We start from the raw sequence: 115,343 nt of genomic DNA, 5'->3' as shown, positions 1-115,343 counted from the left end.
ACCGGATGGTTGCCATAATCCGCTTGACGCGGGGTCCAAGTGAAGACACCTGTGTTGGTGTTCAGGGTAGCCCCAAAAGGCAAATTGCTCGCACTGAAGGTCAACCGTTCGCCTGCGGGTTCTGATGCAGAAATCGGATAGGAAAAAGCTTGTGTTGCAGTAAGCTCTCTGTCTGTATTCCCGGCAATTACCGGATTGCCCTTAACCGCGATCTTGACGGTCCTCGATGTGGACAAGCTGTTGGCTTTAGCGGTAAAAGTGACGTTGTATACGCCGCCCTGCTCCTTGGTTGGCGTCCATGTGAATGTACGAGTTATTGGGCTAAAAGAAGCTCCGGCAGGTTGATCCCCCGCCGAATAAACCGTTCCTGTCACGGTATTCGAGGTTTCAATCGTGAAAGTCAACGTTTTCTCCGCCTCGACCTTCTTATCCTCGAAACGTGCCAAGATAGGTACGCCTTCCAGATAGACCAGACCATCCATTGCCGTCCTGAGTGTTGCTGCGGCGGAATCGACCTCCACTTGGGTTGCAGTTCCATTGTTCATCACAGCTTCTGCTGCTGATTTTGCCTGAAGCAGTTGTTGACCGCTGTTCTCCGTATAATTCTCCATTTGGATGGCGCCGGCTTCACCCAAGAAACCGACGAGCAGCGTGTGGTCAATTAGCTTGCCATAGAACTCCAGCTCGGCAATATTAGCAAAGCCGGTGGATGTAAAATAACGTAAATACCGGAAGGCCGTTTCATTGGTAATCGGCGCTGTATACCACTTCTCCGTAGTGACCCCACTTATCGTGTACAAATTCATATAATTTGTTCCATCGTTGGAGCCTTGAAGAATTGCTCCATTAGCACGAGCAGCACTACCGCTTTTCGGATAGAACTTAAAGCTGCCCAAGGATTTCGCATTGCCTGCCCCAAGGTCTACTCGGATCCACCCAGATTTCACCGTTGTATCTGTCCCTGTTCCCACATTCCCATCAAATGCACGCCAGCCATTGAGTTCCGCCGAACCCGCGCTTGCATTCGGATAAACGACGCTGGATGCAACCACCATCTCCGGGGTAATGGAAAATTTCTCTATAGGAAGCATGCTAATCGAGACCAAAAGTTTTTCCGCCTCGTAGAATTTACCCATCAGCGCCAGTTTGTTAGCTCCGGGCTGATTCATAGCCACCTTAATTCGTTCCACTTCCTGCTGGTAGTGATAATAGCTTAGCTTGGTGTAGCTGTTCGATGAAACCATCTTGGAATCTAGGTTCTGAATATCATATTCCCCATAGAATTCAATTTCCGCTACATTGCCGCTCCAAGCCGTGCTATTGTACAGTTTCAAGTAGCGGTAATTGCCCTGGCTCAGAATATTGTCCGAATTGATCACAGACCATACGCCTTCTTGAGCTCCTTTTACTGGGTTCGAAAGATTCGTCCAATTGGTGTTATCATTGGAACCTTGGACAATCATCCCATTTAATCTGCTGCTATTTGTTTGTCGTGGTATCAATTCAATCCTATTCAATCTAACCGAAGCGCCTTCTCCGAAATCAACCGTGTAATATGATCCAGTACTGGTATTCAAGTCGCCGGCTGTGGTCGTATTTCCATCAAACAGCAAGTACCCCACCTGATCTTTGCTTAAACCAGTTCCGGGATACTGGACGTCTGAAGCTGTTACCGTCGCCATTTTGGTCACATTGATGTATTGGGATCGGTCAATAATGTTAAGCTTGGAGTTGTCTGTTGTTAGAACTGCCGTTTCACCGTTCGTTCCATCCATACTCTGGTAGTCAACAGAAATCTTAACAGGACCAATTGGGATGTCCCCGTCCAATGTGGCCGTTGCAATCCAATTAATATTGTCCAACGTGCTAACAGATGCATGAATTCCTTGAATTGTAATGTTTACGTTCTGAATTGCTTCCTTAGCCTTAATTGTTACCTTGGCTGAATCACCAATTGCGATCTTTCCGTTTACACTCTGATCCGAGCTGATTGAAACCGCCCCGAGCTTATTACCAGTCTCATAGCGCTTCCCGTAGATTCTAAATTCCGTTAATTCCAGGAAATTCCTAACGACTCCATAAAGAACATCTGGCAGCGGTTGAATCATTTGTAATTTAATAAATCGGTATTTACTATTCTGATACGCAGGATCCACATCTAGCGTGTGATATTCTTGCGTATACGACGTAACTCCTGGCGTCAGCCGGGTCCAAGTTTCTCCATCATTTGATCCGTATACGGTAGAGTTCGCAAGGCGATCCGAAAAAATATTGCTTTGGAACCCAAACTTCGTAGCTGAAACCTTATAATCGGGTCCGAAATCAACGATATGGTATAGATTAGGAGCAGATCCGAGCGCAAGCGTATATGCAGCGCCAGTTAGATTACTTAGATCGTCCATATTCGAAATAGAGGAACCCCAGCTAGACCAAAATACTTTATCTGAGTAATGCATGCTGCCATCTGGTCTCAATGGCGTCACTAATTCGAGATTTTCAACTATGCTTCTTAGTGATTGCAATAGCTGATTGAAAACTGCATCAGTAGCAACGTTAATCTGACTCATAGTCTTCTCATACTCGGCTTGAAAATGTGCAAGTGAAGCAGACACATAAACGTTATTTGGATTATATGGAGCTATTACTGCTTGCACTGCGGAAGCACGATCATTTGCTACATTTATCTTAACGTTCTTGGTTGTAACCGTCGTACCGTCAGAAGCCGCAACAACAAATGAGATGCTTCCTTTTTCCATCGGCTGCCAAGTAAAAAGTCCGGTGCTACTATTCAATCCAAGCCCATCTGGATTATTCTGAAGCTCATAAGTAATAACATCCGTACTACTTACATCCGTAGCAGAGAAATCGAAGCTAAGCGGTGAGCTTGCATAGGTAAATACAGTTAAATCCGAATTCCCTGCGCGAAACATCGGAGGTGTCAACTCTGTACCAGCTTTAACATTGATGTGGTCCAGATCTACCATAGTAGCGGATCCTTTGACCTCCAGATAAAGCATGTCTTGCAAGCTTTGTGTGGCTTTCATTGTATAAGATACATATTTCCACTGCCCTTTCGTATCCGGCAATGTCAATGTATCGTTTATTCCAGAAGATAATTCCAATGTGGCCACACCATTCGTTCGGATCTTAAAGCCAATGGTCTTCGTAGCGTTAGATCCATTCATAAATGCAATTTTACTACCCGCCTCCGTTGCGGAGAACCGGATAAAAGAAGAATCTCCTTCTTGCATAGCTGTTGCTTGACCGCGCAATTCTGTGAAACGTTCTTCCACTTCCAGCAGCGTACCACTGTTCTGCATCTTAGGAAGGGATGCCGCTCCTTCCGATTCGACCGCCTTTGGAATGTAGAGCCAGAAGTCCCCTCCCCCGTCTACGCCATCCCAGATGTTGTTCACAGATCCTCCATAGTAGCAAATGGGGGGCAACCTCTTGGTGAACATTTCATAAAAGTAAGGCGCCGTTGTTTGCAAATCCACCTGTTTGATATAGGTATAATAATAGTACAAGTCCATGAAATTGGACGAAATAAACCTTCCTTTGTATCCAGTAGAAATTTGATTATAAGTGTCTCTGATCGTTCCATCCGGGGAAATCGCGTACGCCACAGGTGTCCAAGGCGTATCATAACCGAGTGTGAACTGACTGAAGAAATTAGCCGCCGCCAATATCCTGTCGTTCAAAAACTCATAAGGCCCCACAGCGTTCGGACTGGTGGAAACGGTTCCATCAACGGGGTCAACTTTGGTACCTTGAGCTAGCAGCATCCGTGAAATGATCGCTGCATTCGTTAAATCCCCCGATCCATGCGCTTGGTCCCTCCCCATCTCTATGTGCTGTACTACAGGCTGGTCCAATTTTTCACCTGTCAAATCGTTGGTATCAACCAACCGGAACAGCTGCTTCACTGACCCATTGAAGCCCTGATCATTCGCTGTTTTATTTACAGTGAACCACTCTACTGCTTCGTCATATCTGCCTTTATTATCTGTAAAGATATACCCCGCCATGGCTCCTAAGAGCGGATAATTGTGCTGGTTCATAAAGTAGTTATTACTGTGCTGGAAGGTTTCGATTACCGGAGTAATGAGATTGTTCGTAAAATCAGTCGTATCCTTAGCCGTCCATTGCAGATCTGTCGTCTGAGAACTTGTATACCTTAAGATTTCTGCCGCCGTTACCATGCGGTTGAGCGGAATGCCTGTGTGGATATGCGAATCTGTGAAATACACGTATTTCGAAGGATCCATCTGGGACCAAATGCGAATGATACGCATAGCATTGGCCCGGTAAGTCTCGTCTCCTGTTATATAATACATTACCGTCTGGGTATACGCTTTCAAGCCATCAGCTATAAACTTCGAGTTAAAGCCTTGACTGTTAAAGGCAGTTGTGCCCGGTTTCGTTGGGTCCGTAGAGCTTGCATTGCTAGACGTTACCGTTTTGGAAGCGTTAGCGGATGCCGTCATGGCAACATAGTAAGAATACCAGGGTTCCTTCTTCGCCTGTACCTGCTCACGCATATTTTCCAATATGGATTTAGTCAATCCGACACCTGGATGGGTAAAACCGTTACCGCTTGTGGATTCAACAATCTCCACTTGATTGCCAGTGCCTACCTCGGGATCCGCAGCCAAAGTAGCACCCATCGGCATTAGAGATGCAAGTATGGTCACAACCGCAACGAGCGCAAACAGGCGTCTCCAGTCTTGCCAGCTTTTTAATGCCGTGTTTCGTTTCATTAAATTTCCTCCTTAAAAAGTAATTGATGTTATCGGTTGATTCTAGGTTGAGCGTGCGTGAGAAGCTGCCCTAATGTCATAGAACTCAACACAGTTGGGCGGATAAAGTAAGCGCTTTCGATAGTAATTTTAACAATGGTGTAATTTTGCGTATATATCACTTTTCAATGATTTCTTGTACTTTCTCAAAGAACAATTACCTGGAAGCTATAACCGCCATACGTGGAACAAAAGTAAATAGCCCTACGATTTCTCGCAAGGCCAAAATCTTCAGTTATTTAGCTTCGTGCCCTTCTTCGGCGAAAACAATTCGATAACTTAAAGGGCTGCCACGCGGGCAGCCCTTGGAACTTGAAACTAGATAATTAATTCCCCTTATACCCGTATTCCGGTATCGCTTTCCATCTTCTCCGCAGTTCATGTGCCGCCATCTTGGGCTTGCGATCCCGCGTAAAGACCCCTTTCTTATTCCCCTGAACCCTTATGATACCTTGGCTCGTTTGAAAGTCAGCAAAGTTCCACACATGCTCGCCAACGAAATGCTCAAATTCATCAAACACTTCATGGTTGGCTCGTAGATATTCCACCTGATATTCTTCTGTGAACATGACCGGATCGACATCGTGAAAACCAGCAATCGTATCGGCACCATACTCGGTCATCATGATTGGTTTACCTGGACAGCGCGTTGTCCAGCCATTCATTTCTCTGCGCAGCATGCTCTTAGCTGTTTCAAAATCCCCGCCAAACGCGTACCAGCCATAATAGCGGTTAAGACACAGTACATCGACCAACTCAGCTACTTTATCCTTATCAGGGGTAGCCATCATAATATTGACGATGGTTACAGGTCTTCTCTGCGGGTCAATCTCTCTTGCTAGTTCCACAAGCGGCTGGAAATACGCCAATGCTCCTTCTTCTTCGGATGCTGGTTCATTGGCTATACACCACATAATGACGCTAGGGTGATTTTTATCGCGTGCAATAAGCTCGCGAATGATATCTGCGTGATGGTCCTGCGTTTGAAGCACTTCCCACGTTTTACGCTGCGGTCCTCTTGAAGGAGCGACATTAAAGTTCAGATGCAAACCCACAGCAGGCGTCTCGTCAATAACGACGATTCCTTCGCGGTCTGCCAATCGCATGATTTCTTCGGAATATGGATAATGCGCGGTCCGGAACGAGTTGGCCCCGATCCATTTCATCAGTTGGAAATCCATCACATTGGCTGCTTCATTCATGCCTCGGCCATTAATCGGCGTATCCTCGTGCTTGCCGAAGCCTTTGAAATAGAATGGCTTGTTGTTAATGAGGAACTTGCCATCTTTCACTTCAATCGTCCTAACGCCGAACGGTTGTTCATAAACATCGATAACTTGTCCGTCTTGGATCAATTCAAGCTTGAGCGTATACAGGTAAGCAGCAAGGGGCTCCCACAGCTTTGCGCTTTCAATGCGAATTGAACCTGATACCCCTTCCAACTCACCGACAGTTACTCCTAATTGATCAACAACGCTAGCTTGTAGTATAGCTTGACCTTCTATTGCCGCCTCGTATTGGACGATCCCCGTTGTTCCGTTCAGCCCCGTAACGATGGCAACATCCTTAATGTACGATCTCGGTGTCGTATAGATTTTGACTGGACGATGAATCCCTGCATAGTTGAAAAAGTCAAAGTAAGGACTATTTTTGACGACCTTGCCCCCGCCTGGCAGTTCCGTCTCGGTATAGCTGCCCATCGGAAGCGTCGTTTCATCGACGATGTTATTGACAGCGACTGTCAGGCGATTTTTACCTACTTGCAGGAATGAATTGATCTCGGCTTCAAATGGCGTGAAGCCGCCTTTGTGTTCCATAACAAGGCTGCCATTCACATACACTTTGGCCAAATGTGTTGCCGAACCGAAGCGCAAAACATTGCGCTCTGTAAGCAACAGGCTCGGTACAGTGAAGTCTCTCTCGTACCAAACCCAACCAACATGATTCCGGATGTCCGCCGTGACCCCAGCGTCATTAAACGAAGATGGCACAGACATGCCGATTGTTTCCTGTAGAGGGGCATTTTGCCACTCTTGTTCAAAGCCTTTTCCCGAATCAAGCTTAAAACTCCAAATACCACTTAGATCAATAACGCTGCGTGTTTCCGTCAATATTGGATATAACATGATTATCAAACTCCTTTATAAGTAGGTTTTTGTCATTTAGGAAAGAGGGGTGTACTGGAACCAGTCAAATGAAGCAGGAGCCTTGCAAGCTCTTCCATTCCCTGTGGCATAGAGCCCGAAGTACACCCCTGTGAAGCCACCTGCCACCTCTGTGGAAAGCAGTGAGCATTCGCCCGAGCCGATAGACTTTCGCTCCCCGTTAGGCGATGCATAGTAAAAGGAGTATTGTGACGGTGTAGCTTCCACACCAAAAATGATGTCGGTGCCTTCATACTTCTCTTCCAACTCAACTTTCCATAATGAACCGATACGGCGGCGAAGTATAACGGTACGGCCATTTGCTTCACTGTGTAGCAGCGCAATCTCATAATGGAATCGCTCGTTCATATACAGCGTAAGTCCTGCTTCTTCGCCTTCCTGACGCGATGTAAAGGACAGGAACGTTGTAACTACACAGCGATGATGCTGTTGTCTCCGGCCAACGAACGCTGGAGAGCCCACATCATTCAACGTTACAGCCGAACCCCGAAGGGTAAGCCAGCCTGGCCGATCTTCCAGTGACCAATCTTCTTCACGTGGATTCCGCAGGAAATTCCAATTGAGTTGGAGCTGTTTCGCATCAAAATCATCCTTTTCTATCCAAAGGGGGTCAGATTCGAGCAGCAGTGTGCCGCCATCCATCTTCTCAGCTACCTTTCCTGCATCGCCGATCACGGGCCACCCGTCCACGGACCACGTCACTGGAGCAAGGAAGGTCTCACGCCCTAAATGATGGTGTCGTCCACTGAAGGGAACGGACACTGGGCGAATCCCTAGGAAAACGGCCCACCAACCGCCATCCTCCAATTGCACAAGATCTGCATGCCCGGTGGCTTGGATAGTGCTCCCTGTACTGCGATGCGTTAGAATTGGATTACTCGGGTTGCTCTCGAATGGCCCATATGGATTGTCACTTCGAGCAATCGTAACCATATGGCCATACTCGGTTCCGCCCTCCGCAATCATCAAGTAATACTTGCCTTGTACGCGGTATAAATGAGGTCCTTCCGCTGATTTCCCTCCGGTTCCTCCCCAAATCAGACGTCGCTCGGACAAGAGCTTGCCGGTTTCGATGTCGATTTCCGCTTGGTAAATGCCCTTCGGTTCGTCCCCTCTGAAACCACCCGTTCCGGTAATATATACGCGTCCATCTTCATCAAAGAATAAAGACGGATCAATACTCGGCCAATCCAGCCTGACCGGCTCGGACCATGGCCCCTCAGCCTTTTCAGCCCAAACATAGAAATTATGAAAGCCACCGTTCAGATTTGTGGTAATCATATAGAAGCGGCCTTTGTGAAAGCGGAGTGTGGGAGCATAGATGCCCATGGAGCTTCGGCACCCTTCCAAATTGAGCTGGCTCAGACGAGTCAAGCAATGCCCGATTTGTTCCCAATGGACGAGATCACGGCTATGGTAGATCGGCACCCCTGGGAAATAATGAAAGGTACTGTTTACTAAATAAAAGTCGGAACCCGCCTTGCAGATGCTTGGATCTGGATGAAAGCCCGGTATGATGGGGTTTGTATATTGTTGGGCTGTGGATGACACTGTATCCAGCCTCCTTAATCTAGAGAAATTTACTTCACAGGTATTTCCATGGACACGGTTCTAAACCCATCAATACTGACCGTCAGCACAGCCGTTCCAGGCTCATATCCCGCACGGACGATCGCAAGCAACCTGCCTTTATAGGAAGTGAACTCGCCTGTTGTATAATTCTCGGTCGTCTGCGGCCTGCCAGTACCAAATGCAGCAAGCGATGCTGCTCCTTCGACTTGAGCCTTTGCCTTCAACTCAGCACCAGGAACAAGATTGCCCTCTGCATCGATGATCTCAACGACCGCATGTAGCAGCGACTGTCCGTCTGCCACCACTTCCATCCTCTCAGGATTAATGCGGATAGCAGCAGGCTCTCCTGTAGATTTCAAGATGTCTGACGAAATTTTCTCGCCAGACGCATAACTTACAGCTTCCAAAGTCCCTGGTTCAAAGACGAGTTCAAACTTTGCAGTGAATCGGTGCTCTTTCCCGGCAGGCTTTCTCCCGAGGCTCTTTCCGTTCAGGATAAGCTCCACTTCCTCCGCGGCTGAATAGACATCAACTTCCACCGATTGTCCCTCATACCCCGTCCAGCTCCATGCGTTTTCGCATTCCGGCCATCCCCATCGGCCTAAAACCTCTGTCTTGCCATGGTTTTTAGGGTTACGCGAAGCAATAAAGGTCTCGTCAGAGCCCCACACGATCCTACGGTAAGCAAGTTGTGGGCGTTCGAATCCACAAAGATCAAAGTCCGCATCACTTGCGAGACGCCACGGATATTTGGCAATATGAATACTCCTGTATGTGGCAGCAGCCTCGTCTTGCTCAACATATTCTGCCTTTCCAAGACCGGCCTCACCAATGTAGTCGTAACTTGTCCAGTTGAAATCTCCAATCACATGGGAAAAGCGCTCAACATCATGCCAGTACTTATCCATTTCGAGCGGTTTGCTTTCCGTCCCACAGATGACCCGGTTCGGATAGTTCTCAGGCGCATTTTCATAATGGTAATTCAGATAGTTGTATCCAACAACATCCAGCGGTGCGGCAAAGGCTTCCGTATAGTCACCCCAAATCCCTCTACCAAATTCCGTATCTAAATTTTGCAAGCCTCCTCCTGATGACTTAGCCTGTTTGAACAAACCCTCATAAAATATCGCTGAATCTTCGTCATCAAGCCCTCCCCAGAAGGAGCATAAGGAATGCGTAATCAAGCGTGTTGAATCAAGTTCACGCACGTAAGCCGCGAGTTTGACGGCCCACATATTTCCGTCCGACAATCCACCGCGCTCTGAAACCTCATTTCCTGTAGACCACATAATGACGCTGGGATGATTGCGGTCACGGAGAATGAAAGCTTCCATATCTGCCTTCCAGTCCTCTTCGAAGTACTGACTATAATCATGTGTGTTTTTCTCCATCACCCAAACGTCGAATGCTTCGTTGATAACAAGCAGCCCTAGACGGTCGCAGGCATCCAACATATCCCTCGACATCGGATTGTGCGCAAATCGGATGGCATTATACCCATTGTCTTTGTGGACTTTCATCTTGCGGTATTCGCTGTCCTTAAACGACGCAGCGCCGAGGATCCCGTTATCATGATGCACGCAGCCGCCTTTGAGCTTCACAGTGCGCCCGTTCAACATAAAGCCGTTTTTGGTGTCAACGGATATCGTCCTAATACCAAATTGGGTGCTTTCGCTATCCAGAACCGTCTCTTTGTCGGTTAATTGAGCCGTAATTTTGTAAAGATTCGGTGAATCAATATCCCAAATGTCGGCGTTTTCGACGGCGATCTTTACTTGGCCTACAGACTTTTCTCCAGCGGGTACATGTACTTTAACCCTTCCGGTACCGGCCACCGTGCCGGATAACTCTTTCTCGAACTTGACGTCTACCCACAGATTTGCAATATCAGCCGTATGGTTTTCCACCGTCGTTTCTACGTTGATAAAGGCAGTTCCGTTTACAATATGCGAGGTGTGAGCGTAAATTCCCCATGGGGCTATATGCACCTTTGGAGCGCAAAGCAAATCAACGTGGCGATAAAGACCAGAGCCAGTATACCAGCGTGCATTCGGCTGCGCTGCATTATTGACGGTTACTGCAAGGCGATTCGGTTTGCCTGGCTTCATGTAGGGAGTAAGATCAGCATGAAACGGCGTGTAGCCGTAATGGTGTCTAGCCACCGTATGTCCATTCAATACAACCGTTGTGTTCATATATGAACCGTCAAACTCTACCAGTACACGTTTATCGGCATACACTTCTGGCATATCTAAAATCTTGGTATATGTCCCAACTCCTCCGCCATAATAGCCCGTATTGGATCCTCCTGGCGCTTCTGGGCTTGTATCCGTCTCGATGGTAAAGTCATGCGGCAGGTTAACGATTTTCCCTGGCTGGCTAAATCCTGGTATCCCTGACGGTTTCCCGTTTACAAACTCCCATGATCGGTCAATATTTTCTTTAAACATGGTTGCTCCCCTCTCCATAACAAAACGATAAGTCTATATTTTCATCATACTGGCAATACGTTTTGCTCACTAACACTCTCACGACTTATTCAATAACGTTTTAACGACTTCTTTATGCTGAATCTGTACGATATCAAAAAAATAAACCGGGTCCATTTACATGGATCCCGGCTCATTCTTTATTTTTTATTTGCAGCTGCCCATGCGTCCAACTGCTTCTGTTTCTCCGCAATAACTTTATCTATACCTGCAGCCTTCAGCTTCGTTCTAAATTCTTGCAGCTTATCGGCAGGATCTATTGTTCCCGACTCCAGCCCTTTTTTGTATTGTTCCGTTACATTGTTAAGTGCTGTAATCTCGTTTTTTACTGCCTCCGCATTAAAAGAGAAGCCAAGTGCTTTCGATTTAACAGCATTTTTATTCACATCCAAGGTTACTTTCCACTTATCTTTAGGCTCGGTCCCAAACGTATAGGTAAGGGTTGGATTCCCAATCAGCCAAGCTTGGTTGGTATAACCGACTGTCTTACCATCAATGCCGGTAGGGAAATCAGCACTAGTTTCCGACGTCTTCACATAGTGTTTACCTTCAATGCCCCACATTAACAAGTTCGCGATATCCTTATCTGCATACATGAGATTCATGAACATCATCGTACGTTCAGCATTCGTAGAATTATTGGAAATCGACCACATCGCTTGAAGCACATCGCTAGTTGTTGAAAATACATTCGGCAATACTGGGGCAAATACTAATTCTGTAGATGATAAGCGATTTTCCCCTTCTACTCCACCAGGTTTATTTGCTAGGAAGTAAGCAAATATCTTATTTGCCTTCATGAGTTCTGAGCCACTAATCTTGCTCGTAGCTGCGTCTTTAGAGATATATCCGCTTTTAAACCAAGTGTTCACTTTCTTCAGATAATCTTCATACTCTTTGGATTCGTAAAGGTTTACGAGCTTTAAGCCATTGTCGAATCCAGTCAATACCCCGAAGCGGTCACCCAATCGATCATACCAAACATATTGATCTGATGGGACGGATTGCCCAGCTCCCAGTGGAGTGATACCAGGTTCATTATCTTTAATCGTCTTGAATACTTGATCGAGATCATCGATTTTCTTAATGGAAGCAACATCAATTTTATACTTGTCTACCAAATCTTTTCTCATAACAATACCAGCTTGTCCTGTTGTGAAATCCTTAAGAACGGGTATGCCATAGGTCTTGCCGTTTACCAGTGCGCTCTTAAGATAATCAACATCGAACTGTTTTTTTAGATCCTGACCGTACTTGTCCAAAAGGCCATCCATAGCCACAACTTTGCCTGCAGCCACATCACTCGCATAGCTTTGTCCAAATTGTAAGTACATATCCAGCTTCTCACCACTAGACGTCATCAAATTCATTTGCTGCTGCCAAGCGCCGATACTGATAGGAAGGATTTTTACTGTCGCATTAATTTTCGCTTTCGTGATTTTACTGATTTCATCTTGCACTGCTTGAATATCCTTCGGCATTGCTCCCAATATCGGCATAGCCAGGGTGATTTCAAACGGATCTTTCGTAGCGCTGCTTAGGCTTGCGCTGGAGGCTGGAGTTGCACTAGAAGATGTGCTTCCTTCATTCTCGGATGACGAACAGGCGGTCATCGTTCCCGTTAACATGACTGCCACAAGCGACAAAGCTGTCAGCTTCAAATTACTTTTCATTTGTAATCCCCCCAATAGGTGTTGTACTTTACACCTTCATCTTATCGCTATACGTGAGGAGCGACTAACACTTTGACGACTTCTTTAATAGCGTTTTCACGACTTAATGAAAGTTGCCGAATTGACTCCTATACTCTGTTGGTCCTAACCCAGCATATTTTTTGAATAGTTTTGTAAAATAAGAGAAATTCGTATACCCCAACGATGAAGCAATGGAGCTTATAGGAACGTTCGTTTGAGACAATAAATCTTTAGCAAGCTTGATTTTTTCCAGCAATATATAGTCGGATATGGAATAGCCCGTTTCTTTTTTGAAAATTCGCGACAAATAATCTGGATTCAAAAACACCTGATCGGCGAGCGTTTCTCGAGACAAGTCTTGATCCATGTTAAGCGCAATATAAGCTAAGACGGTTTGGACGATTTTATCAGTCTCTTTCACCACTTCTGCTTGGTTCATCGCCTTGCTCACGATATGATGGACCCAAGCTAGCATATCCGTTATTGATCGCACGGCCGTCTCCGAAATGCGCCTCGATTGTTCATCTCCGAATAATTGATTGGCTTCAATACCTTTCAAATTCAGAAATGAGAACACCACCTGCATAAAATTCTGATTGAATTGATGCAAAATTTCGGCATCCATTCCTTGGTTTCGTACTAGATTGTCCAAGATCGCTTCTACTTCGTGTACGACGGCTTCCCTGGTGCCTGACTTCAAAAGAGATGCAACTACACTCATTGCAGGCAGCTTAATCGGCTGATTCACGCCCCCGCTATCTTGATGATGGAATACTTGGTTGACAAATGCAACATTGTTGCGATCCCGAATCCGTAACTCAGCAACCATATCTGCCATCTCACGGCTTTCGACAGAACGTCCGAAATAACAGCTCATGTCACAGTAGAAATAACCGTTGCATGAAGCAATATATTGACGGCACGCCTCTGTGAGATGACCATAATCCCATTCTGTTCCCCGGTTGGTAACCAAGATAATCATAAGCATTCCCCGCTCCAATTGAAAGCAAATACCATTGGAACGGTTACTAATGAGGATTTCTTCAGCCGTGTTTTTAAGCGCATACTCGAGAATTTTCTCATCTCTTCGGTTCAACCCTTTGTTCCATCTTTGGACAGAAATAAGAATAGGGAGGAAGATAGATTCGTCCGTAATAGGGATATGATGACGCTCTACCTGCTCAATGATCGCGGCTGGCAGACTCGGAGTCGAATGGTTGATGAGATCTAGCCAGAACCGTTCGATGATAAAGGAATGATGCTTCAACCATAATTGATGAGACTTGCTATTACGGTTAATTTCACTGTTCCGGTCAATGTGGAGCTGCGCTTTACGGATAGCGTTCTCCAAATCGGTCGCAAGCACAGGCTTCAATAAATAATCGAGACTCCCTAGCTGTAACGCCTCCTTGGCATATTTAAAATCCGCATGGCTTGTCAAGAAGATCGTCGCCGTGTTCGGATGATTCTCCTTGACCCAAGTCAGGAGTTCCAAGCCGTTGCCTTGCGGCATTTCAATATCGCACAGCAGAATATCAATGGTTTCCTTTTCAAATATGTCTTTGGCCTGCCTGATATTGAAAGCAGTAAACAATGCCGTTATTCCCAGTTTGTTCATATCAAGATCAGACTTCACGCCCTCAATGGCATGGACTTCATCATCAACTAGGAGCAACTGATAATTCATCTCTTTTCCTCCATTCCTGGATTTATTGGAACAATAATTTCCACTACCGCTCCGCCACTTTCCTTAACGTTTGCATACTGTATAGAGACAGTTTCACCATACAGTAGTTTCAATCTTCGCTCCACATTCCAGATTCCGGTATGCTCACCACGTTCATTCTCGATGCTTCTACCCGCTTGCAGTTCTTCCAGCACCTGATCATTAAAACCAAATCCCGTATCTTTGATACTTATTTTGATTTTGGAGTCGTCTTCCTCATCCATGAATTCAATTTGAACAGAAATGTTGATGGGCTCGTCCATTGTGACCGCATGTTTGATCGAATTCTCGACGAACGATTGTATAACGAGCGGAGGAATAGGTACATCCGATAGGTAAACCGGAACATCGATGTTCCACGTCAGTTGGCTTGGGAACCGCAAGCTCTGTATCCGCAAATAATTCTTAGTATGTTCAATCTCCTCCTTCAGTTGTACAAAGGACGTATTGCTGCGAAACATAAAGCGGAAATAATGAATCAATGACATCGACATTTCCAAAATCAGTTCATAGTTCTTGACCTTGGCGAGATTATATACGATATTGAGCGTGTTCAGGAAAAAATGGGGATTAACTTGCAGCTGCAGCCGCTGCAATTCCTCCTTTTGCTTATTCAGTTGTTCTTCGTAAACGTTGGTGCGGAGCCTTTCGACCTCCGTCATCATGGCGTTAAACGCGCCACCGATTAGTTGGAATTCCCCGGAAGTGTTGCTAAGCTCAACCCTACTGCTCCAATCTCCTTCGCGGACCTTCTTCATGGTGCGCAGAACCCGATATAATGGAACTAAGATAGACATTCTCATCGAATAGAGGCCTAGTGGAATTAATAAGAAACCCGCAATCGTGATCAACCATACGATCCACTGGAGATATGGAAGCTTTGCAAGAATATATTGATCAGGAATTAAAGCAACCAGACTAAAGTTCCCTTTATTAGAAGGGGCGCCTACGACCAGAAATTTTTTAGTTGTACCTGAAATATAATAATTCAGAAGGTTCTTCTGCAAATCGACGTTATATTCGCTTACTAGATCTGTTTTTGTTAACGGTTTACCCTGCACATCGACTAGTAAAACCTCTCCTCCCTCCCCGATCTGAAGAGTTTCAAGCGGCTCTAATAATAAATCTGTTTGAATCCAACCTCCAAGATAAGCATCACCAGAATGAACAATATCAATCAGATAATCATTCATTCCAATTCGGACATGTTGCCATCTTTTTGCAGAGATTCCCTGCGGAAATTGCCCGGAATGAATCAAATCGATGATATATGTTGCTATTTTTTCTTTTTCCTCTAGGGTTGATTGATCAATTTTGGGAACTTCCATATACTCTTGCCTATGTTCGGTATACACAAAAAATGAGCTTAAAGAATTGTACAATGAACTATCCCTATTCAGCTTGTTGTATAGATAAATCTTTGCACTGTAGTAATCCGTATCCGTTGCCGCCTGACTAAGAGATAACAAATCATTGCCGTTGGCTACTGTACTCATATATGAATCTATATCATTAAGGCTTACATCCGTTTGGTTCATATAGAGCTTCAGCATATTCTTGTAAGAATCAGCAACCTGACCGCGAACGACATTGATAGCATAATAATTGTTATATAAAAGCATCCCAACCAGCGGCAACGTCATGAAAAGAACACTAGCGATTAACTTGTATCGCAATGAGGTTCGCCGCCAGTGCCATTTATGTGAATTCATGCCATCTGGTCTCCTATTAATTGAATTTTAATTCTAGTTGTATCATACTCTGTCAGAAAGTGCTAACGCCACAACCATAATAAGACAGTTGTGGCGTTAAACATATAGAAGACTATTGGTTATCCTTTCACAGCGCCGATCATAATTCCTTTTATAAAGTATTTTTGGAAGAACGGGTACGCCACAAGAATAGGCAGAACACCAATCACGGCAATGGCCATTTTTACCGAATCCGTAGGCATTTGTTGCATAGCATCATTCGCTTCACTCCCCATATTAGAAGTGAGATATTGAATATCCTGCATAATTCGATTCAGTAAATTCTGAATACTGAAGAGTTTCGGGTCCGTAATATAGACCATCCCAAGCTGCCAATCATTCCAGTACATGATACATTCAAACAATCCGATCGTCGCTAGAATAGGCGCCGACAAAGGAATCACAATTGACCATAGGGTTCTATACTCCCCGGCTCCGTCAATTTGTGCAGATTCAATCAAAGCACTTGGTATTGTGGTTTGAAAGAATGTCCGCATCATCATGACATAAAATCCATTCATCAGGAGCCCAGGCACAATTAATGCCCAGATCGTATTCTTGATGTGAAAGAGCTGTGTGAACACCAAGTAGGAAGGAACTAGTCCTCCATGAAACAACATGGTGAAAAAGACGATGAACATAATTAAATTACGGTGTGGAGTTACAATTCTAGACAATGGATAAGCCAGAAGCGCTGTCATGGCTACTCCAGTTGCTGTACCGACGACGGTAACGAAGACCGTTACGCCATATGCACGGGCGATGTCCCCTCCCCTTTGATACAGATATTCATACGCTGTCGTACTGAATTTATGTGGGAAGAACGAGTAGCCGTTGGCGATAATCTCACTCTGATCCGTAAACGATGCCGAGATGAGCAGCACGAACGGGACAATACTTACGATGGCGAACAACAACATCATAATATGGCTGAACCACGTTAACCCTCTGCTTTCATTTTTCAAGTTGATATCCCCCTTAGAACAATGCGTTGTCTTTGCTGATTCGTCGTACAGTGTAGTTCGCTAGTAAGACAAGCAGGAACCCAACGACAGATTGATAAACACCTGCTGCAGTAGACATACCAAGATCCCCGCTGCCCATCAAACCTTTAAATACATAAGTATCAATCGTAGCCGTTGTGTTAAATAGTGCTCCAGCGTTCATTGGAACTTGATAGAATAGGCCAAAGTCTGAATAGAAAATGCGTCCAACGCTGAGCAGTGTCAGCATGGTAATGACCGGAGTTAGAAGCGGAAGGGTAATGTGGCGAATCTGTTGCAATCTACTAGCGCCATCAAGTCTCGCCGCTTCATAATATTCTTCGTCAATGCCAAGCAATGCCGCGAAGAACACAATACTGGAGTAACCCACACTTTTCCAGAAATGAACCACTGTCAATATCCAAGGCCAATACTTATCTTCGCTATACCAGGAGATGCCATCTTTTATGCCAAACCAAGGGAGTACCGTATGATTGATGAAGCCTGTGTCTGCACTCAGAAAGGCATATACTAAGTAACTTACGATAACCATAGAAATCAGATGTGGCAGCGTGATAATACTTTGGTAAAATTTTACTAGCATCTTATTTTTAATTTCGTTTAGCAAGACTGCACAGATAAATGCCAAAAGCGTTCCTAGAAATATGAATAATAGATTATAAAGTATCGTATTTCGAGTAATGATATAAGCATCGCTAGTTTTGAATAGGTATTCGAAATTCTTAAGCCCAACCCAATCACTATTAAGAAAGCCTTTCGCGAAATTGACTTTTTTGAAAGCAATCGCGATACCGAGCATCGGGAGATAATTATTAAAAAACAGATAAATCAGTCCCGGTGCCATCATGATTAAGAGCGGCGAATATTTACGATACTTATTTTCTTTTTTCCTTACTTTTAGCCCCGCTTGTGTTGCAGTCGCCGTTAGGGTTTTGTCCATTTCAATTCACTTCCTTTTGTAAGATTCTACTGTTCTTACTTCCATCATAATGGATATGCCTGTGACCAACTAACAGTATAACGACTTTTTCAATAACGTTTTGACGACTTTTCATTGAGATAAAAGGGCTGATCGGGCATGCACCCGATCAGCCCTTTCTAGTACCTTCTAAACAAACCCCAACTCAGATCGCATTCTTTTTCGCAAGACTCCCCAGATGAAGGCCGCTAGGTTTTATCGTTCGCTCTTGTGTTGTACGCTCTACTGCAATTAGCCCGAAACGTCTGGAGAACCCGAGCTGCCATTCGAAATTATCCATTAACGACCAGTGCATATAGCCCTTAACTGGAATACCTTCCGCAATGCAGTCGTGCACGCCTTGTAAAGCTCGATCGATGTAGGCAACACGGCGAGTATCATCATCCGTCGCTATCCCATTCTCCGTGATGATAATTGGAATTTCTAGACTTTTCCAAACGTAGCGAACAACAGCCTCAAGTCCCTCTGGGTAATATTCGTTCCCCATCTGCGTCTTCTCAGCACCTTCTGGAACGGGAAGAATGCCATCGGCTCCATAAACCGCACGGGTATAATTTTGCAACCCGAAGAAATCATCGTTTTGCAAATAGGGAAGAAATTGAAGGAATTCTTCCTGCAAGGCTTGGGCCGCTTGCGCCTCTCCGCCAGCAACGCTCTGGTAGTCATAAAGCGACAGCGTTATCCCAACTTTAGTTTGGGGACAAGCTTGTCGGATCGCAGTTCTCGCTTCCATATGTGCTTTAAAAATGATTTGCAGTCCATTCTCCGAGCGAGGAGCCAGAAACGCTTGAACCCCTAAAGCAGGAGAACCGAACGCTTTGCTCAATTTGTCATAGTGCTTTTGCATTTGAGCCATTCGATCTGTATTCATACCGACCTGTGCACCTGGAGCAGCTGCTTGTGCTTGATGACGCTTCATAATTTTCTTGATTCCAAGAGAGATATTCGCTTCATTGATTGTACAGACATAAGGAATCAGGTCACCGAGTTCACGTATGACATGAGCGCAATAGCGAGCAAATCGGGCAGGCGTACCAGCAGACTCCCAACCGCCTTCTCGAATGAGCCATTGCGGGGAACTGAAATGATGCATAGTCACGATAGGTGTGATGTTCCATTGTCTGCACGTGAGCAGTACATTGCGGTAATGCTCAATCTCAACCGCATCGAAATGACCTTCTTCCGGTTCGATGCGCGCCCATTCGATGGAGAAACGATAACCATTGAGCCCCATTTTGGCCATTTGCGCAATATCTTCCTTATAGAGACGATAATGATCGACGGCGCTGCCCGAAGGCTCCTTGAACATTGAGCCCTCCACGTTCTCCATCAACCAGAAATCGGACTTCGTATTATTGCCTTCCACCTGATGAGCTGCTGTTGACGCCCCCCATAAAAATCCTTCTGGAAACTGTTTTGTCATCCCTAGTCCTCCTTAAACGCGATTATTAAGCTTTACCATCACATTTTATTGTTGTTTTTTATTCTAATAAATCTGCGATATTTAGTGTGATACCATCATAAGAGGCATATCCGTAACTTTTGGGCTTACCATCTACGTCTGTATCAAATAACAGCTTAACCGGCGTTGGACCAAAAACGGCTGAAAATGTCGCCCGTAGCTTCATGTCACCCTGCTTAGATCCGGTCAATTGAAGGTTAGCTTCATAACGGTTTTCCTCACTAAAACTAAAATAGGTCTTCTCGTATCCGTTATAGAAATTAACGCCGTCATCACTAAAGTTTACATACTGTGATTCATTTGTTCCTGAGTTACCGGAGGAATTCCTGGTAAAGATGATGTGACCGGTGTTTTTCCCCGCGATTTTCCCTTCTACATTCGGTTTCGCTGCATCTAATACGCTTAAGTCTTTTATCCCATATGGGATATTATCTGTAGTTGTTACAATGGGCACAGGTGCCTGAGGCTCATAATCAAGCAGCTTCACTGTCTGTAGCCGCATCTGTGAACCACCGCTGCCTCTAAGCATTTCCGGCCACATGGCACGCTTGCCATCCGGATGCCAGGACATCGGTGAGCAATACACCCAATTTTCATCCGTAGTAAGCTGTATGCCTTTATAGCCCGGTTCGTTCATGGAACGATCAATGTCGATCAACGCAGGACCAATGTTGCCTTCCCTGAAGCTGCGTACTCCTGCTATCGCATACATATACAGTGACCACATCATACCTGCCATGGTATTAAGACCATTTGGCCGAGGCATGAGTCCGAAAATAGCCGGATCCGTCTTTTGCGAAAACCTGGAGCTCATGACCATTCCTAAGCGTTCATCCGGGGAGAAGATGGTGGTTTCATCATAGCCAGGTGTATGTGTGATTTGCGTAAGCTTTTCAGTCGTCAAATCCTGCACAATCGAATCGGTTGTACTATTCAATTTTCCAGCCACAGTAGATATGGCATTACCACCCTGAACAAACTGCTTCACTTCCCCTCCACGCAGAGGATTCGGAATAATAAAGCCCGGATTATTCGGGTCATTTTCAAAACCTGAAATTGTACTTATTAGCTGCACATTTTCCAGCACATAGGTGTCCGTTTTACGTGTCAGAACACCAATAGCTGCAGCACCGCTACTGGCGCCGAGTATCGTCCAGCTCATATGCTTATTGTCAGGTGCTATGATGATTTCGGACCAATGATGGGATATGCTTGGATTGTCAACGAGGCTCGATGGATATTCAATTGGAATTAGTCTTGCATCGGTACAGGTATCAATATTAGGTGAGCACTCCAGCACATAATCTCCCAACAAAACACGGTTATTATCCTGAAACGGCATATACCGAATACCGTTTGCCTTTGGCAATTTCGGTATTACGCCAGAGAAGATCACCCGTAAATCCGTTCCATCATCGTTTAGCACCGCCAAATTATAAAAATCGGTCGTATGGAGATCCTTCTCCGTCTTATACGAAATCAGTACTTTCCCTGCGTACGTGTAGGTCCCACAATCTAGTTTGACATCATCTGGCAATGTGACACTGCTTACATCTACTCTTCCAATTCCATCTTTCAGCATGGTCTAACCTCCCAAGTATACAAATGTAATCCTCCACAAGAGCCAATTCTTATAGATATTGCTTTACAACATGAAGATCATCAGCAAGGCTTTTGAATTTATCTTCGGATGCACCGATATTCTCTACCATGGCATACCGCACATGCCCCTTTTCTTGTATCCATTTAAAAGTCTCAACCAAGTCATAGCTTCCTTTTCCTAAGTCAGCATAATCCTCCGGAGTTGCATAATCCCGGTAGATCATGAAGCTGTCGAATGGCTTGTTGCCATCCTGCCTCAGTGCATCAAATAGGTTTATCGGAAATTTAGGCGTATGGCTAATGTCCTTGAGATGAACGATGTCGCACCGATTGCCCAGTTTGGCGAGAACATCAATCGGTTGAAGACCTGCCCGCACGACCCAGCCCAGATCCAACTCAAATCGAACATAGTCAGGATCGGTATTGTCGATCAGATAGTCATATAAGGTCTGATCACCATCTCGCTTGAATTCATGTGCATGGTTATGGTGATAGAACGTGAACCCATTCTCTCGCATACGCCGTCCAACACGATTCATCTGATCCGCAGTCCTGAGCGCATCCTCCCGATTCAACATCCAAACGGATGGAATCACGATTTTATGGCAGTTCAGTTGTTCATAATAGGAACAAACAGAATCCCAATCATGAGACTCAAGCGGCAAATCCGATCTTGATACTTCTTGTGTCGAAATGACGGACAAGTCGAATTGCGCCAGTTTTTCTTTAACTAATTCTACAGGCAGCTCATCTATATAACGTGTGTATGATTTGATGTTATAACCGACCAGTTCAATATTCTTGTAACCAGCCTCCGCTACTCGTTCTAGCGTCCCAAAATAATCTTTACTAAGCTCCTGTTGCACGGAAGAAACATTCACTCCTGTTTCTATGGCCATTGCATTCACTCCTAGGATTTATTTGCTCAATCGGATTTTTGACGTGGATCCGTGTGTATCTTGCGCATGGAAGTGCAGCTTTACGGTTGGAGTTACGTGTACAACCTCGATTCGAGGGTCAGCTTCAATGACAGTACGCGCTGCCATATCAATCTCCAGCTCGATGATTCCGCCATTCTCATGGGTTGGATCGCTTATGGCGACTTCCACCACTTCGTCAGTAGTCATCACCATGACAGAAGCTTTCCCAGTGCAGGTAACGAACATGGCCGAAGCTTTCTTTTCCGTCCAGAAGTTTACACCGAGTATGCCGAGTCCTGTGTGATAGACAGCATGCGCAGCGGATGTTTGCTGAATAATTTCCACTTGCGGTTGGTTCGCGTAGCCTTCCGTCTCCGTTGCGCTTTTTCCTGGGAGGATAACATAGGCGTAACTTTCGTTTTGCGGCGAAACGCCATGGTCGAACCAAACCGTCAAGTAGTTGCGAGATATTACCGTGTTGGGACCCGTGCCGACATCGCTCCAACGTCCCGTTCTCGTCTCACGCTTTCCTTGCAAATCCACAGCTTGCGGGAAATAATACCCGATATCCGTTCCGGGGGCATCCCCCTCCATATGCATCCATTTGGTATTAGGCATCACCGATGCCCAACCTGGCTGATCGGGCATCTGATCACCGTTCACCTTGAACCTATTCGTACCTCCCATGTTCAACTTACGATTTTCTACAATCGTTTCCACTTGAAACGGCCCCGCAAATTGAATGTCAGAGCCTAGTGCAACTAGTTCATTCTCGAACAAAAACCACGACTTGCGGGCGCGCATTGGCTCCTGCGTTACTTCCGACTTATAATCTTCCAGCACCATGCCAGCTGAGCCATAAAGGCCTCGAAGCTCCGTCCCACCTGCCCAGCTCTCACTGCTGCGGTACAAGTTTCCAAAAGCGTTCTCTCTCGGCTGATTCGTCACCGTTATACCAGCCAGACGATACGGATCAACCGTAGGCCAATAGCCATCCGAATAATGTCCCAAATCACTGTTATAGAGAGAGGTTATCCCGTGTCCAGCATACCAGCCTTTCAAATTCTCACCGTTAATGGATTCGTGAGTTGCAATACGCTTAGATGACAACCCGATACCAAAAGCGAATTCAGGCCTTTGAAGGACCGCTCTGGCCATATTGGCGAACATTTTGTACTTGGAAGCTGGCGCCTGAGCGATGATCCTGTCATCCTGTAGCAATTCAGCCGAGAGCCTTCGCAAATACAACGAAGTATGTGCCATGAAAGGCTTCGCCTTGTCTTCCTGAATCCAATATTTCACCATTTGCTTGATGTTGTTGGCATGCGGTTGCGGCGCAAAGTTGGACAACTCGAGCATCGCCCCTATCGCACTATGTCCCGATTCATGATTTTGCACATCATGTCTTGAAACTTCTCGGCCGCTGACCATGTCCATTAAAGAACCGCGGAAAATCAACGGCTCGAACGATTGATACACCCAGTCATAAATCCTGTCCCTATTCTTGACTTCGAATGATGTGCCTTCCAAGACATGCAGTAGAGGAACCAAGCTGGATATCAAGGATTTCCCATATCCTCCGGTATACGGATATCCGTGTTGTGTGAACGACCCATCTGCAAAAAAGCCTCCTTCGCCTCCAGTCACATACTCAAAGAGGGTACTTAACGCATCGCAAACACTTGCCAGCTTCTCAGAATCCTCTAGAAGCAGTGATCGCAAGGCAATGACCTTGCAAATCCACACTCTATTTGCGCCAGTGGATGTCATGGTTGGATATTGAGAAACAGAGTTTAGAAACGTCTTGGGATCCGGTGTAAACGTGTCAATAGGGGCCAAATAAGCTTCAATCTGGCTTCTGGATAGGTACGGTGACATGAGCAATAGGGTCTCCGTTAAGGCCATAGGCGCTCCGATCTCCCAGTCCCACCAATTGCCATTCGTTTCAGCTTGAGCGTTGAAATGGTTGGTAAGCATCCAATCAAGCGCTTCCACAATGTCTGCTTTTAACGGCTCGCTGCCTTCTAATTCAGAGCCCACAGTGTTCAATGCGATCGCCATGTGGCGCAGCCTGACATAATTTCTGGTTAACATAGAAGTCCCCACAACGGTAGTCAGGTTTGTCCATAAACTATTACGTTTCACTCCCTTTTCCATCTGTTCCCAAAAGCTCCGAGCCTCTGCCGTCAAATCTTGAAACTCTCCTTCTTCCCCTATACCTATATCTTTGAACTGACGTTCGTTAAAAGAGATTCTCCATGTGTCTCGCATTTGTTGCATTTGTTGCATTTCTTGTATTTCTTGAATTTCTCTCAATTTCGATCATCCTTCCTTCTATTCGTCTTACCAATAAAGGTTCCAGTCCTTTGTGACTCTAGTCAAGGCTTCCAAATAGAAATAATCTCCCCATAAATTCGCTTCATCCACGCCATGGTTATATTTTTTAAAATAAACGCCATGCAACAAAAGTGCATTCGAGGCTTCATCCTGATGTATCGAATAATGTTCATACAAAGATTTAACGATATTCAAGGCAGCATTAGTGTAATACTGCTTTTCCTCTTCATCAGCCAGATGTTTAATAAGCTCCAACAAGCCACATACAGCAATAGCAGAAGATGAACTATCTCTTGGTTCTCCGCTGCCGTCTGTAAAATCAAGATCCCAATACACCACTAAATCCTCAGGACTTCTATTCAAGAAGTAATTGGCAAGAGTTTTGCTCATTTCTAGGAAACGCGTATCCTTTGTATACAAATAACTAAGCATAAATCCGTATATTCCCCAGGCTTGCCCTCGCGCCCAGCAGGAATCATCAGAATGTCCTTGCAGCGTTGTCCCTTTAAGAGGTTCTCCAGTAAAGACGTCATAGAAAAACGTATGATAGGTCGTACCATCGGGTCTAACGATATGACTTAAGGCATTTTGTGCATGTTTATAGGCTGCCGCCTTGTAGACCGGATCTCCTGTAACCTCGCTAGCCCAATACAACAGAGGGAGATTCATCAAGCAATCAATGATCATGCGTCCTCTTTCATTCGGATCATCCATATTTCCCCAAGCCTGAAGGATTCCTGCCGCTTCCACGTAACGGTTCATCAGTAACTTCGCAGCGCTTAAGGCTGCTGATTTAGCCGCTTCATTTCCCGTTAATTTATAAGCTGCTACACAGGACAAGCTGTATAAAAAACCTAGATCATGCGTATTGCAATCGATCTCATTTTCGGCTCTTTCTTTAAAGCTGTTTACCTGCGTTTCAACCGCTTGCAAATATCTCGTATCTCCTGTTTGCTCGTAAACGAGAGATAAAATTCCTGTCCAGAAACCAGTTGTCCATCCGACATTGGCCCCTGGTATTTTTTCCGGATTGGCAGCACGCGAATCTCCATGAATATTGAAAGCATACGAATTCCCAATAGTTGAGCTGGCAGGAAATTTGTCTGTAAACGATTCCAAGTTTCCTTCTACTTTCTGAATGGCAGCCGTAATAGCGTTGTGAAATATCGTTGGATGAATATCAGCTTTGCTTTTAAAAAACTCCTTTTGCATTCCTTCATTAAGGACACTACTGTTCAAACTCATTTAGGATACCCTCCAATTTGGACTTTGAGATTTCTCATTTTCCGAGAATGCTTCTTATCTCCATCTTAAGGTAATCCATCAGGGTCAACTAACATTTTGACGACTATTTCAATGGAACTTTAACGACTTCTTTCGGTGAAATAACAGTAATTGTACTGCACGTATAAAAAGCCGGACCCTGAATGGGTCCGACTTCAATAATCATTTGATAGAGTTTTCACTTCTCTAAGCAGGCGCCGACTCAAACTGACTATAATATAAATCCGAATAGAATCCTTGCCGCTCCAGTAATTGTTCATGTGTGCCATGCTCAATTATTTTCCCTTTATCCATCACAAGAATCAAATCCGCATCCCGTATCGTAGACAATCGGTGTGCGATAACAAAGCTGGTGCGCCCTTCCATCAGCCCCTGCATCGCCTTCTGAATGTGGACTTCCGTACGGGTATCTACACTGCTAGTCGCTTCGTCAAGAAGCAGAATAACCGGATCAGCTAAGATCGCTCTTGCAATGGTTAATAGCTGTTTCTGCCCTTGGGATAAGCTGTCGCCGCCTTCGTGGATCATCGCATCGTAGCCTTCCGGCATGTTGCGAATAAACGCGTCAGCATTCGCGAAGCGTGCTGCTTCTTCGATCTCTTCCTCCGTTGCACCCGGTTTGCCGAAAGCAATATTTTCTTTGATCGATCCGGTAAACAACCATGTATCTTGGAGCACCATACCGAATAGTCCTCTTAAACCACCGCGAGACATCTTCGTGATATCGTTGCCATCAATGGTGATCCGCCCATCTCCCACTTCGTAAAATCTCATTAACAGATTGACGAGTGTCGACTTACCTGCGCCAGTTGGGCCAACAATGGCAACCGTCTCCCCTTGTTTCACATGAATGTTCATCTCTTCAATTAGCGGAATATCGTCTTGATAGCTGAATTGAACGTGATCGAAGCTGACTTCTCCCTTAGGTTTCGAGATCACAACAGGTTCACTTAATTCAGGCGTTTCCTCGGTCTCATCCAAAATCTCAAAAATTCGCTCCGCTGATGAAAGACCCGATTGAACAATATTCGCAATGTTTGCTACTTGCATCAATGGTTGCGAGAAGCTGCGTGAATATTGAATGAATGCCTGCACATTCCCAATCGTCATCATTCCACGGATCACTAAGCTTCCGCCAAGAATACAAATAATAATGTAGCTCAAATTATTGATGATGGACATGAGCGGCATCATGATGCCGGAAATAAACTGTGCCATTTTGCCCGATTGATACAATTGTGCATTCTTTTCTTTAAATACCTCAATATTCTTGTGTTCATTCCCATAAGTTTTCACAATCGCATGTCCAGAATAGGTCTCTTCCACATGTCCATTTAACTCCCCAAGCGTCCGCTGCATCGCCATGAAATACGGCTTGGATCTGGAGGTTATCGCTTTAATCCCGAAATAACTGAGCGGAAGCGTTAACAGTATAGCTAACGTCAACCATGGACTGACGGTCAGCATCATAATGACAACGCCGATCAACATCACCGCTGATGACAAGAATTGGGATACAACTTGTTGTAGTGTATTACTGACATTATCAACGTCATTGACAGCACGACTCAGCAGCTCGCCTTGCGTTCGTGAATCGTAAAACCGAAGCGGCAGCTTGGCGAATTTCTCATTTAAATCCATCCGCATATCGTAGATCGTACGCTGGGCCACCTGCCCTGCCAGGTATTGCTGCAAGTAGCCAAACAGGGAGCTAAACAGATACAGCGCAGTAAGACTTAGCAGCATTCGAGCAATAAATGTCAAATCAATATCAACAGCTGCAGTACCTGTTATTCGATGTACAGTGCCATTAAACAGCTCGGTTACGATCGACCCTATGAACATAGGTGCCACGATTTGAAAGCTCGTTCCCAAAACGGCTGTTACCATGATCATCCACAACGAGAAGCTATAGCGTCTCAGGTACTTAAACAAACGACGGATCGTCCCTTGTACATGTTTCGGTTTCATGCCGGTTCCTCTCCACTCTCTTGCGACTGTAAGATTTCTCGGTATACATCGCTTGTTCTTATCAATTCTTGGTGAGTTCCCATGGCTGCAATCCTACCCTCATGAAGGACGATGATGCGATCCGCGTCCATAACCGTTCGAATACGCTGAGCCACGATAAGGACGATGGCGCCATCTAAATGTGACCGAAGCCCTCTTCGCAGCTTCGCATCTGTCTTGTAATCCAGCGCTGAGAAGCTATCGTCGAATACATAAATTCGAGATTTGCGGGCTAGCGCACGTGCAATGGATAAGCGTTGCTTTTGCCCACCAGATAGATTGGTCCCACCTTGGGAAATACCGAAATTGAAGGCATCCGACTTCTCCAGAATAAAAGAGGTTGCTTGCGCAACGTCAGCCGCTTGATATATCTCTTCATTACTTACCGTCGGACTTCCGTAGCGAATATTTTCGCCTATCGATCCTGAGAAGAGGAATGATCTCTGCGGGACGTAACCGATCATAGACCTCAACTGATGGAGTGGCATGTGTACCGTATCGACCCCATTAATCAAGATTTGTCCCGACTGTTGGACATATAAACGAGGCAATAGCTGTAATAGCGTGGACTTGCCCGCCCCGGTTCCCCCGATGATGGCCGTAACCTCACCCTCCTGAGCTTGGAAAGAGATTTGGCTTAACGCATTCCCCTCCGCACTAGGGTATCGATATGAAACATTTCGGAATTCCAAAGTTAATGGCTGATCTGAATTTAATAATGATGAACCACTTGCCTGAGCGTTGGCGGGCTCCGATTCTTTCGATAGCAGTTCGTTGATTCTTCCTGCCGATACGATCGCTCGAGGGAGTGAACCGAATAAGAAAGACAGTAAAACAATCGACATCAAGATCATATTGGCATACTGAATGAAAGCCATAAGTTGACCAACCTGCAAATCTCCAAAATGAATGCGGCCTGAACCAAACCAAAGGATCAGAACGGTTGAGACATTAAAAGCTAGCATAATGACAGGCATATTAAGTGACATGATGCGTTGAGAAGTTATGGTGCGATCTCTTAACGCCTCGTTCGTTTGTTGAAATCGTTCTTTATCCCATTTAATCCGGTGAAAAGCCCGAATGACCCTCACGCCCGTCAATCCTTCGCGAATGACTAGATTCATGTGGTCAATTTGCTGCTGAATCAATCGTGACACTGGGAACACTTTCCACATAATTAACGAAATACCAACGCACAGGAGTGGAATGACGACAAGTAATACAGCGGATAGTCGTACATCCTGCGATAGGGCCATAACTGTGCCGCCGACGCACATGATCGGTGCAAGGAGCATAATCCGAAGAACCATCTGCAAGACATTCTGCACCTGTGTCACATCATTCGTCGTTCGTGTAATTAAGGAGGAAGCACCAATTTCATGGTAAGAAGACAAGCCAAGACTTTGTACTTTTGTATATATCTTCTCACGCAACGTGCTTCCAAATCCTGCCGAAATCGTCGCTGCGTAATAACTTGAAATGACCGAGCATGCTGCAGCAACGAGTGCTATGATAACCATATAGCTCCCTAGTTCATAGATTTTATGCAGATCTTGGTTGACAATCCCCGTGTCTACGATGCTTGCCATCAAGGTCGGCAATATGAGTTCAGAACCCGTTTGGATAACGGTTAGCAGGACGACGAGAACAATCAATAATCGAAAAGCTCGAAGATGACGGAACAGCTTAAGCATGTAATTCCCCCTTAAATGAGAAAGAAGGGTTAAGCGAGCACTAGCGCGCTATCCCCTCCCATTTTTCTTTTCTTAGTAAGCCGTCCATCCACCGTCAGCCGCAATCACGGTCCCGTTAACAAAACGGGAATCCTCTGATGCAAGGAAAAGCGCAACGGTTGCAATCTCAATCGGATCGACCGCCTCACTCCGTTGAGTGCCAGCGCCTTCCCTGAATGTCTGCATCCCTGCCATATCAATATTGCCCATGGAACTGCCAATATTGGTACGCACGCCGCCTGGAGCAATGGCATTGCAACGAATACCGGATTTGGCATAGGTATAACCGACATTTTTGGTCAAACCTACGACGCCATGCTTGGCAGCTGTATAAGCTACGCCTCCTTTGCCACCGGTTATGCCGGCCGCAGAAGCAATATTGACAATCACGCCACCACCTTGCTTGAGCATAAAAGGAAGAGCTTTGCGGATAGCGCGCATCGGGCCTGACAAATTGATATTGAGCACACGCTCCCAGAGGTCATCTTCAATCGTTTCAATCAGTCGGAAACCGTCCATGATACCGGCATTGTTAACCAAGATGTCTACGCTTCCGAATTCATTCGCAGCTTTCTCCACCATCGCTTGAATCTCATATTCATTCATTACATTGGCTACAACACCAATCGCGATTCCACCAGCTTGATTGATGCCATCGACAACTGCAGCAATTGCTTGCTCGTTCAGATCCGCCACGACAACCTTAGCACCTTCTTGAGCATACAGTTCTGCGATCGCCCTACCTACACCGGATGCTGCTCCCGTTACAATGGCTACTTTGTTAAGCAGTTTCATTTCTAGTTCCCCCCTCTAATACGTTCCGCTTAGCGATTTCCCCGAGATGAAACGCACTCGGCTTCGGCTTCCGCTCCATGGTCGTCCGGTCTACTTCGATAAGTCCGAATGTCTTAGAGAAACCGAGCTGCCATTCAAAGTTATCCATGAGTGACCAATGCATATATCCTTTAACTGGAATGCCGTCAGCGATGCAAGCATGCACACCCTTCAAAGCACGATCAATAAACGCGATACGACGTGTATCGTCGTCTGTCCCTATGCCATTCTCAGTGATGTAGATTGGCATGTCCAGATGCTTCGTCACATAACGGATGACAGACTCTAGCCCTTCTGGGTAAAATTCGTACCCCATTTGAGTCTTCTCCGCATCTTCCGCCAAAGGCAGAAGGCCATCAGGCCCATATACGGCTCGCGTATAATTCTGCAAGCCGAAGAAATCATCGTCCTTCATATACGGAATAAATTGAAGAAATTCCTCATGCAGGGCATGCTCCGCATGCTCTTCCCCGCCAGGAACACTAAGAACATCATACAGAGAAAGAGTCAACCCAACTTGCGTATGCGGACTAATCTCACGAATGGCAGTTCTTGCCTCCATGTGCGCTTTGAAAATCATATCCATCCCTTGTTCTGTACGAAGAGCTAGGAACGTATGCACATCCGAATGTGGAATGCCGAAAGCTTGGCTCAACTGCACATTGTACTTTTCCATTTGAGTCATCTTTTCCATATTAATGCCAACTTGTGCAGCAGTTGCCCCCAACTTGTAGCGCTTAATAATTTTTGCGATCGCAATGGAGGAATTCGCTTCATTAATCGTACAAACATAAGGAATCCATTCACCCAATTCGCGCATAACATGGGCGCAATAGCGAGCAAACCGAGCCGGAGTCTCCATTGATTCCCAGCCCCCAGCGCTAATGAGCCATTGCGGTGAAGTGAAGTGATGCATCGTCACGACCGGTGTTACATTATTTTCTCTACAGACCTTAAGAACATCCCGGTAGTGATCAAGCGCTTGCTCATCGAAACGCCCTTCTTCCGGTTCAATGCGGGCCCATTCGATGGAAAATCGATACGTATTCATGCCCAATTCAGCTAATAGAGCAATATCTTCCTTGTAGAGGCGATAATGATCTACGGCGCTGCCTGAACGTTCCTTGAACGTGGATCCCTCCATATTTTCCATCAGCCAAAAATCGGAATGTGTATTGTTACCTTCTACTTGATGCGCTGCCGTCGATGCCCCCCATAAAAAACCTTCGGGAAAGTGAAGTGTCATAGCTGTCATTCCTCCTTCAATCACGTTATCGTAGCTAGTTCAACTTTATTTTATTGCAATTTAAACAAGTCAACTAACAATATTCCGACTACTTTACTAACGTTTTCACGACTTTTTGGTTTTGAATTTGGAAAAACAGAAAAGAAACCACGCAGTTTCGCGGGTTTCTTTTTCCTATTACATGCTTATTGTGTTAATTCGTTAAAGTATCTCCTTTACATGCGTGTTGCGATGACAGCTGTGCCTTCTTTACCCGGCAGCTTCACTTTCGTGCTTCCACTCGCCTTCGGAATAATGGTCTCTCACGTCATTTCCCCATATGTCCACCAGATCGATGGCATACTCAACTTCTGGACCATGGTTGCCGCTCGTATTTCTGACACACTCAAATTCTCCCTTGATTGGATCATATTCTACATCCTCACTTTTCTTGCAAAACAGAATTCACTGCTTTTTTCCAACCTGCACAATAAGCTTCCCTAACTTCTATTTCTATTGACGGTAGGTAGATATGACAGGCAGTATCCTTATGTGTTATCTCAGATAAGGAGGTCCAAAATCCGATGCCAACACCACCTATATAAACAGAACCCATTGGAGATAATTCAGCAACTTTTGATTTGACAACATTCTTGCCAAGAAGATTAGATTGGAATTGCATCAAACCAACATTCTCAGATGCACCACCATCGGCACGTAATTCTTGAAGTGTAACACCCGTTTCTTTCTCTAAAAGATTAACCGCATCATAGACCTGATAAGCTATACTCTCAAGGGCAGCTCGAATAATATGGGCTTTGGTCGTTCCTCGGTTCATCCCTGTGATAGACGCTTTAGCGTAAGAATCCCAGTAAGGAGCTCCAAGTCCAACAAATGCAGGCACTAAGTAAACGCCTTCGCTATCAGGAACTTCTTGCAACAATTCCTCCATTTCGCCAAAAGTACGGAATAATCCAAGATTATCCCGTACCCAAGACAAGCAATCGCCTGATGTGCGAATAATGGCTTCCACGGCATATGTTACTTTCCCATCTATTCCCCAAGCGATGGCACTAACTAATCCGTTCCCAGCTTGAATTGGCTTATCACCGACGTTCATTAATATCGATGTTCCTGTGCCATATGTCGCCTTAGCCATCCCGACACTGAAGCATTGATTGCCAAAGAGAGCTGCCTGCGAGTCTCCAATGACACCGGTAATCGGCACACGATTTTCGCCAAATAAAGTTGGATCCTCTGTATAACCGAATATAGCATCAGATGATTTGACCTCAGGCAATAGACTTGACGGCACCTCAAAGAGGCTGCAAAGCTCTTCATCCCATTTTAACGTATGAATATTAAATAAGGATGTACGACTTGCGTTGGTGTAATCCGTTGCATGTACATGACCGCTAGTCAACTTCCAAATCAACCAGCTATCCATTGTTCCCGCTAAAAGATGACCCGCAGCGAGTTTAGCCTGCACGCCTTCCACATGTTGAAGAATCCATTGCCATTTGGCTGCCGAAAAATATGGATCCAGCATTAAGCCAGTTTTCGAGCGCACCAACTCCTCCGAACCTGCCGACTTATAAGCAGCACATAGATCTGCCGTCCGTTGACATTGCCATACAATGGCTTGGTATACAGGAAGTCCAGTCATCCGATCCCAAATCACTGCTGTTTCTCGTTGATTCGTAATCGTTATTGCTGCAAGAGTCTCGGCACCAATCCCAGCAGATATCATGGCTTCATGAGCTGCGCGTTTTACATTGTTATAGATCTCCATGGGATCTTGTTCAACCCAACCTAGTTCAGGATAGGATGTTATATGTGAAATCGTACTGCGAGTTACGATAGTTCCCTCTCGGTTAACAACGAGAGCTTTCGTTCCCGATGTACTTTGGTCAATGGCCAACAGATATGATTTATTCATGATTCTTACTCCTGCTTACCAAGTAGTTCAAGTGCAATTTGCTTAAGATTGCTGCTGCTAATCCCATAATGCTTGAACACTTCTGCGCTTTTACCTGCAATCGCTGGTTCATCCGGGATTCCGACAATTCGCATGGGAACCGGATGGTTCTGAACAACGACTTCGGCTACAGCTGCACCTAGTCCACCAAGAATACTGTGTTCTTCGACTGTGATGATAAGTCCTGTTTCTTGTGCAGCTTGTATAATAGCTGCCTCATCCAGTGGTTTAATCGTGTGCATATTGATGACCCTACAGGAGACCCCAGACTGCTTTAGTTCTTCATGCGCATCAAGCGCTACACGAACCGTTTCTCCTGCTGCAATAATCGTGATATCTGTTCCTTCTCTCATCCTCACAGACTTACCAATGATAAATTCATAATCGTGAGAGTCATACACATCTTCCACAGCATTCCGGCCAATGCGAATATAGACTCCGCCGTTATGCTTTACCAGCGCTTCTGTCATCCGTTTGGTTTCGTGACGATCAGCTGGCAACATAACAGATAATCCTGGAATTGCCCGCGCAACTGCAATATCCTGCACAGAATGGTGAGACATTCCCAATGCGCCATAGCTGACTCCACCGCTGATACCAACCAGTTTGACATTGGTCCCCGAATAGGCCACGTCTACTTTAATCTGCTCAATGCTTCGCATACTCAAGAAACATGCTGGTGAAGTAACAAATGGTTTTTTACCACTGTGAGCCAATCCTGCAGATATCCCAACGATATTTTGCTCTGCGATGCCAACCTCAACGAATTGATCTGGATACGCTTTAGCGAAGGGTGCCATTGCTGCTGATCCCCTTGAATCACTCGCAAGCACCATAATGTCACGGTCATCTTTGGCAAGCTCGAGAAGTGTTTCACAAATCACTTGACGGTTCGGAATCGTATTCATACTAATGCACCTGCCCCTTCTGTTCATCCATCTCTAATGATGCAGTTAACTCTGCTAGCGCTCTTCCTAGCTCTAACTCGCTCGGTACATGATGATGCCAGTGGGGGACATTCTCTGCAAAGGAAACACCCTTGCCTTTCACCGTGTTCGCCATGACTAATGTAGGCTTACCAACAGTTGCTGGAACGGCCTCAAATGATTCAACCAAAGCTTGCATGTTATTGCCATCAATGGAAACGACGTTCCATCCAAATGCCGTCCATTTATCTTCAAGTGGATCCAGCCCCATTACTTCTTCCGTTGACCCACTAATTTGCAATCGATTCCGGTCAATAATGGCAATTAAATTATCCAACTTATAATGAGCGCCTGCCATTGCTGCTTCCCATACCGAGCCTTCAGCTTGCTCACCATCTCCCATGAGGCAATAAGTCCGATAGGATGCACCGTCACGTTTAGCAGCAAGAGCCATTCCGACTGCAACTGCCAATCCATGACCAAGTGCCCCTGTATTCATCTCGATTCCAGGTACCTTGTTATTCGGATGTCCGATAAGCTTCGTGCCAAATTGACTGAACGTGGTGAGCTCTTCTCTTGGGAAAAAGCCTCGATCCGCAAGTATAGACCAAAGGGATTCTACGGAATGTCCTTTGCTCAAAATAAACCGATCCCGATCTTTAGCCTTTGGATTAGCAGGATCTATATGCATAATTCGATAATAAAGCGCTGTTAAAATGTCCGTATTACTAAGTGAGCCACCGGTATGCCCTGTTTTTGCACTAGCAATCATTTGAAGTAAATCCATCCGAATTTGTGTTGCTTTGGCTTGCAGCGCTCTGATTTCCATAGTTACTTCCTCCTCTTTACAAACCTTTGCCTCGCAGCCACGCTTGAATTTCGCTTTCCGTTGGGTCTACAGGATCCGGTGTTAGACCCGGAATATAATTACATGCTTCATAAAGGGATGGAATCACGTTCGCATGAATGCCAACGGAATGATGCACATAAGGTCCTTTGACCAATTTTTCTTCCCAAAGCGGCCAATCATTCACTTCCACCCATACATAAGAACCACGTGTGTACGGACCTTGTATACCTTGAGCACGCCCGAGGAACAGTTGATAATCACCATGATCCCCATCGAATCTAGCCAGCGTCATACCGCCGCCCTTAATTTCTCCTTCATGGGTCCCAGGTGCATGATCATCAAACAAGAAATGTTTGCGCAGTTTAGGTTTCTCTTCTACGGAAAGTGATACCGGGAAGTTACCGCAGTGGAAAAGCAATTCACCATTGGCATTCTCCGGGTGGCGGACCGTCAAATCAGCGAAGAAAGTAGGTGCTTGATTCATAGCGGCAGCTTGCACCATCACCGATGTGATCGCACCATGAATATCTGTCTCGCAAGTCACAGGAATTTGTTCATCCGTCAGAATCGCATTCGCTAAGCAAGGCATAATTCCCATAGCTTCTTGTAAAGAGGACCAGCATTGAATGGCAATTGCTGTGCTTCCTGTTTGCAGCGCATATTTTTTCATCGCTACCTTGAGCGCAGCAATTCGCTTCACATCTGCTTCTGTCACTTCGGACCAATCTAGCTTGGCTTTTATGTAGTCCATGGCTTCGGCCAATTCAGAGGAATTGCCGTTTTCAACTCGTTTAGTAGCGCGCTGAATATCGACAAGTGTAATCGGATATAGCTCGATACCGAATCGTTCTAGCAACTCTCCTTCGTTACACATCATGGTCCAGAAGGAAGACGGCCGTGGACCAATTTGCAAAATGCGAAGTGCACGGAACTGACGAACGACATTAGCCGCTGAAATAAAATTCGAAAATCCTCTTTCAAATACAGGGTCGTTCACGCGTGTATTCGTTACATAGGAAAACGGCACATTAAACCGCCGTAGTACTTTACCAGTAGCAAATAAACCGCATTGTGTATCTCGAAGTCTCATGCCATCTTCAAGTGGCGCCTCATCGCGAGGTCCCCACAGAAGTACTGGTTTGCCCAATGCCTTGCCAACTCTCGCTACAGTGTCTTCTGTTCCAAAATTACAATGTGGGAAGAAAACTGCATCCACTTGTTCCTGGCGGAATCGATCGATAATGAGATCTGCATTAATGTTGTCGTCGTATAGAAGACCTTCTGAATTAATCCCCTCAAGATCAACGATGTCGATGTCGAGCCCAAAGCTTTGGATCTTCTCCTTAATCAATACTTTGTACTTAAAAGCATCCTCAGCACTAAAAACGAAACGTCTTGTAGGCGCGTAGCCAAGCTTTAATTTTTTCATATGTATACCCCCAAATTGTTTAGTAATCAGTTTAGTTGTTTTTTAAGAAAAAACTAAACTGATTTTTTATGAAATTTAGCAATTATAACTTTTAAATGACGTAAACCTAATCTAACACGGTAATTTTTACACGTCAATCACAATTTTAGTTATAATTTAGTTTATTTTTATATAAAAATTTAGTTCATCACTCATCCTGTTATTGCATTTATATGCGTCGTGTTATAAACTAAACTAACTAAACAACTTTAGTGACTGGGGATCAATCATAATGAAAATGGAAGATATCGCAAAACTAGCAGGCGTGTCCAAATCCGCTGTTTCGTTTGCCCTTAGTGGTAAGCCTGGCATTAGTAATGAAACTCGTGAACGTGTTCTTGAAATCGCGCGAGAACATGGCTATACGCCCAAGCCTAGATTTTCTGCAATTGAAGGATCTGTCAAATCCTTATCCTTTTTGGTCTTTACGAATTCAGGGATCGTCCTGGAGGAGTATTATCAGCAGCCTTTCTTTCGAGAACTCATTCATTTCATCGAAGAACGGTGCCGTGCCAAGGGTTACTCTTTACTTTTCTCAACGATCAATATGGCCTACTTTGATCAAGAAATTCGGACTTTTGCTGAGGATAATCAAAGCGATGGTGTCATCCTACTGGGTACTAATCTAACTCCAACTGACATCTCGGAAATTGCCAAACAATTAGGCCCTCGCCTTGTCGTGCTTGACAACTGTTTTGATACATTGCCGGTTCATTTTGTTGGGATTAACAATCGGATGGGAGCGTATCAAGCGGGGTCTCATTTTTGCAAATTGGGGCATCGTGAAATCGGTTATATTGCTTCGAATGTTAATCTTCACAACTTCGAGGATCGAAAAGAAGGCTTTCAAGAAGCACTGAAAGAATATGGGATACAGATCCAACCAGAACACCACTTCTCTGTGGCACCAACTATGCTTTCATCGCAGGAAGACCTTAAAACCCAAATTACATCATATTTGGCTACAGGTCGTACCCTGCCAACAGCTCTTTTTTGCGAATGTGATTATATCGCGATTAGTGCTATGAAGACGCTAACTGAGTTAGGGATTCGAATTCCTCAGGAAGTTTCTGTTATTGGATTTGATAATATTACGGAATCACAAATCATCTCACCTGAGTTGACAACTATCCATGTTGAGAAACAGCGAATGGCTCAATTAGCTGTAGATATCGTTATTGAATCTATTGAAGTAGGACAAGAAATAACGTCCAAAATCAGGGTCGATACCCGCTTTGTTGAGCGGCGTTCTTCTGTTTCTAACAATCAGTAAAAAGACATCCTTCGGAATCAATCCGAGGATGTCTCTTTTTTTAAAGCCGAGCCAACGCCGATCCGCAAAACGCATCTACGGGAGAGGTGCCTATGAAGGGCTGTTTGCCCAGCAAACAATTTAGAATCTCCCTTTGAACGACAGCCGAGGCATTATAGCCATTAATCATGGTCGGCATCGTAGGCATTTCATATAAGGTATACGGGTTACCTAACGAAATGAACAGCGTTGGTACGTAGGTAGGATACCAAGTAAAGATACCTCCCGCCTCCTCGGGTGACATACGCAGGGAATTCTGCATAAAGCTCGGCGATTTCTGCGTCACATATATGACCAGATCAATGTCATTCTCTTCTTGTTTGAGGTGGTAATTTCTAACCACTTCAAACCCTTCCGTTACCAGCATCTGCTCAAAGCCGCTGCCTCCTGCACCATTCTCTGTGAATAATGAGCCTTCACTCCCAGATGCAATGAGTAGAACTCTCTTATGCTTTTCAGGTGAAATGGGCAGTACGTTTTGCGTGTCCTTCACTAGCGTCACCGAGGTGCGAGCTAATTCTTGGGCTAAATTCAGATGCTCATCTGACCCTACACAAGCTAAATCTTGCAGCGCTGGTCTTTCAAGATGCAGCCCCAACGAAGCTTTCAGTGCTAGTACTCTCGTAACCGCTTCATTCAAACGTTCCTCTGTAATAATGCCATCGTTGACTCCTTGAAGCATGGCTTCAAAGTCGTATTTGAGATCCGCTGTGAATAGAAACATATCCACACCAGAAGCGATACACTGGGGAACGATTTCATGTCGCGGCCCCCAGCTCGTCATACCGACCATCGCTGACGCGTCGGAAATGATTAACCCGTTAAAGCCCAGTTCTTCTCTTAGCAGTTTCACATTGAGTTCATAGGAAAGCGACCCTGGCGTATGCTGCTTTCTAACGTCATGAATGCCAAGCTCCTCATAGTAAGCGGGAAGCGCAATATGCGCACTCATCACACTTTTTACACCCGCATCAAAAGCGGAACGATACACTCGCCCATAAGTTTCACGCCACTGTTGCATCGGCATGGCGTTTACGGTCAGAACCTTATGCTGATCGCGGTCATCCATGCCATCACCTGGCCAATGTTTCACGCAGGCTGCCATTCGACCGGTTTCCTGTACGCCCTCTACAACTGGGATTGCGTACGTTTCTACAACTTCAGGCGTGTCTCCAAAGGCACGCGTATTAACAATCGGATTTTGATAATTATAGTTAATATCCAGTACAGGTCCGAATACCCAGTTAAAGCCGATTGCCGAGCCTTCTACTTCAATGCCTTTACCAAATGCCTGCGCCAGCTCAGGCTTCCCCGTAGCCGCTACCTGCATGTTCATGCCAAGATTCGTGCCGTCAATGGCTCCGCCAAATCCGCCGGATTCCAAATCTCCGGTCACCAACAACGGCAACTTACTGCGGCTTTGCATATCCGCTATTTCCGCCTGTTGATTAACCTTCGTAGCATCAGGACTAAAAGCGAAGAGATGCACCCCACCGGGTTTAATACTCAATAGATCCTCTGGCTCCGGTGAAAATGGCTTCTGAACTACAACAAACAGCTGCCCGACTTTCTCTTCCAAGCTGAGTCCATCACGCGTTTCCTTCACCCAAGAGACGTCAGACTCTGATAAATAAAATGGTTTTTGACGAAGTTGATCATCTTTCATTTCGTGTACGACCTCCCGTTACAGTAAATACTTTCGAATAAAATACGTAGGTGTACAGCTCCATGCATGGCAATAGCTATTTATTAAATTACTGCCATAGGGCGATAGCTTTTTATCATTGGGGTTATAGATTTCCCAGAAGCAATCCGCTCCGTCTTTGACCATTTCTCCCCAATACGCTCTCATTTGCTCCAAAGCTTTCTCGGGTCTGCCACTTTCAAATAAAGCTTCAATTAAATGATGATACATATAGGGTGTTGTCATCCCAATTTCTGGCGGGGACTCGAATAGCCGATCCATTAATTGACCATTTTCCTCCTCGTTCAACACACCTGCCAGAGCCATCCACACCTGAGATGCCCATGAAACCTGCCTATTTACTCCACTTACAAAAAAGCCTGTTTTCTCATCCCATAAATGCTGAAGCGCGCTGCTTGTCACACGATCAATTTGTTCTGAAATGAATGTTGCTTCTTGATCTTTTTCCAGCTCTTTCGCCAGTCCATGGCCCCTTTTGAGACAATACAACAAAACGGCTTGCGCGGATGCTTGTTTATTAAGCTCTGGATGCCAATCCGTGAAGCACCACCAGGTATCATCATCACGCACCAATCCGTATTCATCTAGTCGCTCTAATCCGATCTGTATTTGTTCTAGAGCAACTGGCCATAGTTCTACTAGCGCATCTCTATCCTTGGACGCCTCATAATAATCGAATAGAGTCGCTACGAAAAAGAGGGAATAATCATAAAGCCGCGTATCATCGACTAACGGATTAGGCTTTTCAAAGACACAGGCCCCGACTGCTCCGTCATCAAGTGTCATACCGCCAAACAAATATAAGCATCGCTTCACCAGATCATGGTGATGAAAGGTCTGATAGTTCGCCAAGGCTTGTAGTCTTAAATCCCCGATCCACAGCCTGCGATCCCGCTTCGGTCCATCCTCGAACACCGTTTGCATACAGTCCTGAAGCGTCTTAATGCTAATGGCATCAATGGCTTGTAAGTCTGCTGGAATATTAGCGGGCAGCGGCGTTAATTCCCTCACATCAGCGGAGGTAACCGCCGTACAATGAATATCGGTAAAAGAAACCGTAAACTTACGGGATGTATCGATAATCATCATTTTTACATACCGGAAACAATATCTACGAGGCAGCTTTAGGACTGTAGGAAGCACATCAACATATATCGTCTCTTCCTGTAGCCAGGATTTGCTTAACCAACCATCATAGCTGTCAAAAGGTTCCGCTACCTCACATGGCATCTCACCGAAGATTAGCTTCAGCCCAAGCGGGGCATCTTGTGGACTACCCACAGACTTGATCGAAAGAGAGATATAACCAACTTGATGATCGCCAAAATCTAGAATGAAACTTTCATCCTTACCGAAGGATTTGGATTGTAACGCAGAGATACTCCCCGTTTCTTGCGTTCTCCACCCTTGAAACGCTTCTTCATCCGCTACAACCTCAATGACTGATTTAGGCAAAATAATAGATTCGTGCAAGTCGGGAGTGAGCTTTTCCGCCAATTCCACAAACTTTTGATGAATTCCCATAACTCTTCAACACTCCTATCTGATTTTGCGGATACCTTATATGAGAACTAATTCCGCGAGCATCGCATCTATTTGTTTCCGTGTTATGCCTGTCATCGTGTTCTCCCCCAACTGCTTAATCGTCGATTTTCGAACGAAATTAAGAAAGGGACCTTCGAATAAGGCTGACATATGTGTTTTGAAAATTGCTGTTGCCGCTTCATGATCCAGCACATCATTGATTCTCGAATGTTCATTAAACGTTACGCGGAATAGATCGCTATTCGAATACGCGAATGTGTAATCACCTGATCCTAGAAGGACACGCACGCCTTGCTCGGCTTCACTTATGGATTGAATGCCAGGGATTGAGGTGTCAAGGGAAAGCCCCCCTTCTTGCACACTGCCAATTGCTGCTCCTGTCAAAATAACTTCTGCGGTTGTATTAGCTGGAATACGAACCCTCATTTGAATTTGCCCCTGATCCACTTGCCATCCAGATTCGATGCGTCCATATAGGGAGTTATGTGCTGTTTTGGCATAAGCTAGACGATTCCCCCCAAACAACGGCTCGATATGAATACGTTTGAAGGCTGGTAGAGTAATGTCCATATCCAAGCCAGCTATTTTGCGATACATCCAGTCTCCGATGGCTCCATAAGCGTAGTGGTTAAACGAGTTCATATCATCGCTCCAGAAGGAGCCGTCTGATTTAATGCTGTCCCAATGCTCCCAGATGGTTGTCGCACCCTTCGAGACGGAATACAGCCACCCCGGATAGCTTTCTTGCAGCAGTAGCTTAACCGCTGTTTCGTGATAGCCGTTATTCGAAAGCGCGAAGCACAAGTAAGGTGTGCCTACGAAGCCCGTTGATAAATGATAATCATTATCCAGAATCAGTTCATTGAGATCCTTCGCGACTCTTGCACGCACCTCATCTTCGACAAGATCGAAGACGAGCGCAAGGATATGCGCAGTTTGAGTAGGGGCAGCAACGCGTCCATTTTTCGTTATAAATTCATCTCGGAACGCTTGAATTACCCGGTGGTAAAGCTCATCGAAGGCTTGCGCCTCTTCCTCATGTCCTAACGCTCTTGCGGCATCGCGAACAATACGTGTCGAATACGCGTAATAAGCCGTTGCAACTAGCGCAACCGGTGTCGCTCCGATGTAGCTATTTTCCTTCGCATCCAGCGCAAGCCAATCGCCAAAATGGAAGCCTGTGTTCCATAAATATTCCTGATCACCTTGAGATCGGATGTAAGAAATCCATCCTTTCATGCTTTCATATTGTTCAGCAAGCAGACGCTTATCTCCATAATATTGATAAACCGTCCAAGGGCAGATCACCGCAGCATCTCCCCAAGCAGCTGAATTCTCGCCGCCTACAACATCTGGGACAACAAAGGGAATGCCCCCATTAGGTCTTTGTTCAGCTTTCATATCATGCAGCCATTTCGTGAAAAAGGGACCGCCTTGGTAATTAAATAGCGCCGTAGAGATGAAAACCTGAGCATCCCCCGTCCATCCTAAGCGTTCGTCACGCTGCGGACAATCCGTCGGCACGTCAAGGAAATTACCTCGTTGGCCCCAACGAATGTTGCTTTGCAGCTGGTTCACTCGAGCATCCGAGCATTCGAACTCACCTGTTGGCTCCATATCGGTATGCATGACTTCACCGACAAAAGCATCCAGAGGCAGGCCATTTTCTTGGCCTGGAAAGCCCTCAACCTTCACATAGCGAAAGCCCATGAAGCTGAAATAAGGCGCATAGGTTTCAGGGCCATCCCCTTTGGCGATATAGGTCACGACCTGCTTCGCTGGACGAAGGTTACCGAAATAGATATTGCCTTCTTTATCTAAGACTTCAGCATGCTTTAGCTCAATTTGCGTACCCGCAGGAGCAGTTACAGTAAAGCGCACGCGGCCTACCATATTTTGTCCCATATCCAGTACATGATCGCCGGCAGGCGTTACGAAATATGCGATAGGACGAATTATTTCCGTTACACGTGTCGGTGCGTTTTCTTGAGCCACTAGCACATCAAGGCTAACATCAGAACATATCTGTGTAGACGTCCACTCGTCATCTCGGAAATTCACTGAGCTCCAGCCCGCTTGCTCCAAACGCGCGTCATACGTTTCACCATGGTAAATTGTCGAATATTGAATCGCTCCTGTTGAAGCCTTCCAGGTGGTATCTGTGACTACAACAGCTTCTGTGCCGTCTTTATATTGAATATGCAGCTGTGCGAGGGCAGCCCGGCGTTCGCCGTATTTAAAGTTTTTATTCTCAAAGCCCATCCCGCTTTTGTACCAGCCATCACCAAGCAGAATACCAATCCCATTACCATCATGTTGGAGCAGATCCGTTACGTCATAGGTTTGAACCTGCATCCGAGTTGGATAACTCGTCCAGCCTGGCGCCAGCAGCTCATCAGAAACACGAGTGCCATTCACATACAGCTCATAGACGCCTGCAGCCGTCGCATATATACGTGCAGACAGGACGTCTCCTCCCACCTCAAACTGCTTGCGAAGCAGAAATGCAGGCTCGGACTGCGGATCCATCTCACTTTCGTGAGGTGTGATCCACTCGGCTTGCCATTCCCCTTGATCTAACAAACCCATCTCCCACCAAGCGATTTCACTCCATGCGGATTCTCGACCAATGTTGTCCCAGACTTTGACTTTATAGAGGTAACGAGCTCTTGATTGCAGCTTCGGCCCTCCATAAACAATTTGAATCGACTGATCGGATTCTATATAACCTGTATCCCATACTGGGTTCGTAAAATCACCATCTTCACTCGCTACGATGATTTGATACCCTCGCTGCAGCATGCCGCGGCGATCGGATTCAATTTGCCAGCTTAACTGAGGATTCCTCGCTCCAATACCAAGCGGATTCGTTCTATATTCACATTTCAATGCCGTAATCTTTAAATTCCCCATTGTAATCCTCCTCATTAACAGTCCCACGATTAGCCTTTGACTGAGCCTGCTGTCATACCTGCTACAATTTTTTTGTTAAAGAAAATAAATAAGACGAGAGGCGGTAGCGTGATCAGTAAAATATTCATAAATAGCAAATTCCATTGCGTGACAAATTGACTTTGGAAATTATACAAAGTTAGTTGTACAGTCGCATTCTTGGCTCCCGGAAAGAAATACAGAGGGTTCGTAAAGTCGTTAAAAATCCCGACAGATGACGTGACAATAATCGTTGCCGTTACGGGCTGCAGAAGAGGCAGTATGATTCTATAGAACAGTCCAAATCCGCTGCTTCCATCCACCACAGCAGCTTCATCTACTTCACGCGGAATGCCTGACATAAACCCTTTGTACAACAAGACTCCGAAAGGAAATCCGAGTGCCACCTCTACTAGAACGAGACCTGGCAGCGTTTTGAACAAACCCATACCATTTAAGACCCAGATCGTCGGTACGATGGCTGGCGGTATAATTAATCCTGACAGAACAAGGAAGTTAAGCCATGGCGTCGCGCGATCACTTCTACGCTGCATCACAAAGCCTGCCATCGCACACACAAGAATCAACACGGTAATGGATATGACGGTCAGCAAAGTACTGTTGTAAAATGCCCGCAATAGCATGTAATCCCGGGCGGTGATCACTGCCTTCAGATTATCCCAAAGATGAATTGTGGAAGGCCACGCTAAGTTTAATAAGGAAGATTCTTTCTTGTCTTTCAGTGCATTGACTACGACAAAGTAGAAAGGAATCCAAAAGATAAGAATGGTCAGAAGAATGGCAATGACTTCGATACCTAAGCCTTTAATTTTTCTGCTCATAGTTCCGCCTCTTTTCTGTTCAGGTAGGAATACAGCGGAAGGGCAAGCGCCGTTACCACAATAAATAAGATCACGTTTCCTGCTGTAGCCAGACCATAATAACCGCCTTGATACTGCTTATAAATAATGGACGCGATAAGGTCAGTCGTAAATCCTGGCCCCCCTTTGGTCATCGCCCAAACGAGGTCGAAGGAGCGCAAGCCACCAATAAAGGAGAGAATAATGACTGAATTCGTTGCCGGTCGGCTTAAAGGTAGAATAATATTCCAGAACTTATGGAATGCGCCTCCGCCATCCATTTCCAGGGCTTCATAATACTCTTGTGGAATAGAGAGAATTCCTGCGATATAGATAACCGTAGCGAAGCCCACGCCTTTCCAGACATCCACAAGCGCAACAGACAACAGCGCTATGCGTGTATCGCCTAACCAATCTGGACCAACAATGCCGATTGCGGCTAAGGCTGTATTGATTAAGCCTTGTGTTGGATGCATCATCATGCTGAATGTGATTCCGACTGCAATGGTACTTAGCAAAGTTGGGAAAAATATGACAGACCTCAGATAACCCTTGGCTCTTATTTTTGAAGTTAGAAATACGCCTAGCAACAAGCCCAAAACAACTTTTAACACACAAGTTACTACCGCATAAATGAGGGTATTCTTAAATCCGATCAGCAGCGAAGCTTCTTGGAAAAACATTGTAAAGTTATCCAAACCGATAAACGTCCAGCTTGTTAAATTCCATCTTGTTAAACTAAAGAAAAAAGACATAATAGTCGGAAAGATGAAAATCAATACGTAAATAATGGCTGCAGGAATAAGAAAAGCATATGAGTACGTACGTTTGAATACCTTGGCCACCGAGATCACCCCTAAGTTTAAGAAAAGAGCCGGTCCTGCATGAATTTCGCATCGCCGACTCCCTTCTGATTATTCTTTAATTATTACCAGCCTTGCAGACCTAATTGCTTGGCTTGTTTTTCAACATCTTTATCATAAACCTCTGCGCCTTGTTTACCCGTTTTGATAGCTGCGCCGACTTCCGTTGTAATTTGCGGCAAGCTGGATCCTTTAATTGGGGAAACGAATTCCAAAGCTGGTGCTGTTTTGTTACCATCAAAATATGGCGTCATATCTTTAACTGCTTGTGCAACGTTATCCGGCAGCTTTGAACCTTTAATCGCATAAGGACCTGATGGCGTGGAAGCAGCCGATTGAGCCGCAACACCATCCATAGAAGCGATGAATTCAACGAATTTTTTCGCTTGCTCCGCATGCTTAGTCGCTTTGTAAATGTAAGCACCGCTTGGCATCCACACCGTCAAACCATTCGTCGCTGCACTATCCCCTGGCTGTGCAAAGAAGCCGATATCCTTCATTTTGTCCGGGAAATTCTGCGCAAGCGCTGGTGTTGCAAAGGATAGCATCGGATATTGAGCACCTTTACCCTCCGCAAGCATCTTCAAGCCCGCATCATATGTCGTTGCTAAGAAATCTTTGTTCATGTACCCTTTTTTCGAAATTTCCTCCAGCTTTTCGAAACTTTTAAGTGCCGCTGGATCCGTCGCATATTTCGCTTTATTCGCTGTATAATCATCCGCAAACTTCGGATTGGCGGCTTGTACATTGTAATAATCCGCTAACACGACGAGTTGTGATGTCCAATCATCTTTATAAGAACCAATGACAGGCGTGATGCCAGCCGCTTTAATTTTCTCACTGTTAACCATCAATTCTGCCCATGTTTTCGGCACGGAGAGACCGAGGTCAGCATAAATCTTTTTGTTGTAGAACCAACCGCCGGCCATCGTTGAGCCAATCGGGCCCGCATAGACTTTACCTTTCGAAGAGACAGTTGGTTTATAGGAATCAATCACATTCGCTTGAAAAGGTTCATTTGTCAGGTCAAGTAGATTTTGTTCTGGATTAAGCGCTTGCATAAGTGAACCACTGTTATAGAAAAACACGTCAGTCATATCTCCAGTAGCTAGACGGGTTTTGACGATATTATCGCCTTCTCCGCCGCCTGGGCGAGTTTCTTGTTCAACATGAATGTTCGGATACTTTTTTTCAAATGCCGCGACAATCCCTTTTGCAACATTGACAGAGTCCTGTGTATTATCGATTAAGAGTGAAATCGTTACTTTCTCATCTGTTTTTTTGGTACCCGTGTCTGTTGCATTCCCTTTTGTATCTTCGGATGATGTGGATGTCGTTCCACAGCCTGCTACCACACTAGCTAATAATACCGAAGTGGACATTGCGGCAACCCATTTTGTTGTCTTTGTACTCATCTTCAAATCCCCCTTAGTCATCTTGGTTAGGATGAATCGATTGCTAATTTCGGGCGCGAGTTCGTTTACCCCGTGCTTTAATCTTAGTCGTTTTTCCTAACCACAGGCAGTGCGTCATTCTTCTGATTGATGTCCGTATTTTTTAGATTCCCGAGGGGTTGGTTAACTGATCTTTATATTGTCCAGGTGTGAAGCCCGTGTATTTTTTAAATACTTCAGAGAAGTGTCTATACGTATGGTACCCAACTTTCTCACTCACATCACTCACTTTCAAGCCGCGGCTGAGCAGCGTCTTGGCAAGCTCCATACGAATCCGTGTCACATATTTAATATACGACTCGCCCACTTCCTCCTTAAATAACACGCTGAAATAGGTGGGATTCATGCCAACATGCTCTGCTACCTCTTGGAGAGTGACATCTCGCGTATAGTTTTGCTCCATATAATTACGTGCACGTGTGACGGAGGCATGTCTTGAATGCTCACGAGCATCAATCGTACTTCCAACAATCATCTCAAGTTGACTGCGAAACCATTCCGTCATTTTCCCTCTTGCGGCCATTTCCCGAAATTCCACATGCGGACGGTAATCTTCAGGAATGTGACTGGCTTTGTCCCCAGCTGACTTTCTCGCTTCTTCGAGAGCCAAATAAAGCAGCTTAAGCATCTCATGCTCTGCTACTTCGCTATCCAATTTTTCCATTTGGATCCATGCAATGAAACGATCAATCTGCTCAAGCATGCCTGCCTTATTACCAGAACGCAAACTCAGAATAATGGCTTCCTCTCGTTCGCTTAAGCCCTCAGGACGCGTAATCAAATCACCTAAATCTTCGAAACGCACAATGCCTTTTTCCCCCAGAAAATGAGCGGATCGCAGCGCACGAAGCGCTTCTTTAAAGCTATGTGCGGCGTCTTTCAGCTCCGCATAAGTCCGACCGCTCCCAACAGAGACGTCAGCTTGCTCGGACTCCAATTGCAGCTGCTCCCAGAACTCAGGGGTTGGCTGCTGGGCATGCACGCATACAAGTAATCTCTCTTGGCCATGGCGCAGCGGAATCACCGTACAGTCCGTATGCTCAGGAATCTGCAGCCGATCTGACTCCGTCGCTAGAACGGTCACTCCAACGAGGGGCTCCGCCCCTGCACTATAAATTTCTCGCCATTTCGATTCCGCTTCTTCGCCGATAAATAGCAAATCGAATGTCGCCTTCTCCAAGAGCTCGCGTTGACTACTGCTTACTTTTGTTTTAAGATCCAGCACTTCTTGCTCCTGGCTGATCTTGTCCATAACCTTGCGAATCGCTTTCTCAATCATTGGAATTGTAATTGGCTTCTCCAAATAATCAGCAACCCCAAGATTGATAGCTCTTTTCACATATTCAAACTCATTAAACCCGCTAAACACGATACAAAGCGTCTCCGGTGCTTCCTGCATAATCTCTTCAATCAGTTGAAGTCCGTCCATTCCTGGCATCCGAATATCAGTGAAAATAAGCTTAGGCCGATGCTCGCGAAATACTTCGAATGCAGACAGACCGTTGTCAGCCGTGCCAATGAGTTCAATGCCAAAGCTTGACCAGTCTATCATTTCACGAAGGCCTTGAAGCACAATATATTCATCATCAAACACTGCGGCCTTTAGCATCTGTATCCCTCTTTTCACCGAATAATTGAAAACGAATCTGGATCTGAGTGCCTTGATTGACTACACTCGAAATCGTTAATGAACTGGTCGTCCCGTAGCACAAAGTCAATCGTTCACGTACATTTTTCAAACCATATCCTTGTTCCGTCGCAGCTAGATCGGCTATTCCTACTCCGTTATCTTCCACTGTAAAAACAAGATATCCATCATCTCTTTTTCCGGTAAGTCGAATCGTACCTTCGCCTACCTTAGGTTCTAAACCATGATAAATGGCATTTTCAACAAGAGGTTGAAGCAGCAGCTTCATAATTTCCATACCCATTAAGGCAGGCTCTACCTCTTCCATATATTGAAACCGATTGTGATAGCGAATATTCTGGATCGTCATGTAATGCTCAATATGCTTTAATTCCTTATAAACAGAAATGGTATCTTTCCCTTTATTCAGGCTTAATTTAAAGCTTTCCGATAAGGAAATTGCCATCTGAGCGACATCATGATTCTTTTGCAAAGCAGCCATCCAATAGATCGAATCTAACGTGTTATATAAAAAATGCGGCTTAATTTGCGCCTGCAACGCCCGAAGCTCGGCCTCTCGCTCCTTTAACTGGGAATGAATCAGGCGTTCATTTAATTCTTTATTTTCAGAGACAACGCGTTTAAAGGTTTCCCCGATCGTCCCTACCTCGTCCTGTTCGAACGTCTCTTCGAATTCTCGTGCTCCCTTCGTCCAATCTACCATCATTTTTTTGATCTGTAGGAGCGGACGGGTAATACTGCCGGATATAAAAATGGAATACAATAGCGCAATAACGCCCATAGAAACAGCAAGGAGTGTTGTGATTGTCCTAATTTGATTCGATTGCTTAAGCAGTTCATTCACTTTAATCAGATGAATAAATGTCCAATCGGTCGTTTGGTTCTGGTATTGGCTAATGAGATAACCCTTTTGTTCCAATTGGTGAATAAGAGATACACTGTCTCCTTCTTTGAGTACGGAATTGTCGGTTAGGCCGTTATTAAACACGACTTTACTTCGTTCAGGAGAATTATCCAGCGCCATGAAACCACCGGCATTGCTGTTTTCATTGAAAATATTGGTGAAAATATCCGTTGATATATTCACCACTAATAGACCCATCGTTTGTCCGCTTGGACTTGATGCATCGCGAAATAATTTTACTGTGGAAAATGAATTCTTCGAATGATCGAGTACATCATAGCCAAGAAAAACAACTTTACCCTGATCTTGTAAAGCACTTTGATACCAATCGGTTTGCCGTATGAGCTTGATTTTGTCTGGCTGTTCATAAACCCCTGCATCATCAGAGCGTCCAGCACAGAATGTCTTGAATTCCAAATTAAATACACAGATGGAGTTTACAAATTTGGTGTCAAATTGATTGTTATTAATCGCTTTTTGCAGCTTATTGGAGGTCCATTCACTGGTGGATTCCGTGGCATCCGCAGATTTAGGTTCATTGCTCTGAGCCAAGTTGCTGTTGGACAAAACCTCCCGCACCTCATTGTTCACCACGATGGAACGATTCATATTAATAATGCTTCGAAATAATAAATCCGCCACTTCACTAGACGTTTCTAAATGATTTTCATAGGTTTGCGCATTCGTTTCCATCAGTGTGTTCTTGGCAATATCGAAAGACATATATCCTACAATCATAATTGGAGGCAAAGAGATAACAATCATAGCAACGAGAAACCGACTTCGAAGCCGCTGTAAACGGAATTTCGATACGAGATACCGCAATCTGTTTTTCATATTGTACATCCCCCATCCCTTGTTGTATGTATCATGAAATAACCTGAAAGCTATAGAGGTATTATAACTAGATCAACCCTAATTACATAATGTGCTTATTTTTTGGGTGAGTGTCCGTTTTTTTTGGAAAGGGTATTGAGACGCCTTGCCTCGAATGACAAAAAGAAGTTTTCAGTTGATTTCCCCCACTTCCTTATGTGGATTGTCCCTCTCTCTCGATCAAAGCCGATGTTATATTAGTAGAAGTGAACTAATTAACACATGATTGGGAGGTATATGAGATGAGAAACCACTCAAAGATAGTGACGACCACACGTCCTTTCGCCTGCTATGATGCGGGGATGCTGAAGGGCGTTCGTACCCGGATTTCCATGCAGCCTGAGCTGCAAGAGGAATATAAGCGACAGTTGATGTTGTCCGATGCCTTTGCCGAAGTGGAATTGTCTTTGCCTATTCAACGAATGAACGCTTTCCGAACGAATCCCTTTGTGTTCCAAACACCGGAGAACGCTGCACATATGAAGTTAACTTTTCACATCCGAGGAAAGGGCGAAGTTTGGATTAGACAAGTGCAGCTTACCCATTCGGAAAGAGGGTTGCCTATCCCGATCGTAAACGGCAGCTTTGATCAGGGATTAACGGGGTGGGAGACTACGTCGCCTTCCTCATCATGCTCGGCTTCCCTTGAACCATCCCAAGACCCCAGGTTCGGGCAATGTTTGTACGTGAAGAACATGTCGGATGACGACCAGGTGCTTTTGGCAATGACAGATACCATTCCGGTATATGCCCAAGAGCATTACAGCATTCAGACGACCCTTCGACTGGATGAACGCTTATCGGAGGACGGCATATACGTCGAAATCAGGTTCTTGGGAGCTGATGGTCAGCCTATGGATGAGGTATATTCTTCGCGCCCCTTTAACCGTAAGACGCCGACCAATTGGGCTGGCCTGCTGGAGACCGCTGGAGCGGATGCGGACGCATATATGGTGACGGGGGATGCGGTATACGCGGAGCGAGCCAAGCGTAAGATCCTGTACATGCTGCCAGATATGTGCCAAGGCATGGATATTTTCAAGGCGACCGGCTGGCATGACGATGATACTTACGGGGCAGTCCATATTGGACGAGGCATGGCTGTGACATCGGTCATCTACGACCAGATTGCGGACTCCGGAGTTATTCTTCCAGAGGAGGACGCAGCCATCCAGTCTCACTTCCGCTATATAGCAGCAATGATGATGGACACCGCATATTACCGTTTCGATCTGGACCAGTTTCCGGATGAAAAGGGAGGTAAACGCAGCAACTGGAACGCGGACCGTGCCACCGGCCTCGGGATCTACGCACTAATCTTCCCCGAAGAATTACTTGCCGAAGAATATCTAGAGCATGCCTGCGCTGTCGTTGATTGGCAGCTGGAACATGTCGTTGATAAGGATGGCGCGTGGCCGGAAAATATCCGTTACCATGGTGCCGTGCTGCATCGATACTTTCTGTTCTTCACGCTGCTGCAGCGACTTAAGGGGATAGACTACTGGTCCCGCGACAAGGTAAAGATGATGTATCGCTTTTTAATTAGCACAGTAACTCCGAAGGATTCCATACAAGGTGGACCGGACTCGGAGCCTAAGTTGCTGTCTCCCGCAGTTGGTGATTCTACGGTTGACGACCAGTGGTTCCGTATGTTCTCCTATGCTGCACCCTTCTATGTGAAATCAGATCCCCAGCTAAGCCGGGAAATGATGTGGGTATGGAAACACGGGGGCGGCGTGGTCCGGGATACAGGGGCTAGTCCTTGTACCCTGCTGGCCCTTCTCTACCCGCAGCCAGAGCTTCCGCGGGAAGCGCCAGCACTGACTTCTGTTCACTATTCTGGAATTGGATATGTCATCTTTCGGCAGCATTTCGGTCAATGGGGACAGGAAAACTATGCGATATTTGAGTCTTCGCCGTTAACCTATCATGCCCACCATGACGAAGGTCATTTCTCCATATGGGCGGACGCTACCCCATTGACCCTGGACCCTGGAACGGGAGGGTATTACAACGGAGACCGCCACTGGTACGTGAACGGACACGCGCATAACGTGGTTCAGTTTATGGACGAGGCAGGTATCGTGCAGAATGGCCCGCTAAAGAGTATCTGTGAGGAAGTATGCTTTTCGGACCAACTTGATTATGTCCGAAGTTTCATTCCAGATGTCAATGCCGAAGCCTACCATCGCCACTTTGCCTATGTGAAAGCCAGTGCTAATGTTTATGTGGTTTGGGACCATATCCGGAGTCAGCGGAAAAGCGTCTGGAATCTGCATACATTAAGCTCCTCCTCAGATATTGAGAAGAACCGGATCACGGCACATTCCTTAAATGAGATGAAACTGGAGGTTACTTTCTTGGAGCCAGGCAAGATCTCAGCGTCAACGTCTCATGGGGCTGTATCTGGAGCTTATCCATTAGCTACACAAGAACACTTTCGAATTACTGGTGAAAGCGGCAACGATTACCTGACTCTGCTCTTTCCGAAATCCGGCGAATCGTCCGGGCTTACCGTTCGCACTTTACCAGTAGATCCCGATTCTCCTGAACTTCGGATGTACAGAGTACTCCGAGATGAACAAACTTTGTTCCTCTTGCTGGTGAACGGCGCTGACCACTTACAAACTTTCGCATTCCAGGCAGATAGGCCGCATTTGAACCTTTTAGACAAAACATCTTGTAAGCCAGATGCCAACGGTCAATGCCACATTCAGTTGAACGGCGGCAGGCTTGCTATTCTTATTGCTATTTAAACAAACAAGGTCAATCGATATTTCATCGACTGACCTTGTTTGTTATTTATGAATAATACCTTTAAACGAAAAGCTGTATGCGTAACTACGGTTTGCATAAAGCGTAAATTCGGGATGCGTCTTCGACATCCAACTATCGTCGCCACCGACTCCCATTTGCCGGTAGTTAACTCGCAGCGCGACTTTGTCGCTAGGAGGCAGTTTATACATATGATCGTGTGCTTCTAGTTCGGACGGCGTATACGGCAGCGCGTTCAACTCCACGGCCCGAGCACCTTCAATCCGTAATCCAATACCATCGGCACGGGTCAGTTCTGCCCATCTAACATCCGTTTTGTTTCCACATTCCTGAGGGCGCAAATACGGCACATATTGGTCTTCTACCTTCCCCTGATAAATGCCCAACCTTGCACTTTCCGCACGGTCCCAATGATTTTCATGCGGGCCCTTGCCGTACCACTTCAGGTTCTCGAAGCTGGCATCCAGCTGGAACATCATGCCGATCTCCGGAATTTCCGGAAGATTATGGCCTGGCAGCAGTTCCTCTCGAATCTGAATCCCGCCATCCCCTGTCACGACATATAATAAGTTGCAGATCGAACTGCGTGTCGTTGGTAAGCTATACGTTACAGCAATTTCTACTTTATCCCCAGAACAACGAACATTCATGGCATGCAGCTTGCGCTCTTGGCCGGCTTCCTTCCAAGTCGCACTACGATCTGGCAGCTTGTTCCCTTTATCGTTGTCGATACTAGCACGCCAAAAGTTGGGCCTCGGCGCCTCTTGTATGAGCTCGACTCCTTTATACAAATAGGAGGTTAAATCACCTGTCTGCTTGCTGAAGGTCACTCTAAAATCTGAACTGAATGCCGTAATAGACGTATCCGAATCTTCCGTATGCAATGGCATAGCATCTGGAGCTTGCACAGCACGCGTCTCAACTGGCAGCAAGAACTGTTCGAACGCCACCTCATGACCGACAGGCGCCCATGCCCTATCTGCCTTCTCCACCAGTCGAACAGTTAATGTGCACTCTTCTCCATCGAATACGTCAGTAGGCAACTGATAGGGAAGAGTAATGACTTCCGCGCCCCCTGCTTCCACAGCCAGTGAAGCGTTCCCTTCCTCAACTAAAATGCCGTTCTTGGCTAATTCCCACTTACAATCATAATCGGATAAGTTCGTAAATAGAAAGTTGTTCGTTACACGGATAACGCCTTGCTGCAGATCCACTTCCTCGAACTTCACATTCTGATAGCATTTCTTCACTTCGTATAACTTTGGAGTTACACTGCGATCCGCGAAAATGAGGCCATTCCCGCAAAAGGTGCCATCGTTAGGTGTATCGCCGAAATCCCCGCCGTATGCCAGATACGAGGTACCATCTGAGGTTTTGGTGCGAATGGCTTGGTCGATCCAGTCCCAGATAAAGCCACCTTGGAGAATAGGATACTTGTCAAACAGCTCACAATATTTAAATAGATTCCCATTCGAATTCCCCATCGCATGGCTGTATTCACATAAAATGAAAGGCTTCTTGGGATTAGAACGCGCATACTCTTCGACTTTGTGAGGCAGTGTATACATTTGACTTTCCATATCTGAAGCTGCGTCAGATTTACGACAGCGTGTGACACCTTCATAATGAACCAGTCGAGTCGGGTCATTGGATCGGAAAAAGTCATGCATTTTAACAAAATTGTCTCCGCCCCAAGATTCATTTCCTAGTGACCAAATGATGATAGACGGATGATTTTTGTCTCGCTGCAGCATGGAATTAGCGCGGTCTAATACATTAGCCGTCCATTCCGGTTTACTCGCAGGGACTGTCCATCCTTCCTCTTCTTGGAAATTGGACCAACTGCCGTGCGTTTCAAGGTTCGTTTCGTCAATGACATACAGACCATATTCATCACACAAATCATACCAAAGCGGATGGTTCGGATAATGCGAGGTGCGAACTGCATTGATGTTATAGGCTTTCATCAGTTGAATATCGCGAACCATATCGTCATATTGAATGGTACGGCCCGTATCACAGTTAAACTCGTGACGATTCACACCTTTGAACAAGATGCGTTTACCATTAATCTTCATCAGCCCATCAATCAATTCAAACCTACGGAACCCGACACGGCAACTCACGGCCTCAATTAAATCCCCGGAAGTATCCTTTAGCGATAGAACCAAATAGTACAGGTAAGGGGTCTCAGCTGTCCACTTCATGGGGTTCTCCAGCTTTGTGTGAAGCTGCAGCTCCTGCTCATTCTCACCGTTTAGCTCTAAGTTCGCGGTCAATGGTGCTTGTACCAGATTGCCATCCTTATCATAAAGGCTGGCTTCCAGCGCATGCATCCCTAGCTTCTCACCGAAAGCATTCGTCACCGTTGCCTTCATTTGCAAGAGGCCGTGCTGGTACTCGTCGTCCAAATCCGCTACAACGCTGAAATCATAAATATGCGCCTTCGGCGTGCTGTATAAATAGACATCGCGGAAAATCCCGCTCATCCGCCAGAAATCCTGATCCTCCAACCAACTGGCATCGCACCAGCGATAGACCTCTACGGCCAGTTTGTTTTCGCCCTCGTGCAGATAAGGAGTCAAGTCAAATTCCGCAGGAGTAAACGAATCTTCACTGTATCCAACCAAATCCCCATTCACCCAGACGTAAAACGCTGATTCCACACCTTGGAAACTAATATAAACTGGAAGACCCTTCCAACTTTTCGGCACCGTGAATGTTCGCACATAGGAGCCAACAGGATTATACTTTGTCGGTGCAAAAGGGGGCTTGATATCCTCTTTGCCTTCCCACGGATATCTAACATTCGTGTACTGCGGGTAATCGTAACCTTGAAGCTGCCAATGTGCCGGAACTTGAATATGATCCCAGCCGCTCGTATCGTAGTCCGTTTCATAGAAATTCTTACTACGCATATCCGGGGTCTCAGCAAAGCTGAACTTCCACATGCCATTCAGTGAAACCGTGTAGTTGGATGCGCTTCTATCTCCTTTGAGCGCTTCGTCTACCGACGCAAATGGCATTAAAGTCGCATGAGCTTTCATTCGGTTTAACTGGAAGATCTCTGGATTATTGTTCCACTCGGGGTAACCGTTCTTCGGAAGTGTATATGAATATTTTTGACGCATATCGCGCACCTCATTTGTTAAATTTTCACCTTGTATACAGCTGTTTGAAATCAGACGGTGTCATACCTGTATGTTTCTTAAACAATTCACTGAAATGCCGCCTGTCTTCGTATCCAAGAGCCTGAGCAATCTCTTGTACCTGCTTTCCTTCAAGCAGCATCGCCTTCGTCTGCTCCATCCGCTCTGTTGTTACAAATTGGGTGACTGTCATCCCTGTCACCTTCTTGAACAGATTTGCAAAATAACTGCCGCTCAAATAAACCAGCTTTGCATAATCATTGACCGTCATATTGGAAGATACATTTTGACGTATATGAGCAATGACTTGCTCGACAACTTGGTTCACATCTTCGACGTGGCGTTTCTGTATGAACTCACAACCCAACCTGCACAATTCCTTGATGTTCTCTTGAAGTTCCTTCAACTTAAACGATGTTAGACTTTTGATCTGATACTGATAACGTTCAATCCCTTCCATCTCTTCGCGCGTTAGCTTCTCAGAGAAGACGCGGTTGATTAGAAAGGCGAGCTCATCACCCATGCCTTTGACTACCTCAGGAGCCGGAGGGATCGATGCATGGACGGTTTCTTCAAACAGTTCATCCACAATGCTGCACGCTTTTGGCAAGTTCCCTGACCTTAAGCAGTAAAAAAGCTCTTTCTCCTTCTCGGGGGAGTAGCGAGGTAATGTTTGATGAACTGGGCTCAAATCTCGGTAATTATAAACGGTATTGCCGCCCGTATAAAAATTATAGGAGATGGCTGCGAACGCCTGGGAATAGGAGTATGAGATCTGATGGATCTCCTGCACTTCTTCCCCAACCCCAATGGATATGGTATATCTGGAATATTTATTGACATTCTCGCGGCATCTTTCCGCAATGGTTTCTGCATGGAAGGAATCCGAAGGATTGAATATCGCTACATACCGGTTTGTATGGTCTCGGAAAACAAAACCTTTGGTGTACTCCCTCAAGCTTTCCTCCAAAATATTGTGAACGGTAAACCGGATGAGTTCTACCTCCTGAACAGGCAGCGTATCGGTTTGCTCCGTGAACTGATCGATTTCTGTCAGCATAACAACAAAACGCTCTCGCTCAAGTCCAATATTTAAAAAATCCCAACGTCTTTGCGCTTGTTCAGGGGTCGTGCGGAACTGAAGAAGCAGTTGAAAATATTCCTGCCGCAAAAATGGCAAGCTTTCCCGCAGCTTTCTTTCCATCTCACGGTAACGCTGCGTTTCATGAATTTCCTCATCAATCGACTGCTTAGCCTTTAACACGACATCGATAATTTTTTGCGGGGTATAAGGTTTTACTATATAATCGAACGCACCTAGTCGAAGCGCCTCCTGGGCGTATTCGAAATCTGTATAGCCGCTTAAAAAGACAATTTTCGTACGTGGAAACCACTCCAAAATCTGTCTAGTCATCTCCAAGCCGTCTATTTTGGGCATTCGGATATCGGTCAGAACGATGTGTGGCTCCGTTTCTTTAATAAGTGCAATGCCCTGCTCGCCATTGCTGGCCGTACCTGCGATGCCAATACCGTATGACGCCCAATCTATTTGGTTGGCAATGCCTTGCACCACGGTTTTGATATCGTCGATTACACACATTCTAAGTTCAGTCGTCACTGCTTGATCACTCGCCTGTCAATGGTATAGTTAGTTTCACCGTGGTGGAGACATAAGGCTCGCTGCTCAGACTAATATCTGCTTTATTGCCGTAGTAAAGCCGCAGTCGTCCATAAACATTGCGAAGCGCGTAGCTTTTATGGGCTGATTGCTCCCTCCGCATATCGATGTCAACAGTTGGGGCATCCATGCCTTCGCCGTTATCCTCCACTTGAAGGACCAGTTGATCTTCGGAACTTGAAATGGATATCTGAATTTTCCCCATACCATCCATACTCTGAAACCCATGCAAGATGGAGTTTTCCACCAATGGCTGCAAAATAATTTTCAAAACGGGCGTATCTAGCAAGGACTCATCCTCTAGTTCAATCGAATATTCAAACAAATCTTCGTAGCATTTCTGCTGAAGGATTAAATATTGCCTAACATGATCAATCTCCTTGGCTAAAGTGGTCATCTCGTTCCCGCCATTTAGACCAAACTGGAACAAAAGAGACAGCGACGTAATCATCTCCGTGACATCCCGGTTTTGAGACGTTTCCGACTTCCAAATAATCGTGTTCAATGTGTTATACAAGAAATGCGGATCAATTTGCGCCTGAAGGGCTTTTACTTCCATCTTGCGCTTCTCGTACTCGGCTTCCTTGACATCCTCAATAAGTGAAGAAATTTCCTCCAGCATTCGGTTAAACTTTAACCCAACCTGTGTCACCTCATCTTCATATTTACTGGTGAAACGCACATCAAGATTATTTTGTTCCACTTTTTTCATTAACCCTTGAAGTTTGTGCAGAGGCTTCAGCAGAAAACTCGATATGACATTGGATAGCACGAATGCCAAAACAGCACAGCATAACATGATCCAGAGTGTGATGGTCTTGATACGATTCACCTGATGAAGCAAATCCGACTGCGTTTGTACGCTGACCATCATCCAATTGTCCGCCATCGTGAGCCTCGAATAATTGACTAAATACTTCTTACCTGCGATGTCATGTTTGAAAAATCCGCGATCTTGGCTCTGCAGCTGCTCTAAAAAAGAAGGGTCACTTTGAAAGGGAGGCGTATGGCTGCTTAATGGAAGTACCGTTTCGCCGTTGCTAGAGATGAGATAATAGTTTGTTGACTGATCCAACAGACCATCCGTAACAACCCTGCTAATTGCATCTTCCTTCACATTAACAACAACATAGACATCACGAACATCCGCTTCCGTGACAGGCTTCATGATCAACGAAATAACCCTCGCCTTTCCTAAAAAAAGCGGATCCTCGTGATCTTCCAGCCACGCGACACGTGCTGTTGTGTTCAGATAATCGGAAAATATCGTATCCTTGAAACGTATCTGCCCGTTACGCAGATCATTCGTCGCATACATTTCGCCAACAGGCGTGTAGATCAAAACGGATTGAATCGAGGGCTCAATGAGTTTCATTTGCCCTAGAGGCGTTTGCAACGATGATAACCGTGTATAGTAGGAGGCCGAATTATTTGAAAAGACGTCTTCCATGGCATTCTTGAAGGGGTCGCTGAGCATCATCGAAGAGGTCGAGACAATGATGTGCCTGAGCTTTTCATCAAGCACACGCGCAGATTTATTCAGCGTATTCTGGCTGGAAATGAACGCTTCACTTTCTGTGGATCGAAAAGCAATCCAATAGGACATGATCCCCGTCAAGGCAATGGAGATAACTGTCAGCATCAAAACTGAGATCCTTAACCGTCTGCGGAGCGAAAGCCGATAAAACCATTTATTCAAGCTGTCTCCCCCTTCTCCGTTTTCAATAATAAGTAAGAGACGCGCTGCTTTAGGCCGCGCGCCTCTTACCTATTGTATCCATTAAGCTGTTTGACTATTTAGCAAGGCTGCCTTGCAGTTTACCCGGATCAAAGTTCGGATCCGCCTTCAACTTCGTTTCTCCCGCGGCACGCGCTTTTTCCAATGCTGTATTATAGCGAGTGGTCAAATCATTCATAATTTTGTCCAAATCTCCGCCTTCGAGCATATATTTAATAATTACGTTCCCTGTTTTCGTTCCTTCAACCTTAGTTTCTGCCACGCCAGTCGGAGTAGTTGCATATAACGCGTCGAACTTCGTAGGTAGGAAACCTTCAATACCTGGCATTGCTGGCTTTTTCGCAGCAGCATTCACATCCGCTACAATCGAGATCCCAAGGCCTTTTTCGTGATATTCCTTCTGGAAGTCCAGGTTATAGATGTATTCTAAGAATTTCCAAGCTTTAGCTTTGTTCGGAGTGTCTTTGTTAATTCCAATATAATTACCCGTATTGGCAACGGCTACAGTTCCTTGTTGTTTCCCGTCAATCGTTGGAGGCAATGCTGCGCTCCAGTTAATTTTCGTCGGGAATTGGCTTTGGTACACAGCAGGTTCACCGGAGTGGTTAAAATACATGCCGATTTTTCCAGCCGCGAATTGGGCACGAAGTGGATCAATGTCGAGAGATTCAACACCAGGCAGCATGCTGCCGTCCTGCTTCATTTGTCGAAGCGCCTCTACAATAGGCTTATAAGCAGCAAAGTCGTACTGACCCGTTTTGTAATTATAGCCATCCAACACTGACGTTCCGCTGAATGATCCAATAGGGTTGGCAATCCGTGAGAAAGCAGAGCTTGGATTTTTGAAGTTTTCCGCAAAACCGTAAGCTCCGATATCTTTGCCGGCTTCGGTAATTTTCTTGGCGTCTTCAACCATTTCCTGAATCGTTTTTGGCGGTTCTGTGATGCCGGCTTTTTTGAATAGATCAACGTTATAGATTAATCTCCAGTATTGCCCAGTGTTCGGAAGTGAATAGATTTTTCCATCGACCATATTACTTTCTTCAACAAGCAAATTGTTATAGCGTTTCTTCATATCGTCTGTCATCAAATCGTTCAGCGGCAATAGGTAGCCTTTCTTCACAAAGCCAGGGAAATCGTTGGTCCGGAAGATGTCAGGCGCTTGTTTACTTGCAAAAGCAATATCGACTGATTGGTTGAAGTTATCAGCCATAACCGTCATTTCAACTTCAATGTTGTCCTTGTTCGTCTCATTGAACTTCTTGATAACTTCCTTCATATAATCAGCGTCATGACGGTCAATCGTCCAGTAAGTAAGCTTCGTCTTCTGCCCGCTTGCTGCAGGCGAAGATGTTGCACTAGCACTATTGTTTGTAGCTTGATCCGTTTGTCCGCCACATGCTGCAAGTGAAGCTACCATTGTAACGCCAAGAAGTGTGCTCATTACTATCTTTTTACTCATGTCGTTAAACCCTCCTGTTTTCTCTTCTTATTATGTGATGCATTCATCATGTAACTGTTTTCATGATAACCCTATATCAACTGGAACCGTGAATGACAAATCAACTTTCCATGTGGGGGAAAATAACTCTTTGTTTCAGTATGGCTATCCTTTTACGCTTCCTGCCGTTACCTGGATGAACGACTTATTCGCCAACACATACACGACCAGAATGGGCAGGAATGACAAGCACGCGCCAGCCATCATGAGATGTGCCTCTGCAGCTGCGCCAATGCCGTAGCGCAAATTAGCTAGACCAACCGTCAGTGTTTGTAATTTCGGGTTCGTCATTGTGAAGACCAGTGGCAAGATATATTCATTCCAAGCGCCGCGGAACGTGAACAAGGCAGTGACGCCTAGCGCAGGACGCAATAACGGGAGAATAATCCGCCAGTAAACCGTAAAGAAATTGCAGCCGTCGATGTAGGCCGCCTCGTCCAGATCCTTAGGAATCGCCTTAAAAAAGCCGATCAACATAAAATAGATCACTGCATGCGAGCTGATCAGGATGATGATGACACCCCAAAGTGATTTGTTTAAACCAAGCTTGACCATAAGATTAAACTGCGGCATCAAGACAACGGCGCCAATCGAAATAAACATCGTACTGGCTTGTAAAGATACATACAATCGTTTGCCAGGGAACTTCGTTCTGTCCACAGCATAAGCGGACATCGTTGCAACGAGCAGAGTTCCGATCGTCACTATAATGCTTATAAAGAGGCTATTCCACGTAAACTGTGCAAAGTTAGCCTGCTTCCAGGCTGTTGCGTAGTTGGAGAACTTCCAGACGGAAGGTAAAAGAGTAGCTCCGGTTGTTAACTCTGCATTCGTTTTTACAGAGCCCAACATCGCCATAATAATTGGGAATATCGTAAAAAAGGCAATGGCGATCAAAAAAATCCATTTGATACTATGCCCAATAATTCGGTTGCCCAGGAAACCACCTGATTTCATGCTAGTCATCCTTGTATACCCTCCCTTGTTAATCCTGATTCAAACGCTTGGACATAGCGAAGTAAATAATTGTTATCCCCCCGACAATGAGTGCTGTTACGAAACCAGCAGCACTACCGTAACCAATCTGCTGTACCGTCGCGGAAGTTGCCGAGACTGGGAAGAAAAGTTTGTACACATACAGATACATGACATCGGTTTTACCGAAGGGTCCGCCCTCGGTCATGACCATAATACTTTCATACCCTTTAAGGGAGTTGATAATGGCAAGCATAACGATCATTTGCAGGACAGGTCCGAGCATCGGAATCGTAATGTACCAAAACTTTTGAACGACATTCGCTCCATCAATGGATGCACTTTCGTATAAATCATCTGGAATACCTTGCAAGCCGGCAATGAATAGGAGCATATAGTTACCGATCGCCCCCCATACAGCCATAATAATAACGGTTATCATTGCATAATCTGGCCCCAGCCAATCGATCGATTTGGAGATTAAGCCATACTTTAGCAAGAATTGATTGAGAAGTCCGTTGTACGAATTGAAAATAGTGAAAAATACGATGGCCATGACGGATGTGCTTATAATGGTCGGCATGAAATACACGGCGCGCAATAGTACTTTTCCTTTCATGCCCCGATTCAGTATAACAGCAAGGATCAGTGAAAGCGGCAGAACGATAATTAGTTTGCCACCTGCATAAATGAACGTGTTGTACACAGAATGCCAATACTCCGTATCCCGCAGCAATCTTGTAAAATTATCGATACCGATGAATTTCTCTTCGCCATAACCCTGATAATCGTAAAACATATAGCGAAGCGCCCAAACAAGCGGATAAATGCCTAGCGCCAAAGTTAAAAATAGACTTGGAAAAATAAAAACATAGGAATTGAAGAGGGAATTCCTTTTGCGCATATGTCATCTTCTCCTTAAACTTAATGTAGTTTAAGCATATTACAACCGCACTGAAAGGCGGGAGTGGTAATTCAACTGTGTCCGTATGACAAATCAACTGTCTTCCGTATAGGGGGAATGTACTGGGAATACGCATCAAATACAAACAGACCCCAAAGTGATTTGAGGTCTTGTTTGCATGTATGTTTATTTGAAATGGATAACAAATGTTCTTATCTCATAAGGCTTCATCTGAACGCCTATCTGAGCGTCGTGCTGCCGCTCTCCTTGAGGACGTTCGAGCAGGTCACATTCCTGCCAGGACACGATCCTGGCGTCGCTCAAAATATCCAACGGTCCGCCTATGCCTGCGAACTCGTGAATGCGCAAAATGACTGCATCCTGATCCTCCGCTACTTTAACGGCATCAATTATGACATGCTCACACGATAGACGGAACAAGCTGAATGACGTCTTTTCAGGCGTTCCAGACGTATACGTAAGTGGATTGTTAAGCGAATATGCGGATTGCATCGTTTTTCCATCGTACCAATCTCCAGCATGCGGAAACAGCGAATACGTGAAGTGATGCTCACCAATATCAGCCGTAGGGTCAGGAACCATCGCGGACTTGATCAGCGTTAATCTCATCACATTATCTTTGATGTCATAACCATATTTGCAATCATTTAAAAGGCTGACGCCGTATCCTCGTTCAGACAAATCAGCCCACTGATGACCAACCGTCTCAAACCGTGCATAGTCCCAGCTTGTATTCCAATGCGTAGGACGCTTCACGTTGCCGAATTGGATATCATACGTCGCTTCCGTCGCCCGAATTCGCACTGGAAATGCCACTTTCAACAGTTTACGCGGCTCATTCCAATTGACTTGCGTCTTGAAATCTATTCTGCGGCTATGCGCGTAGACCACCATATCTTGTACAACGGTAGAATCCATATAGGACCACTCGAAACGGATAATCGCTGTCAGAGCTCCCGTGTTCGTCACTTCCATCCTGGTCAAACATGACACTTCCTGCTTCTTCTCGGAATAAAAAATGTCAATATCCCACGCCTCGTGCCGACCTTTCGGCTTATCTTCAAACACATCAAATCGGTTGCCTGTCTGCCCCTCAGCGATGATTTCCCGGTTCTCAGTCCGATCATAGATTCGTTCAATCTGACCACTAGCATTCCATTCGATTTCGAAAAATGGGGTTATTAACCCATGATCCAACTGTTTGAATGGATTCTCCTTTACCTTTTGCATATGCGTATCAGCTCGATCAGCTTGACGAATCACCGTGTACCCCATCGATGGAATCTTCTCAACCTTAACCAACTGGTTACCCGCAACTAACTGAGTCTCCAGCGGACGATTTTGAGCATCCAGCCAAAGGTCTTCAACTCCTGCTTCCCCTTGTGGCAGGCATACGATATCCGTTTGCTCCCATGGAGAACTGTTGAACACCAACACTTCAAACCCCTGCTTGCCATCTGTTAAATATGAAACGGATTGATTCCACACTTGCGCTCCAATGGCATGCGCTTCACTGTATTCAACCCTGCTGTCCTCGTAGACCTCGCGAATCGACGAACCTGGGATAATGTCATGGAATTGGTTTCGTAAAATAATTTTCCAGCCTTCATATAGAAGGCGTGAGCTTTCGCCATGCGCGGCATGTGCGTTAGCATTCAAGATGCCGCTCATGACTTGCAGCCATTCCGTTTCTCTATACAGCAGCTCCAGCTTACGATTCATAAGCTTGTTATATGCTTGACTTGTATAGGTACCGCGGTGTAACTCCAGATACAACTCACCGTCCCATGTGTGCACATAGGAATTTGAATGTGATACCTGTTGTTGCAGCTCGTTAAAATAGTCATCGGCGCGCCCCGTCTTCACCGCGGGAATACCAGGTATTTGATCTAACCTGCGCCTCATCTCAAGCATTTCCCGATTTACGCCGCCTCCGCCATCGCCGAACCCATAGGCGAGCAGTAAAGACGAATTGAGCGCCTTATCACGATAGGCGTCCCAAATACCTTGCACCGAGGATGGTGTAACTCTCCCGTTGTACGTATAGTAGAAGGCCCCTTCGCTGGAGCCGGGATCTGGCGTCGTAATAAAATGGGTCAGTACTTCCGATCCATCAATCCCCCTCCACATGAACGTGTCATGAGGCATTCGATTATATTGATTCCAGCTGATTTTCGTCGTCATGAAAGTTTCAATACCGGATTTCCGCAAAATTTGCGGCAGCGCCCAGCTGTAGCCAAACACGTCAGGCAACCACAAGTACTTGCATTCAACACCGAATTCCTCGCGGAAAAATCGGGTTCCATACAAAAGCTGCCGTACAAGCGATTCCCCTGAAGCTAAGTTACAGTCAGCTTCCAGCCACATCGCACCGCCTGCTTCCCATCGTCCTTCTTTTACACGTTCCTTGATGCGTTCATAAATTTCCGGATAATCCGACTTGATATATTCATACAGCTGTGGCTGTGTTTGTAAGAAAATGTACTCCGGATACTGCTCCATCAAGCGCAACACCGTGGAAAAAGATCTCGCTGCTTTTTCCCTGGTATGCTTCAGCTGCCAGAGCCAAGCGACGTCGATATGCGTGTGCCCTATGCATTGAACGACAACGGAGTGCAGCTTCGGCATAGATGACAATGTCATTTGAAGCTCTTCCTGAGCCCTCGCCACTGAGTTGTAAAATGCATCACTCCCTGGCCTTGACCAGTCGAGTAACAGAAAAGCTCGATCCAGCATAGACAGCAGTTCGTGCCGTTCCGGACGACGTTCATCCAAAATGCGAATCGTTTCCAGCAATGCTTTGCCCGTGTAGTACAGATCGTCGCAAGCTTCATCCAGCCAGCACACAGCTGCCAATTCCAGCCTACTTTCCATTTCACGGGAGCTTTGGTAACCGCCTAATCCAGACCACAAGCGGAAACGAAGCTGCACCTCGGAACCAATCACTTCTTCAGGAAAAAATACTTCGTCATGATTCGAGTCCACTCCCTGATACGGGTCCCCGTTCATAAAAAGAAGCGATTCGAAACCGCTGTTCGTTCCTTCACCAGTTTGTCCCAGCTTAAACCGGCCGAGCACTTTCCTGCCTTTCCACTCAGCGGGAATGAACAAATCCGCGGCTAGCCAGTAGTAAACATCGCGGCCCTTCCAACGGTCTCCTATTCGAATGTTATTCCACTCGCCGTCTTCTGAAGGATAGGCTCCGATGACGCCATCGGCATCAAGTTTAATTCGAAAAGTATCTATAACCCTTTCACCACGATAGCGAAAAGGTTCCAGTTCATTGATACGCGCTTGCAACTTCTCCACAGTCCAAAACATTACAATACTCCCTTCAATCCATTGACGTTGCTACTGTCATATGAATTAACCATTATCCTGACGCTTATTAAGATTCTATCTTTCAGAGATAGTTATGAATATTGTAATGGATAACAACCTTAACGCGTGATAGGTAAACTAACGATTCATACGGGGTAAATTCATTTTTATTAGGTAAATAAAAATGAACCTACACATAATATGGTTAGGTTCATTTATGTTTTTATATTTGATAAATTGAATTAACTATAGGCAGTTCTATTTCAACCGTTGTACCCTGATTAATTTTGCTCAGAATGGACAATTTGCCTCCATGTCCTTCAACAATACGTTTGCAAACCATTAGTCCTAAACCGGTTCCATTAGCCTTTGTAGTGAAAAATGGTTCCCCTAATTGGGTTAACCTTTCTTCAGAAATACCTATTCCTTGATCTTTGACACTAATAACCAAAAACTGATTTAAAGAAGATCTGAATGATATTTGTATCACTCCCCCGCTAACCATAGACTCAATCGCATTCTTCAACACGTTTATTAATACTTGTTTGATTTGGTCCGGTATACAATATATTATAGGAATTTCTTGATCCATTTCCAATTGTATTTGAACGTTATACAGATGAGCATGTGGTTTTAAAAAACCAATTACACTTTGAACAAGCTCAAGAACCTTACTCTCTATGAAGTAATTCAGATGTGGCTTTGCTAGCGTCATAAATTCATTGACTACATAATTAATATGTTCAAGTTCTTCCATCATAACATCAACATAGTCTGTATTTTTTGATTTTAATAAATGTACAAAACCCTTCAAGGAAGTCAATGGATTGCGTATATCATGGGCTATACCAGCAGCCAATTGACCAATGAGCGACAGCTTCTCAGATCTAATAATCGCTTCTTCAGACTTTTTACGCTCAGTGAGATCACGAATCACGCTCTGTACGACAGGATTTCCCATATTTTTATAGACATAAGTGGAAGATATTTCTGCATCAAAAAAAGTTCCGTCTAACTTTCGCATCTTTCTCTCAATAAATTCACTATAACCATCCAGATCCGCCTGCATGACCTGCTGAAGTCGCGCTTTAATGAGGTGCTTATCATTTGGGCAGAAAAAATCATAGATGGATCTTCCTTTGAACTCGTCGGATGAAGCACCACCAAAAAGCTTACAACAAGCATCATTCGCAAACTGGATGAACCCATCCATATGTAGTGCAATGGGTTCAGGATTAAGTTTAAGCAACTTTCTAAACTGTTTTTCTCTTTCTAAAAGTTCCTCTTCCGCTTTTTTCTTTTCACTAATGTCCCTTTCCACACCGACAAATCCAATAACCAAACCTTCTGTATTTTTCACTGGTGAAACTGTTACACTCGCATAAAAGGCAGATCCGTCTTTTCTTAGTTTTAACGCTTCGAAATTCTTGATTTGCTCGCCGTTTATTAATGATTGATATAGTCGAAGCGCATCTGCTTTATAATGTTCAGGAACCATCGGCAATACTTTCCCGATAACTTCTTCCCTAGTCCAGCCATGTAACTCTTCAAATTTCTTATTAACCTCTAATACAGAACCATTTACATCAACGATTACAATACCATCGGAGGTTAAGTTCATTAAGGAATCTATTAAGTATTCTTTAAGTCTCATAAGTAAACGTCCCCTAATTTATATAAATGATTTAGGTGTTTATTCGTCTCCGATTGGTAAAATCCTCTTAATGATCACAATTCTTATACTCGGTGAATCAAATATCATTATCAAAATGTTTAAGATCATTAACAGATACATACATAAGCGTCAAACTCAATAGGCGGTTCTTACCTCTTGATCACTGGGAGCTTTCTTTCTGCGAATTATACCATCATTCATTTTTAGTATTTGATGAAATGTTAAGATTATAGAATGATACTTAGTGTGCTTTAAAATGACCTGAACGATTTTATTTTGCAAGTAAATAACATTAGTTCAAGTCGCTATACATCAAAAAGCCCTACGATTTCTCGTAGGGCTACACCAGAAAATATCCATGATCTCCACGCCATACGCTTCTCCCACGAAAACAAAACGGGTCCAAAGAGGAAGTCCTCACAAATTAATTCAATTTAATCCAAAAAAAACCTTTGTTGTTTGTGCAGTTGAATCCGCAACTTCCTGGGCAGTTATACCAAGGCATACAGCAACTGTCGCTGCGATGTGCGGAAGAAAAACAGGCTCATTCCGGCCATCCTGCGGCTTTACGGGCAAATCCCGCGGTGTAAGAAATGGGGCATCTGTTTCTAGCATCAAACGATCTAGCGGTATTTTCTTCACAAGCTCACGCAGGTGTTTGCCTCTCCGTTCATCGCAGATCCAGCCTGTAATTCCGATATAAAATCCTAACTGCAGATAAACCTGAAGCTCTTGTAGAGAACCCGTAAAGCAATGCACAACAGCCTTATTCATTGAACCGACATATGGCTTCATGATACGAATGAAATCGTAATGAGCTTCTCGCTCATGGAGGAAAAGCGGCATTTGCATCTCGCAGGCCAGCTTAATCTGTTCCTCAAACCATTTCCGCTGTACATCGCGAGGTGAGAAATCACGATTATAGTCAAGTCCACATTCACCTATAGCAACCACTTGAGGCAGCTTCGCCAATTGTCGCAGCTTATCAATCGTGTGCTCCTTGCAATTGCGCGTGTCGTGCGGATGTACCCCTGCCGTTGCAAATAATTTCCTAGGAAATTTTCCTGCATATCGTGACGCTTCATCGCTGCTTCTTAGGCTTGTGCCAGTCAAGAGGAGTGGGCTCACTCCCGCCGCAAGCGCCCTCGCAACCACACCGTCGCGGTCTTGATCAAAAGATCGATGCATTAAATTAACACCAATGTCGATGAGTTGATTAGTCATTGTGCTGCACCTCCATTAAATTTAATATCACATTTCTTAACTAACCAAAAAACCAACCCTCACATCCGCATCCTCTTTCATCCATGACATCGTCTGCCCTTTGTGCAGATCTGACTTCATCGATTTCACCAACTTCTCGATATCCACGTTTTGCTCATAATGCCAATGAAGTGCAGCAGATACGTACAATTCATTTAACTGGGCAAAAGTAAACCCTTCTGTTTGCTTCGCCGTCGAGAGAATCAACTCTTCATTCAAGAGCTTCCCTATCCCCTTTTGCTCCAAATAGATCTGTCTCAACTCCAGGTCTGGAAGCTTGATTTCGTAAGCACGATCGAATCTCCCTGCCCGGTTCATTAGTGCCGGATCAATTTACTCGGGATAGTTCGTTGTCCCAATGAGGAATATCCCTTCTTTGGAAGTCGCACCATCCAATATGTTTAAAAAGTACGACCTTGCCCGCTGTGGCATTGCATCGATATCTTCAATCTCCGACCTAACCGGAGCTGTTACTGCCGCTGTTTCTTCATTTATTTTTATACTCTGTACATGTTTCATTTAGCACCTTTTACTGCCGCCATAGGTTTACATTTAGCTACAACTTTAGCCAATCCCGCTCCAACGACACTTTCAATAATTTGATCAACATCTTTGTAAGCTTGCGGCGATTCATCTAGAATCGACTCTAACGACCTTTGGTTTACGACTATTTCCTCATCCGTGCCCACTCGCATGGAAGAGGCAAATTCATTCAGCGTTATCAATCTTTTCGTGGCACTACGTGAGCGAATTCGCCCTGCTCCATGACAGATGGAGTGAAAGTTGTCTTTGCCATCCGGTGCTCCTACCATGATATAGGAGGCCGTACCCATTGAACCCGGAATCAGTGCTGGGTGCCCCGTTGTTAGATAGGGCTGCGGATCGCTTGGATGGCCTGCCGGAAGCGACCTCGTCGCCCCTTTGCGATGAACAAAATAGGACTGCCCTTCATGCTTTTCCTCCCACGCATAGTTATGCATAAGATCGTATAACGTGGTCATTTCAAACTTCGAGCCGAACACATCTTTACAAGCCTCACGGATGGCATAAGCAATAAGATGGCGATTAACGACCGCATAATTGAGCGCTGAATACATTAGATTGACATAAGTCTGGGCTGCTGGATGTTCTAAAGGCGCAAATAGCAGCTTAGGATCAACCGTTCCTAATCCGTTCATCCGCATCACCTTCAACATGTCACTGCTGCAAGTTTGACTTACAGATCCACCCCATGCACGCGACCCCGAGTGAATCATAATGACCACTTGACCATCAAAAAGTCCCCAGGCTTCAGCCACCTCCCGGTTATCTTCCGCAATTTCTATCGACTGAATCTCCGCAAAATGGTTCCCATTCCCAAGCGTCCCAAGCTGACGATGCGACTGATGCCAAACATGGCTTGGAAATCGATTCAATGCATTTTCATCCAATGTAAATTTACTGCTCTCTACATGCGTAAGCGATGTTGCCTTTCGAGGCGTATAGCCGTCAGGAATGTACTTCTTTGGAAGTCCATGCAGTCCTTTGGTGACGATGTGTTCCAATCGAATGTCAGAGAAATGTCCACGTGCGTGATCCTCAACGGGTAAATACTTCTCGATCGTCTTCACCAGTTTGCGGCGCAGCTTCACATCCTTCAATTCATCCTTATGCAAATTCGTCATATGCACGCGCATGCCACAGCCGATATCGCTTCCGACAATAGACGGTGATACATATAATTTTCTTTCATTCGTTTTGTTCCTCTTTTTTAGTTATGTGGACGCAAAAAAGCCATAGACCAACATCGTCTACGGCTTTATCATGTCAAATTTAAACGAGGCTAACTCCAAGAGTAGCTACGTATTCGTCACAAGTCCGGTTGAGACCGATGGTTTGAAATGCTTTTCAATTGTCAGGTTATTCATAGAAATTTGATTGCGAATCATATCGTCGGCCTCCTTTCCATTCATTTACAAACATCATACGAGTTGAACCCAAGAACTGTCAATCCGTTTGCGGCGGAAAGATTAATTATAGTGATCATCCCTATTAATAAAACTTATCAGTTTTTAGACATGTTTCTTTCTCCAACAAAAGAGTTCAACTGCTCTAATAAGTTGCCTCCGCCATTAAAAGAAATCGTCCCGATTTTCTCACAAATCTTCTCCAGGAATTCAAGCTCCTTCAGCCGAAACAGGGTTTGGTTCTCATCCATAAGTTTAGCCGTATTCAACAAACTTCTCGTAGAAGCAGTCTCCTCGCGCCGTGTAATGAGATTGGCTTGAGCTTTCTTCTCAGCCAGCAAGACCGTATTCAGGATATCCTTAATCTCACCAGGCAAAATAATATCTTTCACACCTGCAGACAGGAACTGCACGCCATAATCTAGACTTTTCTCATTCAAGCGTGACAATACGTAGGTGGTGACTTCCTGTTTCATTTTCAGCAAATCATCTAATTTCAAAGTACCAACATACTCACGTAATACAAGTTGCAATTGAATGTACATTTGCTCTTCAAATGATTTGATTTCAAGCGCTCGAAGTGCATTCAAAATGCGATATTGGCACACAAAGTTAAGTCGCAGTGTTACTTTATCCTCCGTCATCATTTCTTGCCCTGTCATATCTATTTGCTGTTGACGGAGGTCTACGGTTTTCACATTGACGCATATAGGCCCCTTCCAGAAATAGTATTTGCCGGGAGCAAGCTCATTTTGCATGACATGGTTATAAAACAAAGCTCCACTTTCGTGACTAGCCACATCAAATGTTTGATAGTAACCAATTAGCTTAGGAATGATAGCTGGGTCAATTTCATTGGGTAATTCAGGATTACGTATATCCGCACGAAGATAGGTGTGCTCTTTCAAAACATTCCAAAAGGCATATCTTCCAGCTGTCAATAATCCCACGAATTTGCCATCTTCATAATGCAGCACATACTCATTGTCTTGAACCTGAATAATATCCAGCTCTTTTATGAGTATTTCGTCATGCATAAACAACTGAAGATCTTTCCCTTTTACATGAAAAGAGTTCATGATATTCAAAATCTCAACATGATCATCTGCAAATGGTGACAACCGATAAGTGCCTGGTTGCAAGCTTTTATAATAGCTGCCTTTACGAAAAAGCAGTCCTCGTTCGTCATTTTGTATCGTCACTTTTTTAAACATGTTAAACCTCCTTGAATGTTAGATCACGTAGTTGGAGCCCTCCTGCGGTGAAGGCGGAAGTCTGCTTAAGAATACAAGTACTGCGTAACGCTATTTGCAACTCGTTGAAGATGTTGGGTTTTCACTAGCAAACCGTCAATCTTCCGTAATTAACAAATGGCTTTACACATTCTTGCAATCGGTATCTGCAGATTGCATAGCCATAGCACAGTGTGCAAGTTGAAAGCCACAGAAGACTCCAGTACACGATCCTTTAAGAATATGTTTTGCTAATCGTTCTACACGATAGGGGAGTCGAACCCCTTCACACCAGGGGAATGTACGCCGAACTGACATTACAGGATACAAACACATAGAGATGTGTGAGCACTGCCGGACTATTTGAAATCCTAGCCAAGGTAAAGTCATCCGTACATACATCCAAAGCTATCTTCTCTTATTTCCATACGAACGAACATGGTGAAAGTATGGCGACATGAAATTAGTTTTCCATTTTCTTCATAACCATCGAAACAATTTCATCATCACATTCTATGAACCAATCTATTATTGAAGGATTCTCGCTATACGGTCCGTGCAAAACAACCACGGGAATTGTCCCGATTAGTAAGGTGAGTAGATGAAGACGGATCAAATACTTCGATGACAAAAATCTGAACATATGCGGATACACTCCTTATTTCAACAACAGGCCGAATAAAAAACCTGTAGTAAAGATATTCGTTAGCATTCCTTCATCTTCTTCCCAGAGCGCGATATGGTGATGATTATGTCACCGACGTAAGTCTTGAAGCCTTCATATTTATTAGTAAAATCGATTCCAAAAAAAGCCCCCTAAAAATAAGGGGACCTCTCACTTCAACCAATTTGCAACTTGTAATACCTACTCAAATAATCTAAAAATAACAACGGCTGCCTGAGCTCTTGTCGCCAAAGAACTTGGTGCGAAATTGCCATGGTCTATCCCCTCAATGATGCCTGCTTGCTGAATACTAGCAACTGCTTCCAGAGCATAGCTACTAATTGATGCATGATCCGCAAATGTGATCGCAGTGTTCTTCGGCGCTGAATGATTATTCATTGCCTGCATCGTCCTATAAACCATGACAGCCATATCCTGACGACTAATTTTGTCATAAACACCAAATAAAGTAGCTGATTGACCATTTACAATTCCTAGCTTCTGCGCGCTTGCAATCGAGCTGTAATACCAGGAATTGGGTTGAACATCTGCAAGAGTTGTAGCCGCAGCAGGATCGTTCAGATCGAAAGCGTTAACCAACATCGTAATAAACTCCGCCCTCGTCACCTGACTCTCCGGATTAAACTGGGAATCGCCTACTCCCTGTACAACGCCTCTTGCCTCCAGCGCTTCAATCGCGTCGCTCGCCCATTTTACACTTGCAAGATCATGGAAACTCACTTCAGTATAAGCAGCCAGATACTTACTGAAATGCTTGGCATTAAATACCACCATTCCTGTTACCGAATCATATTTGCCATTCTTGATGACCTCCAGCTTGCCATCGTCCTTCAAATAATAAACAACAATTTTGTTAGGATTCTCACCTGCCGCTAAGGTATAGGGTAATTCCACCTTGACCTCATTGCCATTAAAATTCGTTATTTTCTTGCCATTCACCATTAAGTTAAAATTATAAATCGCTGCAGAGGAGCCAATTTGTTGCCGCGTCTCCGCAGATAACGAAGTAGTATCTACTTGAGCAACTTGAAGCTGAATACGTGTAGCCCCTTCTTTTTCGAGAAGCTTCGAGGACAATGAAACCTTAGCGAATCCGGTATCAATCTTCAGGACATCAACTTGCTTTTTACCAGCAGCAAGGAATTCTTGTACAGGGATATCAACCTTAATTTCCTTCGCCTCTCCTGTCGCTTTCGCGGAAATGATAACCGTGCTATCTGTTGAGTTTTGAATGGCTTCTGCCAAATTTTCATCAGTGATTACGGCTGAAGCTGTTCCTTGATCATCCAGTTTAACCTCTACTGATACCTTATTATGGTCAACCTGTGAAGATGGTTGCTTCGTAGGAGGAACTGTACTACCTCCATTCGACGGTGGAGTTTCAGGTGTTGCCGTTGTAATCGTCACAGTCGAACTTGCAGTAAATCCACCGTCCTCTGAGGTAGCGGTAATCGTAGCTGTTCCAACCGAAATACCAGTAACCTTACCTGTTTGATCCACCGATGCTACCGCTTTGTTACTGGAAGACCAGCTGACACCTTTATTCGTCGCATTCGAAGGCGTCACGACCGCCAGTAATTGGTGACTAGCACCAATATTAAAACTGCTAGAGCTGCTTTCCAGCGCAATACCAGTTACTGAAATTGGAATGGAAGGTTCTTCGGTCTTACTTTTCAGAACAACCATGTCACCAGCTCCAACTTGAATCACGGCATTTCCACTATTAACCGGATAAACCGTTTCGGACTTCAAGTCCATCAAATCTGAGTTAGTTGAAACGGTAACACTCGCATCCGTAGCTCCGTTGTTAAGTGCTACATATGCCCAATTATTATCCGCTGTTTGCAGGCGATATACATCAACTTGAACACTGCTGACGGGTACTTGCTCCGTAACAAGCCCTTGAGCTCCTTTGCCTTTCGGATAGAGAACTGTCAAGTAATTCTGATTTGGCTGATTCGTAATCCGAATGTAATTCAGCTTATTATCGCCGCCTATTTTCGGAACCATGTTGGTTGAACGTCCCCACTCCTGGGTGATGTTTGGATTAGCCGGCTGAAGCACAGTTGTTTCCAAGTCCATATTGTAATGGCCTGTGGAGGTAACTTTATTACTTTGAATGTCAGATAATTGCGAAGCAGCAACGGGCAGATTCCAAATCGTACTGGAACTTGATCCCTTAATCTGATCCCAAATGATGAAAGCCTCCATGCCGTCTTTCACATAGGCAATCTTCCGTGTCTGTGAACCGGTTGAGCTGGCGTTCGGATCAGCGACACGCAACGACGTCGTATCTAAGTGTGCATTTGTCGAAAAGCTATGGTTATCACTAATCGCCGGTGTGTTCAAATAAGATGTGTTATCCGTTTTCTTAAATTGAACAGTGGCATGGGATGATGAACCCGTATACCAAGCTTTGGTTCCAGCAAAATAACTTTCAACCCCGGAATCCAATACTAATGGCGTTCCGCCCGCATACAGGGCAAAGGATCCTTGATCAAAATGTCCATGCCCAAGTGCTTTTGTGTTCGCCATGATCGACATGAATGTCTCATTGGGATTACCGAAACGGTTGCGAAACATGACAAGTCCGACACCCTGATATCTATCTGTCGATTTCAAATCCAATGGAGTATATGTCGGCGTATAATGAAGTGGCGTGAAAAAGCTTTCAAGTAGAATCGTCTCTACGCCATTTGCTGGCAATCTGCTTCCGGCCTTCACCCAAGTCTGATACATCTTAGAAGCTAGCGCTTCATTGGTACGACCAATTTCATCATAGTAAACACCAAGCAATGAGAACTCGTTGCCACTTGTCATAATGTCGTCACCGAAAATTGGCGAGTTAATCATATTGTCGGTATACACATAAGGTGGTGTCTGAACTTCAAGATTGTACTCAAACATTTTAACCAACTTCGGATTGGCGAACCAATCTTCCCCTGTCTCGTTACGAAGAGATTTCGCATAGGCTGCCAAACGTTGGAGCACTGCAAAATGGTAACGGACTGATTCCGGCCACTCCCCTTCTGCTCCGACTTGATAGTTCAACTGAGCTTTCATAAGCTTATTCGCGTTGCCGATTAGTAGTTTGCTAGCAGGAAGCTCTGGAAAGACCATAGCAAGCATGCTGGCTCCCGTCACCGCATCTGACTCCCAGTTACTAGCTCCTAGCTGAACTGCGTAGTCATCCAACTCATTGCGATCACGTCTGTCGTTTAAGAAGAGATTGAAATAGGTAAGTTTATCGATCAGATCACGATGTTCTTCTTCCGTATATATACCAGAATTCTTGATAAACGTATACGCAGAAGCGATGACTGACGCAACCCTTCCACCCTGTACTTTGCCGTATGCATCAATACCATCAGGTCTTGCATTGGTAAGCTGCCAATACTCCGCTCCTTGAAGAAAATCATTCAGATTGTAAAAGATTCGTTCTTTTGCTTTTTTGGCATAAGTGATATCACCAGTAACCGCATATACGAGAGCGTCTGCTTGGATGCTCAAATTCGAATTCGGCCCCATGGTCGATTTCTTGTTGTTTACTAGTTCAATAGAACCGATTGCGACACCAGCTTGATTTTTATAGGTAATAATCGCTTTAACACCATTCATTAACTTCCCATCGATTTTAGCCGCAAAAGTAAGCGTGTGATTCAAGCCTGGAGTTACGGGGATATTCTGCTGTGATGTCCACATCCCTTGATCATTAGCCGTTGGATTTTCGATATAGATGGAACGAGTTCCATCATTCATGTAGTTGGTTCTATTTTCCCACCGCATAATAGGACTTCCTTTGACAGCGCTTGGCTGCCAATAGTCTGGACCAGTAGTTCCTTCATCAAATCCAGGGTTTAAAATGTCCAAATCAGCCGCGTCAGGCGGGGAAATCTTGACACTATCGATCCATGCATGGCCTAGTCCAGCTGCTTCATTGTCAGCTGAATCTAACGTAAACTGCAGCGTTGCCGTTGCTGTTCCCGCGGGTGGATTGAAATTAAGTGTTGCGGAATTACTCCACAGTTTATATTTCGCATTCATCACATCGTAGTCAACTTGATCATTTAGGAAAAGTCTATATTTTTCTAGATCCTCAAGTGTTTGTTGATCGGAAATTTGTTTCGCTTCTTCATATTTTGCCTTCAGTGCAGGATCCTGATTGATCTTGTCACGCAGCTCTTGCAAACCTGCTTCCGTGAAATAGAGATTCGAATTCGGCTCGACTTCCGTTCTCAGTACCTGTGCAGATCGCATGACGGTCATTGCATTATATACACGGACAAGTGCAGCACCAATCGCTTCGGTATTACCATTTTGTTTTGCTTGAACAGCTGCTGTCACAGTTGAGTTCACGCCATCTACTACACTTTGCGGATACTGCCATGCGGCGAAACCGATAACAGCTTGTTGAACAAGAGCACTAGCATCTGCGATGATTCGGTCGTAATTTTGCTGTAACTTCGCATCCACGATTTGGTTTAAAGAGAGCTCCAAATATGGACGTTTAGCCGGATCGGCGGTGTTGTTTGAATATATCTCAGAAGCGTAAGTCGTCCCCGGTGTATTATCAAAGCTAAGGGTTAGCTTTTTGTCACCCAGCATTTCAACTTTCACCGAGCTCGTCAAGTCAACAGTTCCAGCACCAACCGCATCTTTCGTACCAAGAATAAATGTATTAACGATTGGCCCGAGAACCGGATCGCCGGATGTTGGATATACAAGCGTGTCTTCTTGCCAAGAATCGTTGCTTTCGACATGTACTTGCGTGTTATTGCGATCTGTTTTGAAGTTCGATACATGCAAATCGGCTTTCATTACATTCGCTGTAATGGAAGACAAATCGAACTTCATGTAAGCAGTCCTGCCTTCACTGTAAATGAGCGTATTTCCATTATGCGGCTTCGTCTTCTCCGTTACCCAGACAAAAGCATCATCTGTTGGGGAAAGCTTAATCGTATTATAAGTGCCTGCCAAAATATGATTGCTCGCATACCACGAAATCAATTCCTTAAGACCATATTTCTCTGCAAACGGAAGTGAAGCCTTGGAGTAGTGATCGATAGCGAACTGAATGTCTTCATCTGGTCTTGGTTTATTAAATTCTCTGTTGCGTACAAAAGGTACTTTGTAAGTTCCGTTCAATACAGCTTCTGCATGATCGATTTATTCCTGAACGGCATCTTTGGAAGCTTGCGTATACATGTCTGGATCAATCTGCAACAAGCCTTTTGCTTCCCATACAAGCTGAGTCAACTCTTGACGGTACGTGGAATATGCCAGCTTGTTATCTTTGACGTCAATGACATTATTGGAAATAACGGCAGTACTAATGAAGGTTTTTCCTGCCGTCCTCAGACGGTCCATCCCGAGTTCGAGATCCCCATCAGGATCACTTACCACGTTTTGGGCATATACGATGACGGCTTGAAAGTCATCTTTAGCTAGCTGTGTAACTTGCCCAGCAGCGGTTCCGACGGTAAATTGATCCTTCAACTGCCCAGCCTCTAGTATCATATTCTGTAAGGCTTGCAGCTTGGTTGCGGTACGTATTGTCAATTTCGGTACGAGAAAATTAACATATGTAACTTCAGTAACCGTTCCGGAATGAATATTAACTTCCATTTTCACTTTAGCGTCTGTTTGATCAGCAAGTGGTCGATGCACAACACCCGCATCCGAAACGATTGCTGGTTGATCAGACTTCCAGGATATCGTTGAAAATCCATATGAGCCAATTGGCTGCAGGTTTACATTACCGTAAACCGTCATGTTATTATACTTCGCAATGAGAAGCTCTTTGTCTTTCGCGACCCGCTCGGCATCCGTCGGGGTTGGCATGCGAAGGACTGTGACATTCATCGTTGCCGTATCCGTTATACCACCATACGTGAGGGTCGCAGTTAAGGTAACAGGAACGTCCGATTGCGTATATTCGGGGCGCGTAACTACCCCCGCATTTGAAAGAACCGAAGGTTGACTTGAAGACCAAGTGATAGCGGTATTAGTCGCCCCTTCCAATGGTAAAACCAGATTGGTCGACACGGACTTGTTGTTGAACTGCTCAAGGAGCTTAACCTTATCATTGGCGATGCGATCAGCTACAGTCAAAGCTTTGAGTGTTGAAATTTCGAGTACTGGTCTGTAACCATTTGATGATTTAATATTCTCCTTAGAAGCAATATCGGCTGAAGTCAATGCAATGCTGTCGACTCCACTAGCGTCCGTTCGTTTAAAGACAAGTGAGAGTTTCTTATCTCCCAGCATTTCCTGAATGACAGTATCTGTCAAATTAATAGAAACTAACGTTCCAGCTGCACCGCTAGCTGCACAAGGATTGGTTGCACAAGCCGTACTGATCAAGGATTCACCGGCTTGAGTCAGATCGGGTACGCCACCCATTTTAGGGTACCATTTGTCCCAAGTAATCGTGCTTTCTGACCAACTATCATAAACACTTCGATAAACCGTAAAATTCGTCGCATTTGTGTTGTCTTTATAAAGCTTTAATGTTGCACTTTGAATCGGATCTGTAATCGAGGATAAGTCGAATTTCATTAAAGCCGATCTGCTACTCCCAATGACTAATGATGTCGCAGTTCCAAAGTTGGTAGTGGTACTCGTTGAGTGAATCGTAGCGTCGTCTGTCGGACCCATCTTCACTACAACAACGCTCAATCCAGAATCATCTGCCGCCAGTGCAGGGGAAACTGTTCCAAAAAACAAACTGAAAAACATACAAAATGCCAACATACTTGAAATCCTTGTCTTCCATAATTTCACGACCATGAGGAGTACCTCCAAAACAATCTGTTATTGTTAATCTTGTAACCGGTTGCAGGTATTGCGAATAATCCCTCCTAACTATACTCGCAATGATTTGAGCTACTGTTTAACGAAAGATTAGCATACATAGGCATGAACTTTTTTAAGGTATTTCTGCTGTTTTTTAAGACCGTTATAAATTGAAGAAACTATGAAATAAACACACTTATAATTCTAAAAATGATATAAGCCAACCGTACATATCGAACGGTTGGCCATCCTTTCTACCATTATTTCTTCGTCACTAATAAAAGCTCACGTTGCACATCTATTTCTAATTCTACATCCGCAGTAGAAATGAGAAGCATATCCTCATCGAGTTTCGTTACATTCAAACTCTTCTTTCCTCTCTCTTTTGGATGCAGAATCGTTAGGAAGCCTTCTCGGGCATCAGAAGTGGCTCGAACATAATCCATCAAACATACTTGTTTTTGCTCAGTCTCAAAAAATGCGGTGGAGCGGCCCTTTTCTAACTCAATTCGCTTCACGTTACTGACGAAGACTGTCTCCAAATCTACATCATATATCCCTTCGGAATAGACACGATTGTCTTCCAAATAAGAATACTTTGCTGCTATTGGTAAATTAAACAACAACTCATCTTCAAAATCCTGAACGGTATCACGTATGATATAGAGATCATGTTCCTTTACATAAATAACTTTTCGAGTGTGAATGCCTTTGCCTTCAGGATTCGCAATTTGAATGGTAATCGTATCTAGATGACTGCCAAGGCTACTGCTCACAACCTTACTTGTTCTTGGAACATCAACCCACCCGCGCTCCAAACTATACGTCCCTGCAGACAGATTAATCGTTCCGTTTCCGGACTTCTCCAGTATGGTCTTCTGGGTAGCAAACTGCATGCAAGCATGCGAATACGAACTGATATGCCAACTGGTGCTGCTGTCGAAATACCCTTCAATACCAGAGTCCATCACTAACGGAATGCTGTTTTTATATAAAATAAACGAGCCTTGATCCAGATGTCCGTGAGCGATTGGCTCAGGACTGGACATAATCGCAAAATAACTTTGATTAGTGCTTCCAAAATTTTTCCTAAATACATAAATTCCTGCATTCTTATAATGCAGGGTTGAATTTAAGGAAATGGATCCAGAAGCTTGGTAAGTGTCCCCTTTACCGAGTATATTATCGAGGGCAATGCCTTCGCCCCAAAACTTCTTGAACGGCTTACCTGCCATGCGCCACGAATGATACATACGATCCGCTAATGCTTTATCAACCTTTTCGACGTCTCCTAAATAGGTTCCGTAGCTCCCAAATTCAGAGCCCCCGCTCAAGGCATGATCTCCGAATGGAGGTGTTCCGATCCGCCCATCAAAAAAAGAGTACCCTGGTGTCTGCACATCGATGCTGAAATCAAACATTCGGGCAAGCGGTGTCGTCTCGAACCAATTTTCTCCGATGGCATGATCCAGCACTCTCGCAAAACCCGCAAAGCGTTCCAAAGCCGCATGATGGTAACGGATTGACTCCGGCCAAGAAGAATCCGGATTGACGTTTAGCACCAATTGAGCCTTCAACACCATATAGGCATTATAGAACCATGATTTTCGATTCGGGAAATCATCCAGCACCATCATCATATAGGCGGTCCCCGCACACATATCCGTTTGCCAATTGCCGCTGCCATGTTGGGCATCTAGCGGAGAAAGCTCAGTACGATCCCTTAAATCGAGCATATAAGGCAGCAAATATGCAATCATCGCATAGAAGCGCTCCTTCTCCTCGCGGGTAAAGACATCCGCTTCTTTAATGAAGGAATACGTCACGGCCACGCTGCACAGGACTCTTCCACCTTGAACTGCTCCGTAAGAATCACTGCCATCAGGGCGTGAATTACAAGCTAACCAATGCTCTGCCCCCTGACAGAAATCGTTCAAGGTATACAGAATTTCATTCTTTGCCTTGAAGGCATACGTCATGTCTTGTGTAAATGCGTACTGAATAGCATCACACTGCATCGTTAATAGAAAACAAGAATTAGGTAACGAAGATTTTCGATTAAAATCATAATCAAACACGTCGAGGACCTGATCCGTCTCGTCTTTGAACGTAATAACCGTTTTTAACCCCCGTTTGAGCTTCCCATCCATCTTAGCAGCGAAGGTCAACGTGTACGCTAAGCCGCCAGTTATGGGAATATCCTTGTCGTACGACCATCCCCCCTCATCCTCAGGTGTAGGATTACAAATGTAAATGGAATGTTTGGAAGTATCCGCTTTATAGGTGAATTGCGTTTGAGAAGAGTGGTTAACCGTAACTACTTCCCCTTTGGCTCCACCACCGCAGAATGGATACTCGCCTTCCCATTTGAGTATCGGGGTTCCACGATGTATATGGCTCTGCCAGTGAAACGGTATGCCATCGCCTTCATCGAATCCGCCATTCTCAATCGTCAAACTGCCTCCTTGCGCGGAAAGGATGTTTACATTGTCGATCCAGACATGGCCGAGTCCCTCCTGTTCATTCTCTTGGGAAGGAAGAATGAAAGATAGCGCCGCTTTCACCGCTCCCTCCGGCACTCGGAAGTTGACGATTTTATCTGTTGAGCTCCACAGATAATAGTGCTTATTCATTTCCTCATAATCGGGTTCTTCCTTCATGACTAAATCGAGTGCTTTTTCGATGTAATCCAAACTGTATGTGTTTGCAATGTTAACGATATGCTCATATTGTTGCCCAATCCGTGCATCGGATTGGGCCATTTCCTTTACTCTCTGCAAACCCTCTGGCGTCAAGTACAGTGTGGAAGCTGTATCAACATCCGTGCGTAATACTCGCGAGAAACGAACCTCTCTACTCGCATTGAAAACATGCACAACGGCCTTTGCTAAATGCTCAACTGAGCTATCATTTCCCTCTTTGACTGCGATCAGTTGCTGGATTGAAGCTTGTAGCTTAGCTGCCAAATCGGTATCGAATTGTCCAATTTCTGTGCCAATCGTTGAAGAGGCTAACAACTCTTCTGCTTTGCTAATGGCAAAGACAGCCAAGTCCTGTAACGTTGCTAGATCTTTATTCAACATGTTTTGCTCTTTAAACCAAGCTAGAGCAGGCTCCAACCCATATTCATGATAAACTTTCCCGTCCATATTGTAGGTAGGTGCCATGGTAAAACGCTTTGTCGCAAATAAAACAGCTTCCTCTTCTCTTGGTTTGTAGAATTCACGATTTCTGCTGAAAGGAACACGGTATTTTCCATCCAAAGCTAGAACTGCATCCTTAACCATTGCTGTTAACGCCAGTTTGGCACCCTCGGTGAAATACTCGCCCTTCGTTTTCAATAGGTTTTCGGCATTATCGACGAGCGTTTGCAAGTGAGCCATATGTTCTGTTTTTTCTCCCATTGTCCATCATCTCCTGTCTGTAGATATTACGCATTGCCCTGCCCTATCTGCCTGAAGCGAGTTCTTCACGAAGGATTCGACCGTCTTTGGATTCCACGATTCGAACGGATACATCTTCAGCCTCGATACGATCAACTGTAAGTACCTGTGTTCTGCCGTCCTTCAGCTGTACTTCCACTGTACTGTCATCAACAGCTTTCACCGATACAACCATCGTTTGCGATTCAAACGGCTCAACAATCGTAATAAATCGGCCAATCTGCCCTTCTGTTCGGACTGCATACGTGATTCGGCGTTGAGTCTCGTCGCCAGGAAACGCGTCAGCGCCGATGAGCCCTACAAAGCGCACTGCACACATCCCAGTCACATCCAAACGAATGACGCCTTCCCTGTCATGATCGATAGGACTCGTCGGAATCGCATTCGCATATTCATTCCCAACAATCGTTACCCGTCCGCCTTCGTAATCTTTGCCAATGCCGAAACCAAGATCGATATTCTCACACACCAAGGTTAGCTCAGATAGCGGTTTTCTGCTTCCGTCTGCCAGGACTAGATAAGCATCTCCCCAGAAAAGTCCTTGTTTTGTTCGTTGCGGGTACCTCTGCTCGTTATAGATGGGGTGATTGTTCACTTTCAACTTTATTGTCTTTGCTCCTTGCAGCGCGATATCGCATTTCCCTTCACCCAGCAACCATGCCCCGAACTCTCCATGCGCTTGAACCTCACCGTCAACCTCTACCTGATAATCGAATGGGATTGTAATGCCATGATGCTCCGCTGCTCTACCAGTAATTTGAACTGATTGACGTGGCCAAGCGGTATGGACGTCCATTTTCAATACGCCAGGGGTATTGTGTGCCGTCCGATTCCCGCGCATATCTTCCCCTTCGCCGAACACCGTCTCGAAGCTGGCGACGCTAGAGCCAGAGACTTCATACCAATGGCAATCCGTTATAAACTGGGCATCCGACAAGGGATTTTCCGTCCATTGACTCGTATGTTTAGTTAAACTCACTTCCTCCCCTTGGATCCCTTTGAACCCTTTTATTTGGAATAAGCTGTCGTACTGATGCTCCCTTTCACCTTTCAGATAATCAAACAAAACCAAATAGTCGTCCGTAACGGCCATCACTCTTCGCTGTAAGATCGGTTCCGTAAAATCTGATAAAGCGCCATATGGCGGTGCATCCTTCACTTCGGGCAGCCAGCTTGCGTTCATTTGGCATCGATCTACCAGTGTTTCATTGTCGTTATAAATCATCCCGCCATACGGTGGATAGGACCAGCGTGACTCGGTTTCAATTACCGTAGCCTGAATTGCTTGGCCGCTATAAAACAACAGGCGTTTGGAGTCGCTTGGCACCTGCATTTTCCCGTCGACAACCACCATGTTTTTGGTCATGGAATTTTGCACATAAAACTTATACATAAAATGCCCATATCCCCACCACACATGCTCGGGATTAAAGAAGCTGCGTCCGTGGCGCATAATGGATAGCACTTCCGTACGATCAAAATGCCCGTGTGCATAACCATGTGAACCATATCGCAGGACCGCTTGGATTTGACCTTCTTGCTCGCGGTTCTCCGTCTGACTTCTTAACATGGCGATACCAACGTTATCTGAAAATGCATTTTTCTTCGTATATGTAGAGACATAGTCCGGTAGTTCGGCATGCCCGAATATAGGATCAGCTTGTTCAAAACGCTGAATAACCGCGATGTATTCCGGATCCTGATAATAGTGATAGGCCAAATCAAACGTAGAACCGAAATGGACGCCATCAAGCTTCTTCTCATCGGAATCGCTGATACCGAACAAAACGCCACGATTATCGAGGAACGGAATGACTGCATCGAACAAATCTTTGATACAGACGTAGTTCTTTCGATTCCCTCCCCACTTCTTGTTGTACATGCCGAATCTTACTTCCGCTTCTTGACCGCCATATGAGCTGTTAACTTCGTCGTTGAATGGAATTCTGAAATGCGTGTGCAGCAAGTTGTATCCGAATGGAAGTAACGCATGCGCAGTATGGATGTACATGGACGAAACCCACGTGTTGTATCCTACGGAACATTCATGCCACCACCCATCGTTAAACAAACCGTATTTCAACTGATCGATCGAGCCTCCAGCGCCGTATACAAAGCGAAGCGCTCTTTCCATATCTTGAATCGCTAGTGCGCAATACAAAGCACCTGTGATTTCGGATAATAACCAATTGGAAATGTGACCTCTTTGGAGATGGTGATCCAGAATGTCCATGTAGATCCGGAACGATTTTTCAATGCCACGATGGTCTTCCTCGGTTAGCACATCGGCATCATGGATGATATCGTAAGGAATCGCTAGATGCTGGAAAAAATGCCCCTCCTGCACATAGCTTTGGCTGCAGCCCTTCTTTTTTTTCGGATATCCATGATCTTCATCAATGAAAAAACGAAAGAATTTCGCTACTTTTTCTGCATACTTCAATTCCTTGGTCAATGCGTAGGCATATGCGGCCGACATGATCCCATATTCTTCACTTGTGTTATAACAGTAGTCTCTCTCATCAACTGGCAGCGGCGGAGTCACTTCCCACTGATCTGCAACTGCGATAATATTGTCATACCCTGGCTTAAATGCGGCATGTGTATCAATCTTTGTTTTAACCGCTTTCCATTGTTCTTTAGAATGATAAATGTAGGGATGCTGTAAACTACGCATCGTTTTTAATGCCACTTGAACTGCACTTCCACTGTCTCCGCCTGCGATAAAACGGAGTAATGTCGTCTCATGCCCCCCAGGCACCATGCGCTCATGTACGTTAACCGTTGCTGTAACCTCCTGTTTCGCATTAGGCTCCAGTACGAATCGTGAAGGCGTGATGATCGGAAGCAAGGATTCCCATCCTTCAAATACCTGTTTGACGATTACACTTTGCTTAACCTCCGTGCAATTATGAATTGTCATCGTATAGACGACTTCATCACCAATCTCGCCGGCTTTGCCCCTTACATCGCTTTCCACATAAATATTCTGGCCTTTTCGAAGCTCCGCCCGAGTGAGTTCCGCTTCTCCCCTCAGCTCAAAACTTTTGAGGAAACGCCAAATATTCCCTTTACTCGTCTCCATATCAAAATCAGACAGCTTCAGGCTGACACGATGCTCTCCCGCACCTGCCAGCCAGATTGCCGCAGTAACAGACCGTTCATCGATGAACCTAGCTATAACGTTTACTTCAGTCTCTTCAACTGCTGTATTCATGACAAGCTCCAAGCCATGCCAACCCATGACATCCAGCGCCGTATCATTTCCTCTTTCAAAACCGATCGGATACCATCCAACAGCTCCATCCAGGGTTGGGAATTCCAATTTTAAGCCCACTTTCAGTTGATACCCATAGTCTCCTTTGATACCAGTCTGATGCCACTCTTCCAACATATTAAATCGAGTTGCCATCTGATTCACTCCTATCCTATACTGAGAATTGTTTTCTATGTCGTTATTGCTTGTAAAAGCATGACAAAAGAAAGCGACAATTGAGCTCGTACTCAACTGTCGCTCTATGCCAAATTATTTGCCGCCTTTATCCAAATAAGCTTGGAGTTGCTTTTGCAGCTCGGCGCGGACTTTGTCCATGCCAAGTGCTTTCAATTCACTGTTCAACTTGGCAGTTTGAGCTTCCCAGTCTTTGATCTGACCAGCTTTCAGCAGTTGAATGAATGGATCTGTTTTGGAGGTAATACTTGCAACTTCCGCTTTCACATTTGTACTGTCAAATGTAAACATGGCAAGCGGGGCTGAATAGTACGTATCTTTTTTCGCTGAGTATTCAAAATATTGGCGTGTTGTTTCATCCAAATCGCTGCTGAGTCTAATCATATTGGGATTCCATGACATTTCGTATCCGCTAAAAATATAGTTTTTCGACTCATCCAGTAATTTGATTTGATTGCTGCCTACGGCTTCCCAATGTTTCCCTGGAATACCGTATTCGATTAAATCGTGGTTTTCTTGGCTGCTGAATAACCAATCGAAATACTTCATCGTTCTATCTATGTTTTTAGAGGTAGTAGGAATTGCAATCGAGTTATTTGATCTGTAGTTCGTGCTGATGGCTTGCGGTTTCATATCACGAATATCTTTTCTCAGCACAAAAAACTCGAGATCTGCCGTAGAGATCGTTTCCTTCAGCTTCTTTCTGTCTGCAGCAAAAGAACTAATTGTGCCATAATAGGAAGCTGCTTTTCCTGACATAAAATAAGCTTTACTATCCTTTTGGCTAACAACGTCTTTCTCTAAATACTTGCTCCATTCCGCCCATTTATCGTATTGTGGGTATGCAGTCTTAGCCGTGTTGAAGGGAGCTGGCAACTTGGCAAACGCCACAGCATCGTCACCAAGCGCAGCCATATTCTGAACTTTCTTTCCGTCATCCGATAATTGAACAAGGATAGGAATACCAGCAATGCCAACTGTACCAACATTAGGAATCTTCGTATTACTTTCACCTGTCCAAATTTCCTGAAAGCCACCATTACCTTTTACCGCAAGAGGAGTCAGCGTTTTATCAGCCTCTTGTACTTTCTTATAGAAATTCTCTAGATCTTCGTAGCTGTTAATCTTACCTAAACCGTATTTCTCACGTAAATCTTTGCGAATATACACAACAGGCAAATCATAGAAATACTGCGTGAACGGAATCGTGTAGAGATGATTGTCAAAACGCTTATTCGCTTCTACAAATTCAGGAGTAAATGCCTTCTTCAAGCCTGGATAAGCGTCATTATTAAAATATTTATCCAACTGCACATAAGCACCTTGTGGCACAAGCTCCTTTAGATTCATGAAATCAGCGTCAAAAACGAAGTCAACCTCTTCACCGGCTGTCATCATTAGCTTCACTTTTTGCTTATGATCAGCACTCGGATTCCATTGAATATTTAATTTCGTATTCAGCGTGTCTTTGGTCCGTTTCTCGAATTCATCCATGACGAGCTGCATATCTTTCGGCGGATCGCCGAAAAGCATACCTTTCAGTGTAACAGGTGTCAATTTTGCAGGAGCTGTGGAAATAACAGCCGTACTAGCCTCTGGTTGTTTGGAATCGCTGCATGCCGTAGCCGTGCCCAACACTGCTAACGTCAACATCGAAGTTGAAATCGTTCTCATTTGCATGTCTATATCCTCCCTAATATTCCTCGTCTATACTAAACCGCCGATAGCGGAACTAGCCTTTCACTGCGCCAACCATTAATCCTTTGACGAAATATTTCTGCAAAAACGGATACAAGAATATAATCGGACCTATCGTTACGATCGTCGTAGCCAACCGAACAGTAATCGCTGGAGGGACAAAGTTTGGGATATTCACATCGGCTGAAACCTGATTAATATAGTCCAAATTGTTCATAATGCGCTGAATCAAATATTGCAGTGGAAACTTATGCGGATCGTTGATATATAACAGCGCGCTGAACCAGTTGTTCCAATAACTCAGTGCATAGAACAACCCAATCGTTGCAAGCGCTGGAAGCGAAACTGGAAGAATGATACGAAATAAAATGTAGGCATCGTTCGCGCCATCCATTTTTGCGGATTCGGCAAGCGATTCATCAATCGTTGCAAAGAAATTTCGCAGCAGAAACATGTTCCATGCGCTGATCATGCTCGGGATGATGAGCACCCAAATCGAGTCTTTCATACCTAAATATTTGGAAATCAACAAATAGGAAGCCACCAAACCACCATGGAACAACATCGTAAAATAAACGAAAAACGCGATTTTATTGCGATATTTAACCGATTTAACGGAAATGGCGTAAGCCATCGCGCTGGTGAAAATCATCGATAACATCGTGCCGACGAGGGTAACGAAGGTGGTTACGCCATATGCCCGAAAGATCGTATTATCTTCAAAAATCAATTTATACGCCTGCAGCGAGAATTCATTGGGAAAGAACGTATAGCCTTTCTTTAAAATCTCCCCTTCTGTTGCAAAAGAGCTTGCCAAGACCGAAATAAAAGGAATCAAACAGTAAATCGAGAACAGGGCAAGAATGAGATAAAATACGAATTTCAACAACTTATCTGATAAACTCTCTTGAATCATATGCAGCCTCCATTTCTTAAAAGATAGCCGAGTCTGGTGATGTTTTCTTAGCCACATAGTTCACTGTGATCACTAGGATGAACCCGATAATCGATTGTAAGAAGCCAACAGCGGCTGACATCCCCATATCCCCGAGATCCATCAATGCACGGAAAACATAAGTGTCGATTACATCTGTCGATGGGTAAAGAAGCGGATTTCTGCCAATAATCGCATAAATCATGCCGAAATCTCCGTTAAAGATGCCCCCGACTGCAAGTATGGTCAATAGAATGACTGTCGGCTTTAAGAGCGGCAGCGTGATGTAGCGAATTTTTTGGAAACGGCTCGCGCCGTCCATGGCAGCAGATTCATATATTTCCGGATTGATACCTGAAATCGTAGCCATATAGACGATGGAACCGAAACCGGCCCCATGCCAAATTTTCAACATAACGAGAATGGCTGGCCAGTAATGTGGAGAAGACAAGTATTGTATGGGATCAATCCCGAAAATACCTATTAATTGGTTTAAGAATCCTCCGTCTGTCGCCACGAAAGCCGTCATGAACATGGCAACAACCGTCCAAGAAAGAAAATGCGGGAAAATCATAACAGATTGGGAAATTTTCTTAAACCATTTGCCTCCAATCTCTGTTACCATAATCGCGATCGCTACAGCGGCAATCGTTCCGAATGTAATAAACAGTACATTCAGAAATACCGTATTGCTCACGACTTTAATCCAATCGCTGGAGTTGAAGAAAAATTGGAAGTTTTTTAAACCGACGAATTTACTGCCGGTAATGCCTTTCACCGCTTTGAAGTCTTGGAAGGCGACAACGATCCCCCCCATTGGCAGATAAGCAAAGACTAAGAACCAGACAACACCGGGAAGTGCCAAAAAGTACATAAATTTATTTACTTTCAGCTCATGAAAAAAAGCACCAACCGCACCGCGTTGTTTCTTTGCCTCCGATGCTTTCATCGTTGTTTGTGTGGATGTAATTGTGTTGCTCATCTTGTTTCCTCCTTTCACCAGGTCGATGACTCTACTCTACGTTTGTTCGTTTCTCTTTAAAAGTTTAAGATGTAGTCAAAATCACTGATTTTCACCGAAATCCATGTGTGAAATTACACCACTTTCATTCTTTTATGCCTTTATCATCTAAAAAAGCGAACTTATGCTGCTTCCTATAGTGATCCGGTGTCTTGCCGCAATGCTTTTTAAAAGAAACATAAAAGTAATTCGTATTTTCCATCCCTACCATCTCACCAATTTTGTTTGCCGGAAGATCGGTTTCAACGAGCAGTTCTTTGGCTTTGGCAAAACGGTATTCGCTCAGATAAGAGGTAATCGATTGTCCTGCAATCTCTTTGAATACTTTGCGCATGTAATTCATGGAGAGGCCGCCAACTTCCACCAATGACTCCACCGTTAAGTTCGAATCCGCATAATGCTCATGAATATACAGAATTATTTTATCCACAATCCACTTGTTCTTCTGTTGCGACTGCAAGTCTCTAGAGCCAATTGCTTGCTCACATACATCTAAATACCAAGCCTCAATTTCTTCTAACGTCTCCCTTTGATTGAGCGCAGCCATGAGTCCGCCAATATCCATGATTGATCCCGTACTGATCGGCATGGTCATTGCTTTAGCCGTTCGCGCTGTAGAAATGAGCAGTTGCGTCAAGCTGAGCATCATCTCATCAGGCGTAGCTTGACGGGTATAGGCAAGGAAGGATGCAAAGGCTTCTCTGATGCTCGCCATGTCCCCAAGTTTTAACTGATCCGTAATCTGTTTCTCTATGGCAGACACTTGGCTGTCTTGTAACGGCTCTCTTGACTTTTCAATACCTGAATGAATAATAGCTCCGTTCCCAGAGATGATGCGATACGTGGAAGCAAGCTTGGCTGCCTCCCTTGAGCATTCAATTTCCGATAAACGTAAGCTCTCCGATCCCACTGCAATCGAGACGGATAAATGTAAAAATCGAATCACATTGTCTTGTATGTCCTGCAGCATCTCCGTGAGATGGGGCTCAAGCTCAGCATTCTCATGCACGTTCACAATCATTGCAATACCATCATCGCCAGAGTCAAAACAAACTGCTGGCATTCGGTTAGAGCTAACTTCAACGGCTATATTCGATATCGCATATCTCAACAAGGCTATATCAGATTGCTTATAGGTGGCTAGCAGCTGACGGTAGGCATCGAGTCGAAGCAAGCATACGACATATCTCTGATAAACGAATTCGATCCCAACCCGAGCCAGTTTCCTAGCCATCTCCTCTTCGTTCGACCATCCTCCGGATGTCAGCAGGCGAAGCACCTCCTGCCTTTTGGCAGAACGATAATCCTGCACACTTAGCTGCAAATCCTGAATCTGATGATCTAAGTAAAAAAAAGTCCTTCCAATTACATCCAATTCGGATTCTCCTTGTGGCTTATTGTTCCCGCCGGAGGAGTGATTCACTTTCGCTAGAAGACGATGAATAGGACCGTAAATCCACTTCGTAAAGAATCCGCCTACTAACAAAACAATCAGAAGTAAACAGCCAGTCACCGTTAAAATGAACTTTTGTGTTTCCCTGACTTCGCTCAGGAGACTCTCATAGTCGATTAATCCGATGAACGTCCATCCCAGACTCTCTGATTTGATATAGGAAACCCGGTAATTGCGACCTTCTTTTTTAAACTCGAAAGTACCTTTCGGCGTAGGAGAATTGTTGATCGACTGAACATATGACTCCTCTGTTAAATTCGTGTTAATCATCTCATTCGTGGAGTGAGTAATGACAGTGCCCTGTTTATTCAAAATCATGGATTCAAACAAGCCGCTTTGAGCACCATTCATAACCATGCTTTGCAGTGTATGCTGGTCCAAGTTAAGCACCATCGCACCATTCGCCTCCTTGCCAGCAGCATTTGGAAATACGAGAGAAATCACATTCATCTCATATTTCCTATCATAAATGGCATAATCGATATGACGGGGATAAAAGATGTTCGAGCGATTCGGTTGCATACTGGCCAATAAATGGCGTACATCTGGGTCATAGAAATCGTCAAACGATTTGACGGTACTAAGTGAAGAGAAAGCCAGCTTCTTCTGATCATTCAGCAAGTAGATCGAATGGATCAAGGGATTCGTACTGGTTAATTCATAGAGCTTGTTGCCAATTCGACCAAGTTCACTCGTATTGAAATCCATATTATAAAAGCTCATCTGAATTTCCGGTCCGTTAAACAGACTTCCGAAATTAGTGAATGTCGATGTCAATAAAATGTTCGCTGTGTTGTATGACTGTTCAATAGCCGTATCTGTTGATCGATTAATCTGTTCCGTTAAATTTCGGGAAACTTTGGACGCGATGACAAACGTCAGCACGGCAATGACCAAAAGCCCTACCAGCAGATAGGACAATATGATTCGAATCAACATATTTTTATTTTTCAGGAAGGCCTGTAAGCTTTTCATCACGATCCTCCTCTGGTTTATGGCAAAAGAAAAAAGAGACAGCCGTTAGATAGGTCGCCTCTTTTTACTGTATCAGATGGATAAAGGAAGTTGGATGCAGTTTTTTAACACATGTATGCGCTTTTTTAAGTGTTATGCGAGGCTTATTCGTTAGATATCCAGTTCTCCTCATAATCAAAAAAGTCGAAGTCCGCATGCAGGCGAGTTCCTCGCAAATCCTGTGCACACAATCCAACGAAAGCGCCAGTAAATGATAATTTGCGCTGGTAGCTGTCCGCAAGATTGCCGGAATACAACGTAGGACCAATAATCTGCCACGACTGACCGTCAGTACTGTATGAGAATTGAATCGTATCGAAATTCATTGTTGCTTTGAGATAGATGCGCTCCCCTTCAGGAATCGCCACATAAACGTCCAATTCGTCATATTGCCCCTGATCGCTTACGATAATCGCCAGATGCTTGCCGAGTTGTTCATCATGCGATATGCGAAGATAGTAATGATCGGATTCATCATAATAGAGCACAAGACCCGCCATTTGGGTAAAAGCTTCCGGCTCGAACGACACGCATGTCACCATCTCACACTGGAAGCTTTGAATGCGTCTTGCCACGAGGCTTTGGTTATGCAAAGAGGTAAGTGACTCTCTTCCCTTCAATCGTAAGAACCCGAGACGCTCAGTTAAGCTTAACCATGACTCTTCTGCCGGAACGCGCAAAGTGTGCCAATGTACGCTGAGACTCGTTTCGTCGAAATCATCCCGAACCGGGTCCGGAGCAAACGGCTGCGGCGTGAGCTCCGTTGCCGGAATATGCAGCTGCGGCTGCTTCCCGCCTGCTGCTAGTCGCAGCCATCCGTCCGATGTCCACGCCACTTTTTGCAATGAGGTTTCTCGCCCTAATGGGCTGAGCTTGTTGCCATCCTGAAGAGGACGAGAACAAATGAACACCATGTACCAGTCCCCTAGCTGCGTTTCCACCAATGAGCCGTGACCTGCATTTTGCAACGGATGTTCTGGGGTATTTCTTGTCGTGATAATCGGGTAGTCCGGATCTACTTCATATGGACCATCTACAGAGGTTGCGCGCATGAGAGTTGCAGCATGCATCGGCCCCGTTCCCCCTTCGGCCACCAGCAAATAGTAATAGCCATCCTTCTTATATACCATTGGGCCTTCTGTCACACCCAAATCTGTCCCTTTGGTAATCAGCTTGATTTCACCAATCAGCTTACCTTCATCAGGGCAGAACTCCTGCATAATGATACCGGCGAATCTACTTTTGTTTTTCCGAAAATCCCACTGCATATTAAACAAATACTTCCGGCCATCCGTGTCGTGGAACAAAAAGTGATCGAAACCGCTGGAATTCAGATAAATCGGTTCAGACCAAGGCCCTTCAATTGAAGAAGCCGTCACGACATAGTTATGCAGATCTTTATACACGCCTTTTCGACCAACCACATTCGTAAAGCACAAATAAAAAGTACCATCGCAGAAACTTAAGGAAGGCGCCCAAATGCCGCCTGAACTTGGCACACCGCGCAGATCAAGCTGACTCACGCGATCCAGCGGACGCGTGAGTGGTCTCCAATTCATCAAATCTTTGGAGTGATGAATGAGCACGCCTGGGAACCATTCAAAAGTAGACGTTGCAATATAATAATCATCTTCAACCCGAATGATCGATGCATCCGGGTTAAAGCCGCGTAGAATTGGATTTTGAATCATGCTGTCGTGCTCCCCTTTACCACAAATACAAATCGTTCCCTTTTAGCTTGAAAATCGCTTCCATGAAATAGTAATCACCATAAATAATCGCATGATGATGGGTTGCCGAATGATAGGCACCTGTACCGTATTGAACCAAACTATCACTATCAGTTGTCCAATTGATTCGTGAGCTATCCAATGTTTGGAGCAGCTTCAACGCAGCACCAAGATAAAGATCCTTTTCATGCTCCCCTACAACTTTCGCAATTTCAATCAGACCACACGCTGCAATCGCTGCAGCCGTATCATCCTCGCGCTTCGGTTCTTTCGGCTGCCGGAAATCAACCGGAATCACGCCATCCGCAGGAATATTCGCGATAAAATAGTTGGCAATTCGTTTCGCGGTTTGCAGATACTCATCCTTCTGTGTATGAATATAGCTCATCATGTACCCGTACAACGCCCAAGTCTGCCCTCTCGTCCAGGAAGAGCCTTCTTCATAGCCTTGCCCGCCATATGTACGAACAACACCGCCTTCAAAAGGATCGAATTCCACAATATGATTCACAGAACCATCCGGTCGAACGAATGCTGTCATCCCCGTATCGGCATGCTTCATTGCGATTTGTTTGAACCGTGGGTCACCAGTTTCTTCAGAAGCCCAGTATAACAACGGGATATTGAACATGCAGTCGATAATGGCCCAGCCTCTTGTATCGGAGCCCTCTAAATCGTTCCACGCGCGTATGAAACCGCCTGCTAAATTAAAGCGACCTGCAAGAAGATTAGCTGCATGCAGCGCTCTTTTTCGAGATTCCGGATTTTGCGTTACTTTATAATTCGCCACACTTGTCGGCAACCACATAAATCCAACATCATGATGCAAGCCATAAAATTCATCAAAACATCGATCTAATTCTTTTTCAGAAATTTGCGCGATTTCTTTATATTTCTCGTTGCCGGTTTCGTGATGCATAAGCCACATCATGCCGCCCCAAAAACCATTCGTCCACCAATTAATTCCATCTGTTTCAGTACCTGTTGGGTTATCCACGATGCGATTATCGTGTGTGCCATTAATTGTTGTGAACGGAATTTTATGTTTGGACTTTTCGCTAACCCAGTCCATTTTCGTTTTTATTTTGCCAATCACATTCTCTAGCCAAATTTGGTCTTGTGCCTCAAGTATGCTCATTTCTCCTACCCCTTAAAGTTTATTTATTTTACATGATTTAATCATAACACTAGGTCATGTACAGTTTTTTATGTAAAATATGCGGTTTTTTTAGCAATTTCCAAAAGCTTATTCTGTTAGTTTGTCATACATCCAATCGTACGACAGTCTCCCGTTAATCTCATGACCACCCGGAAAAAGATCTGTTGCCAAATGATCCGGCTTTCCAATACTCGTGTAAGCAGCTTGAATCGCTTCGACTGCTACAATAAATCCTTCTTTGGGAAAAATGGGATCATCCAACCCAGACTCCAGAAACAGCGGTCTAGGTGCAATTAAGCTAATCAGTTCAGGTAATTCAGAATGATTCAGAATACCTGGGGTATAGTTACACAGACAATGGTGAACCGCAAGAATACTTTCCTTGAACGTGTTCGGGAAGCCTGCTAGCACAGTTGCTCGTAACCGTTCGTCTAGGACGGAGGCAATGAAGGCAATCAAACTGCCTCCTGAGAAACCCATAATTCCAATATGTTCTGGGTCTACTTCCTCTAGACCACTAAAGTATTCTAATGTACATATAGCCTCTTGAACACGGAGTCCCGTCAATGTCTTACCAACCATTAACAACTGAGCAGCCATCATATAACAAGAGCTGGGAGCATTAGGGTCTTCCCTTAAGTCTGATTGTAGCCTTCTCTCTCCAAATCCAACGACATCTGGTGCAATCACGACCATGCCACGATGAACCAATTCGAGGGCAAAGTTATGATAAATGCCAGGCTGACCTTCATCCCAAGAGCCGTCTGGATGCATGCCTAGAATTTGTCTACTCCCGTATCCATGACCGTGAACGGCTATTACGCCTGGCAGTTTTGTCTTCCCAAATCCCTTAGGTACTAAAATATACGTTGGGAAAGTTAATCCTGGAGTAGCAGATAGTTCTACCCGCTTTCTTATATAAGTGCCACAGTCCATTTCCTCCAAAAGCACGGGCGTATGATCTTCCTTTTTCTCAAAAGTACCGATGGACTGCGCTAAAACTTCTCTTAAATGTACTTTCCGATCGGCCGCTTGCGTGTTAGTATCTTGCCTATGTTTCTGCCGCGATTTTTCATATTCGGAAGCAAGAAAATGATCCGCTACCCACATGAGTTCATCCTCCTCATAAAACTGCATTCACTTGTTATGTGTTCCATATGAAAACTGTCGTAAGAGGAATACCCTTACGACAGTTGGTCATTTTGTTATTTTTTTGTAGCTAGGAAAGCATCGATTTGCCTTTGCATTTCGGTTTGAATTTTCTTCACCGCGGAGCTCGCTTCGGCTTTATATTTATCCCAGTACGTTTGAGGGTCAACTACACCATTAAAGATAGGATCCATGTACTTGTCCCGAAGTGTGTTAAGTTGAGCAACTTCATTCGCAACAGAAGCAGAATCGAAAGTAAATCCAGCTAATTTACTTGGTGTAAAGTTCTCACCTATTGCCGTGTATTTGTTCAGAGCAATCGTCTCAGCGCCTAGACTTTGATCATAGCGATCCAAAATTGGATTCCAAAGCCATGCATATGGGAACCAAGCATAATCATTATCAAGCTTCTTGTACTGATCGTCGCCTACAGGCTCCCAATTTTTACCCTTAATCCCGTATGCAAGCAAGTCGTAATTATCTTTTTGCTGTGTCCAGTTTAAGAATTGGATTGCACGCTCTTTGTTTTTGCTGACATGTGTCAGAGCAAGGAAATTCCAAGCTTGGAAGGTGGACACATTCACGCCTTTTTCTTGTTTAAATAACGTCACAGCTTCAATTTCGCCATTTACGCTTTTCTTCACGGCAGCCGCATCATCAGCATTCACACCGAAATCGTTGGTATTAATAATGGCTGCTTTACCCGCTTTATATTCAGCCTTGGCATCCTTAACAGATAGCACATCTTGATACATCAATTTATCGGTATACAGTTTCCTAACATCGGTAATCCAGTTCCAAACCGTTGGATCCATTTGATCAAACATGTTGTAGACCTTACCGTCGTTATTTTTCAAGAAGAGAACACCATTCGTACCAATTTGTGTATCATCAATATGGCTGTCATAATCAAATACTTTACGGAAGTTTGCCCAATCCATCGGGCCTTTGTTCGAGATTATCGGTGCAATGTTGGTTTCTTTTTCTTTGATGACTTTTGCAAAATTGATCAAATCATCGTACGTCTTAATTGGTGATATGCCGTATTTCTCTCTCAAGTCTTTACGAACATAGAAGATACGGCCTTGATAATAGGAATTTGTAAGCGGGATTGCCATAATTTTGCCGTTATATTTATTAGAATTCCATAATTGTTCGGATCTCGTTTTTAATATGTCTGGGCCATATTGTTTGAGTAAATCATCTAATGGTTCATAATAGTTACCTGCTATCATTTGGCTTAAGTGAACCCAGGGGGCATCAAATACTAAATCGACATCTTCACCAGATGCAAGTGTAACTTGTGTTTTCTGAGCGATATCAGAGAACGGTACGAAAACAACATTCAGTTTCACGTTAAGTGTACCCGACATACGTTTTTCCGCTTCTGCAATCACGGTGTCAAAATCTTTCGGGCGATCACCTGGAATCATGATTTTAAGTGTAACGGGCTCGTTCTTCTTCACGGTTGGAGATTGTTGTGCGCTTGATGCAGTTGGGGAAGTTGTGGATTCCGCCGCCTTATCTCCATTGCTACAGCCTGCCAACACGGCCATAACTGTAACAGCTGTCATACCTAAGCTAAACCATTTTTTCATTTCTGTGTGCCTCCCTTTATAGTCCATCTTCTTTATATGCTCAACCGGCATTATCCGGGGAACAACATTATCCTTTAATTGCACCAACAGTCAAACCACTGACAAAATATTTCTGAACGAAAGGATATACCAATACGATAGGTCCGATCGTTAGGCATACAGTAGCCATTTGAACAACATTCGTAGGTGCTGACACCGTATAGGAAGTACTGCTTCCTGAAACATAGGAAGAAACATTTAGGTTCGAAATGAGCTGACGGATCATCATTTGAAGCGGATGCAGCTTGTAATTATCGATAAATAGAAGGGATAACCACCAGTCGTTCCAATATTGCAGCGCATAAAATAGCGTTATCGTAGCAATGGCCGGTGCCGTGATGGGCAAAATGATCTTGAAGAAAATTCGAATTTCTCTGGCTCCATCAATGGTCGCTGATTCATTAATTTCATAAGGCAACGTCCGATAAAAGGATACGAGTATAAATGCATAAAATGGATTTAACAAATACGGTAAAATGAGTGCCCAAACGGAATCCTTCAGATGCAGCCAGTTTGCGATCAAGATGTAGAATCCGACCAGTCCGGCGCCAAAAACCATCGTAAAATACGTAAGGAATGAAAGGATATTGCGATATTTAAACTTACGGTTAGCTATTACATAGGCATACATCGCTGTAATGATTACAGAGAGTGCTGTTCCTAGAACTGTGACTAGAATAGAGACCCGGTAACTACGAAAGATTTGATCGCCTTGTAAAATGAATTTATACGCATCGAGCGTAAGAGCGCTCGGTAGCAATTGATACCCATGTGCCATAAAGCTGGCTTCAGAAGCAAAGGAATCAATGAAGACGAGCCAGAATGGCACGAAGCAAAACAAAGCAAACAACAAAACAATTAGGTTCATACCCAGTCCAAATGTTTTTTCACCCAACGACCGGTTCTTCAGATTATCATTCAAACGGTTAACCCCCTAGAACAAACTTGAATCTTTATCGATTTTGCGGACTAATCCGTTAAACACGAGGATACAAATCAATCCCATAATAGATTGATAAAAAACAACGGCTGCCGACATGCTGAAATTCCCTAGCTGACGCAAGGCACGGAACGAATACGTATCAATGACATCCGTTGTCGAGAAGAGGACTCCGTTGTCACCAACGATTCCATAAATCATGCCAAAGTCGCCATAGAAGATCCGACCGACACCCAGTAAGGCAAGCATGATAATAATCGGTCTAAGTAACGGAATTGTGATGTGGATGATTTGTTGAAACCGTGATGCACCATCAATTTGGGCTGCTTCATAATAATCGGATGAGATTCCAGTAATAGAAGCTAGGAAAATAACCGAGTAATAGCCTGCAAATTTCCACACATAGATGATGGTTAAGATGGCGGGCCAAGCACCCGACTTCTGGAACCAAGCTACTTCGGGCAGTCCCATGGTGATTAGGAACTTGTTCAGCAAGCCATCACCTGTATTTAAGATCGCAAACACCATTAAACTAACCACTAACCATGAGATGAAATAGGGCAGGAATATAATGGATTGTGCTAGTTTTTTAAACAACTTCACACGAATCTCATTTAAGAAAATCGCAATGCTTGCAGAGACGAGTAAACTGAAGATAATGAATAAACCATTTAGGAACAATGTGTTGAAGGTTACCTGAATCCAATCATGACCTTGAAAGAAGAATTTGAAATTATCAAATCCAACCCAGGGACTTCCCCATATCCCATTGGCAAGTTGATACTTCTTAAACGCGAGCAAATGGCCCGACATAGGGACGTAAGCGAAAATAAGTAGAAATAGAAGACCAGGCAATGCCAATATGTAGAGATCGACATTTTTTCTGATTTCTGTGAAGAAACCCATCTGTTAATCACCTCAAACCTTTTTTGTTGTAATGGTAGCTCTTGTCGATGTGCTCATCATAATTCGCTGAGTAAGGACTGGTAAAGTCAGAAGATTGACGATTCAGTCCTTCAAATGGCTGTACAGATGCGAATAGCCATATTGAATACAACGAAGCAGAATAAGTACTTTCATGAAGTAACTACCTTTCTTATAATAGAAGTTAGCTACTATAGGGGGATACTCATGAAAATCATAACTCGGATCAAAATGCCTCTGCTGTTGCCAATGCTCAGCCTGTTATTCATGATCTTACTTACATTTACCTTATTCATGTCTTACGAATATTCCAAGCAAGCAACTGCTGACGTCAACACCTTCTCTTTAGCTAAAATGCGGCATTCTTATCAAAACACCTTATTTACGTTTGATCATATCCGCTCGTTTGGCGTAAGCACCTATCAGGATACCGCAATTAGCTATTGGCTTATCACGGATCAGCGAGATCCACTCAGTGATGCAGATGCTTTCAATGCAGCTAGCCGCTTCGCATCCCTACAACCTTTCATCCATTCCATCTATTTGGTAAATACGAAAACGCGTAAAATTATAGACACCTCAACGAGCCTGCAGGATTTCAATACTTTTCAAGATCAAGGAATAATTCGAAAAATTCTAGAGGAACGTCCCTCTTACATTTCCTATTTCAATCATACGGTCGGCAATGAGTCCTTTATTGGAATGATCATGCCAAACACACAGTCAACGAATTCTGGCTACTTAGTCATTCTGCTGAATAAAGATCAGCTCCAAAAGTTCCTGCTGCAGAATGAAGATACCGTTGGTTTACAGATCAATATTACGGATAAAAATAAACAATTAATGCTTGGTGAGAGCATTTCGAATGTTGAGCTTACGGATAACTACTATCAAGTTCCGGACAAGCCGTTTCAACCCATTGCATATTCACTTGGTAAAGATCAAAGAAAGATTTCATCTGCCGAGCTGCCGATTGAAAAATGGATCATGCATTTTGTTGTCGATGAAAGCTACTTGACTCAAAACATTGATTCTTTCAAACAGAAATTAGCCTTTTGGTGTATCGTTCTCATGATCCTCATGCTGCTATTATTCGTTTGGAGCTCACGCCGAACATTAAGTCCTTTTCGTAAACTATCCGAGGAATTGCAAAATAAGCTTGGTCTTCATTCGATTCAACAATCCGGTGCTGATGCGGACATTATTCGAAGTGGATTTACATATCTCATGGATTCTCTTCAGGATATGAATCATTCACTCAAGGATTATCGCCATATTGCGAAAGAAGAATTCCTACGCCAATGGCTGCTGCAGGGTACAAAGCTTGAAGGAAATATTCGTAACGAAGTGTCTCCGCTATTGGCATGCGAACACCTTTATCTAGCCATCTTACGGGTTGAAACCTACAAGTATTTCGTAGATACGTATAATTACAACTCACGAAAGCTGCTAAAATATGCCATGGGCAATATTGCACAAGAAATCTTTCACGAAGCAGATTACACGTGTGAATCCGTTGATATGGGCAGTGATCATATCGTTTTATTGTTGGGTGCCCGTGACTTCACCGAGAATAGAAGTCAACCAGATATGAAAGAATTCTTAGAAAACGTAGGAATCAAAATCGAAAAATGGCTGCAAATTCGAACCTCCCTCGCTTTGAGCAGTACCTTATCTATCCAGGATAACTTACGCCAATCCTATCAAGATGTGTATGAGCTATCGCTCCTTAAATTTTTTAATGGGGAGAATAAGATTTATTGTGACGCTGACTTGGAAGAGAGCTTCCAACAAGAACAAATCTATCCGGATCAAAGTGCTTTAAACGAACTGATCCAAGCGATTAAGCAGAATGATGCGGAACGTTCTACTGCGCTACTAGACCGATTACTGGTCCAACTAAAGCATATTTCCTACTCAGAGTGCTTGTTCCAATTACAAATGATCGTCTATAGCTTATATAAAGCATTTAATAAGGTCACAACGATGAAGGATTCCGTCTTGGAAGAGTTCCGTACAGATCGATTTTCTTCACTCGCTGAAGCACAAACTTGGATCGAACAAGAAATCTTCAGTATCATGGAGTCCCTCAGCCAGAATCAAATTAGCGGCCGCAAGGGGGAACTGGTTCAAGAAATCATTGAGTATGTGCAGGATCATTTACAAGACCCTCTCCTATCAACGGATATCATCGCCGACCATCTTGGCTTCTCATCCAGCTATTTAAGACACCTTTTCAAAGAGGCCACAGGAGTCACTTTAGCCGATTTCATCTTGCTTCAGCGTATTGAGCAGGTCAAATATTTACTCGTCAACACGGAGGATACGTTAGCTGTCATTGCATCCAAGACAGGATTCCAAACCAGAAGCCACTTCTTCAGCGCTTTTAAAAAGGCGACAGGATGCACACCAAGTCAGTATAGAAATGAATTTGTAAAAGAGTAGACTTTCGAGAACGATAAAAAGCAGTCATAGAGGCATATCCTCTTGACTGCTTTTTGGTTATCTGGAGCTAATTGATCCACACTAGAACACGATTAGCCCTTCGTTGCACCCGCGGCAATCCCTTTGACAAAGTATTTCTGCAGCGCGATGAACGCGATCAAAACAGGGATAATTGAAATCGCGGTACCTGCAAATACCATATCCCATTGGGAAGCATATTCGCCGACGAAGCCGAAGATTTCAACAATCATCGTTTTAGGCTTATCCGAAGGCAGCACCAAGCTTGGCATCAAGAAGTCGTTCCAAATGCCTAGACCGTTCAACACGACCAAGCTCGCAGTACACGGCCCTAGCAACGGGAATACAATGCGCCAGAAAATGCCGTACTTGGAGCAGCCGTCAATTTCAGCTGCTTCCTCAATTTCACGCGGCACCCCTTTGAGAAAGCTTGTATAAAGCAGCACGCCGAATCCTACCGAACCGGAGATATAGATGAGAATTGGCCCACTCAAGCTGCCGTAGAAGCCCATCATTTTCATCTCTTTGAACAGTGGAATCATATAGACTTGAAAGGGAATCATCATGCCCGCTAGAAAGTAGATATAGACCATATTCGTCCATCTTTTATTCGTCCGCTCAATCGCGTAAGCGGCCATTGGGATAATCGCAATCATCGCGACAATCGAGCTCAAGGTTAAAATGATCGAGTTTACCATGGCTCTAGGGAAGTCGGTTTTGGTCCACAGATACACAAAGCTGTCTACGTACCAGCTGGTCGGGAACGAGATCGCATCCCGCATAATCGCACCGTTGCTTTTAAAAGCGGAAATCAAGCTGAAGTAAATCGGGAAGAAGAAGATAATGGCAAGGATAAGTGTCAGTGCAAAGAGTAGAATCTCGAGTATGCTTTTCTGTTTTCTCATCTTATAACTGCACCTCCCTGCTGCGAAGCAGCTTAATTTGAACGAGTGATACGATTAGGATCAGGATAAAGAGGACAAGCGATAGCGCCGTACCAAAACCTTGTCGTAGTTCGCCAAATCCGACTTTATAAATAATGTACGTCAATGTTTCGGTAGCAAAACCAGGTCCACCATCTGTCATGACGGCAATCTGATCGAATATTTTGAGGGACGCAATCATCGACAACATCATGCACACCGTAAAGGCACCTGCCAGCAGAGGGAACGTGATGTGGCGGAATTGCTGCCAGCGGTTCGCTCCATCAATACTTGCGGCTTCTGACAGTTCTGGCGGAATGCCTTGCAGACCAGCCAAATAAATAATCATATAATAGCCGGCGCCTTTCCATACAGTTGCAAAAATGATAGCGATCAATGCGTAATCCGGATTTCCAAGCCAATCAATATTCAAGAAGGAAAGATGCAGTTTATCGAGCAATTGCGTAACTACACCGAAGTTGTAATTCAGAATAATCGTCCAGACAAATCCCATTACAATCCCGCTGAGAAGCGTCGGGAAGTAAAAAATACTGCGAAACAAGTTGCGGAACCATTTCACCTGATCTACCAGCATCGCCAGCAGCAAGGCAACGGCATTTTCTATAATAACTAAGACAACGGACAGGATTAACGTATTTTTCAGCGCATTATGTACGCGCTCACTGTGCCACATCTCTACGAAATTATCAAATCCAATGAAGCGAATATCCGGACTAACGCCGTCCCAGGATGTAAAGCTAAGGTAGATACTACTCGCTGTCGGTACCATGACGAACAAGGTATAGAGGATCAGTGCAGGAATAAGAAACACGACGGAAAAGGTTAGCCATTTTCTTTTTCTTTTAATAGGCTGTATGGTGTTCATTCTCTTATGCCTCCTATTGAATTTTGAAGGCAGTAGCAGGAAAACCTCCGCAAGTGACGCAGAGGTTCTCCGTTTGCAGCCTTTTTATTTCTTATTTTTTCATTGCCTTCACTTCAGTGTCCCACTCAGCATCCGCTTTTTTCAAGTAATCAGCACTGAAATCACCTTTTACTAACCAATCTTGAACGGATTTGTAGAACCAGTTACGGAATTGCGGAGGGATTTGGTTAGCTCCCCAGAAGTTATTGATTTGAAGCGATTTCTTTACATTCGGGTCTGCCATCATCGTCAACACTTCTTGCAATTGCGGGGAAGCTTCATAGTTCATTTTTTCTTTTGTTGATGGGATTGCGCTTGCAACTTTCAAGTATTTCGGATATTGCTCTTTGCTGAAGAAGAATTTGATGAAATCCGAGATGGCAGCTGTTTTATCGGCATCTTTCGCTGCATTCGCTGATAAAGACCAACCTGCTGGTTGTGCAAGACCAACAACGTTTACTACACCTTTTTGATCCGGTACAGGGTACCAGCCGAAGTCAAATTTCGGATCCGCTTGTGCGATCGTTGGGAACATCCAAGGACCAGAGAACAAGCTTGCTGCTTTACCAGTTACGAGCATGGAAGCCGTTTGATTATCCGCCGTACTCATGTAACCTTTGTCCACGTAACCTTTGGTGAACAGATCTGTCATCAGTTGCATCGCTTTCGCAGGACCAGCATCTGTAAAGCTCACTTTACCTTCAGAACGCTTAGCGTTCCAATCCGCATCATTGATGAAAACTTCGTCGATCAAGAATTTATTGACCCAGAAGCCCCAGTGGAAAATATCTTTACCACCGACTACGATCGGTGAAATGCCTTTTGCTTTCAGTTTTTCTTGAGCTGCGATGAAATCTGCATATGTTTTAGGCTCATCTGTAATGCCTGCCTCTGCGTAAGCTTTCTTGCTGTAAATAATCCCTTGGGGTGCAGGTAGCGAGATTGGCGCATTGTAGACCTTGCCGTTTACTTGTGGCACACTTTCAAACAAACCTTGTAGATCTTTGGGAAGTTCAGCCAACTTGCCGGCGTCTGCGAACAATTGTGTATCACGCATTTCCACAAGATCTGGGAATTCGCCAACTGCATCTTTCGTTTTCAAAAAGTCTAGGTAAGCAGCTGTCGTTGTTTCACTCAAATCTTTGATCTTTACATTCGGGTTTGCTTTCGTGTATGCAGCAATGGCATCCGCTACTGCTTGTTTGGTCGCTGGATCACCAGTTGCATAAATGACACTGAATGTTACGTCTTTCTTCGGAGCCGTCGTCGCTGCAGCTGTGCCAGCTGGAGCGGCGCTTGAAGTTGAAGTTGCGGAATCACTGTTGTTACCGCAGCCTGCCAATATGAGTGCTAATGCTGTCGATCCTACGAGTACTTTGGAAAATGTTTTAACCATGGTTGAAAGTAACCTCCCTTTAATATCTAGCTTCTTGTGAACAACTCAAGCTGTGTGCTTCGACTCATCAGGTACTGTTCTGTTCCTTGATTTAAGACTAACATACGCCCAAATCGTTTAGAATGAAGTTTTTTAAGCTCGATATGCATGAATTTAAGAAGATGTGATCGCATGCTTTGGAGATAATCGACATAAAAAAACAGCTTTCGCCAACGCTTCAAAACGAAGCTAAGCAGAAGCTGTTCCCCAGAACAATTAAAATTCCTAACTAGTTCCCCTTGATTTGACTCTTATATTCTTGCGGAAGCTTGCCATAACTTTTCTTGAACATGTCGCTGAATTGCCTTGGATTATGGTAGCCCACCTGCTCAGCAATTTCGTAAACGAGCAGATCTGTTTGCAAGAGCAATCGGACTGCATTTTTCATCCGGATGTTCGTGACGTACTGCTTAAAATTCTCATGCGTGTGCTTTTTAAAGAAGCTGCTAAAATAATACGGGTTCATAAACACTTGGGAAGCCATGCTTTCCAGAGTGATATTTTCGCTATAGTGCTCCTCAATATATTCCTTAATAATCTTCATCTGCTGCGCTTCGCGGCTACCGCCTGCAGTGCTTACTTGTTCCAGTATGTCCAAAATGCGATCCGTTATGAAATCTCTAAGATCACTAAAACGGTGAAATTGATGCATTTGCTGCTGCCAATCTTTCAGCTGTTCCGGCGACACCTGAAGGGCGATCCCCACTGCCAACATTTCCTCCATCAAGTCTGTTAATAAGGCATACGCCATTAATACCGCGGATTCTTTGCGACCATTGGCATTGTTGGCTGCTTGCTCAAAGAAGCTCCCCAACAGCTCCTGCACCAACTGCTTATCCTTGGCAACGACCGCTTTAATCACGGCCTGCTTGGTATCTGCCAAAAGATGATCTGATCTGCCACTCCGTTCAGTCTGTGACCAGGACAGAATCGTCCCTTCCGTTTCAAAATAGCTATAGTTCATCGTCTCAACAGCCGAGTTATAGGACTGTTTAATGTCCTGCAGGCTGAGCACCGGCATTCCGATACAGATCGTCACATGAATTTTAAGATAAAATAAAATCTTATCCCGCATTTCGCTCGCAAGATGCTGCAAATCATCCTCAACACGCATGTGATTCACAATGACGCATAAATTTTCGCCTTTTCGAATGACGAGACCGCTGCCATAAAGTTGGATCAGCTCATCTACTAAATTGGATACCGCAAACACTACTAGACGCTTCTCATGCTCCCCCCATCTGCCATCCTGTAACTGTACATGAACAAGCTCAACATACAGCACGCTGAAACATGGGTCCATAAACTGCGTATTCAAGGCCTGAAGCTTGCGCTGTGCTTCCTCCCACCGAATATCTCCTTGGGTAAGCCTGTCAAATAGCTCCTCGAGCTGCGTCTTCTTATCTTTTTGTTCATAAACGGCCAGTTTACCTTTGGAGGATTGGTCTTCATTCGCTTCCTTCAGCTGCGTCATCGCTTTCCCTACCGCCTCGAGCAGCAGACTCTTCTCGATCGGCTTCACCAAATAATCGACCGCACCGAAGGCTAACGCATCCTTGGCATAGGAAAACTCCTGATACGCACTGACGAAAATAATTTTCGTATGCAACTGCCGCCGTTGTACCTCCTTGATCACATCGATGCCCGAACCGTCCGGCATGCTAATATCCGTGATGACGAGATCAGGCCGCTTTAGTTCAATCTGCTCCATCAAACCTCTGCCGGTCATCGCTTCACCTACGATCGTAATGCCTAGCTCTTCCCATGGAATGAGCTTTTTTAATCCTTTGATAATGATCGGTTCATCATCAGCTAGAATGGCGTTCAACACGGACGCTCACCTCTTTCGTTAACGGAATGACTAAACGGACAGTAGTACCAATATGTTGGCTGCTGTTGATCTCTACGCCATAACCATGCCCATAAAGCGCCACAATGCGCTCATGGACATTAATTAGCCCTATACTGCTCCCTATATCTAGCGAGCTGCCCTTAGCCAACTTTAGCCGAACCCGTTCAAGTGTATCTTCACTCATCCCTACGCCATCGTCGTCCACCGTGACACTAAGCAGGTTATCTGGTAGCTTTTCAATTGAAATGCGAATCGTACCTTTCCCTGACTTTGGCATAATACCATGATAAATGGCGTTTTCGACGATCGGCTGCAGGGACAGCTTCGGAATCGCACAGTCCATTAAGTCCGCATCGAACCGGAAGTCTAAACCTAGCCTATGCTCGCCGTACCTGATCACCATCAATTGAAAGTATTGCTCCACATTCGTCTTCTCTGACTTGATTGTAACGGTTTCTTCACCGTAATCGAGTACATACTTGAGCTGATGTGATAATGACAAAATCATATCGCCCACCTCGTTCGCATCTTCCGCAACAGCGCTCATCCGAATCACTTCCAGCGTATTGTACAAATAATGCGGCCTGATCTGGCTTTTCAATGCGTTCAGTTCAGCTTGCTTCTGCTTAATCTGCGCAACATACACCACGTCAATGTATTCCTTCAGTCGCCCTACCATTTTATTAAAGCCATGAGAAAGAAGCCCCAACTCATCCGCTGTCTTCACGGTTACATTCGTATCGAAATTACCGGATTCCACCTTCGCCATTTCTCGCGTAATACTACGAATCGGATTAGAAAAGCGATTCGAGAACCAAACTGCTACCACAATCAACGAAACGATACACAGGCCAATGACAATCGTAATCGTCCGTATGAGCTGTTCGACCTTGAGAAACAGTTCTTTTTTATAAAACTCACCGACAATTTGGATGTTATTCTCTGCTGTTGCCTGTTGCAGATGTAAGAAATCATCCGACGTATTGGCGTGGAAAACCGTACCGATTAGCTCTAATTGATTGCTGTATAAGATAATCCCCTGATTATCTACGACATAGACTGTATCTTGTTTATTCAGGACCATCTGTTTAAAAATCTCAGTAAACACACCAAGTCCCACGTCCATGTAAAAGGTACCGACAATATCACCTTCAACCTTGGATGAACCCAGTACATCCGTAAGGTTGCGGCCAAACGTCATCACTGGATCCGTAGCCCCAAGAAAATAATCCTGTTTGTGTGTCGGGAAAAAGCTGAGTCCGTTACGATTGAGCTTCGTCTGCTCTTTCCATTCGACCTTTGGATATGGATATTGGTAATCCAGAGCAACATTGTTCTTAGATAGGCTTTCAAAAGTCCCGTTCGGCAGAACAAAAAAGACACTTTGCAGATTACGTTCTGTATACAACACCGTTTGCAAGAAATCGTTAATTGTCATCGTTAATCTGATGTCTTTTTCCTTGCTTTGCGCTGCAATTGCTTGTCCCAATTGGCCATAGAGCCCGCCAACCCCGTAGGAGTACATGAGTTTGGAAATGTTGTTATATTTGACAAACATATCATCCACATTTCGGCTCGCAAACAGCAGCATTTGCTCATAGTTATTCGTCGCATAACGCTCCATGAAGCCGCTGAACGTCTGCAGGGAAATATAACTTAGAATGAGCAGTGGGATGAGACCTACCGAAATGAAAGAGAGTGTAAATTTGGCAAAAATGCTTTTGTGCAGCCGAAAAGGGTTCGATGCCATCTGTGACCCGCCTCATGCTTTCGTTTTAGAATAAGTCTATTTTAACAGAATTCGCACGTGATACTACCGATGAAATTTAACATGGAAGTGCGCTTTTTTAAGATATGAGAAAAAACGCCACCCATACGGATGCCGTTGTCGGAAGAAGCCGCTCTTATTATTGGATCTGATCAACCGGAAAATAAACCGTGTATGTCTCATCTTTTATTTCATAGAGAGGAATGAATCGTATTCCCTTTTCTTGCCCCTTCGTTCGATAGTAGCCAATATTCCACCAGCTGTGGTTTCTTTCACGATCCGCAACGAGCATTGTATCTGGCAATGATGGATTCCCAACCAATCTATGTTCACGCTCAATCAACCCCGCCAATACGATTGGCCCATCCATAAAAGCTACCATATCTTCTACACCAGGAAGTGGCTCGGTTGTCAAAGACTTCGGAAACTCGATTTGTACGAGATCCCCATTGCTCCACGATTTACGAATTTCAATGAATGATTGTGGTCTTACTGGATCAGTCAGTTGGACGCCATTCACGTAAATAATTGGCTCATCTTTTACCCATCTAGGTACTCTAAGTTTTAAAGTAAACTCAGTAGCTTTGTCACAGGTTATCTTCAAACTATATATAAATCTGTCCGGTCGATGTACAGGTATAGGTGGCATATTAATCTTCGTTATAGCCGTCATGCCCTTAACATTCCAATTATTCAAAGGATAGACACCATATTGCCCGTCCTGCTTAAGACTAATGGTAATTGCAGTATCCTCTAGTTTCAGATTAACTTCAGCTGGAAGCCACTGGCACACGGCCACTCCCTCTTTATCCTCCATGAAAATCTGCTGGTCATAAGATGCATTCGCTTGTACAAGCGTACCATGGCAGCACCAAAAATGCTGGGTAGGCGATCCCCATTTCTTATGACTCCCTGCGCCGATTCCCAGAAAATACGAGATCATGCCTGTTTCTCCATGCTGGTGAGCAAGAACTCCGTTATAGAATCTTCTCTCCCAATAGTCTGCATATTCGGGTTCACCGGTCCATCTGAGCAGCACATGCGCAAGCCGCATCATGTTGTAGTTAACGCAATGTTCCTGCCCTACGCCCATCCTCTCCGCCATTTGACCCGGGGGTATCCATAATTCACCATCATCCCCAGCCCCAGTGCAGTAGTATCCTCTATGCGTAACCGCACAACTCCAAAACGCCTCCACGACCTCTCGAAAACGCTCCTCTCCCGTTACTTCCCACGCTCTAGCGGCTCCCAAAATTTCAGGAATCTGCGTATTCGCATGCTTATTGGTCAATACATCTTGTCCCCGCAACAATGCGTCAAAAAAACGACGGCGATCGTAACGATGGATTAATGTAAGATGTGTTTCATCTTGCGTTACACCATACAGATCTGCCCATACCTCCAACATCCCGCCTGTTTCTAAATCAAGGAGGTCATCCATTTGTTCTCGGCTAAACTGCCCCGTCCAGCGGTAAAACCAAGATGCCAAACCACGTATTAGATCGAGTGCTTGTTTATTTTGACCAATTGTATACATGTCGTATAGCCCCATCAAAAGCTTATGAATCGTGTAATGCGGTGCCCAGACATACTTTCCTTTGGCTATTCTGTTCATGTAAGACTCTGGGAATGCGGCAAGCCATTCGCCACCATTCGCCTCCTGACAACGCGCCAATTCTTGGACGATGTAATCCGCTTTAGCCTTAACCAGCAAATCTTCGGTTTGCGCATATATACGAGCTGCTGCAGATAACCAATGCCCCATCATATGGCCCCTCAATTCGCATGTGGGTGATTCCCATCCCCAATGCCAATGTTCGGGTCCGTCCATACTCGTAGTAGTCGCGCTTGTCGTCCCCCCATTTCCACTGTAGCTCCACAAACCGGATTCCAGATAGAAATTACGAAGTAAATTTTCATTTGTTAAGCTTAAGACATACTTCTTATTCAGCTCGAAGCGTGCTGTCAGTGGTCCCACGGACAATTTAACTCGTCCTACTGGATATTCATTCATTTTTGTTATACTCAAAGGTATACCTCCATTTTTTTGTATCTTTAGAATATTTTAAACTCTAATAAGTATTGATAAGAATGCACAAAACAATAGTTTACATATACTTTCTTTGGGTATATCCTAATGTTAATTTGAAAGGAGGAATAAAAAATAGATTCGTTAGTTTATCTATTCGGTGATCGATTTCCTATGGTACGAGATATCGGCTGGAACCAGGTTGACGATCTATATACCCATCACGATCGCATATTGGACTTCGACGTTTTTGTTTTTGTGACCAAAGGCAGCATGCAAGTCGTTGAGGGAACCACGGATTATATCATTAATGAACAGGAACACTTGTTTCTGAAAAAAGGACTTCATCATTGGGGACGCCCTGAAACATTGCCAGGAACTTCATGGTTTTGGGTACACTTTAATTCACCTGTATATGACCACTCTTCCTATAAAGAGCAATCCCCTTTACCCGAAATTGATTTCTTTTATCCTGATCACTATGCCTACCGATTCCCAATGCCAAAGCATGGAACTTCGCCTTTTCATCGAACATTAGAAAACAAATTACAAATGTTAGTGACGGACTTTGGCAAACCTACGGAACATGGTATGGTCCAACTAAGCATTCAAGTGTATCAGTTGTTTTTGGAACTTCATAAAGCGACGAAGGCATGGAGCAAATCTACAAAAAACGTAGGGAAAGGGGAAGCTGTTGCTGGGCGAGTTATGAATTTTCTTAAACAGCATACAAACGAGGATTTTGATTCTGAGAAGCTAAGCAGCCATTTGAATTTAAATTATAGTTACGTATCCGCAACCTTTAAAACTCAAACAGGACTGAGCATTATTGAGGCACATACGAAATTAAGAATAAACAAAGCGATCGATTGGATGCGAAACACTTCTCTCAATGTATCTGAGATTAGTGAGAGATTAGGATATAAAAATCCTTACTATTTCAGTAGGGTCTTTAAAAAAACAATTGGGGAATCACCATCTGCATATTTGAGTCATTTTTATAAGACATAGAAAAGGCAAATGTATTTCATTCGCCTACTCGAATAACAATAATAAATTATTATTCGGATACATAAAAAACTCAAAACCCCTACGGTTTATCGTAGGGGTTTTGCTCATTATTCAAGGACACATATTATCGAATTTTATCAGTAGGAAGGTTTTGTCATTTTCAAGCGCCGCTATTCCCTTTCATTTGGACAAGATATGTTGACACTAGCCCTTACTTCTTCTACCGTATACAAAATATAAGGTAAGGGCAGACATAATCATCAAAATGACAGAATAGACCAGAGTCAGCGCTTTTGTATCAGCTACCGCATCTGCGTCTGTGCTATTTTTAATAACGATTCCAAGCGGCTGGTACAGAGGGTGATACAGAAATACCGTCAAGTCATAATCCGCCAATATCCCGTTGAAATTCAACGCAAGGACTGCCAGCGTGGATGGAAGAATGATGGGCAGAAGGACCCTTCTGAAGGTATAAAAGGATTTGGCGCCCAGATTTTTGGCTGCATCCTCTAGATTACTGTCAAGACTGAAGAAGGATGCCTTCACCATACGAAGGGTAAATGGAATATGAACGATCACATAGGCAATGAAAAGCAACCATACGGATCCGACCAACACGTTATTGCCAATAATAAGCCTCGGTGTGCCAAAGGTGACAATCAGGCCGATTGCAATTAATGTTGAAGGCAGCATCCAAGGGATCAGCAGGGAATACTCCAGCATATTGGTCCAGGTGTTCTTATATTTATGCAAGATCCGGGAAGCCATTAATGCCAAGGCCACGACGGTAATTGATGCTGCCGCTGCATAGCTGACACTTACCAGATATGGTTTAAAAGCGGAAAGACTAGAAAACACATGGATGTAATTACTTAATGTCAAATTGCCGAAGGAAATCGATGCTTTTGCAATGCTTTGGGCATCTGTAAAGGAAAAAGCTATAATGAGAATGACCGGGATGATATAGATCAGAAACAGAAAATATGCCGCAGCATGGGTAAGCACATTCGCAAGCTTATTATTAATTTTTTGTTTAACCATTTCGGATTTAACTTTGGATACTGACATGAAATTTCCTTTTCTTTCAAACCGAATCATGATTGAAAGCAAAAGCATTGTTGCCAATCCGAGAACGAGCGCGAGCAGTGCGGCCAAATCTTTCGAATAAGTGCTGTTGGCGAAGGCAAGAATCATAGGCGTAATGGTTTGAAATTCCGTCCCCCCCAAAATCAGAGGCGCCGAAGTTGCCGCTAATCCTGTAAGAAAGAGGAGGATCGTCAGCGCATAAATAGTTGGCTTTAAAACGGGAAGAACGACACGTCTCAGAATATAAAAGCTCGATGCCCCCATGTTTTTCGCTGCTTCGATCGTTTGAAAATCCACTTTACGCATAGCATTGCTTAGAAAAAGGACATGATTGGATGTACAGGCGAATGTCATGACAAAGAGAACAGCCCAATAGCCGTGGAACCACGTCGTATCCATGGAAGGAAATACAAAGGCCAAGACTTTCGTCATAAGTCCCGTTTCACCGTAAATCAATTTGTAACCGGATACCAACACAACGCCGCTGTAGATGAGAGTTGTAAAATAACCTAGCCTTAATACTTTTGCGCCTTTGATATCAAAGTACTCGACAACTAGAACCAAAAAAATCCCGACAATGTTTACCGTAAAGATAAGCGAAATAGCTAAAATAAAGCTGTTGTACAAACTTTTCATGGCACGGGCGGAGGATAACAGTTTTTGAACAGGTTCAAATGAAAAATTTCCCTTACCGAAAAAGATTTCGTAATAAACATTAAGATTCGGATAAATCA

General features: G+C 44.6%; 66 protein-coding genes and 2 pseudogenes (2 of these 68 only partly in view). 4 read left to right on the top strand and 64 right to left on the bottom strand.

The features are described from left to right. The 22 genes from ACSQ8P_RS12065 to ACSQ8P_RS11960 all read right to left on the bottom strand — a co-directional run. Nucleotides 1-4,760, bottom strand: partial view of a galactose-binding domain-containing protein gene (locus tag ACSQ8P_RS12065; protein ID WP_436235392.1) — the 5' portion only. Its footprint begins 2,854 nt before the window's first position; the window shows 4,760 of its 7,614 coding nt (coding positions 1-4,760); the start codon lies at nucleotides 4,758-4,760; the stop codon falls past the left edge of the window. Between the two features lie 365 nt (nucleotides 4,761-5,125). Then, a complete protein-coding gene (gene uidA, locus ACSQ8P_RS12060) occupies nucleotides 5,126-6,925 on the bottom strand; it encodes a beta-glucuronidase (protein ID WP_436235391.1) in 1,800 nt (599 codons plus the stop codon). 36 nt (nucleotides 6,926-6,961) lie between these two features. Further along, nucleotides 6,962-8,515 (bottom strand): glycoside hydrolase family 43 protein, encoded by a 1,554-nt coding sequence (locus ACSQ8P_RS12055; RefSeq protein WP_436235390.1) that lies wholly within the window; start codon nucleotides 8,513-8,515, stop codon nucleotides 6,962-6,964. A 29-nt stretch (nucleotides 8,516-8,544) separates the two neighbouring features. Further along, entirely contained in the window at nucleotides 8,545-10,986 is a 2,442-nt protein-coding gene (locus ACSQ8P_RS12050; protein WP_436235389.1) for a glycoside hydrolase family 2 TIM barrel-domain containing protein, read from the bottom strand. Between the two features lie 179 nt (nucleotides 10,987-11,165). After that, nucleotides 11,166-12,698 carry an ABC transporter substrate-binding protein gene (locus ACSQ8P_RS12045; protein WP_436235388.1) on the bottom strand — a complete coding sequence of 511 codons (1,533 nt, stop codon included), beginning with the start codon at nucleotides 12,696-12,698 and terminating at the stop codon, nucleotides 11,166-11,168. Nucleotides 12,699-12,801: 103 nt separating this feature from the next. After that, a complete protein-coding gene (locus tag ACSQ8P_RS12040) occupies nucleotides 12,802-14,406 on the bottom strand; it encodes a response regulator transcription factor (RefSeq protein WP_436235387.1) in 1,605 nt (534 codons plus the stop codon). After that, entirely contained in the window at nucleotides 14,403-16,157 is a 1,755-nt protein-coding gene (locus ACSQ8P_RS12035) for a histidine kinase (RefSeq protein ID WP_436235386.1), read from the bottom strand. Before ACSQ8P_RS12035 ends, ACSQ8P_RS12040 begins: the two co-directional genes overlap by 4 nt. A gap of 119 nt (nucleotides 16,158-16,276) precedes the next feature. Continuing rightward, nucleotides 16,277-17,161 (bottom strand): carbohydrate ABC transporter permease, encoded by an 885-nt coding sequence (locus ACSQ8P_RS12030; protein ID WP_436235385.1) that lies wholly within the window; start codon nucleotides 17,159-17,161, stop codon nucleotides 16,277-16,279. Between the two features lie 13 nt (nucleotides 17,162-17,174). Continuing rightward, complete coding sequence (locus ACSQ8P_RS12025) at nucleotides 17,175-18,140, bottom strand: ABC transporter permease (RefSeq protein WP_436235384.1); 966 nt, start codon at nucleotides 18,138-18,140, stop codon at nucleotides 17,175-17,177. Nucleotides 18,141-18,324: 184 nt separating this feature from the next. Then, nucleotides 18,325-19,602, bottom strand: coding sequence for a glycoside hydrolase family 1 protein (locus ACSQ8P_RS12020; RefSeq protein ID WP_436235383.1), 1,278 nt, complete (start codon nucleotides 19,600-19,602; stop codon nucleotides 18,325-18,327). A gap of 58 nt (nucleotides 19,603-19,660) precedes the next feature. Further along, nucleotides 19,661-21,223 carry a hypothetical protein gene (locus ACSQ8P_RS12015; RefSeq protein WP_436235382.1) on the bottom strand — a complete coding sequence of 521 codons (1,563 nt, stop codon included), beginning with the start codon at nucleotides 21,221-21,223 and terminating at the stop codon, nucleotides 19,661-19,663. Nucleotides 21,224-21,272: 49 nt separating this feature from the next. Then, the gene (locus ACSQ8P_RS12010) at nucleotides 21,273-22,142 is read right to left on the bottom strand and encodes a sugar phosphate isomerase/epimerase family protein (protein ID WP_436235381.1); all 870 of its coding nucleotides are present in this window, start codon (nucleotides 22,140-22,142) and stop codon (nucleotides 21,273-21,275) included. 18 nt (nucleotides 22,143-22,160) lie between these two features. Then, nucleotides 22,161-24,452, bottom strand: a complete 2,292-nt coding sequence (locus ACSQ8P_RS12005; protein ID WP_436235380.1) for a polysaccharide lyase 8 family protein — start codon at nucleotides 24,450-24,452, stop codon at nucleotides 22,161-22,163. Nucleotides 24,453-24,506: 54 nt separating this feature from the next. Further along, a complete protein-coding gene (locus ACSQ8P_RS12000) occupies nucleotides 24,507-25,745 on the bottom strand; it encodes a glycoside hydrolase family 88 protein (RefSeq protein ID WP_436235379.1) in 1,239 nt (412 codons plus the stop codon). Between the two features lie 225 nt (nucleotides 25,746-25,970). Continuing rightward, complete coding sequence (locus tag ACSQ8P_RS11995; RefSeq protein WP_436235378.1) at nucleotides 25,971-27,755, bottom strand: ABC transporter ATP-binding protein; 1,785 nt, start codon at nucleotides 27,753-27,755, stop codon at nucleotides 25,971-25,973. After that, nucleotides 27,752-29,488, bottom strand: coding sequence for an ABC transporter ATP-binding protein (locus ACSQ8P_RS11990; protein ID WP_436235377.1), 1,737 nt, complete (start codon nucleotides 29,486-29,488; stop codon nucleotides 27,752-27,754). The genes ACSQ8P_RS11995 and ACSQ8P_RS11990 overlap by 4 nt, the downstream gene beginning before the upstream one ends. Before the next feature lie 72 nt (nucleotides 29,489-29,560). Next, on the bottom strand, nucleotides 29,561-30,322 hold the full coding sequence (locus ACSQ8P_RS11985; protein WP_436235376.1) for an SDR family oxidoreductase: 762 nt from the start codon (nucleotides 30,320-30,322) through the stop codon (nucleotides 29,561-29,563). Continuing rightward, entirely contained in the window at nucleotides 30,309-31,607 is a 1,299-nt protein-coding gene (locus ACSQ8P_RS11980; protein WP_436235375.1) for a glycoside hydrolase family 1 protein, read from the bottom strand. The genes ACSQ8P_RS11985 and ACSQ8P_RS11980 overlap by 14 nt, the downstream gene beginning before the upstream one ends. 421 nt (nucleotides 31,608-32,028) lie before the next feature. After that, nucleotides 32,029-33,525, bottom strand: coding sequence for a glycerol kinase GlpK (glpK, locus tag ACSQ8P_RS11975; RefSeq protein ID WP_436235374.1), 1,497 nt, complete (start codon nucleotides 33,523-33,525; stop codon nucleotides 32,029-32,031). Nucleotides 33,526-33,530: 5 nt separating this feature from the next. After that, the gene (locus tag ACSQ8P_RS11970; RefSeq protein WP_436235373.1) at nucleotides 33,531-34,472 is read right to left on the bottom strand and encodes a transketolase family protein; all 942 of its coding nucleotides are present in this window, start codon (nucleotides 34,470-34,472) and stop codon (nucleotides 33,531-33,533) included. A gap of 1 nt (nucleotide 34,473) precedes the next feature. Further along, nucleotides 34,474-35,319 carry a transketolase gene (locus tag ACSQ8P_RS11965; protein ID WP_436235372.1) on the bottom strand — a complete coding sequence of 282 codons (846 nt, stop codon included), beginning with the start codon at nucleotides 35,317-35,319 and terminating at the stop codon, nucleotides 34,474-34,476. Between the two features lie 16 nt (nucleotides 35,320-35,335). Continuing rightward, nucleotides 35,336-36,769: an L-fucose/L-arabinose isomerase family protein gene (locus ACSQ8P_RS11960; RefSeq protein ID WP_436235371.1), complete on the bottom strand. Its 1,434-nt coding sequence runs from the start codon at nucleotides 36,767-36,769 to the stop codon at nucleotides 35,336-35,338. Between the two features lie 271 nt (nucleotides 36,770-37,040). Here ACSQ8P_RS11960 and ACSQ8P_RS11955 point away from each other — a divergent pair, with 271 nt between their 5' ends. Beyond that, a complete protein-coding gene (locus ACSQ8P_RS11955; RefSeq protein WP_436235370.1) occupies nucleotides 37,041-38,081 on the top strand; it encodes a LacI family DNA-binding transcriptional regulator in 1,041 nt (346 codons plus the stop codon). A 40-nt stretch (nucleotides 38,082-38,121) separates the two neighbouring features. On the opposite strand, the gene ACSQ8P_RS11950 is transcribed toward ACSQ8P_RS11955, so the two are convergent. The 8 genes from ACSQ8P_RS11950 to ACSQ8P_RS11915 all read right to left on the bottom strand — a co-directional run bounded on the left by ACSQ8P_RS11950 (nucleotide 38,122) and on the right by ACSQ8P_RS11915 (nucleotide 50,867). Beyond that, nucleotides 38,122-39,786, bottom strand: a complete 1,665-nt coding sequence (locus tag ACSQ8P_RS11950; protein ID WP_436235369.1) for a glycoside hydrolase family 3 protein — start codon at nucleotides 39,784-39,786, stop codon at nucleotides 38,122-38,124. An 18-nt stretch (nucleotides 39,787-39,804) separates the two neighbouring features. Continuing rightward, entirely contained in the window at nucleotides 39,805-41,349 is a 1,545-nt protein-coding gene (locus ACSQ8P_RS11945; RefSeq protein ID WP_436235368.1) for a sugar hydrolase, read from the bottom strand. Between the two features lie 36 nt (nucleotides 41,350-41,385). Next, nucleotides 41,386-44,283 (bottom strand): family 78 glycoside hydrolase catalytic domain, encoded by a 2,898-nt coding sequence (locus tag ACSQ8P_RS11940; protein ID WP_436235367.1) that lies wholly within the window; start codon nucleotides 44,281-44,283, stop codon nucleotides 41,386-41,388. A 29-nt stretch (nucleotides 44,284-44,312) separates the two neighbouring features. Further along, complete coding sequence (locus tag ACSQ8P_RS11935) at nucleotides 44,313-45,143, bottom strand: carbohydrate ABC transporter permease (protein ID WP_436235366.1); 831 nt, start codon at nucleotides 45,141-45,143, stop codon at nucleotides 44,313-44,315. Further along, entirely contained in the window at nucleotides 45,140-46,006 is an 867-nt protein-coding gene (locus tag ACSQ8P_RS11930) for a carbohydrate ABC transporter permease (protein WP_436235365.1), read from the bottom strand. The genes ACSQ8P_RS11935 and ACSQ8P_RS11930 overlap by 4 nt, the downstream gene beginning before the upstream one ends. 83 nt (nucleotides 46,007-46,089) lie before the next feature. After that, entirely contained in the window at nucleotides 46,090-47,439 is a 1,350-nt protein-coding gene (locus ACSQ8P_RS11925; RefSeq protein WP_436235364.1) for an ABC transporter substrate-binding protein, read from the bottom strand. Nucleotides 47,440-47,581: 142 nt separating this feature from the next. Next, on the bottom strand, nucleotides 47,582-49,087 hold the full coding sequence (locus ACSQ8P_RS11920) for a response regulator (protein WP_436235363.1): 1,506 nt from the start codon (nucleotides 49,085-49,087) through the stop codon (nucleotides 47,582-47,584). Beyond that, a complete protein-coding gene (locus ACSQ8P_RS11915) occupies nucleotides 49,065-50,867 on the bottom strand; it encodes a cache domain-containing sensor histidine kinase (protein ID WP_436235362.1) in 1,803 nt (600 codons plus the stop codon). Before ACSQ8P_RS11915 ends, ACSQ8P_RS11920 begins: the two co-directional genes overlap by 23 nt. 281 nt (nucleotides 50,868-51,148) lie before the next feature. Here ACSQ8P_RS11915 and ACSQ8P_RS11910 point away from each other — a divergent pair, with 281 nt between their 5' ends. Further along, a complete protein-coding gene (locus ACSQ8P_RS11910; RefSeq protein ID WP_436235361.1) occupies nucleotides 51,149-53,662 on the top strand; it encodes a heparinase II/III domain-containing protein in 2,514 nt (837 codons plus the stop codon). A 42-nt stretch (nucleotides 53,663-53,704) separates the two neighbouring features. Here ACSQ8P_RS11910 and ACSQ8P_RS11905 read toward each other — a convergent pair whose 3' ends face one another. The 27 genes and pseudogenes from ACSQ8P_RS11905 to ACSQ8P_RS11775 form a co-directional block, all read right to left on the bottom strand. Next, nucleotides 53,705-56,812, bottom strand: coding sequence for a glycoside hydrolase family 2 TIM barrel-domain containing protein (locus tag ACSQ8P_RS11905; protein ID WP_436235360.1), 3,108 nt, complete (start codon nucleotides 56,810-56,812; stop codon nucleotides 53,705-53,707). Between the two features lie 25 nt (nucleotides 56,813-56,837). Then, nucleotides 56,838-58,448 carry a response regulator gene (locus ACSQ8P_RS11900; RefSeq protein ID WP_436235359.1) on the bottom strand — a complete coding sequence of 537 codons (1,611 nt, stop codon included), beginning with the start codon at nucleotides 58,446-58,448 and terminating at the stop codon, nucleotides 56,838-56,840. A 7-nt stretch (nucleotides 58,449-58,455) separates the two neighbouring features. Next, on the bottom strand, nucleotides 58,456-60,207 hold the full coding sequence (locus tag ACSQ8P_RS11895; protein ID WP_436235358.1) for a histidine kinase: 1,752 nt from the start codon (nucleotides 60,205-60,207) through the stop codon (nucleotides 58,456-58,458). 94 nt (nucleotides 60,208-60,301) lie between these two features. Further along, a complete protein-coding gene (locus ACSQ8P_RS11890; RefSeq protein ID WP_436235357.1) occupies nucleotides 60,302-61,708 on the bottom strand; it encodes an ABC transporter substrate-binding protein in 1,407 nt (468 codons plus the stop codon). A gap of 144 nt (nucleotides 61,709-61,852) precedes the next feature. Further along, entirely contained in the window at nucleotides 61,853-62,713 is an 861-nt protein-coding gene (locus ACSQ8P_RS11885; protein ID WP_436235356.1) for a carbohydrate ABC transporter permease, read from the bottom strand. 19 nt (nucleotides 62,714-62,732) lie between these two features. Next, on the bottom strand, nucleotides 62,733-63,626 hold the full coding sequence (locus ACSQ8P_RS11880; RefSeq protein ID WP_436235355.1) for a carbohydrate ABC transporter permease: 894 nt from the start codon (nucleotides 63,624-63,626) through the stop codon (nucleotides 62,733-62,735). 186 nt (nucleotides 63,627-63,812) lie between these two features. Further along, entirely contained in the window at nucleotides 63,813-66,968 is a 3,156-nt protein-coding gene (locus tag ACSQ8P_RS11875; RefSeq protein ID WP_436235354.1) for an alpha-mannosidase, read from the bottom strand. A 223-nt stretch (nucleotides 66,969-67,191) separates the two neighbouring features. Continuing rightward, nucleotides 67,192-68,622, bottom strand: a complete 1,431-nt coding sequence (locus ACSQ8P_RS11870; RefSeq protein WP_436235353.1) for a PAS domain S-box protein — start codon at nucleotides 68,620-68,622, stop codon at nucleotides 67,192-67,194. Between the two features lie 450 nt (nucleotides 68,623-69,072). Continuing rightward, nucleotides 69,073-69,867: a TatD family hydrolase gene (locus tag ACSQ8P_RS11865; RefSeq protein WP_436235352.1), complete on the bottom strand. Its 795-nt coding sequence runs from the start codon at nucleotides 69,865-69,867 to the stop codon at nucleotides 69,073-69,075. A gap of 36 nt (nucleotides 69,868-69,903) precedes the next feature. Next, a pseudogene (locus ACSQ8P_RS11860) lies at nucleotides 69,904-70,392 on the bottom strand (AAA family ATPase); the annotation flags it as partial. A gap of 29 nt (nucleotides 70,393-70,421) precedes the next feature. Further along, nucleotides 70,422-71,624 (bottom strand): annotated as a pseudogene (locus ACSQ8P_RS11855) (RtcB family protein); the annotation flags it as partial. A 326-nt stretch (nucleotides 71,625-71,950) separates the two neighbouring features. Beyond that, entirely contained in the window at nucleotides 71,951-73,066 is a 1,116-nt protein-coding gene (locus tag ACSQ8P_RS11850) for a slipin family protein (protein ID WP_436235351.1), read from the bottom strand. A 481-nt stretch (nucleotides 73,067-73,547) separates the two neighbouring features. After that, nucleotides 73,548-73,727, bottom strand: a complete 180-nt coding sequence (locus tag ACSQ8P_RS11845) for a hypothetical protein (RefSeq protein ID WP_436235350.1) — start codon at nucleotides 73,725-73,727, stop codon at nucleotides 73,548-73,550. Between the two features lie 222 nt (nucleotides 73,728-73,949). Then, nucleotides 73,950-78,914: an S-layer homology domain-containing protein gene (locus tag ACSQ8P_RS11840; RefSeq protein WP_436235349.1), complete on the bottom strand. Its 4,965-nt coding sequence runs from the start codon at nucleotides 78,912-78,914 to the stop codon at nucleotides 73,950-73,952. 21 nt (nucleotides 78,915-78,935) lie between these two features. Beyond that, a complete protein-coding gene (locus tag ACSQ8P_RS11835) occupies nucleotides 78,936-80,558 on the bottom strand; it encodes an immunoglobulin-like domain-containing protein (RefSeq protein ID WP_436235348.1) in 1,623 nt (540 codons plus the stop codon). Nucleotides 80,559-80,824: 266 nt separating this feature from the next. Beyond that, the gene (locus ACSQ8P_RS11830; protein ID WP_436235347.1) at nucleotides 80,825-83,968 is read right to left on the bottom strand and encodes a heparinase II/III domain-containing protein; all 3,144 of its coding nucleotides are present in this window, start codon (nucleotides 83,966-83,968) and stop codon (nucleotides 80,825-80,827) included. 43 nt (nucleotides 83,969-84,011) lie between these two features. Beyond that, nucleotides 84,012-87,419, bottom strand: coding sequence for a COG1470 family protein (locus tag ACSQ8P_RS11825; protein ID WP_436235346.1), 3,408 nt, complete (start codon nucleotides 87,417-87,419; stop codon nucleotides 84,012-84,014). A 114-nt stretch (nucleotides 87,420-87,533) separates the two neighbouring features. Further along, entirely contained in the window at nucleotides 87,534-89,138 is a 1,605-nt protein-coding gene (locus ACSQ8P_RS11820) for an ABC transporter substrate-binding protein (RefSeq protein WP_436235345.1), read from the bottom strand. A 52-nt stretch (nucleotides 89,139-89,190) separates the two neighbouring features. Continuing rightward, a complete protein-coding gene (locus ACSQ8P_RS11815; protein ID WP_436235344.1) occupies nucleotides 89,191-90,072 on the bottom strand; it encodes a carbohydrate ABC transporter permease in 882 nt (293 codons plus the stop codon). 16 nt (nucleotides 90,073-90,088) lie between these two features. Further along, nucleotides 90,089-91,072, bottom strand: a complete 984-nt coding sequence (locus ACSQ8P_RS11810; RefSeq protein WP_436235343.1) for an ABC transporter permease — start codon at nucleotides 91,070-91,072, stop codon at nucleotides 90,089-90,091. Between the two features lie 124 nt (nucleotides 91,073-91,196). Beyond that, nucleotides 91,197-93,539, bottom strand: a complete 2,343-nt coding sequence (locus tag ACSQ8P_RS11805; RefSeq protein WP_436235342.1) for a helix-turn-helix domain-containing protein — start codon at nucleotides 93,537-93,539, stop codon at nucleotides 91,197-91,199. A gap of 143 nt (nucleotides 93,540-93,682) precedes the next feature. Further along, nucleotides 93,683-95,269, bottom strand: coding sequence for a glycoside hydrolase family 43 protein (locus ACSQ8P_RS11800; RefSeq protein ID WP_436235341.1), 1,587 nt, complete (start codon nucleotides 95,267-95,269; stop codon nucleotides 93,683-93,685). 16 nt (nucleotides 95,270-95,285) lie between these two features. Continuing rightward, complete coding sequence (locus ACSQ8P_RS11795) at nucleotides 95,286-96,446, bottom strand: glycoside hydrolase family 88 protein (RefSeq protein WP_436235340.1); 1,161 nt, start codon at nucleotides 96,444-96,446, stop codon at nucleotides 95,286-95,288. A gap of 108 nt (nucleotides 96,447-96,554) precedes the next feature. Then, entirely contained in the window at nucleotides 96,555-97,577 is a 1,023-nt protein-coding gene (locus ACSQ8P_RS11790) for a dienelactone hydrolase family protein (protein ID WP_436235339.1), read from the bottom strand. 95 nt (nucleotides 97,578-97,672) lie between these two features. Next, nucleotides 97,673-99,214 (bottom strand): extracellular solute-binding protein, encoded by a 1,542-nt coding sequence (locus ACSQ8P_RS11785; RefSeq protein WP_436235338.1) that lies wholly within the window; start codon nucleotides 99,212-99,214, stop codon nucleotides 97,673-97,675. 67 nt (nucleotides 99,215-99,281) lie between these two features. Continuing rightward, the gene (locus ACSQ8P_RS11780) at nucleotides 99,282-100,121 is read right to left on the bottom strand and encodes a carbohydrate ABC transporter permease (protein WP_436239509.1); all 840 of its coding nucleotides are present in this window, start codon (nucleotides 100,119-100,121) and stop codon (nucleotides 99,282-99,284) included. A 66-nt stretch (nucleotides 100,122-100,187) separates the two neighbouring features. Next, the gene (locus tag ACSQ8P_RS11775; protein WP_436235337.1) at nucleotides 100,188-101,099 is read right to left on the bottom strand and encodes an ABC transporter permease; all 912 of its coding nucleotides are present in this window, start codon (nucleotides 101,097-101,099) and stop codon (nucleotides 100,188-100,190) included. Nucleotides 101,100-101,324: 225 nt separating this feature from the next. On the opposite strand from ACSQ8P_RS11775, the gene ACSQ8P_RS11770 reads away from it, so the two are divergent. Then, nucleotides 101,325-103,562: a helix-turn-helix domain-containing protein gene (locus tag ACSQ8P_RS11770; protein ID WP_436235336.1), complete on the top strand. Its 2,238-nt coding sequence runs from the start codon at nucleotides 101,325-101,327 to the stop codon at nucleotides 103,560-103,562. A 92-nt stretch (nucleotides 103,563-103,654) separates the two neighbouring features. Here ACSQ8P_RS11770 and ACSQ8P_RS11765 read toward each other — a convergent pair whose 3' ends face one another. The 6 genes from ACSQ8P_RS11765 to ACSQ8P_RS11740 form a co-directional block, all read right to left on the bottom strand. Further along, on the bottom strand, nucleotides 103,655-104,485 hold the full coding sequence (locus ACSQ8P_RS11765; protein WP_436235335.1) for a carbohydrate ABC transporter permease: 831 nt from the start codon (nucleotides 104,483-104,485) through the stop codon (nucleotides 103,655-103,657). Nucleotide 104,486: 1 nt separating this feature from the next. Then, entirely contained in the window at nucleotides 104,487-105,389 is a 903-nt protein-coding gene (locus tag ACSQ8P_RS11760) for a carbohydrate ABC transporter permease (protein ID WP_436235334.1), read from the bottom strand. Between the two features lie 91 nt (nucleotides 105,390-105,480). Continuing rightward, nucleotides 105,481-106,824, bottom strand: a complete 1,344-nt coding sequence (locus tag ACSQ8P_RS11755; RefSeq protein WP_436235333.1) for an ABC transporter substrate-binding protein — start codon at nucleotides 106,822-106,824, stop codon at nucleotides 105,481-105,483. Nucleotides 106,825-107,092: 268 nt separating this feature from the next. Beyond that, on the bottom strand, nucleotides 107,093-108,694 hold the full coding sequence (locus ACSQ8P_RS11750) for a response regulator (protein ID WP_436235332.1): 1,602 nt from the start codon (nucleotides 108,692-108,694) through the stop codon (nucleotides 107,093-107,095). Beyond that, nucleotides 108,672-110,465 carry a cache domain-containing sensor histidine kinase gene (locus ACSQ8P_RS11745; RefSeq protein WP_436235331.1) on the bottom strand — a complete coding sequence of 598 codons (1,794 nt, stop codon included), beginning with the start codon at nucleotides 110,463-110,465 and terminating at the stop codon, nucleotides 108,672-108,674. The genes ACSQ8P_RS11750 and ACSQ8P_RS11745 overlap by 23 nt, the downstream gene beginning before the upstream one ends. 157 nt (nucleotides 110,466-110,622) lie before the next feature. Continuing rightward, nucleotides 110,623-112,512 carry a beta-L-arabinofuranosidase domain-containing protein gene (locus ACSQ8P_RS11740; protein WP_436235330.1) on the bottom strand — a complete coding sequence of 630 codons (1,890 nt, stop codon included), beginning with the start codon at nucleotides 112,510-112,512 and terminating at the stop codon, nucleotides 110,623-110,625. A 273-nt stretch (nucleotides 112,513-112,785) separates the two neighbouring features. Here ACSQ8P_RS11740 and ACSQ8P_RS11735 point away from each other — a divergent pair, with 273 nt between their 5' ends. Continuing rightward, nucleotides 112,786-113,523 carry a helix-turn-helix domain-containing protein gene (locus tag ACSQ8P_RS11735; RefSeq protein WP_436235329.1) on the top strand — a complete coding sequence of 246 codons (738 nt, stop codon included), beginning with the start codon at nucleotides 112,786-112,788 and terminating at the stop codon, nucleotides 113,521-113,523. A gap of 204 nt (nucleotides 113,524-113,727) precedes the next feature. On the opposite strand, the gene ACSQ8P_RS11730 is transcribed toward ACSQ8P_RS11735, so the two are convergent. Beyond that, nucleotides 113,728-115,343, bottom strand: the 3' portion of a protein-coding gene (locus ACSQ8P_RS11730) for an ABC transporter permease (RefSeq protein WP_436235328.1). 94 nt of this gene lie beyond the right edge of the window; only the last 1,616 of its 1,710 coding nucleotides appear in the window; the start codon falls outside the window, past its right edge; the stop codon is at nucleotides 113,728-113,730.

Source organism: Paenibacillus sp. LjRoot153, from assembly GCF_964253085.1.
GTDB lineage: Bacteria > Bacillota > Bacilli > Paenibacillales > NBRC-103111 > Paenibacillus_E.
This window is presented reverse-complemented; position numbering and strand designations above follow the sequence as displayed.

Bases quoted from the DNA above. Each gene is read 5' to 3' on its own strand.
- ACSQ8P_RS11995 (WP_436235378.1), bottom strand. From the start codon at position 27,755: ATGAAACCGAAACATGTACAAGGGACGATCCGTCGTTTGTTTAAGTAC.
- ACSQ8P_RS12050 (WP_436235389.1), bottom strand. From the start codon at position 10,986: ATGTTTAAAGAAAATATTGACCGATCATGGGAGTTTGTAAACGGGAAA.
- ACSQ8P_RS11810 (WP_436235343.1), bottom strand. From the start codon at position 91,072: ATGAGCAACACAATTACATCCACACAAACAACGATGAAAGCATCGGAG.
- ACSQ8P_RS11915 (WP_436235362.1), bottom strand. From the start codon at position 50,867: ATGAAAAACAGATTGCGGTATCTCGTATCGAAATTCCGTTTACAGCGG.
- ACSQ8P_RS12045 (WP_436235388.1), bottom strand. From the start codon at position 12,698: ATGAAAAGTAATTTGAAGCTGACAGCTTTGTCGCTTGTGGCAGTCATG.
- ACSQ8P_RS11985 (WP_436235376.1), bottom strand. From the start codon at position 30,322: ATGAAACTGCTTAACAAAGTAGCCATTGTAACGGGAGCAGCATCCGGT.
- ACSQ8P_RS11785 (WP_436235338.1), bottom strand. From the start codon at position 99,214: ATGAAAAAATGGTTTAGCTTAGGTATGACAGCTGTTACAGTTATGGCC.
- ACSQ8P_RS12020 (WP_436235383.1), bottom strand. From the start codon at position 19,602: ATGACAAAACAGTTTCCAGAAGGATTTTTATGGGGGGCGTCAACAGCA.
- ACSQ8P_RS11925 (WP_436235364.1), bottom strand. From the start codon at position 47,439: ATGAGTACAAAGACAACAAAATGGGTTGCCGCAATGTCCACTTCGGTA.
- ACSQ8P_RS11935 (WP_436235366.1), bottom strand. From the start codon at position 45,143: ATGAGCAGAAAAATTAAAGGCTTAGGTATCGAAGTCATTGCCATTCTT.
- ACSQ8P_RS11760 (WP_436235334.1), bottom strand. From the start codon at position 105,389: ATGAACACCATACAGCCTATTAAAAGAAAAAGAAAATGGCTAACCTTT.
- ACSQ8P_RS11960 (WP_436235371.1), bottom strand. From the start codon at position 36,769: ATGAAAAAATTAAAGCTTGGCTACGCGCCTACAAGACGTTTCGTTTTT.
- ACSQ8P_RS11765 (WP_436235335.1), bottom strand. From the start codon at position 104,485: ATGAGAAAACAGAAAAGCATACTCGAGATTCTACTCTTTGCACTGACA.
- ACSQ8P_RS11825 (WP_436235346.1), bottom strand. From the start codon at position 87,419: ATGGCAACTCGATTTAATATGTTGGAAGAGTGGCATCAGACTGGTATC.
- ACSQ8P_RS11950 (WP_436235369.1), bottom strand. From the start codon at position 39,786: ATGAAAGATGATCAACTTCGTCAAAAACCATTTTATTTATCAGAGTCT.
- ACSQ8P_RS11800 (WP_436235341.1), bottom strand. From the start codon at position 95,269: ATGATTCAAAATCCAATTCTACGCGGCTTTAACCCGGATGCATCGATC.
- ACSQ8P_RS12025 (WP_436235384.1), bottom strand. From the start codon at position 18,140: ATGGACAAAACCCTAACGGCGACTGCAACACAAGCGGGGCTAAAAGTA.
- ACSQ8P_RS11795 (WP_436235340.1), bottom strand. From the start codon at position 96,446: ATGAGCATACTTGAGGCACAAGACCAAATTTGGCTAGAGAATGTGATT.
- ACSQ8P_RS12015 (WP_436235382.1), bottom strand. From the start codon at position 21,223: ATGCTGAAAGATGGAATTGGAAGAGTAGATGTAAGCAGTGTCACATTG.
- ACSQ8P_RS11745 (WP_436235331.1), bottom strand. From the start codon at position 110,465: ATGGCATCGAACCCTTTTCGGCTGCACAAAAGCATTTTTGCCAAATTT.
- ACSQ8P_RS11845 (WP_436235350.1), bottom strand. From the start codon at position 73,727: ATGTTCAGATTTTTGTCATCGAAGTATTTGATCCGTCTTCATCTACTC.
- ACSQ8P_RS11875 (WP_436235354.1), bottom strand. From the start codon at position 66,968: ATGTTTTGGACTGTGGAGAAGTTGCAAGCGCGTATCAATGAACTGGAA.
- ACSQ8P_RS11945 (WP_436235368.1), bottom strand. From the start codon at position 41,349: ATGGGAATTCATCAAAAGTTTGTGGAATTGGCGGAAAAGCTCACTCCC.
- ACSQ8P_RS11920 (WP_436235363.1), bottom strand. From the start codon at position 49,087: ATGCTAAAGGCCGCAGTGTTTGATGATGAATATATTGTGCTTCAAGGC.
- ACSQ8P_RS11805 (WP_436235342.1), bottom strand. From the start codon at position 93,539: ATGAAAAGCTTACAGGCCTTCCTGAAAAATAAAAATATGTTGATTCGA.
- ACSQ8P_RS12000 (WP_436235379.1), bottom strand. From the start codon at position 25,745: ATGAGTTTGAACAGTAGTGTCCTTAATGAAGGAATGCAAAAGGAGTTT.
- ACSQ8P_RS11790 (WP_436235339.1), bottom strand. From the start codon at position 97,577: ATGTGGGTAGCGGATCATTTTCTTGCTTCCGAATATGAAAAATCGCGG.
- uidA (WP_436235391.1), bottom strand. From the start codon at position 6,925: ATGTTATATCCAATATTGACGGAAACACGCAGCGTTATTGATCTAAGT.
- ACSQ8P_RS11955 (WP_436235370.1), top strand. From the start codon at position 37,041: ATGAAAATGGAAGATATCGCAAAACTAGCAGGCGTGTCCAAATCCGCT.
- ACSQ8P_RS11780 (WP_436239509.1), bottom strand. From the start codon at position 100,121: ATGAACCTAATTGTTTTGTTGTTTGCTTTGTTTTGCTTCGTGCCATTC.
- ACSQ8P_RS11940 (WP_436235367.1), bottom strand. From the start codon at position 44,283: ATGGGGAATTTAAAGATTACGGCATTGAAATGTGAATATAGAACGAAT.
- ACSQ8P_RS11910 (WP_436235361.1), top strand. From the start codon at position 51,149: ATGAGAAACCACTCAAAGATAGTGACGACCACACGTCCTTTCGCCTGC.
- ACSQ8P_RS11990 (WP_436235377.1), bottom strand. From the start codon at position 29,488: ATGCTTAAGCTGTTCCGTCATCTTCGAGCTTTTCGATTATTGATTGTT.
- ACSQ8P_RS11735 (WP_436235329.1), top strand. From the start codon at position 112,786: ATGCAAGTCGTTGAGGGAACCACGGATTATATCATTAATGAACAGGAA.
- ACSQ8P_RS12035 (WP_436235386.1), bottom strand. From the start codon at position 16,157: ATGAATTCACATAAATGGCACTGGCGGCGAACCTCATTGCGATACAAG.
- ACSQ8P_RS11775 (WP_436235337.1), bottom strand. From the start codon at position 101,099: ATGGGTTTCTTCACAGAAATCAGAAAAAATGTCGATCTCTACATATTG.
- ACSQ8P_RS11880 (WP_436235355.1), bottom strand. From the start codon at position 63,626: ATGCGCAAAAGGAATTCCCTCTTCAATTCCTATGTTTTTATTTTTCCA.
- ACSQ8P_RS11890 (WP_436235357.1), bottom strand. From the start codon at position 61,708: ATGAGTAAAAAGATAGTAATGAGCACACTTCTTGGCGTTACAATGGTA.
- ACSQ8P_RS11980 (WP_436235375.1), bottom strand. From the start codon at position 31,607: ATGACACTTCACTTTCCCGAAGGTTTTTTATGGGGGGCATCGACGGCA.
- ACSQ8P_RS11835 (WP_436235348.1), bottom strand. From the start codon at position 80,558: ATGGTCGTGAAATTATGGAAGACAAGGATTTCAAGTATGTTGGCATTT.
- ACSQ8P_RS11770 (WP_436235336.1), top strand. From the start codon at position 101,325: ATGAAAATCATAACTCGGATCAAAATGCCTCTGCTGTTGCCAATGCTC.
- ACSQ8P_RS12010 (WP_436235381.1), bottom strand. From the start codon at position 22,142: ATGGCCATAGAAACAGGAGTGAATGTTTCTTCCGTGCAACAGGAGCTT.
- glpK (WP_436235374.1), bottom strand. From the start codon at position 33,525: ATGAATAAATCATATCTGTTGGCCATTGACCAAAGTACATCGGGAACG.
- ACSQ8P_RS11815 (WP_436235344.1), bottom strand. From the start codon at position 90,072: ATGATTCAAGAGAGTTTATCAGATAAGTTGTTGAAATTCGTATTTTAT.
- ACSQ8P_RS11820 (WP_436235345.1), bottom strand. From the start codon at position 89,138: ATGCAAATGAGAACGATTTCAACTTCGATGTTGACGTTAGCAGTGTTG.
- ACSQ8P_RS11830 (WP_436235347.1), bottom strand. From the start codon at position 83,968: ATGGGAGAAAAAACAGAACATATGGCTCACTTGCAAACGCTCGTCGAT.
- ACSQ8P_RS11965 (WP_436235372.1), bottom strand. From the start codon at position 35,319: ATGGAAATCAGAGCGCTGCAAGCCAAAGCAACACAAATTCGGATGGAT.
- ACSQ8P_RS11905 (WP_436235360.1), bottom strand. From the start codon at position 56,812: ATGCGTCAAAAATATTCATATACACTTCCGAAGAACGGTTACCCCGAG.
- ACSQ8P_RS11885 (WP_436235356.1), bottom strand. From the start codon at position 62,713: ATGACTAGCATGAAATCAGGTGGTTTCCTGGGCAACCGAATTATTGGG.
- ACSQ8P_RS11865 (WP_436235352.1), bottom strand. From the start codon at position 69,867: ATGACTAATCAACTCATCGACATTGGTGTTAATTTAATGCATCGATCT.
- ACSQ8P_RS12005 (WP_436235380.1), bottom strand. From the start codon at position 24,452: ATGCAACAAATGCAACAAATGCGAGACACATGGAGAATCTCTTTTAAC.
- ACSQ8P_RS11970 (WP_436235373.1), bottom strand. From the start codon at position 34,472: ATGAATACGATTCCGAACCGTCAAGTGATTTGTGAAACACTTCTCGAG.
- ACSQ8P_RS11870 (WP_436235353.1), bottom strand. From the start codon at position 68,622: ATGAGACTTAAAGAATACTTAATAGATTCCTTAATGAACTTAACCTCC.
- ACSQ8P_RS12040 (WP_436235387.1), bottom strand. From the start codon at position 14,406: ATGAATTATCAGTTGCTCCTAGTTGATGATGAAGTCCATGCCATTGAG.
- ACSQ8P_RS11850 (WP_436235351.1), bottom strand. From the start codon at position 73,066: ATGTTTAAAAAAGTGACGATACAAAATGACGAACGAGGACTGCTTTTT.
- ACSQ8P_RS11755 (WP_436235333.1), bottom strand. From the start codon at position 106,824: ATGGTTAAAACATTTTCCAAAGTACTCGTAGGATCGACAGCATTAGCA.